Annotated in this window: 103 protein-coding genes (2 of these 103 only partly in view); 43 read left to right on the top strand and 60 right to left on the bottom strand. The window is 42.4% G+C overall.

Features of this window, described 5'->3' with window-relative positions; genetic code table 11:
- From mreD to MUCPA_RS21075, 7 genes are all read right to left on the bottom strand, one after another.
- Window positions 1–364 carry the 5' portion of a rod shape-determining protein MreD gene (gene mreD / locus MUCPA_RS21105; protein WP_008509161.1) on the bottom strand. It extends 152 nt beyond the left edge of the window, so the window shows 364 of its 516 coding nt (coding positions 1–364); the start codon lies at window positions 362–364; its stop codon lies off the left edge, out of view.
- On the bottom strand, window positions 357–1,190 hold the full coding sequence (gene mreC / locus MUCPA_RS21100) for a rod shape-determining protein MreC (RefSeq protein ID WP_008509160.1): 834 nt from the start codon (window positions 1,188–1,190) through the stop codon (window positions 357–359). The genes mreD and mreC overlap by 8 nt, the downstream gene beginning before the upstream one ends.
- A gap of 114 nt (window positions 1,191–1,304) precedes the next feature.
- On the bottom strand, window positions 1,305–2,327 hold the full coding sequence (locus tag MUCPA_RS21095) for a rod shape-determining protein (RefSeq protein WP_008509159.1): 1,023 nt from the start codon (window positions 2,325–2,327) through the stop codon (window positions 1,305–1,307).
- 172 nt (window positions 2,328–2,499) lie between these two features.
- On the bottom strand, window positions 2,500–4,026 hold the full coding sequence (gene purH, locus MUCPA_RS21090; protein WP_008509158.1) for a bifunctional phosphoribosylaminoimidazolecarboxamide formyltransferase/IMP cyclohydrolase: 1,527 nt from the start codon (window positions 4,024–4,026) through the stop codon (window positions 2,500–2,502).
- A 124-nt stretch (window positions 4,027–4,150) separates the two neighbouring features.
- Window positions 4,151–4,633, bottom strand: coding sequence for a hypothetical protein (locus MUCPA_RS21085; RefSeq protein ID WP_008509157.1), 483 nt, complete (start codon window positions 4,631–4,633; stop codon window positions 4,151–4,153).
- A gap of 24 nt (window positions 4,634–4,657) precedes the next feature.
- Window positions 4,658–6,118, bottom strand: a complete 1,461-nt coding sequence (locus MUCPA_RS21080; RefSeq protein ID WP_008509156.1) for a SusD/RagB family nutrient-binding outer membrane lipoprotein — start codon at window positions 6,116–6,118, stop codon at window positions 4,658–4,660.
- Between the two features lie 28 nt (window positions 6,119–6,146).
- Complete coding sequence (locus MUCPA_RS21075) at window positions 6,147–9,275, bottom strand: SusC/RagA family TonB-linked outer membrane protein (RefSeq protein ID WP_008509155.1); 3,129 nt, start codon at window positions 9,273–9,275, stop codon at window positions 6,147–6,149.
- A gap of 322 nt (window positions 9,276–9,597) precedes the next feature.
- Between MUCPA_RS21075 and fabG the strand changes: the two genes are divergently transcribed.
- Window positions 9,598–10,341 (top strand): 3-oxoacyl-[acyl-carrier-protein] reductase, encoded by a 744-nt coding sequence (fabG, locus tag MUCPA_RS21070; protein WP_008509154.1) that lies wholly within the window; start codon window positions 9,598–9,600, stop codon window positions 10,339–10,341.
- Between the two features lie 85 nt (window positions 10,342–10,426).
- A complete protein-coding gene (locus tag MUCPA_RS21065) occupies window positions 10,427–12,526 on the top strand; it encodes a hypothetical protein (RefSeq protein ID WP_008509153.1) in 2,100 nt (699 codons plus the stop codon).
- 37 nt (window positions 12,527–12,563) lie between these two features.
- Here MUCPA_RS21065 and MUCPA_RS21060 read toward each other — a convergent pair whose 3' ends face one another.
- Complete coding sequence (locus MUCPA_RS21060; RefSeq protein ID WP_008509152.1) at window positions 12,564–13,883, bottom strand: IS4 family transposase; 1,320 nt, start codon at window positions 13,881–13,883, stop codon at window positions 12,564–12,566.
- Between the two features lie 74 nt (window positions 13,884–13,957).
- Between MUCPA_RS21060 and MUCPA_RS21055 the strand changes: the two genes are divergently transcribed.
- The gene (locus MUCPA_RS21055) at window positions 13,958–14,161 is read left to right on the top strand and encodes a hypothetical protein (RefSeq protein WP_008504097.1); all 204 of its coding nucleotides are present in this window, start codon (window positions 13,958–13,960) and stop codon (window positions 14,159–14,161) included.
- 957 nt (window positions 14,162–15,118) lie between these two features.
- Here MUCPA_RS21055 and MUCPA_RS21050 read toward each other — a convergent pair.
- The 15 genes from MUCPA_RS21050 to MUCPA_RS20980 all read right to left on the bottom strand — a co-directional run bounded on the left by MUCPA_RS21050 (window position 15,119) and on the right by MUCPA_RS20980 (window position 31,957).
- On the bottom strand, window positions 15,119–15,421 hold the full coding sequence (locus tag MUCPA_RS21050; protein ID WP_008509151.1) for an FtsB family cell division protein: 303 nt from the start codon (window positions 15,419–15,421) through the stop codon (window positions 15,119–15,121).
- Between the two features lie 161 nt (window positions 15,422–15,582).
- Window positions 15,583–16,869 carry a DEAD/DEAH box helicase gene (locus tag MUCPA_RS21045; protein ID WP_008509149.1) on the bottom strand — a complete coding sequence of 429 codons (1,287 nt, stop codon included), beginning with the start codon at window positions 16,867–16,869 and terminating at the stop codon, window positions 15,583–15,585.
- Window positions 16,870–17,197: 328 nt separating this feature from the next.
- On the bottom strand, window positions 17,198–17,395 hold the full coding sequence (locus MUCPA_RS21040; protein WP_008509146.1) for a hypothetical protein: 198 nt from the start codon (window positions 17,393–17,395) through the stop codon (window positions 17,198–17,200).
- Between the two features lie 256 nt (window positions 17,396–17,651).
- Complete coding sequence (gene eno / locus MUCPA_RS21035; RefSeq protein ID WP_008509145.1) at window positions 17,652–18,947, bottom strand: phosphopyruvate hydratase; 1,296 nt, start codon at window positions 18,945–18,947, stop codon at window positions 17,652–17,654.
- A gap of 264 nt (window positions 18,948–19,211) precedes the next feature.
- Entirely contained in the window at window positions 19,212–19,979 is a 768-nt protein-coding gene (locus tag MUCPA_RS21030) for a PP2C family protein-serine/threonine phosphatase (protein WP_008509144.1), read from the bottom strand.
- A complete protein-coding gene (locus MUCPA_RS21025; protein ID WP_008509143.1) occupies window positions 19,976–20,695 on the bottom strand; it encodes an FHA domain-containing protein in 720 nt (239 codons plus the stop codon). Before MUCPA_RS21025 ends, MUCPA_RS21030 begins: the two co-directional genes overlap by 4 nt.
- 4 nt (window positions 20,696–20,699) lie before the next feature.
- Window positions 20,700–24,074 carry an AAA family ATPase gene (locus MUCPA_RS21020; RefSeq protein WP_008509142.1) on the bottom strand — a complete coding sequence of 1,125 codons (3,375 nt, stop codon included), beginning with the start codon at window positions 24,072–24,074 and terminating at the stop codon, window positions 20,700–20,702.
- A complete protein-coding gene (locus MUCPA_RS21015) occupies window positions 24,074–26,983 on the bottom strand; it encodes a protein kinase domain-containing protein (protein WP_008509141.1) in 2,910 nt (969 codons plus the stop codon). The genes MUCPA_RS21020 and MUCPA_RS21015 overlap by 1 nt, the downstream gene beginning before the upstream one ends.
- Before the next feature lie 20 nt (window positions 26,984–27,003).
- A complete protein-coding gene (locus MUCPA_RS21010; RefSeq protein ID WP_008509140.1) occupies window positions 27,004–27,912 on the bottom strand; it encodes a zinc ribbon domain-containing protein in 909 nt (302 codons plus the stop codon).
- Window positions 27,887–28,375, bottom strand: a complete 489-nt coding sequence (locus MUCPA_RS21005) for a hypothetical protein (RefSeq protein ID WP_169316190.1) — start codon at window positions 28,373–28,375, stop codon at window positions 27,887–27,889. Before MUCPA_RS21005 ends, MUCPA_RS21010 begins: the two co-directional genes overlap by 26 nt.
- A gap of 281 nt (window positions 28,376–28,656) precedes the next feature.
- Window positions 28,657–29,766: an ABC transporter permease gene (locus MUCPA_RS21000; protein ID WP_008509138.1), complete on the bottom strand. Its 1,110-nt coding sequence runs from the start codon at window positions 29,764–29,766 to the stop codon at window positions 28,657–28,659.
- 91 nt (window positions 29,767–29,857) lie between these two features.
- The gene (locus tag MUCPA_RS20995; RefSeq protein WP_008509137.1) at window positions 29,858–30,622 is read right to left on the bottom strand and encodes an ABC transporter ATP-binding protein; all 765 of its coding nucleotides are present in this window, start codon (window positions 30,620–30,622) and stop codon (window positions 29,858–29,860) included.
- A 119-nt stretch (window positions 30,623–30,741) separates the two neighbouring features.
- Window positions 30,742–31,179 carry a WG repeat-containing protein gene (locus MUCPA_RS20990; RefSeq protein WP_040626229.1) on the bottom strand — a complete coding sequence of 146 codons (438 nt, stop codon included), beginning with the start codon at window positions 31,177–31,179 and terminating at the stop codon, window positions 30,742–30,744.
- Window positions 31,172–31,648: a WG repeat-containing protein gene (locus tag MUCPA_RS20985; RefSeq protein ID WP_040626225.1), complete on the bottom strand. Its 477-nt coding sequence runs from the start codon at window positions 31,646–31,648 to the stop codon at window positions 31,172–31,174. The genes MUCPA_RS20990 and MUCPA_RS20985 overlap by 8 nt, the downstream gene beginning before the upstream one ends.
- 90 nt (window positions 31,649–31,738) lie before the next feature.
- Window positions 31,739–31,957: a hypervirulence associated TUDOR domain-containing protein gene (locus MUCPA_RS20980; protein WP_008509136.1), complete on the bottom strand. Its 219-nt coding sequence runs from the start codon at window positions 31,955–31,957 to the stop codon at window positions 31,739–31,741.
- A 172-nt stretch (window positions 31,958–32,129) separates the two neighbouring features.
- On the opposite strand from MUCPA_RS20980, the gene MUCPA_RS20975 reads away from it, so the two are divergent.
- Both MUCPA_RS20975 and MUCPA_RS20970 read left to right on the top strand, forming a co-directional pair.
- On the top strand, window positions 32,130–33,557 hold the full coding sequence (locus MUCPA_RS20975; protein WP_008509135.1) for an MBOAT family O-acyltransferase: 1,428 nt from the start codon (window positions 32,130–32,132) through the stop codon (window positions 33,555–33,557).
- A complete protein-coding gene (locus MUCPA_RS20970; protein ID WP_008509134.1) occupies window positions 33,557–34,537 on the top strand; it encodes a hypothetical protein in 981 nt (326 codons plus the stop codon). The genes MUCPA_RS20975 and MUCPA_RS20970 overlap by 1 nt, the downstream gene beginning before the upstream one ends.
- A gap of 200 nt (window positions 34,538–34,737) precedes the next feature.
- Here the strand turns inward: MUCPA_RS20970 and sov are convergent, their stop codons facing one another.
- The 16 genes from sov to MUCPA_RS20890 all read right to left on the bottom strand — a co-directional run bounded on the left by sov (window position 34,738) and on the right by MUCPA_RS20890 (window position 56,852).
- Window positions 34,738–41,784 (bottom strand): T9SS outer membrane translocon Sov/SprA, encoded by a 7,047-nt coding sequence (gene sov, locus MUCPA_RS20965; RefSeq protein WP_008509133.1) that lies wholly within the window; start codon window positions 41,782–41,784, stop codon window positions 34,738–34,740.
- A 26-nt stretch (window positions 41,785–41,810) separates the two neighbouring features.
- Window positions 41,811–42,395 (bottom strand): Holliday junction branch migration protein RuvA, encoded by a 585-nt coding sequence (gene ruvA, locus MUCPA_RS20960; protein ID WP_008509132.1) that lies wholly within the window; start codon window positions 42,393–42,395, stop codon window positions 41,811–41,813.
- 131 nt (window positions 42,396–42,526) lie between these two features.
- Window positions 42,527–44,818, bottom strand: coding sequence for an NADP-dependent malic enzyme (locus MUCPA_RS20955; RefSeq protein WP_008509131.1), 2,292 nt, complete (start codon window positions 44,816–44,818; stop codon window positions 42,527–42,529).
- Between the two features lie 105 nt (window positions 44,819–44,923).
- On the bottom strand, window positions 44,924–46,366 hold the full coding sequence (locus MUCPA_RS20950) for a lytic transglycosylase domain-containing protein (RefSeq protein ID WP_008509130.1): 1,443 nt from the start codon (window positions 46,364–46,366) through the stop codon (window positions 44,924–44,926).
- 56 nt (window positions 46,367–46,422) lie between these two features.
- A complete protein-coding gene (gene gatA / locus MUCPA_RS20945; RefSeq protein ID WP_040626222.1) occupies window positions 46,423–47,856 on the bottom strand; it encodes an Asp-tRNA(Asn)/Glu-tRNA(Gln) amidotransferase subunit GatA in 1,434 nt (477 codons plus the stop codon).
- Window positions 47,857–47,965: 109 nt separating this feature from the next.
- Entirely contained in the window at window positions 47,966–48,163 is a 198-nt protein-coding gene (locus MUCPA_RS20940; protein ID WP_008509128.1) for a twin-arginine translocase TatA/TatE family subunit, read from the bottom strand.
- Window positions 48,164–48,174: 11 nt separating this feature from the next.
- On the bottom strand, window positions 48,175–48,594 hold the full coding sequence (locus MUCPA_RS37155) for a Sec-independent protein translocase subunit TatA/TatB (RefSeq protein WP_008509127.1): 420 nt from the start codon (window positions 48,592–48,594) through the stop codon (window positions 48,175–48,177).
- A 55-nt stretch (window positions 48,595–48,649) separates the two neighbouring features.
- Complete coding sequence (locus tag MUCPA_RS20930; RefSeq protein ID WP_008509126.1) at window positions 48,650–49,930, bottom strand: murein hydrolase activator EnvC family protein; 1,281 nt, start codon at window positions 49,928–49,930, stop codon at window positions 48,650–48,652.
- 98 nt (window positions 49,931–50,028) lie between these two features.
- The gene (locus MUCPA_RS20925) at window positions 50,029–50,871 is read right to left on the bottom strand and encodes a DUF4292 domain-containing protein (RefSeq protein ID WP_040626221.1); all 843 of its coding nucleotides are present in this window, start codon (window positions 50,869–50,871) and stop codon (window positions 50,029–50,031) included.
- Window positions 50,849–52,582 carry a tetratricopeptide repeat protein gene (locus MUCPA_RS20920; RefSeq protein ID WP_008509124.1) on the bottom strand — a complete coding sequence of 578 codons (1,734 nt, stop codon included), beginning with the start codon at window positions 52,580–52,582 and terminating at the stop codon, window positions 50,849–50,851. Before MUCPA_RS20920 ends, MUCPA_RS20925 begins: the two co-directional genes overlap by 23 nt.
- Window positions 52,583–52,591: 9 nt before the next feature.
- Window positions 52,592–53,023, bottom strand: coding sequence for a dUTP diphosphatase (gene dut / locus MUCPA_RS20915; RefSeq protein ID WP_008509123.1), 432 nt, complete (start codon window positions 53,021–53,023; stop codon window positions 52,592–52,594).
- Window positions 53,020–54,522, bottom strand: a complete 1,503-nt coding sequence (locus MUCPA_RS20910; RefSeq protein ID WP_008509122.1) for a lipopolysaccharide biosynthesis protein — start codon at window positions 54,520–54,522, stop codon at window positions 53,020–53,022. Before MUCPA_RS20910 ends, dut begins: the two co-directional genes overlap by 4 nt.
- Before the next feature lie 33 nt (window positions 54,523–54,555).
- Window positions 54,556–54,840: an acylphosphatase gene (locus MUCPA_RS20905; RefSeq protein ID WP_008509121.1), complete on the bottom strand. Its 285-nt coding sequence runs from the start codon at window positions 54,838–54,840 to the stop codon at window positions 54,556–54,558.
- Between the two features lie 138 nt (window positions 54,841–54,978).
- On the bottom strand, window positions 54,979–55,335 hold the full coding sequence (locus tag MUCPA_RS20900) for a helix-turn-helix domain-containing protein (RefSeq protein WP_008509120.1): 357 nt from the start codon (window positions 55,333–55,335) through the stop codon (window positions 54,979–54,981).
- Window positions 55,336–55,340: 5 nt separating this feature from the next.
- Window positions 55,341–55,634, bottom strand: a complete 294-nt coding sequence (locus MUCPA_RS39590; RefSeq protein WP_008509118.1) for a type II toxin-antitoxin system HigB family toxin — start codon at window positions 55,632–55,634, stop codon at window positions 55,341–55,343.
- Between the two features lie 45 nt (window positions 55,635–55,679).
- A complete protein-coding gene (locus tag MUCPA_RS20890; protein WP_008509117.1) occupies window positions 55,680–56,852 on the bottom strand; it encodes an amidohydrolase family protein in 1,173 nt (390 codons plus the stop codon).
- 146 nt (window positions 56,853–56,998) lie between these two features.
- Between MUCPA_RS20890 and rlmN the strand changes: the two genes are divergently transcribed.
- The 8 genes from rlmN to MUCPA_RS20850 all read left to right on the top strand — a co-directional run bounded on the left by rlmN (window position 56,999) and on the right by MUCPA_RS20850 (window position 62,658).
- Entirely contained in the window at window positions 56,999–58,051 is a 1,053-nt protein-coding gene (rlmN, locus tag MUCPA_RS20885) for a 23S rRNA (adenine(2503)-C(2))-methyltransferase RlmN (RefSeq protein ID WP_008509115.1), read from the top strand.
- A 266-nt stretch (window positions 58,052–58,317) separates the two neighbouring features.
- A complete protein-coding gene (locus MUCPA_RS20880) occupies window positions 58,318–58,884 on the top strand; it encodes an RNA polymerase sigma factor (RefSeq protein ID WP_008509113.1) in 567 nt (188 codons plus the stop codon).
- Window positions 58,881–59,198 carry a hypothetical protein gene (locus MUCPA_RS20875; protein WP_008509111.1) on the top strand — a complete coding sequence of 106 codons (318 nt, stop codon included), beginning with the start codon at window positions 58,881–58,883 and terminating at the stop codon, window positions 59,196–59,198. The genes MUCPA_RS20880 and MUCPA_RS20875 overlap by 4 nt, the downstream gene beginning before the upstream one ends.
- Before the next feature lie 4 nt (window positions 59,199–59,202).
- Window positions 59,203–59,781 (top strand): Spy/CpxP family protein refolding chaperone, encoded by a 579-nt coding sequence (locus tag MUCPA_RS20870; protein WP_008509110.1) that lies wholly within the window; start codon window positions 59,203–59,205, stop codon window positions 59,779–59,781.
- Window positions 59,782–59,858: 77 nt separating this feature from the next.
- A complete protein-coding gene (locus MUCPA_RS20865; protein WP_008509108.1) occupies window positions 59,859–60,626 on the top strand; it encodes a YHYH protein in 768 nt (255 codons plus the stop codon).
- Window positions 60,598–61,176: a toxin-antitoxin system YwqK family antitoxin gene (locus MUCPA_RS20860; RefSeq protein WP_008509106.1), complete on the top strand. Its 579-nt coding sequence runs from the start codon at window positions 60,598–60,600 to the stop codon at window positions 61,174–61,176. Before MUCPA_RS20865 ends, MUCPA_RS20860 begins: the two co-directional genes overlap by 29 nt.
- On the top strand, window positions 61,173–61,811 hold the full coding sequence (locus tag MUCPA_RS20855; protein ID WP_008509103.1) for an SCO family protein: 639 nt from the start codon (window positions 61,173–61,175) through the stop codon (window positions 61,809–61,811). The genes MUCPA_RS20860 and MUCPA_RS20855 overlap by 4 nt, the downstream gene beginning before the upstream one ends.
- Before the next feature lie 151 nt (window positions 61,812–61,962).
- Window positions 61,963–62,658, top strand: coding sequence for a ComF family protein (locus MUCPA_RS20850; RefSeq protein ID WP_008509101.1), 696 nt, complete (start codon window positions 61,963–61,965; stop codon window positions 62,656–62,658).
- A 138-nt stretch (window positions 62,659–62,796) separates the two neighbouring features.
- Here the strand turns inward: MUCPA_RS20850 and MUCPA_RS36305 are convergent, their stop codons facing one another.
- Genes MUCPA_RS36305 through MUCPA_RS20835 form a run of 3 tightly spaced genes read right to left on the bottom strand, consistent with a single transcriptional unit; the run spans window position 62,797 to window position 68,000 of the window.
- Entirely contained in the window at window positions 62,797–65,928 is a 3,132-nt protein-coding gene (locus MUCPA_RS36305; RefSeq protein ID WP_008509099.1) for a PAS domain S-box protein, read from the bottom strand.
- A gap of 10 nt (window positions 65,929–65,938) precedes the next feature.
- A complete protein-coding gene (locus MUCPA_RS20840; RefSeq protein ID WP_008509097.1) occupies window positions 65,939–67,210 on the bottom strand; it encodes a serine hydroxymethyltransferase in 1,272 nt (423 codons plus the stop codon).
- A gap of 46 nt (window positions 67,211–67,256) precedes the next feature.
- On the bottom strand, window positions 67,257–68,000 hold the full coding sequence (locus MUCPA_RS20835; RefSeq protein WP_008509095.1) for a segregation and condensation protein A: 744 nt from the start codon (window positions 67,998–68,000) through the stop codon (window positions 67,257–67,259).
- 138 nt (window positions 68,001–68,138) lie between these two features.
- Here MUCPA_RS20835 and dxs point away from each other — a divergent pair, with 138 nt between their 5' ends.
- A complete protein-coding gene (dxs, locus tag MUCPA_RS20830; protein ID WP_008509093.1) occupies window positions 68,139–70,067 on the top strand; it encodes a 1-deoxy-D-xylulose-5-phosphate synthase in 1,929 nt (642 codons plus the stop codon).
- 65 nt (window positions 70,068–70,132) lie between these two features.
- Here dxs and MUCPA_RS20825 read toward each other — a convergent pair whose 3' ends face one another.
- Window positions 70,133–72,844, bottom strand: coding sequence for a TonB-dependent receptor plug domain-containing protein (locus MUCPA_RS20825; protein WP_008509091.1), 2,712 nt, complete (start codon window positions 72,842–72,844; stop codon window positions 70,133–70,135).
- Between the two features lie 662 nt (window positions 72,845–73,506).
- Window positions 73,507–74,043, bottom strand: coding sequence for a dCTP deaminase (dcd, locus tag MUCPA_RS20820; protein WP_008509089.1), 537 nt, complete (start codon window positions 74,041–74,043; stop codon window positions 73,507–73,509).
- Window positions 74,044–74,113: 70 nt separating this feature from the next.
- Here dcd and MUCPA_RS20815 point away from each other — a divergent pair, with 70 nt between their 5' ends.
- From MUCPA_RS20815 to MUCPA_RS20795, 5 genes are read left to right on the top strand one after another with little or no spacing between them, the layout of a single operon-like run.
- A complete protein-coding gene (locus MUCPA_RS20815) occupies window positions 74,114–74,758 on the top strand; it encodes a 4'-phosphopantetheinyl transferase family protein (protein WP_008509086.1) in 645 nt (214 codons plus the stop codon).
- Window positions 74,755–75,477, top strand: coding sequence for a lipoyl(octanoyl) transferase LipB (gene lipB / locus MUCPA_RS20810; RefSeq protein WP_008509084.1), 723 nt, complete (start codon window positions 74,755–74,757; stop codon window positions 75,475–75,477). Before MUCPA_RS20815 ends, lipB begins: the two co-directional genes overlap by 4 nt.
- Window positions 75,474–76,190 carry an SGNH/GDSL hydrolase family protein gene (locus MUCPA_RS20805; RefSeq protein ID WP_008509082.1) on the top strand — a complete coding sequence of 239 codons (717 nt, stop codon included), beginning with the start codon at window positions 75,474–75,476 and terminating at the stop codon, window positions 76,188–76,190. Before lipB ends, MUCPA_RS20805 begins: the two co-directional genes overlap by 4 nt.
- A gap of 51 nt (window positions 76,191–76,241) precedes the next feature.
- Window positions 76,242–76,649 (top strand): type II RES/Xre toxin-antitoxin system antitoxin, encoded by a 408-nt coding sequence (gene parS / locus MUCPA_RS20800; protein ID WP_217220305.1) that lies wholly within the window; start codon window positions 76,242–76,244, stop codon window positions 76,647–76,649.
- Window positions 76,646–77,107: an RES family NAD+ phosphorylase gene (locus tag MUCPA_RS20795; RefSeq protein WP_008509078.1), complete on the top strand. Its 462-nt coding sequence runs from the start codon at window positions 76,646–76,648 to the stop codon at window positions 77,105–77,107. Before parS ends, MUCPA_RS20795 begins: the two co-directional genes overlap by 4 nt.
- A gap of 1 nt (window position 77,108) precedes the next feature.
- Here the strand turns inward: MUCPA_RS20795 and MUCPA_RS20790 are convergent, their stop codons facing one another.
- On the bottom strand, window positions 77,109–78,539 hold the full coding sequence (locus tag MUCPA_RS20790) for an L-serine ammonia-lyase (protein ID WP_008509076.1): 1,431 nt from the start codon (window positions 78,537–78,539) through the stop codon (window positions 77,109–77,111).
- Between the two features lie 134 nt (window positions 78,540–78,673).
- On the opposite strand from MUCPA_RS20790, the gene MUCPA_RS20785 reads away from it, so the two are divergent.
- Together MUCPA_RS20785 and MUCPA_RS20780 are read left to right on the top strand one after the other, a co-directional pair.
- Window positions 78,674–79,108 (top strand): DUF5684 domain-containing protein, encoded by a 435-nt coding sequence (locus tag MUCPA_RS20785; protein ID WP_008509073.1) that lies wholly within the window; start codon window positions 78,674–78,676, stop codon window positions 79,106–79,108.
- A complete protein-coding gene (locus MUCPA_RS20780) occupies window positions 79,050–79,448 on the top strand; it encodes a DUF2752 domain-containing protein (protein ID WP_008509072.1) in 399 nt (132 codons plus the stop codon). Before MUCPA_RS20785 ends, MUCPA_RS20780 begins: the two co-directional genes overlap by 59 nt.
- Here the strand turns inward: MUCPA_RS20780 and MUCPA_RS20775 are convergent.
- Complete coding sequence (locus tag MUCPA_RS20775) at window positions 79,445–80,203, bottom strand: RDD family protein (protein WP_008509071.1); 759 nt, start codon at window positions 80,201–80,203, stop codon at window positions 79,445–79,447. The genes MUCPA_RS20780 and MUCPA_RS20775 overlap by 4 nt on opposite strands.
- A 90-nt stretch (window positions 80,204–80,293) precedes the next feature.
- On the opposite strand from MUCPA_RS20775, the gene MUCPA_RS20770 reads away from it, so the two are divergent.
- From MUCPA_RS20770 to MUCPA_RS20745, 6 genes are read left to right on the top strand one after another with little or no spacing between them, the layout of a single operon-like run.
- Window positions 80,294–81,250: a stage II sporulation protein M gene (locus tag MUCPA_RS20770; RefSeq protein WP_008509070.1), complete on the top strand. Its 957-nt coding sequence runs from the start codon at window positions 80,294–80,296 to the stop codon at window positions 81,248–81,250.
- Complete coding sequence (locus tag MUCPA_RS20765) at window positions 81,251–82,096, top strand: hypothetical protein (RefSeq protein ID WP_008509069.1); 846 nt, start codon at window positions 81,251–81,253, stop codon at window positions 82,094–82,096.
- A gap of 3 nt (window positions 82,097–82,099) precedes the next feature.
- Window positions 82,100–82,867: a DUF4129 domain-containing protein gene (locus MUCPA_RS36300; protein WP_008509068.1), complete on the top strand. Its 768-nt coding sequence runs from the start codon at window positions 82,100–82,102 to the stop codon at window positions 82,865–82,867.
- Window positions 82,864–84,039 carry a hypothetical protein gene (locus tag MUCPA_RS20755; protein ID WP_008509067.1) on the top strand — a complete coding sequence of 392 codons (1,176 nt, stop codon included), beginning with the start codon at window positions 82,864–82,866 and terminating at the stop codon, window positions 84,037–84,039. Before MUCPA_RS36300 ends, MUCPA_RS20755 begins: the two co-directional genes overlap by 4 nt.
- A gap of 3 nt (window positions 84,040–84,042) precedes the next feature.
- Window positions 84,043–85,020: an AAA family ATPase gene (locus MUCPA_RS20750; protein WP_008509066.1), complete on the top strand. Its 978-nt coding sequence runs from the start codon at window positions 84,043–84,045 to the stop codon at window positions 85,018–85,020.
- On the top strand, window positions 85,021–86,367 hold the full coding sequence (locus MUCPA_RS20745) for a DUF58 domain-containing protein (protein ID WP_008509064.1): 1,347 nt from the start codon (window positions 85,021–85,023) through the stop codon (window positions 86,365–86,367). It abuts the gene before it with no gap.
- A 1-nt stretch (window position 86,368) separates the two neighbouring features.
- Here the strand turns inward: MUCPA_RS20745 and MUCPA_RS20740 are convergent, their stop codons facing one another.
- The 8 genes from MUCPA_RS20740 to MUCPA_RS20705 all read right to left on the bottom strand — a co-directional run bounded on the left by MUCPA_RS20740 (window position 86,369) and on the right by MUCPA_RS20705 (window position 94,737).
- The gene (locus tag MUCPA_RS20740; RefSeq protein WP_217220302.1) at window positions 86,369–87,019 is read right to left on the bottom strand and encodes a mechanosensitive ion channel family protein; all 651 of its coding nucleotides are present in this window, start codon (window positions 87,017–87,019) and stop codon (window positions 86,369–86,371) included.
- Between the two features lie 491 nt (window positions 87,020–87,510).
- Window positions 87,511–89,148 (bottom strand): chaperonin GroEL, encoded by a 1,638-nt coding sequence (gene groL, locus MUCPA_RS20735; RefSeq protein ID WP_008509061.1) that lies wholly within the window; start codon window positions 89,146–89,148, stop codon window positions 87,511–87,513.
- 106 nt (window positions 89,149–89,254) lie between these two features.
- Window positions 89,255–89,545 carry a co-chaperone GroES gene (gene groES / locus MUCPA_RS20730; RefSeq protein WP_008509060.1) on the bottom strand — a complete coding sequence of 97 codons (291 nt, stop codon included), beginning with the start codon at window positions 89,543–89,545 and terminating at the stop codon, window positions 89,255–89,257.
- Between the two features lie 235 nt (window positions 89,546–89,780).
- Window positions 89,781–90,110: a preprotein translocase subunit SecG gene (gene secG, locus MUCPA_RS20725; RefSeq protein ID WP_008509059.1), complete on the bottom strand. Its 330-nt coding sequence runs from the start codon at window positions 90,108–90,110 to the stop codon at window positions 89,781–89,783.
- 7 nt (window positions 90,111–90,117) lie between these two features.
- A complete protein-coding gene (locus MUCPA_RS36295; RefSeq protein ID WP_008509058.1) occupies window positions 90,118–91,356 on the bottom strand; it encodes a hypothetical protein in 1,239 nt (412 codons plus the stop codon).
- Between the two features lie 33 nt (window positions 91,357–91,389).
- Window positions 91,390–91,908: an LptE family protein gene (locus MUCPA_RS20715; protein ID WP_008509057.1), complete on the bottom strand. Its 519-nt coding sequence runs from the start codon at window positions 91,906–91,908 to the stop codon at window positions 91,390–91,392.
- A gap of 10 nt (window positions 91,909–91,918) precedes the next feature.
- Window positions 91,919–93,172: a sigma-54 interaction domain-containing protein gene (locus MUCPA_RS20710; protein ID WP_008509056.1), complete on the bottom strand. Its 1,254-nt coding sequence runs from the start codon at window positions 93,170–93,172 to the stop codon at window positions 91,919–91,921.
- A 68-nt stretch (window positions 93,173–93,240) separates the two neighbouring features.
- Window positions 93,241–94,737, bottom strand: coding sequence for a MiaB/RimO family radical SAM methylthiotransferase (locus MUCPA_RS20705; protein ID WP_008509055.1), 1,497 nt, complete (start codon window positions 94,735–94,737; stop codon window positions 93,241–93,243).
- Window positions 94,738–94,902: 165 nt separating this feature from the next.
- Between MUCPA_RS20705 and MUCPA_RS20700 the strand changes: the two genes are divergently transcribed.
- Both MUCPA_RS20700 and MUCPA_RS20695 read left to right on the top strand, forming a co-directional pair.
- A complete protein-coding gene (locus MUCPA_RS20700; RefSeq protein WP_008509054.1) occupies window positions 94,903–96,741 on the top strand; it encodes a hypothetical protein in 1,839 nt (612 codons plus the stop codon).
- Window positions 96,742–96,862: 121 nt separating this feature from the next.
- A complete protein-coding gene (locus MUCPA_RS20695; RefSeq protein ID WP_040626214.1) occupies window positions 96,863–97,192 on the top strand; it encodes a hypothetical protein in 330 nt (109 codons plus the stop codon).
- An 11-nt stretch (window positions 97,193–97,203) separates the two neighbouring features.
- Here the strand turns inward: MUCPA_RS20695 and MUCPA_RS20690 are convergent, their stop codons facing one another.
- Window positions 97,204–98,058, bottom strand: a complete 855-nt coding sequence (locus MUCPA_RS20690; RefSeq protein ID WP_083839365.1) for a DUF4198 domain-containing protein — start codon at window positions 98,056–98,058, stop codon at window positions 97,204–97,206.
- Between the two features lie 64 nt (window positions 98,059–98,122).
- On the opposite strand from MUCPA_RS20690, the gene MUCPA_RS20685 reads away from it, so the two are divergent.
- The 3 genes from MUCPA_RS20685 to MUCPA_RS20675 are packed head-to-tail and all read left to right on the top strand — an operon-like array spanning window position 98,123 to window position 100,945.
- On the top strand, window positions 98,123–100,102 hold the full coding sequence (locus MUCPA_RS20685) for an alpha-ketoacid dehydrogenase subunit alpha/beta (RefSeq protein ID WP_008509051.1): 1,980 nt from the start codon (window positions 98,123–98,125) through the stop codon (window positions 100,100–100,102).
- 13 nt (window positions 100,103–100,115) lie between these two features.
- Entirely contained in the window at window positions 100,116–100,373 is a 258-nt protein-coding gene (locus MUCPA_RS20680; protein WP_040626210.1) for a hypothetical protein, read from the top strand.
- 2 nt (window positions 100,374–100,375) lie between these two features.
- Window positions 100,376–100,945: a zeta toxin family protein gene (locus tag MUCPA_RS20675; RefSeq protein ID WP_008509048.1), complete on the top strand. Its 570-nt coding sequence runs from the start codon at window positions 100,376–100,378 to the stop codon at window positions 100,943–100,945.
- A gap of 3 nt (window positions 100,946–100,948) precedes the next feature.
- Here MUCPA_RS20675 and MUCPA_RS20670 read toward each other — a convergent pair whose 3' ends face one another.
- From MUCPA_RS20670 to gcvH, 4 genes are all read right to left on the bottom strand, one after another.
- Complete coding sequence (locus MUCPA_RS20670) at window positions 100,949–101,560, bottom strand: SprT-like domain-containing protein (RefSeq protein WP_040627764.1); 612 nt, start codon at window positions 101,558–101,560, stop codon at window positions 100,949–100,951.
- A 257-nt stretch (window positions 101,561–101,817) separates the two neighbouring features.
- Window positions 101,818–103,932, bottom strand: coding sequence for a ferrous iron transport protein B (gene feoB / locus MUCPA_RS20665; protein ID WP_008509044.1), 2,115 nt, complete (start codon window positions 103,930–103,932; stop codon window positions 101,818–101,820).
- Window positions 103,933–103,942: 10 nt separating this feature from the next.
- Complete coding sequence (locus MUCPA_RS20660) at window positions 103,943–104,158, bottom strand: FeoA family protein (protein WP_008509043.1); 216 nt, start codon at window positions 104,156–104,158, stop codon at window positions 103,943–103,945.
- A gap of 384 nt (window positions 104,159–104,542) precedes the next feature.
- Window positions 104,543–104,923 carry a glycine cleavage system protein GcvH gene (gene gcvH, locus MUCPA_RS20655; RefSeq protein ID WP_008509041.1) on the bottom strand — a complete coding sequence of 127 codons (381 nt, stop codon included), beginning with the start codon at window positions 104,921–104,923 and terminating at the stop codon, window positions 104,543–104,545.
- A 148-nt stretch (window positions 104,924–105,071) separates the two neighbouring features.
- Here gcvH and MUCPA_RS20650 point away from each other — a divergent pair, with 148 nt between their 5' ends.
- From MUCPA_RS20650 to MUCPA_RS20640, 3 genes are all read left to right on the top strand, one after another.
- Window positions 105,072–105,671, top strand: a complete 600-nt coding sequence (locus tag MUCPA_RS20650; protein WP_040626208.1) for a DUF4142 domain-containing protein — start codon at window positions 105,072–105,074, stop codon at window positions 105,669–105,671.
- A gap of 132 nt (window positions 105,672–105,803) precedes the next feature.
- Entirely contained in the window at window positions 105,804–106,820 is a 1,017-nt protein-coding gene (locus MUCPA_RS20645; protein WP_008509035.1) for a Gfo/Idh/MocA family oxidoreductase, read from the top strand.
- Window positions 106,821–106,838: 18 nt separating this feature from the next.
- Window positions 106,839–107,348, top strand: coding sequence for a TlpA family protein disulfide reductase (locus MUCPA_RS20640; RefSeq protein ID WP_008509034.1), 510 nt, complete (start codon window positions 106,839–106,841; stop codon window positions 107,346–107,348).
- A gap of 470 nt (window positions 107,349–107,818) precedes the next feature.
- On the opposite strand, the gene MUCPA_RS20635 is transcribed toward MUCPA_RS20640, so the two are convergent.
- Entirely contained in the window at window positions 107,819–108,496 is a 678-nt protein-coding gene (locus MUCPA_RS20635; protein WP_040626205.1) for a hypothetical protein, read from the bottom strand.
- A 262-nt stretch (window positions 108,497–108,758) separates the two neighbouring features.
- Here MUCPA_RS20635 and rplM point away from each other — a divergent pair, with 262 nt between their 5' ends.
- The 8 genes from rplM to MUCPA_RS20595 form a co-directional block, all read left to right on the top strand.
- Window positions 108,759–109,202 (top strand): 50S ribosomal protein L13, encoded by a 444-nt coding sequence (rplM, locus tag MUCPA_RS20630; protein ID WP_008509031.1) that lies wholly within the window; start codon window positions 108,759–108,761, stop codon window positions 109,200–109,202.
- A 12-nt stretch (window positions 109,203–109,214) separates the two neighbouring features.
- Window positions 109,215–109,601 carry a 30S ribosomal protein S9 gene (gene rpsI / locus MUCPA_RS20625; RefSeq protein WP_008509029.1) on the top strand — a complete coding sequence of 129 codons (387 nt, stop codon included), beginning with the start codon at window positions 109,215–109,217 and terminating at the stop codon, window positions 109,599–109,601.
- A 21-nt stretch (window positions 109,602–109,622) separates the two neighbouring features.
- Complete coding sequence (rpsB, locus tag MUCPA_RS20620) at window positions 109,623–110,453, top strand: 30S ribosomal protein S2 (protein WP_008509028.1); 831 nt, start codon at window positions 109,623–109,625, stop codon at window positions 110,451–110,453.
- Window positions 110,454–110,559: 106 nt separating this feature from the next.
- Window positions 110,560–111,411: a translation elongation factor Ts gene (gene tsf / locus MUCPA_RS20615; RefSeq protein ID WP_008509027.1), complete on the top strand. Its 852-nt coding sequence runs from the start codon at window positions 110,560–110,562 to the stop codon at window positions 111,409–111,411.
- A gap of 61 nt (window positions 111,412–111,472) precedes the next feature.
- Window positions 111,473–112,597: an N-acetylglucosamine-6-phosphate deacetylase gene (nagA, locus tag MUCPA_RS20610; protein ID WP_008509026.1), complete on the top strand. Its 1,125-nt coding sequence runs from the start codon at window positions 111,473–111,475 to the stop codon at window positions 112,595–112,597.
- A gap of 48 nt (window positions 112,598–112,645) precedes the next feature.
- Window positions 112,646–113,350 (top strand): UMP kinase, encoded by a 705-nt coding sequence (gene pyrH / locus MUCPA_RS20605; protein WP_008509025.1) that lies wholly within the window; start codon window positions 112,646–112,648, stop codon window positions 113,348–113,350.
- A gap of 170 nt (window positions 113,351–113,520) precedes the next feature.
- Window positions 113,521–114,084 carry a ribosome recycling factor gene (gene frr, locus MUCPA_RS20600; RefSeq protein ID WP_008509024.1) on the top strand — a complete coding sequence of 188 codons (564 nt, stop codon included), beginning with the start codon at window positions 113,521–113,523 and terminating at the stop codon, window positions 114,082–114,084.
- A 73-nt stretch (window positions 114,085–114,157) separates the two neighbouring features.
- On the top strand, window positions 114,158–115,343 hold the 5' portion of the coding sequence (locus MUCPA_RS20595; protein ID WP_008509023.1) for an ABC transporter ATP-binding protein. 572 nt of this gene lie beyond the right edge of the window; 1,186 of the gene's 1,758 nt are visible here — the first part of the coding sequence; it begins with the start codon at window positions 114,158–114,160; the stop codon falls past the right edge of the window.

Below are 115,343 nucleotides of genomic sequence, written 5' to 3'. Positions count from 1 at the left end.
TTAGCACCAATACATAGGTAAAATACCACCTGAAACCCATTACACTGAGGGTTGGCTCGGGCTCGTTATCAAAGCCGTCCTTTTGAACGGTAATATTGATGAACGATATACGCACAAAAGCAAGCAACGTACAGGCCGCCGCGTGCAGGCCGGGAGTATCGTAAAAAGCATCAATGGAGAGCCCTAATATAAATGACAATATGAATAACAGCACGTTGGGTATTTCAAACGGCAACAGCAGGATGAACAGGATATAAACGTAAGGGGTAGCTAAAGAATAGAGCGTGACATTCTTTAAAAGAAATACCTGCACCAGCACTAATAGTATAAACCGGATCAGATTGATCAAAATTGTCCTACTCATCCTGTTTCCTGTTGGCCTCCACTTCCATCTGCTCTTTGGCTAAGCGATTAACTACCACATCAACATATTCCAGTTTGCTGTAGTCAACCGCCAATTGCAAATACATATTTAAAAACAAGCCACCTTCTTTGGCATGTAAATCACTTATTTTACCAATAGGTATGCCTGTAGGATATAAGGATTGGCCCGATGTAACTACCTTTTCGCCCAGTCGCGGTTTTACGTTATTGGATACATCCATCAACAAACCTTTATGTGGGTCCATATCGCCGGTCCAGGTAAAATTTCCTATCTCTTTGGTGTCTTCCAGCATAGCGCTTATCCGGGAGTTTTTATTTAAAACCGACTGAACGTTGGCAAAGTGCGCGGTGGTGTTTACCACAAGGCCCACAACACCCGAACTGCATATAACGCCCATATCTTTGGTAATACCATCTTTACTGCCCCGGTTAATGGTGATGTAGTTATTGCGCTTGTTGGTTGAATTGTTAATCACCTTCGCCTCAATATATTCGTACTGCTGATTATAGATCGTATCGGTTACCTTCCGTTTAGACAAAGTATCGATATAAAAAGACGACTTTAACTGGTTGCGCAACCGTGCGTTTTCGCGGGCCAGGCTATCGTTAACCGTTCCTAACGAGAGGTAACTTCTTACCTGGCTTATTTTGGTATAAATAGCGCCCGTAACCTCGTTAGACGAACTGATGTAGGTAGCCTTTTGAAATGAGTTATAATTGAGCATAATAAGCAAAGAGCCAATCTCAAAAATAACAAACAGAAAAAATGCGTTGTACTTGCTTATGAATATCCAGAGGTTACGCATGATTAAATCTTAGGATTGAGATTCGAGGCTGCAAATTTAATAAAGATAAATAAAGAGAGCATTGTGGGATAAAAAATATCCCGCAATACCCTTATCTCAATGCTCACATCTAAATTACTGCATTAAAAATTTAAATGTACCTATGTTTTTCAAAGCTATGCCTGTGCCGCGCACTACCGCACGCAATGGATCTTCGGCAACGTGAACCGGCAGTTTTGTTTTTGCCGCTACCCGTTTATCCAGCCCACGCAATAAGGCGCCGCCTCCGGTTAAATAAATCCCGGTTTGGTAAATATCCGCCGAAAGCTCGGGGGGAGTAATTTCCAAAGCTTTTAATATCGCTTCCTCTATTTTAGAGATGGATTTATCTAAGCAATGTGCAATTTCGGTATACGATACCGTAATCTGCTTAGGTACACCCGTCATCAGGTCGCGGCCTTGTACAGCAAAATCGGCAGGTGGCTCGGCCAGTTCAGGCAAAGCGGCACCAACTTCAATTTTTATTTTCTCGGCGGTGCGGTCGCCTATCATGATGTTATGCTGGCGGCGGATGTATTGCACAATATCGGAGTCAAAGTTATCGCCGGCAACGCGGATGGATTGATCGCAAACAATACCTGATAGGGCAATTACCGCAATCTCGGTTGTACCACCACCGATATCGATAATCATGTTACCCATCGGCTCTTCTACATCAATGCCAATACCTACGGCGGCTGCCATGGGCTCATGTATTAAATATACCTCTTTGGCTCCGGCAATCTCGGCCGAGTCGCGTACGGCGCGTTTTTCAACCTCGGTAATACCGGATGGGATACAGATTACCATACGTAACGAAGGGAAAAACCATCCCTTACCTTTATTGATCATTTTGATCATTCCGCGGATCATGTGTTCAGCCGCGTTAAAATCAGCAATTACACCGTCTTTAAGGGGGCGTACGGTACGGATATTATCGTGGGTTTTACCTTCCATTTGCATGGCCTGGCGCCCAATGGCAATTACTTTATTGGTTGTACGATCAAAAGCTACTATTGATGGTTCGTCAACAACAACCTTGTCGTTATGTATAATGAGGGTATTTGCGGTACCTAAATCTATGGCGATTTCTTGCGTAAAAAAATTAAAAACACTCATGTCAGTTTTTGTTTCAGGGAATTTGCAAAGTTATGGTTATTAATACGAGTTTTACTAATTCAACGCTAATTAGCTTAAATCAGCATTTAATACCCAGGCTTTAATAGTCATGTGTCAGCTTTACGATACAGGTGTAAATTAGTATTAATTATTGACATTAGTAGTACCTCAATTAGTGTTTAAAATGTCTAACTCCGGTCATTACCATAGCTATTCCTTTCTGGTCGGCCATCTTGATCGAATCCTGATCTTTGATAGATCCTCCAGGTTGTAATATAGCGGTAATCCCGGCATCCGCGGCAATCTCAACGCAATCATTGAACGGGAAAAACGCATCTGATGTCATCACGGCACCATTCAAATCAAATCCAAACGCATGCGCCTTAACGATGGCCTGCCTTAACGAATCCACGCGTGACGTTTGCCCCACACCACTGGCAATCAAGGTATTATTTTTAGCAAATACAATGGTGTTTGATTTAGTATGCTTAACCACTTTATTGGCAAAAAACAAATCGCGCAACTCCAGTTCGGTAGGCTGCTTTTCGGTTACAGGTTTCATTTGGCCTGGTCCCTCAATAACGCCATCCTTGTCCTGCTCAATAACACCGTTCAGCAAAGTTTTAAATTGCTTAACAGGCAGCTCAACTTGGTTGCGGATCAATATAATACGGTTTTTCTTTTCAGTCAGATAAACTAAAGCCTCGTTGGTGTAACCAGGCGCTATCAGTACTTCAAAAAACAGTTTGCTTATCTCGGCAGCTGTTTCTTCGTTAATCTCATCATTGGCAATGATTACGCCGCCAAAGGCCGAAACCGGGTCGCAAGCCAGGGCATCTAACCAGGCATCTTTAATAAAAGAGCGCGAAGCGATACCGCAGGCATTGGTGTGCTTTAAAATGGCGATGGTTGGCTCGGTAAATTCGTCTATCAGGGCAACGGCGGCGTCAACATCAACCAGGTTATTATACGATAATTCCTTGCCGTTCAATTTAGTGAACATGGCATCCAGATTGCCATAAAAAACACCTTTTTGATGCGGATTTTCGCCGTAGCGTAAAACCTGGCTCTTTTGGATGCTTTGTTTGAAAACCGGCTGAGGGTCTTCCTGGTTAAAATAATTAAATATGGAAGTGTCGTAGTGCGATGATATGTTAAAAGCTTGCTTGGCAAACTTACGGCGCTGGTCGATAGTTGTTTCGCCATTTTGGGTTTTCAGGATGTTTTCCAATTCGGCGTAATCATCTTTCGAGGCAACAATGGTTACATCTTTATAATTTTTTGCAGCTGCGCGGATCAGCGAAATTCCACCGATATCGATCTTCTCAATTACATCATCATGGCCTGCTCCCGATTTTACGGTTTCTTCAAACGGATACAGATCAACAATGACCAGGTCAATTTCGGGTATTTGATATTGAGCGAGCTGCTGCTGGTCGCCCTCAAAGCTACGGCGGGCTAAAATGCCTCCAAAAACCTTGGGATGCAATGTTTTAACACGGCCACCTAAGATAGAAGGGTAAGATGTAAGATCTTCTACAGCGATCACATCAACACCTAAAGCGCGGATAAATTCCTCTGTACCTCCGGTTGAATAGATGTTTACACCAAGGCGCTTAAGCTCCAGTATAATGGGTTCAAGATTATCTTTATAATATACAGAAATTAAGGCGTTTTTGATGAATACAGAGCTGCTCATTTAATGTGTTTTAAGAAGCCGCAAAAGTAGTAATTTTTATATTTTAAACACCTAAAAAAACGAGTCAAAAAAAAGTCCGCCTTGAAACAAAATCAAGGCGGACTTTAACTTTCCATTTTTATGATTAGGGAATAAGAACAATTCTTACTGGTTCCGGAATGATGGTTGTTCCGTCATCCAGCGTAATCAAAAAATAAAAACGCTTGGCAGCTTCTGCGTTAACCGCCGGCACAGTACCGCCGCCTGCAGTAAACGCTGTTAACGTGGTGTTAAAAGTAATAGAGGTTGTGCCATTGCCCGCTATAGGTGCAGTGTTATATAACCCGGTAGTACCTTGTACTGCCGTTTGCGTTGTACCAAGTGAAACGCGGGTAATTTCCTTAATAGTACGGCCACTTGAGCTGGGTATGGCAAACTGGATAGTGATGGTTCCTGCAGCCTTAGAAACGTAAATAGTAGGATCAGGGCGATAATCCTGCGCATTGGTAACAGTTACTGCGATGGCTGGCCTGCTGTCGGTAAACGGAACAAATCCTGATTTTTTGCACGAATTAAATGTCACAAGTGCCAACAAACCAATTATAAAATAGGGTAATTTCTTTTTCATTTTTTTCTGTATTACAATCATTATTTACTTAGCCCACCAAACCTTAACGCTTGTTAATGGCTGGGGCTTAGGTACGTTAGTATTACGTTGAATTTCGTTGTTGGTGTAAGGGAAACGCTTAGGAATTGAATTCGGATCATCACCCTGAGCATTTAAAGCAAGCGCTAAAGCTGGATAACCGGTTCTTCTATAATCATTATAAGCTTCGATGCCATTGCCCGTAAATGCGATATATTTTTGAGTGATAATTTGGATTCTCATTTGATCAGTAGTACCACTCAAGGTAGCCACAGTTGGGTTGGCAGCTAAGTATGCTGTAACGTCAGCTTGGGCAATACCTGTTTTAAGCATAGAGGCGGTAATCCCTTCTACATATAGCGCCTGCGCATTTAACCCTAATGACGGATATAGAAGCGCTGCTTCGGCCAAGATAAATGCGCGCTGATAGTTAGTTAAAATCCTGATAGGCGCTTCACCACTTGCTCCGGTTAGATAAACATTATATTTAGATCTTGTCGCGGCGGCCGGCGCAGCAATCGCTGCCGATGCACCATTGTCAAATGACGTAAAAACACCGTTCGGACTGGTATAAAACTTACCTAAACGAGGATCTTTAAGGTTGTTCATCAATGTAAGAAATCGGGTGCTCAACATTTGGTCGCCTGTACGATTTACATTATTGAACGAATACAAAGGGTTGTAATTACCAACTGAACTGCCAAACGGTACTTCCAAATCCTGACTTGTTGAATTGATGTAATTATTATCTGCGATTACGGCACTAATTGTTGATTGAGACAGCGTGGGATTGACATTAGAAATTTGCATAGCAAATTTCAACAACATGGTATTTCCGGCTCTTATCCATTTAGTTAAATCACCTTTATAAACAAAATCCTCATTCCCGGGCTTAAGCGCACCAGTGTTAGCCTTCAAATCGGCTATACCACTTTTTACCAAATCAAACAAACTGGTTATACCTAAGGCGGTATTACCCTGGTAAATATCCTGTTGAGCATCAAAACGGGGCTGAATAAATGTTAACCCCTGTCCAGCTTGAGAATAAGGCACATCGCCCCATAGATCGGTAGCAAGGGAAAATGCATAAGCCAATTCAATTTTGGCAATACCCGCAAACGCCGAATTGGTTGACTGGGTTTGCTTTATCAAATTAGCACAAGAGCTAACGGCACCATTATAAATTTCAAAATCCCATTGGTTATCAAAATTACCGCGTAGGTTATAAATATCATAACCGGCAACCTGGTTGGCAATACTTGCATTATGCTGCATCATTACCTCGGTAGCCCGGTCTAAATCGTTAGAGTTTGCAAATGCAATTGCTATCTCAGTATTGGGTAATTGCACCGTTGGAGATACGGTAGTTGGCGAATTAGGATTTTGATTAACGTCTACATATTTATTGCATGAAGTAGCAATCACTGCGGATGCTGCTATCATACCTATTATTCCTTTTATTTTCATTTGATTTCTTTAGTTTAAGTGCTGTTAATTAAAGTGTTAGTTTCACGTTAAATCCATAGCTTCTTGCATTTGGAGCACTTTGCAGTTCCAAGCCCCGGATGTTACCGGCACCCTGAGTGTTAACTTCGGGGTCAAACGGCGCGTTAGGAGCATAATAAAATAAGTTCCTGCCTATTATTGATATTGTTACGCTACCAAATGGACTTCTATTAAGAATACTTTTAGGCAGGCTATAACCTAACGATAACTCCCTGAATCTGTATACAGTGGCGTCAAATACGTTATTGTCGTTCTGCAAACCGAATGCCTGCCAGTAAGTTTGGGCAGATATCTGGATATTGTTTTGACGATAAGAGCCATCGGCATTTTGAATAACACCAGGAATAATATGTGGCAACTCACGATCGACGGCTGTTTCTTTTGCAGCGCCCCTTGATCTGTTAAACGCCGCTGTAAATGATACGATATCACCGCCTTGCTGCATATCAATCAAGAACGATAAATGCACTCCTTTGTAAGTAAAAGTATTGTTAAACCCTGATGTAAAATTCGGATTAGGGTTGGCAAGTACCTGCCCTGCAGGACCAGCAGTAAAAGTACCGGTGGCAGGGTTAATAACAAATTGACCATCAGCTGTTTTAAGGTTAGTGCTACCAACAATAACACCATAAGGCTGGTCAATTACAATAGATGGTATGCTACCTGTAAAAGCGCTCCCCGGTATTGGGAAGCTGGTTAAACCTTGCGCAATCGACTCAACTTTGTTCCTGATTCTTGTAAAATTAAAATTGACATCCCAACTAAAATTGGGGGATTTTATCGGAGTACCGGTTAATAATACTTCTATACCACGATTACTCAATGATCCAGAATTGGTATAATAAGAGTTATAGCCTGTTGACGTAGGAATGGCTAACGATAAAATATTATTAGTGGTCTTTGAGTGAAAATAAGTAACGTCCAAGTTTATCCGGTTATTCAGGAAACCAAGGTTAGCACCAAATTCATATGACGTAATAAATTCAGGCTTTAAAGAAGCATCTCTTAACGTTGCACTCTGCGTAAATCCTGAATAAGTTGCACCACCTACCGTAAAAGGGAAATTATCGCCAGCAACGTTATTACCATACGTAGGGACAACATAAACGGCCTGTAGACTATATGGGTTTGCGTCGTTCCCAACTTTGGCAACACTGGCTTTCAACTTACCATATGACAATATTTTAGATTGTATTTTAAAAGCGTCTGTAAAGACGAATCCAATACTTGCACCCGGATAAAAATAAGTATTACTGTTTACAGGCAATGTAGATGATTTATCTGCGCGACCTGTCAATTCTAAAAACAGGTAATTATCATAATCAAAGCTCAATTGAGTATAGAAACCAAGCAATCTCCTGATTGTACTATTTTCCTGGCTACCGTTAGTTAAAGTTGTACCGTTACTAACATTGTAAAAACCGGGCAATGTTAAGTTATCTGCCTGAAGCGTTGTATTTTCGTACTTACGCTGATTTAAATTTTGTCCCAATAATGCTGATGCATTAAAATTCTTGATAAAGAAGTCTTTCTTTTTTGCGGTGATTATCAGATCACTATTTATCTCCTGGCGATAAAACATATCCTGCAAAACCTGCCCATTAGGAACGCGTGCTGATGTTTTTGCAAAAATTTGTTTTCTTCTGTCTGTATAGGTATCCAAACCTAACTTATAGCTTACGGTTAACCATGGAGCTATATCATAAGCAGCGTTCACATTACCTGTAAAACGGCTAACATCGCTTATAAGCGGATTTTGATAGGCATCAAAATAAGGATTATCGGTTCCGGACAAAAAGAAAACATTAGCTCCTGTTACAGGATCAATATAGGGTAGTCCTTGTAAATCATAACTGCGAGGAATATTAACCAACGATCCCACAGCACTACTGCCATTGCCACCTAAAACACCTTGAGTATGTGTAGCTGTATAGCCTCCTGATGCTCCATATCGCAATTTATTAGCCAATACAGAGTTAAAATTCATTAAGACGTTTGTCCGATTCAGGTTAGTGTTGGGCAGAATACCATCTTGACGGGTGTTTCCGGCCGATAAAAAAACATTTTGGTCTTTAGTACCGTTGGCAATACTAACCGAGTTGTTAGCTATAAACCCTGTGTTAAAATAATTTTTAATGTTATTAGGATAGGCCTTATAAGGCACGGTGTTACCACTTGCATCTATTAAACCATTAATAACTGAAGGTGTAGAGCCAAATTTAGGGCCCCATGAATTAGCACTCGCAGGATTGTAAACGCCAAGAGAGCCCTGCCCGTAGTCATTTTGTAAGTCCATCAAACCATAGGCCTTTTGCCTGTCGAGAGAAGAGGTGATAGTAATTTCCGATTTTTTATTAGTCAAACCCTTTTTTGTTGTAATCACCACAACACCCTGCCCAGCTCTTGATCCGTATAATGCGGCCGCAGCACCTCCTTTTAATATCGTAATGGATTCGATATTATCCGGATTAATATCCAAAGCCCGGTTTGAAGGCTGATTGTCTCCTAAAGTACCCAGCGAACCGCCATTGGTCCTATCCACATCATTACTTATGGTAACACCGTCAATCACAAATAAAGGTTGATTATTACCTGTAAAAGACGAAATACCCCGGATATTGATATTGGTTGAGGCACCTGCGCCACCACTGGCACCGGTAATTTGAACTCCCGATACTTTACCTTGCAAAGCATTAAGAACACTTGGCTCACCTTTGTCAGAAATCTCAGCGCCGCTAATTTGTTGGGTAGTGTAGTTGATGGAGCGCTTATCTTTTTCAAGGCCTAAAGCTGTAACTACAACCTCACCCAACTGTTTTGCGTCGGTAGCCAAAACTACATCAATAGTCGTGCGGCCATTAACGGCAACAGTTTGGCTGGTAAAGCCAATATAGGTAAATACCAAGCTTTTAACATCGGCAGGAGCGTCAATGTTATAAACACCTTGCCCATCTGTTTGGGTACCGCGTGTTGTGCCTTGGATTTTCACAGAAACACCGGGTAAGGGCTGATGATCATCAGCACTGGTAACCTTACCCGTAATTTTTCTGCTTTGAGCAAATGCACTGTTGAGTGCAAATAAGCCGAAAAGAAGAATAGTAAGTACGTTTTTTTTCATTCGTAATTAATTAGGTCAGTTAATAATATAAACGTTGCAATATACATTTCATTTTAGTATAAAACAACAAATTTGTTACAAACATACAAACATGTCAGTTTCAAATAGCGAATTTTGCTTTTTTAATTAAGAAGAAAATTATTTCTAACACCTAAAGAAGATGAATTGCAAATAATGCATTATGGCATTTTTCATGACACTTTGCTGCTACAATACAATTTATAGGAGAGAATCACTCCTAATACATCCATCAAAATTCAATCTATGAACTGCCCGAAAAAAATTCTAACTTCACGCCCTCAATAACATTCTAAATATTTTCATGAAATTACTCGAAGGAAAAACAGCGTTAATTACCGGCGCATCCAAAGGCATAGGCCGCAAGATAGCTGAGAAATTTGCTGAACATGGCGCCAATGTTGCCTTTACCTACCTATCATCTGTAGAAAAAGGGCTGGCCCTTGAGCAGGAACTGCAACACTTTGGCACCAAGGTAAAAGGGTACCGATCGGATGCATCTAAATTTGAAGAGGCTGAGAAACTCATAGCTGATATTGTTGCCGACTTTGGTACTTTACATATCGTAGTGAACAACGCCGGCATTACTAAAGATGGTTTGTTAATGCGCATGACCGAAGAGAACTGGGATGAGGTAATTAATGTAAACCTGAAATCGGTTTTCAACACCACCAAGGTTGCATCTAAAATTATGATGAAGAACCGCTACGGTGTATTTATTAACTTAAGCTCTGTAGTAGGCGTGCAGGGAAATGCTGGCCAAGGCAATTACGCGGCATCAAAAGCTGGTATTATCGGCTTTTCGAAATCAATTGCTAAGGAGCTTGGCTCACGTAATATCCGTACCAATGTGGTAGCCCCGGGTTTTATTAAAACTGAAATGACTGATGTACTCGATCCTAAAGTAGTTGAGGGCTGGGAGGCTGGCATACCGTTGAAACGTGGCGGCGAGCCTGAGGACGTGGCCAATGCCTGCGTTTTCTTAGCATCAGACATGGCTTCTTACATCACCGGCCAGGTAATTCCGGTTGACGGAGGTATGCTTTAAAAACTTCGAAAGCATAGCGTAATCAAATTTTCTAAAACATCTCGTTGAGATACTTCAATAAAAAACAGCATATTTACAAAACGATATGCTGTTTTTGTTTTCTATAAGCTGGGGCCCGGTTTCGGGCTGGTGGGCGCTGGCCTGCCTGGCCCTCGGGATTTTGTATGCCTGGTTGTTATACCGCAGTCCCAATCAACTTACCAACCCATGGCGCTATATTTTGGGTGCCATACGCCTGATAGTTGTGGCGGCTATTGCTTTATTGTTATTATCGCCCATGGTAAAAACGGTAAGCAGCAGGCCCGAAAAACCATTGATACTGATTGCCCAGGACAATTCATCATCTATCACACTCTTTAAACCGCAAACTTTTGATCCATCCGGCTTTATCAATAAGCTTGGCGAATTAAGAAAATCACTGGGTAATGATTACGATGTGCGGGAGTTTCATTTTTCAAACAACCTGAAAGATAACTTGTCTGCTAAATTTGATGGCAAACAAACTGATATTTCGGCTGTTTTTCGCGACTTAACAGATCGTTTTGGCAATCAAAATATTGGCGCCCTCATCTTAGCTACCGATGGTTTATACAATAAAGGCAGCAGTCCGCAATATCTGGCTCACCGTTTAAAAACCAATATTTATACCATAGCACTTGGCGATACCATACCCAAGCGCGATTTGGTAATAGGTAACGTTAATTATAATAAAACCGCATTTTTAGGTAACGATTTTGAGATTGAGGTTTTAACGGGGGCCTACCAAAGTAAAGGCGAAAACATCCGGATGAATGTTGCCGAAGATGGCAGGCCGGTATCCAACCAAACCATCGCTATACCCAGTAATAACTTCCGGCGGGCAATTACTTTAAAGTTACATGCTGATAAAAAAGGTGTACATCAATTCACCGTTAGCCTGCAACCCATCGCTAACGAAATATCCACGGCCAATAATATGGAAACCATTTATGTGGAGGTACTGGATACTAAACAAAAAATATTATTGCTTTATAACGGCCCCCACCCGGATATTGGCGCTATCCGCTTATCGCTGGAGAATAACCGCAACTATGAGTTAAAAACAAGCCAGGTATCGGATGCTGATCTGACAAAGTTAAGCACTTATAGCGTGGTTATTTTATATCAGCTCCCGGCGTCCGGGTTTACCATGCCATCATCGTTGGCAAATCAGTTGGGCAAATTAAAAATACCGCTTTGGTATATCGTAGGCGCCCAGTCTGACCTGCAAGCGGTTAACCGCTTACAAAAAATCATTCAAATTAATGCTGGCCGCCAGGATGTACAGGAAGTATTTGCAAACCCGGTATCCGGATTTTCGGCGTTCACCCTATCTGATTCCACCCGGCATGAATTAAGTTTGTTGCCGCCGCTATTGGCCCCATTTGGTAATTATAGCGCGCCATCCGCACAATCGGTTTTACTGAAACAAAAAATAGGTAATGTGGAAACATCATACCCACTGCTTGCCTTCGGCGAAGATGCTGGTATACGAATGGCTGTACTTACCGGCGAAGGCCTATGGAAATGGCGACTGGCCGAGTTTGCTGTCAATGGCAACCATAAGGCCGTTGATGAATTATTAAGTCAATCGGTACAGTACCTCACAGCCAAAGGCATCCATAGCCGTTTTAGGGTTTACCCGGCCAAAAATGCATTTGATGAGAGTGAAGAGGTAATTTTAAATGCCGAACTGTACAACGAATCCCTCGAATTGGTTAATACGCCGGATGTAAAAATCGACCTAAAAAATAAAGCCGGTAAAACTTACAGCTTCCTCTTCTCCCGCAACGGGCGAAGCTACCAGTTGGATGCGGGCACTTTGCCTATTGGCGAATACAGCTATTCCGCCAGCACCAAATTAGGCGATAAAAATCTTACAACCACGGGGCAACTCGCCATTAAACCATTAAACGCGGAAACCCGCGAGAGCGCTGCCGACCATCAATTACTTTACTCGCTCGCCAAAGAAAACGGCGGCCAGATGCTCATGCCATCTCAAGCGGACCAATTATCTTCACTCATTCGCAAAAATGAGAATATCAAAACCATTGTTTACGATGATAAAACTTACCGCGATCTGGTAGACGAGAAATGGGTGTTTGTATTGATAGCGGGCTTATTGAGTTTGGAGTGGTTTATGAGGAAAAGGAATGGAGAGGTTTAGCCCCCTCTAATCTCTCCCGACAGGCATATGCGTCAACCTAAGGTAAAAAGGCAATATCGAAATCCTGTTCAAAATTGGGTCTGACTCTTTTATCGTAGGAGCAGTACCTGGCTAAAGCAATTAGATGATATCCTATCTTGCCCTTATAACTTTCTATGGCTTTAACGACCTGTATTATTTTAGAGGCATTTTTTATGAGATACCGGACTACTTTTATCATACTCAAGCCCCTTTTCTGATGTTTTTTGATGATCATTCTGGCAGGCGAAAAGATATACTGGATGTAAATGATGATCATGATAAATCTCGCATAAAGGATAAGTAATAGTTGTTTTTTCGAAACATTATGGATCTTAGAAAACTCCATGTTACTTTTCCAGGATTTGAATATGATTTCAATCCGCCACCTCAGGCTATATACTTTGAAAAGAAAGTTATAATTTGCGTCCTGTCTGGAAATGGTAGTCATAAAAATGGACCATGACATCAGAGCCAGGCACTCTTTACCCGGTTCCTTTTTGGCCTCTTTCTTAGCCTTCATCCTGCGCCTGTTTGCAATTTCGTCACTTACAGGCAAGGCGACTATCCTGATTTTTGTACCTTTTTCATTATTTAAAGTAACCTCAAAATCAAGCTGTTTTTTTGATTTTAATTCGGTGAGCAGGTTAATTCTTTCTTTTGTTTGGTTGTCTAAAAGCACTATATTACTCTGATGCCTGTATATGCAGTCCGCTTCTGCTGTCCAATGCCTCTCGATTTCCTTAAGGGTTAGATACCCCCTGTCCCGAATAACAAGGTCGCCGTTTTCTATCGTTAATTCGGGGGCGGCTTTCTGATCGTTCTTAGTATAAGAATCGATGGTAAAATAAATAAAGCTTTCAGTTATCAAATCGTAAACACACTGAATCCGGGCATTACAAACACTGGACTGGGCGTTGGAGACGCCCGAAAAAAAGCCAAACAACCTAAGGGGCAACTTAATGATTGTGCTGTCCTGCACTAAAACACGCTTAAATTTACCTGCCCTGCGCAATGAATCGATTTCTTCCTTTCCGATTCTACTGATAATAACAAGGGCCAGTATCTTTTTTAAAAAAAGCACACATGATTCTTTGTTTGTCTTTTTTGCAATTGCCTGCCTACTTACAGAAACAGTAGTTTCCGCATCTATTTTTGCCGCCAGATCATTAAAGCTAACCGTTCCATGCGTGGCCGTGCAGCAAATGGCATATAAAATATCGGCAGGCTCTATAAGACCTTTCCGTATCAGAAATCCGGTATCAATTGCTATTTTCTTTATTTGATCAGCACCAATGTTCATGGCATTTAGCAACGCTAAAAAATCGACCTTTTTCATTATGTCTTTTTGATTAATGGGTGAAATAATTTATATTTACATAGTATATATACTATGTATATTAATCAAAAAAAATGGGATACAAAGTAAAAGTTCAAAAAGTTGAGCGAGGAGGCACCAAATCGTTTTATGTAAACTTCCCGGCAGCAGTTGCCGATGCTTGCCTGTTAGAAAAAGGCGAAGAAATGGAATGGTTGATAGAAGATAGAAATAGCTTCGTACTAAAACGTGTAAAGAAAGCCAAAACTAATCTTCCCAAACAAGAAAAAGACAAGTGAAATTAATCGCCCAAACATCTTCTCCAATAATGTCAGGTGTTAGGTTGACGCCTATGCCCGACAGGGGAGACCTTTTTGAGCCTTCCCTACCGGGTTGGGTAGGCCTCGCGGCGACTAAGCGGGCCGATGCTCTAAATTAAGACTACTGATTACAGGAGCTATATATACTGATAATCAAAAACTTAAAAAGACGTCGTTATAAAAAACGAAGCAATCTCTATTGAGGCAGAGCGGCCATGCAAGTTCGCCCTGCACAGTAGAGATTGCTTCGTCGTTCCTCCTCGCAATGACGATGAGGTAAGGGTCTTATTATTAGCAAACTTAAACCATCAACGAACCTCATTGAGTGGCCTAACGGGCGAGCCCGAAAAAAACAGAGATGACTTTTGAACCTGGTAGATTGTTAGGTGCAGAAAGGAAGTGCGCAAAAGCCCAACTGCACGCCGGGCCGGGAGCTGGCCTCGCGGGTGGAAGGTTCGGGCAGTCTTGACTTTTTTGGTTCTTTTTGTGTCAAGACAAAAAGAACAAAGCCTTTCCCGCGGCGACTGAGCGGGTAGATGCTTTAAATTAAGAATACTGATTATCCGAGCAAAATATACGAACTGATAATCAAAAACTTAACCGCACCTCATTATAAGGAACGAAGCAATCATACGAAGGCATGTTTGCCCTGCATAGTTCGCGATTGCTTCGTTCCTCACAACGACATTTAACACTGTATATCAACAACTTACAAAGACGTTATATGAGGCACGAAGCAATCTTTACTGAGGCAGAGCGGTCCTGCAAGTTCGCCCTGTAGAGTAGAGATTGCTTCGTCGTTCCTCCTCGCAATGACGGCGGAGTAAGGGTCTGATTATTAGTAAACTTAAACCATCGCCAAGCGGCAATTAAATTTTGATTGATTTTGCAGTTTTATCCTTTAGAGACCGCGGGTTGAAAATCGATCAATAGCGCTTATTTTTCTTCCTTCTTCTTCCTCACTACCACAAAAATATCCTCGTTATCCTTCTTCATCAGGTATTTTTCGCGGGCAAATTTTTCGAGTTTTTGTTTGTCGGAGGTAAGTTCATCCAGATCTTTGGTAACCTGGGCATTTTGTTGAAGCAAAAAGTCGCGTTGCTTTTCCAGTTCTACAACATCGTTGTGCTTACTGTATTGAGAATACAGGTCGTTCTTATCTAAAAATATCATCCATACCATAAAGGCGATGGTAACCAGGAAGAATTTATTTTTAAGCAGATCTATAAGCCTTTTCATCGCACTAAATTAATTAATTTCCTTGTTAAAAATATTCCAAAATATTGAGCCAGGCAAATCAGGTTTATTAACTTATTAACAATCAACATTAAACGAAAAAACCATTTGAACGAGGCACTATTACGCGCACCCCGTTCAAATGGTATGTTTAAGTATATGCTTTAATCTCTTCTGGCCCGGCTCCTGAATTCGCCGAACTTTTTACCGCCGCCACCACCGCGTGATGCGCCAGACATGCCGCTTCCGCCTCTATGGCCCGAAGCTGGCGCCTTTTTTCCTGATCCTTTAGGAGCAGGACCTAAATGCGGCGCTTTCATGGGATATGGTTGATCATCAATTACCGGGATAGCTTTGGTGATCAGCTTATGAATGTCGTATAAAAATTCACCCTCGTCTGCATCGCAAAATGATAAGGCGATACCACTGGCTCCGGCGCGGCCTGTACGGCCAATACGGTGTACGTATGTTTCTGGTACGTTAGGCAACTCGTAGTTGATCACGTGCGTTAAATCGTCCACATCAATACCACGTGCGGCAATATCGGTTGCTACCAAAATACGGGTACTGCGATTTTTAAAGTTAGTTAAAGCACGCTGACGCGCATTCTGTGATTTATTGCCGTGTATCGCCTCGGCGGTAATGCCTACTCTGATTAAATCCTTCACCACCTTATCGGCACCATGCTTGGTACGGGTAAATACAAGCGCAGTTTCAATCTTTTTATCTTTCAGGATGTGGATCAATAACGATTTTTTATCGTTCTTATCTACAAAATAAATGCCTTGCTGTATCGTATCAGCTGTTGATGATACGGGGGTAACTTCTACTTTTTCGGGTTTATTTAAGATGGTATCAGCCAAAGTCTGGATCTCTTTCGGCATTGTTGCCGAGAAGAACAGCGTTTGACGCTTAACAGGTATCTTGGCGATAATTTTCTTCACATCGTTCACAAAGCCCATATCCAGCATGCGGTCGGCCTCATCAAGTACCAGTATTTTGAGGCTCTCCAGGTGTACAAATTTTTGCTGTACCAGATCAAGTAAACGGCCCGGTGTAGCTACCAAGATATCTACACCACGTTTTAAGGCTTCCACCTGGTGATGTTGCGAAACGCCGCCAAATATAACCAGGTGTTTTAAACCGGTATGCTTGCCATAAGCGGCAAAACTTTCGTCGATTTGGATAGCCAATTCGCGTGTGGGGGTTAGTATCAGCGTCTTGATGCCCTTATGATCCCTGTTTTGTACTTTCTCCTGATACAGGATCTGTAAAATCGGGATGGCAAATGCGGCAGTTTTACCTGTACCGGTTTGCGCGCATCCTAAAAGATCTTTTCTCTCTAATATAATCGGGATGGATTGTTCCTGAATAGGCGTTGGATTGGTATATCCCTCATGTTTTAAGGCCTTGAGGATGGGCTCAATCAATTTTAAATTTTCGAATGACATGAAATGTTTTTAATATAAAGTTCCCGCTCTATAAAAGGATATGAGATTTGGTGTAAATCAGAGCCGGTTAAGTGCGGATACATGTAAATCACATATATTGCTGCAAAGATACGGTTTTTATTTGATGGACACTAATTTGAGAATTGGCACGAATTTCACGAATGAAAGCGAATTTTCACGAATTGTAATAGATACTAATTTCACGAATAAGGGCGAATTTTCACGAATTACAAAGAGGAATTTAGCCTATGGATACAATGATAAATGGAAGTGCCTCGGATAGGGCTTACAACTGTAGAGTAGGAATAAATAATACAAGAACTTAAAATCATAACGAACGCTTCGCAACAACTTCAGCAATTTTCTCTGGATAGTGCCCATTCAACCATGTGTAATAATTTACTCTTAAACGGGTAACTTCGGCTATTCTTTCTTTTGCTGGTTTTGACTGCCAAAAAAGCACATCCAATTTATCCTCATCTTCTATGTTAACATGGTTTACTACCATAGCCATTCTTCTTTTCATAACCACGCAATTACTATTACTAAGCTATAAAATAATTGGCACGAATTCCACCAATAAAGCCGAATTTTCACTAATTATAAGGAATAGGATACTCCGTACCATAGGTATTAATAGCGATAATGCGGATACTCAATACCGATAGCGTAACAATGCCTGAAATAAAAAAAGCCGATCATTACTGACCGGCTCCCATTAATTCGTGAAAATTCGCCTTCATTCGTGAAATTAGTGAAAATTCTCAAATTCGTGAGTGAATCTATTTCTTAGCGTATTTAAAATTCTTACCGATAAATTTCGCGTTAGCGCCTAATTCTTCTTCGATACGCAGCAACTGGTTGTATTTAGCTATCCGGTCGGAACGTGAAGCTGAACCGGTTTTGATCTGACCGCAGTTTAAGGCCACAGCTAAATCGGCAATGGTAGCATCTTCTGTTTCGCCCGAACGGTGGCTCATTACCGAGGTATAACCGTTAGTTTGAGCTAAGCTCACGGCATCAATAGTTTCAGTTAATGATCCGATTTGGTTAACCTTTACCAGGATAGAGTTACCAACACCTTGGTCGATACCCATTTGTAAACGTTTTACGTTGGTTACAAACAAATCATCACCTACTAATTGTACTTTATCGCCAATTTTGTCGGTCAATAATTTCCAGCCATCCCAATCATCCTCGGCCATACCATCTTCGATAGAAATTACAGGGTATTTTTCGGCTAACTGAGCCAGGTATTCTGCTTGCTCGGCGCTGCTGCGGATAGCACCTTTTTCGCCTTCAAACTTAGTATAGTCGTATTTGCCATCAACATAAAATTCTGAGGCGGCACAGTCGAAAGCTAAACAAATATCTTCGCCTACTTTGTAACCTGCTTTTTCAATAGCTTTCAAAATGGTTTCAACGCCATCCTCGGTGCTGTCAAAAGTTGGGGCAAAACCACCTTCGTCGCCAACAGCTGTTGATAAACCTCTGTCGTGTAATATTTTTTTCAGGTTATGGAATACTTCGGCACCCCACCTTAAAGCTTCAGAGAATGAAGGTGCGCCAACCGGCATAATCATAAACTCCTGGAACGCGATAGGCGCATCAGAGTGAGAACCACCGTTAACGATGTTCATCATCGGGATAGGTAAAGTGTTAGCATTTACACCACCAACATAGCGATATAAAGGCTGACGGCTTTCCTGAGCGGCAGCTTTGGCAACGGCAAGCGAAACACCCAAAATGGCATTGGCGCCTAAATTGCCTTTGTTAGGTGTACCGTCAAGCTCAATCATTAATTTATCGATACTGTTTTGTTCAAAAACATCAAACCCTTTTAAAGCGGGGGCAATAGTATCGTTTACATTGGCAACGGCTTTTAAAACGCCTTTACCCATATATTTTGTTTTATCGTTGTCACGCAGTTCAACAGCCTCGTGTACACCCGTTGATGCGCCGGAAGGAACAGCGGCACGGCCAAGCGCACCATTTTCGGTTAATACTTCAACTTCAATAGTTGGGTTACCGCGCGAATCAAGTATCTGGCGGGCGTGAACGTTAATTATAATACTCATGTTATAAAATGTTACTGGTTAAAAAAGGTTATTAGTTAGTTGCTATCATCAACTTAGGGCAGTAATAATTAAACAATTATAATATTAACCCTCGCCTGACAAGCGCCGCTAAATTATAAAAACTTCTACAATTAAACGATGATTTACCACAATGATAACAATATTTTTGTGTACAATTTACACTAAGGTAAAATAGCCCGTTTTAAGCCTGCTTACACTGATAGAAGAAGTAGCTACCATGCTTATCATGGCAATAAATTACCCTTAGACGGAACTTGGATTGCCTGAACCGCTCATTTTAATGCCGATTTTGATGGCAGATATATTGTCTCTCCCGCCGTTTGCCCTGGCACGGTTAACCATTACAGAAAGCGGATCTGTTGATGCCAGCATGGTCTCAATCTCGTCAAAGGTTAATTCTCCGCTTAAGCCGTCCGAACACAAAAGCAAGGTATCACCATCAAGCAAATTGGTTTCTTCAAAATCAAAATAAATTTGCTGAACACCGCCGCCAAACGCGTTAGCTAATATATTGCGCGGAATGTCGGAATTGTTTAACCAATCACTTAAGCTATGGTCGTTTGTTAATTGGGCCAGTAAACCACCCCGCAAACGATATAACCTGCTATCGCCAATATTAATGATAAAGGCTTTTTTGTTGTAAATAAATAAGCTTGTAAACGTGGCGCCTAATTTATAGTAAGCAGGGTTTGCCTCCCCCATCGCATTAAGTTCCTGGTGGGTTTCCTTTATCTTAACCTCAAAATAGGTCTTGAGTTGTTCCGGATTAAGCGCGTTGCCCAAACCCGACACAGCGAGCTTCATTCTTTGCAGCACCGTTTCGCTGGCTACTTCGCCGGCCTGGTGCCCTCCCATCCCATCGGATACGGCGATCATGAAATTACGTTCACCGGCATCTATCGCATACTCGGCTGAATCATCGCGGATCACCTGGTCGCCAATGAGAATCATATCCTCATTGTTCTGCCTTACTACGCCGATATCGCATATCGCTTCTATACTAAAATTCATATTCTTTGTGTGGTGTTGGATGCAGAAGTACCCGGTTTAAAAGGCTGCTCAATTTTTAATGCAAACTCAATATTAGCCATCAATAAAAAGGCCTCGTCTTCCATCCTGATCCATTCCCCCGGAGTACATTTACCTACCTGGTTCCAACTGATGTTTGATTTAGCATATTTGGTACCATTGGTTGAACCCACATCCTGAAAAGCCCAGCCCGTAGCCGGTTCAAATTTAAACACCAGGTGCTTGCCTGATATGGCCGAAAAATTTTTAAGTTGCTCTGCATAAGCACCGGTATTCCTCCCCAGCACATCGCCGGGTTGAATATCGAGCGTTATATTGAGATTGTTGTTTGTTAGCTTTAGCCCCGGCACAACCGGCTCAACCGCGATTGGCGACGGGGTATTTAAATCACGCAACGGCGCAGGCGGCGGTGGACTATTTAAAACCGGCATTGCGGGAAGCGGCGGCGGCGTATCCGTGCCCGTAGAAATATCAAAAGATGGGCTGTTAACTGTAGTACCGGCAGGATGTAAAGTACCCACCGGGCGCAACCGCTGTTTAGCAGGTGCCAGCACTCCGCCGTCAAACTCGCAAAATTTTTGATTGCCCGGCTGGGCGCAGGTTTCGCACAAAAATATCTCTTTGCCACATTGGTCGCAGTAGCAGCTATCGGTGTCAATATCGGCTGTACAATCCAGGCATTTTATGGTTTCACTCATCAGCTTAAACAATCATATCGTCATAAATAACTTCGTTGATCATACTTGATATCTCTGTACCCTGCTGTTTTATACGGCTTAGCCTAACCGCTTGTTTTTCGAGGCTATGTTCAAATAAATTCCGAACGGTGCGCCCGTTAGCAAAGTTATTATCCCTGTTGCGATACATATCCTCAAAAAGTTGCATCGCCTTAGCGGCATCCGCCGTGGCCATACTTAATCCATTTTTGGCCAGCATCAATTTAAAAATTTCGTTCAGCTCGCCGGGCTGATAATCCTCAAAAAGGATCATCTTAGGGAAACGGGAGGCAAGCCCATCGTTAGAGGCCACAAACCGGTCCATATCGCCCGAGTAACCGGCGGCGATAACAATAAATTTCCCTTTATCGTCTTCCATCCGTTTTAACAGCGTATCCACGGCTTCTTTACCAAAATCATTGGGGTTCCCTTCGGGGATCAGCGTATAGGCTTCATCAATAAATAGAACTCCTCCCATAGCCTTATCAATTACATCCGAGGTTTGCTTAGCCGTATGGCCAACATACTGGCCTACCAAATCCTTACGGTCGGTTTCAATCAACTGGCCAACAGGCAATACCCCTAAAGCCTTAAAAACTTTGGCCAGGATACGCGCCACGGTGGTTTTACCGGTTCCGGGCTTACCCTTAAATATAAAATGCAAATTCAAGGTGGTACCGCCTGTTTGCCCGCTTGCAGCACGCATCTTTTCAATTTCTAAAAAACTGATCAGGCCGCCAATCTCATCTTTCACGGCGCGCAAACCTATGAGCTGGTTCAGCTCGGCCAACGCGTCAGCGGGTGATATTTCTTTCGCGGGTTCAAAAGGAACATCGTCCTCCATGATAGCCATTGGGTTAAATGCGAGGCCGCTGTTTTTTTGCTTGACAATGCGCCGCGATTGGGTTTGCACCATATCCTCAAACGCGTTTCGCACGGTACGCCCATTGGCAAAACGTTTATCCCGTTTATTGTAAACATCAGCCAGATAAGCCTTTATTCTCGCCTTAGCTGCATCGTCGGCAGTAAAGCCATTTTGCGCTATCATCGAGAGCATAATCTGGCTAAGCTCATCGGGCCCATAATCGTCAAAGGTAATTTTCTTTGAAAAGCGCGAGTCCAAACCTGGGTTGCTATCCAGAAAATCCTGCATTTGTTTTGAATACCCTGCCGCTATCACGATAAACTTGCCGCGGTCGTCCTCCATCCGTTTCAACAAGGTATCAATGGCCTCGCTCCCAAAACCACCCGTGCCTGAGCTTATTCCTTTTGACAGGGTGTAAGCCTCATCAATAAAAAGCACACCGCCCATAGCGCTATCAATCACTTTATTGGTTTGGGCCGAGGTTTGCCCTACGTAACCCGAAACCAGGTCTTTATCGGTGACCTCCACCAATTTGTCCGACGGTAAGATACCTAAGCCTTTAAATATTTTGGCCAGAATGCGGGCCACTGTAGTTTTACCCGTTCCCGGGTTACCTGCAAAAACAAAATGCAGGCTGATGGTCATTTTTTTGCTGCCAGCTTCGGCCCTCAGCTTTTCGCCTTGCAGAAAATCAACCATTTCGGCAATTTCAGATTTAACTCCAGCCAAACCTGTTAGTTTGTTCAAAGCGCTCAGTACCTCATCAATACCACCCGCCGGTAAAACAGCGTCTCCGCCGGGCAGGTCTGCTTCTGACAATATCCGATCATAATTTGTGGTGGGAGCGGCATTGATACGGGCTGCCCTTTTTGACAGCGCCGCTTCATAAAAATTCCGTACATCCCGGGCGTTACCAAAATCTTTGCTGCGCCTGTTAAACATATCTTCTAACAACCCGGCAGCTTTTGTTTCCGCATCGGCTGCTAACTCATAGCCTCCCTGTTTTACAAAACCCTTCAGGATCTGTAAAAGTTGTGCCGGGTTATAATCGGGCAGGTTAAAAATATTATCCTTTACCCGCGATTTCATTCCTGGATTAGCATCTATAAAATTCTGCATCGGGCGTTCGTACCCGGCAGCTATCATGATAAATTTGCCTCTATCATCTTCCATCCGCTTAATCAGCGTATCGATGGCTTCGTGGCCGTAGGTATCCTGATCGTTTTGAACCAAGGTATAGGCTTCGTCAATAAAAAGCACGCCGCCAATAGCTTCGTCGCAGGCTTTTTGCACCAGCAGCGGTGTTTCGCCAACATATTGCCCTACTAACTTGCTCCGGTCCATTTCAACCACATGCCCGCTTGATAAAATGCCCGAAGCAGCAAAAATTTCGCCGAGCTTTTTAGCAAGAGTGGTTTTACCTGTACCGGGATTACCCGTCAGGATGATATGGGCACCTATCACATCGGTTTTACCGGTTATGGTAGCATCTTTTTGTTGAAGAGAAACCAGGTTGACCAGGTTGCGGATAAATGTTTTTACGTTATCCATCCCCACAAAATCATCCAGATCAGCCAATACTTCGGTAGCTGTTTGCTGGATATACACTTCGCCCTTAATATCGTCCGCCAATAATAATTGCGGCGGGAAACGGGGATCGGGCGCCGAGAAATGATCGCTGATGATATTGTTGATCTCCTTGTTGACCAGGAAGCCACCCTTCCCTATTTTAACTGATTGCTCGGCATCACCCTGGTTCCGGAATAAATAAGCCAGCCTGTTTCGTAATTTTATTCCAAAATCTTCCTGCTGTTCATAGTGTTGATCAGCGATGATTTTTCCGGCCAGGGTTACCATCTGATCGAGTGTTAACGCCGGAAGATAAAATTTGAGATTAAAGCGGTTATTTACTTCCGGATTGGCTTTAAGGTATTCGCGGAAGCCTTCTTCTTTGGAAGCTAAAACAATAATGGGATCTGCCGCCCGGCTTTCAATAGCAGCATATAACTTATCAATAGGTGTGGATTGCCCTGGCTGATAACCGGATGGCACCAGTTGATGAACATGATCAATAAACAGGATACCGCCTTTGGCGGCATCGAGGTTGGCGGATAAATTCCGCGCAAATTCGCCAAAGTCGGCAGCGGCTATCGTCTTCATATCGGCCCTGGTAGTAATGCCGTTTTTAAACAGCACGGACGCCAATACCTCAACAATTCTGTTTTTCCCGGTTCCGGAGCCGCCCACCAAAATGGTATACAGATTACGGTTATCATAAGAAAAGCCTGCTTTGCGCATATTTACTGCAGCGCTAACTTGCTTTTTAATCTGGGCTTTTACTTCGGCAAGGCCAACTAAACCGTCCAGGTCGTCCAGTTGGATTGCCGATTGCTGACCGATGGGTTTAAGCACCTGTGCAGTAGTGATAGCCGTACCGCAGGCCTTGCAATACTTAGCAATAGGCCGGTTAGGTGTTTTACAAGCAATACACTCCATTATTGAACAGCAGTAACGGGAGTACCATCGGTTTGATCGGTCAGCATAATCCGGATACTCTCTGAAAATAATTCATCATTAATCCTTCCGTTAACACGGGTATTTAACATGTCAATTTTACCGGCCTTTTCGGGTTCAATAGCACTCCTTAATTTATCTATCTCCACATACAATTGGCTACCGCGAATAGGCACTAACGGGCGCACAAGCAATTTAGCAAACGGGACACTTAACTTTATTTTACCTATAACCCAATAACCTATAAATACATAAAAGGCAGCACTAATAGGCATACCTGCTATAAACAAAGATAATTCGAAACCCGACCATATGTTACTCAACAAGTAGGTTAAAATGACAAAATAGATTTGTATAACAGACATGGTACCCCATAATATGATAGCATAGCTTTTAAAATAAGGTTTATAATCTATTTGTAGCTTTTCCTGATCAGCTTGCAGCGTAGCGTAAGCCATGTTAATTTTATGCTCCTCGCTTGCCTTTTGAGTATTATACTTCGATTCAATTTGCTGTTTGCTTAAATCGATCTGATCCTGCTTGCGTTTAAAATCAATTAAAACAGGCAACGTAGGTAAGATAGCTTGAACCTGTTTAAAAAATTCGATTAAGCGTGCATAATACAAAGCGAATGAGTCCGAATTATCTTTGATTTTGTCCAGGTCGCTGTGAATATCATTCCGGATCTTCACATTTAAAGCCATAAGCAAAAACTCCGCAAATTGATGATCGGCCGTTTGAATTCCCTGAATGGCCCTCAGCATCTTTTCCAGGTTATCCAAAGCGTAAACAGCTACGCTGCGATTGTTATCCAGGTATTGTTTAAAAGCATTTTTGGTAATGTTGGCCAAGGCCTTTTTGTTTTCAGCATCTATGCCAGGTACCTGCCGTATTAATCCGGCTGCCTGGGTTGCCAATTGGAAGGGCTTGGTATCGGGCAAAGCCATAGCAGCCGAATAAATGCCCATAAAATTATCCTTACTTAAATTACCGCCAGCAAGCAATTGGCCAAATACCGCCGCCAGCGAAGTGGACTGGTAATTATTAAGCCAGTAATTGGCATTATTGCTATTTTTTTGCGCATCGGCAGCGGTTGTAAACTGCCCGATATTGCTTTGCAACAAAGTAATAAACGACTTAACATCGGCAGCTTCCTGCCCGTTAAGCCTGAACCCCGAAATATTAAGCACATAACGCAGGGTTTCGATATTTTGATTTTTGGCATCGCCCCGCCAGGTATTGATCCTGGTCATCAAATGGCGGTAGGTAAGATCAAGCCACAACGAAATTTTGGAGTCGGGATTAACAACTTCCTTAACCAGATCCCGATTTGAATCTACCAGTTGCTGCACATTATCATAAACTGTATTATCAAGCACCAGGTTATTATCATCCAGATCAAGAATGATCAGGTTCAGCGCCCTCTCGGGTACGTAAAGCATAAAATATTTTTGATACTTGCTAACCCTGTCTTCAAAGCCACGTGTTTCAAAAAACAGATACAAGTCGGTCCTCGGGTTTTTCAGATGCTCGCGGTAGTAATTAAATTTGGCTTCAACATGCCTTGCAATATCTTTAATGCTATTGCAAACCGTTCCGTCGTAGCCTTTGAATGATCGCTCCCTATCTAAAGTGTAGATAGCTTTTGTAACACCTGCGGCGGCATTTTCGGCTGTATTATTCGGAAACTCCTTTTCAACAATGTACAATAACTCGCTGTACATATCCTGCGAGTTATTTTTTACCCAATCTGGTATGGCTCGCGAGTATAATTGGCGGGTGGCCTTCTTCCTGTCATTGTCCATTAGCTCGGCCAGTTCTTTGGGCTCGTCAATAACAACGTTTTTCAGGTCGTCCCATTCGTAAGGCTTAAATTTTGCGCGATTGCTGGTTTGATGTACCTCTACTGCCTCGCCCCTTAGCCATTTGTTAACTTCTTCGTATCCCCAGCGTTTGGGCGGCTCGGTTGTAATCAGGCCTTTAATCAGGGTCTGCAGTTGGCTATCCATATCGGCGGGGATAATTACGCGGCCCTCAATCTTAATACGCATGGCCATAAATTCGGCAAAATCCCTAAAGGGGTCGTGCCCCAGCCAAAGTTCCAGTAAACTAATACCCAGGGCATAGTAGTCTACCTTTTTATCAAGCGTAGTTTGGTTATTGATATTAGTAAAAAGCTCGGGCGCAGCGTAAGCCGTAGTGCGGTTAACGCTTGTTGTAAAGCGGTAATCGGCCCCGGCCTGCAAGGCCGACGAGATACCAAAGTCGCCCAGCACAATTTCATCCTTAGCAGCAGTACGAAAGAAAATATTAACGGGCTTTATATCGCGGTGAATAATTCCGTTTTGATGGCAGGCGTTAAGCGCCTCTGCAATTAAGCCTGCGTATTTTTTTATCTTTCCAAAATCCTTCAAAGGCATAAGGGCATCCATGGTGCCGCCTGTCATATATTCGCTCAACTCAAAAAAACGATCCTGGTAAATGCCCGAATCCAGCGGGCTCATAATGTCTTTCCGTTTGAGTGCGTGGAGTTTGGTTATAATCTCGTCCTTCGGTTTATAGTTCGAAAAATAGTATTTAAGTACCACTTGTTCTTTATCCCCCTGCACCAGGTAAATTTCTGCCTCACCCGAACTTGTAATCAGCTTCGCGATGGTAAAATCATGCCCGTTAAGGTTGATCTGTACGCCCGGAGCTAAATGTGTTGGCGCAACGTTTCCCGAACTTATAATTCCCTGATCAGCATCGGGCAGGCCTGCTCCGCTGCCAACAATGGTGGTATCCGAGATTCTGCTGGTAGAACCTGCCGACGAGTTATCGGATAAACGGCTTGTGGCATTGCTGTTATTAGCTGGGATAATACCATCGTCGCCAATTCTTTGAGTACTCATTTTAATATTTTATGCTTTTTTTATATCTCGTCGTAAACAATCTTCTTCTCTGTGCTTGTGCTAAAATCGGTAACCCATACTCCTCCCAGATAAGGGCGTTCACAATTTTCGGGGCGGGGATGCACCAGGCCTGCAAAATTACATTGCCAGCCTACCACTACCGGAGTTACCGTCTCCACAGTTCTGATCTGCGGAATGGTAACGCGCAGGCTGGTATAAAATTTACGGGCTTCCTGGTTACTACTAAAGGCTCGCTTTTGCAGGGCGGCAATTTTGCTTTCAAGCTCAGCCCTTCGCTGCTCAAGTGCCATTAAATCGGGTAATTTAGCCGCCTGGTCTGCCAAACTCAAAGCTTCGCTCACATCTTTGTTCTTAGCGGTGCCAAAAGTGAATTTGGGCTGGGGGGCTGATTCCTGACCGACTTTCTGTTCCGCCTTGCCATCCTGTTGAAAACGTTCTTCGTATTTTTCAAGCTCGCTCAACCAGGCGGTATCTGCAGGCGGCTCCGTTTTTTTTGTTTGCGATGGCGATATGCCAGCCGTATCAGCATTCAAGGTATTGATCTGTTGCAAAATCTCAACCACTTCGGGCATGGTTTTAAATTGCTCCAGGTAGCCAGCGGCATCCCGGGATACGGTGTTTGTACACTGGGGGCAAAAATCAAATATAGAATGCGTACCACATTGCTTACACACCATACCTTCGGGCGGGTTACCGCAGGTGCCGCAAAATTTTTGCCCCGGCTTAACAGCCGCGTAACAAAAACAACATTGGCCCTCTAATTGCCACGCGCTGCAGCTTTCGCAAATATCGGCACCTGCGATGGTTGTATGGCCACAATGCCTACATTTACCGGAGTTTTGAGTTTCCTGTTCAGCAGCCTGGTTTTGCTTAACCTGAAAATTATTTTGTTGTTGCTGGTTGACCATGAGGTGCAGAACTCAATTTGATGTATTTAATCAGTTGTGTGGTATCGCGGTCGGCGTTCATGCTTATCGTGTCCCCGGTTAACTTAAACCGGTAATGTAAATCCGGCTGCTTCTTCACAGTTGCTTTCAGGCTGATTTCGCCAGGGATATCAGGGTTAATGGGCGTCTTTTTAAAATAGTGTGCCATACTGGTTGATATTCGCTTCCATTGGTCATCCCTTAGAAATGAAGGTACCTCATCTCCCGAAAATTCATAATTTAAAGAAACGGCTTTCAGGCTGTCCTTGCTGTTATAGTTAATAAATAAAGAATCGTTAACAAGCCTAATGGTATCTTTTAAAGCCAGGTTTACATAGGCGCCATTTCTTAATTTGTGTTGATCTTTTTCAAAAACCATTTGAGTCATTGAAAGGATAAATGTGCAATGAGCAACAATAAGAGCCGGTATGATTAAAATCATCATTTTCTTATTGAAATCATCAGGCCTGGGCGCTGGGGTTTTAATCCATAAAAAAACCGCGTAAGCAATTAGGGGAATAGGGACTACACTACATATAACGCGCAACAAAAAAAGGAATATCATAATGATAAAGTTGATGAGCTAAATATAAAATTTAATTTTTCAATTCATTATACGCTCATCAAATTACAACACCAAGAAAAAACAACAGGCTGATTTACAATTACACTGAATTTGCAAACCAACCTGTAATTTTGAATGTAGAAACTATTGTAGCCCTTAACCTATTCCCATTTAAAGGTTTTTACAGCTATCGTGTAAATGATGATCAGCCATACCAACAAGATCAGGATCTGATGCCAAACATCAAATAATCCGGCACCTTCAAAGGCTACTTTGCGCATGGCATCGTTCAGGTAAGTTAGCGGGAGCGCCTTGCTGATAGGCTGCAGCCAGCCGGGGAAAGCGCTGATGGAGAAAAACGTACCCGACAGCAAAAACTGGGGTAAGGTAATAATATTGGCTATCGGCGGCACACTGCTCTCGTTTTTGGCGATGCCCGATACCACAAAGCCAAAGCCCATAAATACGATGAGCCCCAGAACCGAGAGTGCCAACATGTTTAACACGGTTACAAAACCATGTATTAAGGTAAAGCCAAAAGCAAAATGCCCGATGCCTATAATAAATAATGCCCCGACGAGCGAAAAAATGATCCGTGCCAGCATTTCGCCCAGTACTATACTGTAGCGTTTTACCGGTGTGGCAAAAAAGCGTTTGATAACCAGCGTAACCCGCAAACTCAGAAAAACAAAGGCCGTACCGAACACGCCGCTGCTTAACAGCGAGAAACCCAGCTGGCCGGGTAAAATAAAGTCGATGGTTTTATAAACGCGCCCGGTTATGGTTGATTCGTGCAGGGCGGCAACAGCGGGCGGCGGTACAGCGCCTTTAGGCTGGTTGGCGCTGGCCAGGATAGGAATTAACAATAAAGAGCGGAAAAACTGCCCCTTCTCGCGCGAGGCGCCGGTGTATTTTACATCAACCGTAAAAGGTGGTGTTGCATTTGCGTTCTTCTGTATTTTGATCAGCGCATCTGTGCGGCCCTTTTCAAGGTCTTGCATCAGTTCGGCATCGGTTTGGTTCACAATTAAGTTAGCGCCGCCGGTCTTTTTCAAGGCACGGTAAATATTATTGGCCGTGTCTGATCCATTCATTACGCCCACATCTACCTTAAAGCCTCCGCTGCCTCCGCCTATAAATCCAAATACCAGGATAAATATCAGTGGAAAGGCCAAACTAAAAACCACGGCCGAGGGGCTGCGTGTAATGGAACGGAAACTGGCCCGGGCAATAGCCAGCGTAGCCTTGGTGTTGCTGTATGATTGGTTCATAGCTAAGTTCTATTTTCTCCGGTAAACGGAATCGCTTCAATCCGGATCTATTATTTTATCTGATTTTTAATTCGATGATGAGTTTGGCTACCTATGCCTCTCTTAAATCCTTACCTGTTTTATGGATAAATACGTCTTCCAGGTTGGCTTTCTTAACTTGTTTATCCCGCTCGAAGCCCGAGGCCACCAATTCGTCAATAAAGTTATCGGGCGTGTTAATCCCTATAACATGGCCGCCATCAACAAAGGCTACCCTGTCGCATAATACTTCAGCTTCGTCCATGTAATGGGTGGTTATGACTACGGTGGTGCCGTTATTCCTGATCTCGCGGATCAAATCCCAAAGGTTGCGGCGCGCCTGCGGGTCGAGGCCGGTAGTAGGTTCATCCAAAAAAACAATCCGCGGGTTATTGATCAGGGTGGTAGCGATAGAGAAACGCTGCTTTTGCCCTCCCGAAAGCTCTTTGTATTTGGCTTTGGCCTTATCGGTTAAGGCTACTTTCTCCAGCATCGCTATTGGGCTTACTGTTACGCCGTATAAGCCGGAAAACAGATGGATCAGTTCGGTTAAATTCAGGTTAGGGTAATAGCCGGCTGCTTGCAGTTGCACGCCTATTCTTTGTTTAATGCTCGCGGCATCGGTGTCAATGTTAAAACCATCAACCACAATATCGCCCGAGGTTTTATCGCGAAGGGTTTCAATAATTTCGAGAGTTGTGGTTTTGCCTGCGCCATTAGGGCCAAGCAGACCGAAGATCTCGCCTTCGTAAACTTCAAAGCTAATGCCGTTTACAGCGGTAAAATCGCCGTATTTTTTAACCAGGTTGTTTACGGTAATAATAGGGTTATTTGCCATGTCGTAAAAATCGGTTACTTAATTGAAATAACCATATACTTTTCGGCGAATAGCATAATTTTTACGGTAAAAAAACGTTTAATAGCGGCTGAAAGATTTGGAATAAAAAACTTCAACATTTAAAGATTAATTTCAACCCTTTTTCCGTTCGCCCATCCTTTGGCAATCGTAGTATTATTTTTTCCTTCGTAGGTTTCCACACTATCAAAACCCATTTTAATTGGCATACGTCCGTTTGTATCAATCAGGTATATCTTTTTTTTATGATAAATTTTGCCGTAGTTCCAGTTATAGTCGCCTATACCTCCTCCTGTAATGGCCATCTGAAAGATTATTTTTCCTCTATAGTTAATGAAACCATATTTATTGTAATTCCTTATTACCGATACACCATTTTTAAATCCCCAAAACTCATCAAATATTTGATTGATTACCAGCTGGCCTTTTTTATTAATCAAACCATACCGATTTTTGATTTTGACTATTGCTACCCCTTTATAAAAAGGTTGAGCTTCTTTATATTTTGGTTTGATGATCCAGTTTCCCTTATTATTCAATATATCCGTATAAACTATCTATTTTAACACGTGCGGAATGGTCGGAAATAGAGAGGTCCTCAAAAACAGGCCTAAAAAGAATTTTACCTTTTGTAGTGATCAGCCCATATTTCTTAAACACATAACCGGTGCAATCTCCACAATCCAATTGATGCCCTCCCGAGTCAACCCTAATTAAATCATCTCTGCTGTAATCTTCTATATAATCAAATTGTGCCTGTAATATTACATTTCCTTTTAAATCAAGTAAACCTGATTTTCCGTTTAACCTGTATACCTGGTAGCTCTCATTACTTGCAACAGAATCAACCGACGATAATATCGACCGGTTTTTTCTTTCCGCCGTTTTACTATTGCAGGCAGTAATAAAAATAAAGAAACATAAAAGGCATACGCGCATAAAAATCCTATTGATGTTTTTACTGATATTAAATTGACTCTGTCCCAGCACGATGGCAATGACTTGCATACCTAAATATACCAAAAAACAACACTGATAAATAGCAACAACGAATTTGATTGCCACCCGGCAATAAACGAACGTACATCAAGCTCCTTTTCAACTTTTTCCGCCCATCTTCAACTCACTTTCCGATTTTAATACTTTGTCTCCATTCTCCTGTGCTATCAAAAAAGCGGGCTTATCTTTGGTAGCATTGCGTTTTATTTTACCACCTTTAATGGTTTTTTGTACCGGCTCAACAAATTTTTGCTTTATCGTACCCCCGGCTTCTGATTTACCCCACTTCCAGTTAACGGGATCTCCCTTTTTCATCATCTGTCGTTTGCTTATATCTACAACCCGGTAACCGGACAAGATGTTTGAGTTTAAAACTTGTATATTAAAACCTACGCAGCAGTCAACCAACTACTCATTTTTTCCGTAAAAGTATATGGCTTATATTTTTTATTGATTATTTTGCACCATATTAAACCCCTTTCAAAACGGTATGTTATTTAATTCTATTGAGTTTGCCATCTTTTACATACTCGTAACCACGTTATATTTTGTTATTTCCTACAAATTCAGGTGGATAATTTTACTGGCAGCCAGTTGTTATTTTTATATGGCGTTTGTGCCGATATATATTTTGATATTGGGGTTCACCATCGTTATTGATTACTTCGCCGGTATCTATATCGAAAAACAACAAAAGCCGCGTTACCGTAAAATGCTTTTAATGGCCAGTTTGGTAGCCAATATCGGCATCCTGGCAGTTTTTAAATACTTCAACTTCATCAATCTTAACATCGATTTTCTTTTCCAAAAGTTCGACTTACATAACCCCATACCCTATTTAACCATATTATTACCTATCGGTTTATCCTTCCATACCTTCCAGGCTATGAGCTATACCATCGAGGTATATCGTGGCAACCAAAAAGCCGAAAAACACTTTGGCATTTATAGTTTATACGTGATGTTTTATCCGCAGTTGGTTGCCGGCCCTATTGAAAGGCCACAGAATATTCTATACCAGATGCATACCAAATACCCGTTCAATTATAACCTGATGGTATCGGGTTTAAAAATGATGCTTTGGGGATTTTTTAAAAAACTGGTTATCGCCGACAGGCTTTCCATCTTTATTAACTCGGTGTATAATAATCCCGACCTGCATAACGGCACTACCATTGTTATTGCTTCGCTTTTTTTCGCAGTTCAGATCTATTGTGATTTTTCAGGCTATACCGACATCGCTATCGGCTGCGCCAAAACCATGGGCTTCGATTTGATGAAGAACTTTAACCGCCCTTACTTTGCAACCAATATCCAGGATTTTTGGCGCAGATGGCACATTTCGTTATCAACCTGGTTCCGCGATTATCTGTACATCCCTTTAGGCGGAAGCAAGGTTTCTACAGGCAGGCGTTACCTTAACCTGTTCATCATCTTTTTAGTGAGCGGTATATGGCACGGCGCTAACTATACCTATATCATTTGGGGTGCACTTCACGGCTTATATTCGGTAGTTTACGTCATCATTAAACCCTATCTGCGTAAAACTCCCGAAAACGAATTTGCAGCTACGTTAATGCGTATGGGCAACATTGCTTTAACCATTACCTTTGTAACCTTTGCCTGGATATTTTTCAGGGCCAACTCCGTTGCCGATGCCTTTAAGCTCATTCATAATTTACGCACCTTTGGCGCCACTCCATTTTTTGGCGATGGCATCAGCAACTTTGCCCACTCCATTTTAGCTATCGTTATCTTACTTATGGTTGAATACAAAATGGAATACCTGCCGCAAAAGTTCAATTTTTTTACTTCCCACAATATTGTGGTGAGGTGGGGCTCCATAGCGCTCACTGTTTTTTTATTGCTGATACTTGGCGTATTTAATGGTGGCCAGTTTATATATTTTCAATTTTAATGGAAAAGAGAAGTGTTATTAGATTCCTGACCAGGTTGGCCATTTTTTGCATCATCCTGATTGTGATTGACCGGATAGTAGGATTTGCATTTAAAAAAGTATATTTCAGCCAGCGTGTGGGCCAGTTTAGCCAAACCACCTACGCCATTGATAGCGCCCGCCAGGATATCATGATCTTCGGCAGCTCAAGGGCTGTCCGCCATTACTCATCGCCTATTATAGCTCAAGGCTTAGGCTTAAGCTGTTATAATTCCGGTCGCGATGGGCAAATGATCCCCTATTCGACTGCTGTACAGGAAGTATCGCTCAACAGGCATAAACCCAAGCTGATTATTTTAGATATTAATCCATGGGAATTGGCTGTTAACCCATCTAAGTACGAAAAACTCACTATCTTATTGCCTTATTGTAACGAGCATCCCGAGCTGATTAAATACATTGCCGAAGTGAGCGAGTTTGAACGCTATAAACTGTTCTCGCAAACCTACCCTTATAACTCCTCTATATTTATATTAGGCACCAACGCTTTACTCCCTAATTCGGTAAAAAAAGATAGTAGCGGGTATTTGCCACTGGAAGGCCGGGTTACCGAAGCTTATGTAACCAATTACTTTGAAGCGATGAAAGCCCGCTTGGTTAAATTGAAAGAAAAGCATGAGGTACCGGAGGATAAAGCAGTGGGATATTTTAAACGTTTTTTGGATAATACCGCTAAAAATAATATCAAAACGCTGGTGGTGATATCACCCACTATTTTAAAAAATCCATTTTACCTGGATAACCAAACTATCGAAAAAGAGCTACTCATTAATATCCTTAAACAATACTCCAATGTAACCTTTTTGGATTACTCTTCTGATGACCGCTTTAATAATCATCCGGAAAAATTTTCCGACGAATTTCACATGAATAAACAGGGCTCACAACAGTTTTCGAGAGACATTACGGAGTATATTAAGGCGCACCATTTGATTGAGTGATAGCCTTAATGGTGTATTAAGCTTTGCTTTTTAGTTTTTAAAAGCTGGTCGCCTCAGAAAAAGGCCAGATAGCAAAGTGTGCATATAGCGGCAACGAAGAACCGCAATGGGTATATAAATCAAATTCGGTGAGCCCATCAGGCTACGTTAGAAATTGCTTCGTGCCCCCACGGTAGCATCAGTAACACAAATACCACCGGTTACTGAAGCAACAACTTTAAACTAAAGCCAAAGTTAGCAAAGGATGTATTAAAGGCCTGCGAGGTGTAAGGCTTGGTGATTGTTGAATCATAGAAAACGCGAAGGTTAAACCGCTTATTAATCATGTAATCAACAGATGGCCTTACGGCGATATTTTGTGACCCGGAGGATACTTCCGCGGATTGGATATCGGCACGGTAAATTAAAGTTTTGGTATCGTTGATTGAAAAGTCAAGCTTAAAATTCATATCGTTATTAAGCAACACATTTTTAAACAAGCCGAATGGAAACCTAAAGTGGTTAGTGCGGTAGCCGAAACCAAATACCGTGTTGCTTTCGTTTTGCTGGGCAAGCTGGCTGTTAGCCAGGCTCAGGCTTAACGTGCGGCTTTGCCTGTATTCCAGATTAGCCGTCATGCTGTTGTGGAAACGGATATCCATCCCCAGCAAAGGCACAAACTGCTCAAAAATTGTAATTTGCGAGAATTGGTAAAAAGGTAAAAAATCGTTATTGGCATCGCGTACATCTACACCGCCATTGGCTTCATGATAGCGCTGCAAGGAGCTAAATCCGTTTACGTTGTAGCTTGAGCGGTAGCCGTGCCTCAAATCGAACGAATCAAATATTTCCGCAAAGAATGGCATATGGCCTAAACCGCTGTACGAAATTTGCCAGTTAGGTATCGGAATATTCGGAAAGCCGCCTGTTTTTACATTATTGGGATCCTTGCCTGAATAAGCCGCCAAGAAGGCATCAACCAATACATTTTGCGAGTTTGGCCCGTAACCATCGGCATAGCCGCCGGTGATGCCTGCCGAATTAGGATTTGATCTACCTAAACGCTGCGAGACAACTGCCCTGTTGTCTAAAAATTTCTGGAAGGTGCTCGATGTATTATCAATACCTGATGTTTTGCCGAAGGCCGTAGCGATGGAAAGGTATGACACGCTATAATCCCCCGATGTAATTGGGCTCAAATCTTCAAAGCTATTGGTTAGGGGTGAATATTTGAAATTGGTTTGGTAATTAAGATTGCGCGTTTTAAAGGCGGTTAGTTCAATCCGCAAATCGTGCGTTGGCTCAATGGTGGCCTTAAAGTGCATATCCTCATTGAAGGTAGTTACATACAGCTGATTTTGTAAAGTATCGGTACTTATCCAGCCATTGGCTACCGCCTTACCGCGAATATCGGCTTGGCTGCCTAACAAAAAGCCTATGCCGGGGGCATTATAGTTAGGATCGGCACCATAAAAATTTGTACCAGGCAGGTAGCCCGGTAAAAAAGTACCCTCAGTACGATTGTAAGAGCCGCTGATATTTTTAACGCTGGTTAACAGGCCCAATAAAAAGCTACCCATACCGCCCTTGTTGTTCGGATCATTAGCCTTACGCAAAAAACTAAACTTATTATATAAAGCCAACAGGTTTAGGGTAGGGTTCAACTGAATAGTGCGGGAGTTTTGGATACTGTTACCTACATTATAAGCCGGATCGGTGATGGAGAAGAGGGGCTCAGTTTTCCATTCAAACTTTGTGCTGTAATGAGCTATCATACTGGTCCAATCCAGTCCCGGGAGTTTATTGATAGGCACCGTATAATTAAAATTTAAATTATGATTGTAGTCGGTAGTGCGGCCCAGCTTTTTGAGGTTATTCCACAGGGTATCCTTTTTTAAACCGTTGATGCGGCCTGCAGGCTCATCAACCACAGCCAGGTTGGTAGCATCAATATCCATGGTGAGGGATTTGGACAGATTCCAGCCGATACCGTAAACCCTCGTGATCAGGAAATTTTTATTGAAGCTTGTGCGCAGATCCTCACTGATGGGGATAGCACCGGTTGTATTGTTATCGCGTAGCGTATTTTCAGAATAAAACCGGTCGAAATCAATCCGGAAGTTTAACCTCGACGGCAGCAAGCTGTAATTAAAATCGCGAAATATGGCCAGCAGATTATTTTTGATGATTTTTTGGAAAGGTGCATAATACCTGGGCTGGTTGGTATAATTATAGGCCAGGGCTACCTTGTATGTTTTTTGCAGGGCGTTTTCGGTCGTAAAATCATGGTGGTCGTATTCGGTGTAGGCATAGGTAGCGCTCAGGTTTTCCACATCCCAAACGTGGTTTGGCGACGATGGATTTGTTTTTACCTTATGTACATTGGCCAGGTTTATACTTTTACGGGTTGTTAAATCTACAATGCGGCTTTGGATGGAATCGCTTTGAGTTTTGCTGAGTCCTTTTATTTCGTCCTTCACTTTAATGTCACCAAGCGATGGGTCGTATTCCGGCGTGCTTAACTGCGATGATACATCTACGTAAAGAGGGATACGCATCCCGGCTTTTTCAGGGAAAAACTTACCTAATTCCATATTGGTAGCAATATCAAAATTGCGCGTATCATTCATATTGCGCGAGCTTACGCGCTGGTCTATACCTCCAAAGCCGGCCGTTGTTTTACTTCCGGATACGGTAACATCGGCAAAATCGGCAAGTTTGGCATTTAAGCGCGCCGTGGCAGCCCATCCGCCGTGTTCGTCAAAATCGGTAAGGCGCAACTCGTTAAACCATACAATGGCCGACTTATCCAGGCCATCATCCACACCCGACGCCGAATTGTTTTTATACGGATTACGCACCCCCAACATAATAGTGCGTAAACGGCTCAGATCGGGCTGCCCTTTAATGGTGATCTTATTTTTACCATCCGTAAAGGTGTAAGGTATATCAGACCGCCAATTGGCCCTGTTACGGGCAAGCTTGGCATTAGTTAGCAGGGACAGATCCAGATCTAAACTATTTGCTGTTGGCCATATGGCAGAAGGATCGCTGGTGCCAGGCTGCGTTACTTTTAAGGGTATCTCGTACTCGTAGTAATTGTCGATGTAATCCGTGCCCAACCTGATAAAAGCACTGATGTCGTTATCCTTTAAACCTGTAGCACCCACCTGCTCGGCATGTACAAACATCTGGATATGTTTATAGGAGCGTAAATCGTTATAAAAAGTTTTAAAGGTAGCTCGCGAATAACCATCGCGAAGCTGCTTAACCGTAACGGATAAAGATTGTTCGTTTAGCTGAACGTTAGTAGCCAGGTTATTATAATCGCGCTGGCGCACAATGCCCGGCGGCACAACGTACGGGATAGGGCTGCGGGTTCCATTCTCTTCGATATTAACCGTACCTACATCAATGGTTGAGTTATCCAAACCGGGGGTAGTCAAAGCTGGGTCGGCAATTACGTTAACCGGGTTATTTTCGGTATTAAAGGCTCGCCATTCTCCCCGTACCAGTTGCAAGGCAGCAAAACGCAAAACAGCTGTATCGGCAAAATTGGTCATAAACATCCTGATGAAACGGATGGCCTTAAAATCCTGAATATTGCCGACTTTGGATTGATAATCGCCGATGGGGATACGGAACTGATACCAGTTTACCGTTTGGGTTGATCCGTTGGCTAATTTAACCGTAGCAGCAACCTTGTCTGTGATATAGTTTTGCCCCACAAGCATATCCTGCGGGCGGATAGACACTTTATATTGAAAATACTCGTCGGCCTCGCTCATCGTATTATCGCGGTTAACATCCTCGCCATCCGGTAAGGAAGTGGAGGCCGAATTGGCAATACCTAACTCAGCCTGAGATTGTTGTGATGTTTTGGAGTTACCTTCGGTACCGTTATACTTGGCATAGCGCTGTAAAATACCGGCGCGGTTTTGGTCCAACGCCCCCCCACGAAAATATTGAAAATCATCTCCGGATGGGTCGGCGGCAAAATCGTTGCCGGCCTGTGTAGTGAGCTGCCCTTTAACCTGCTGCACAATGCTGGCAAACTTGTTACGCTCGTCGGCATCATTCATCCCGTCAAGGCCCACATCTTGCAGAATACGTGAATCCGGATTATTATCAAACGAATTTACCACAGGTTGCAGCTTAGGCACGCGGCCCCATATCGTTTCGTCAACCTTACTCAGGTCGCCGTCAACAGGCAAACCATTCTCCAAACTTTTGCGCCCGTCTCTTAAAATATCTTCGGTAATACTTCCCAGGTTGAAGTACAGATCGCCACCCTGTGAGTTTGGTTTATAGATATATGGATCGAGCATCCAAAACTCAATATAGGCCACATTAAGCGATTCAAAATCGTTCACATCAATTCGGCGGAACATACCGCCCCAGCGGCTTTTAGGATTTTGTAGCGTTCCGTCACTGTTGATACCGGTAGTGCTAAAGTTGTATGGCCCGCGCACGGTTGGATAAAAAGCCATATCCAGTGTGGCCAAAGCCAGCGGCGTACCCGTGATGGATTGCTTGTAGGGATAAACTTCCTGCTCGTACACCTGCCTTACATAGTGGTTGGATAACTCGTTACTGGCGTTAGCCAAAGGTGGCGAATCACTGTTTGACCTGTTGTAAAAAATGGGGTCGATATTGTAGAAAGCAAGCCGGGCACGGTTGTAACCATAACTTAACGACAGGGAGTTATATTCGGAAAAAAGCTGCGGCGTGGCCGATATTTGCCAATTGGTAGCGCTTTTAATATCAATGAGCGAGCGGCTGCTCTCAAAATCATCCAGGTAGGAGGTGCCGTTAGCACCCGCGAAATTCAAGGCGCTTGGGTGCCCTGGGATTAACTGGGCAAACTCTCCGCTAAAATTTACCGACGACGGTGCTTTAGTAGAGATAAAGGGAATTTTATCAACCAGCCGGGTTAACATGCGGGATGACGAACTGTAATTGGCATCAAACCCGTAAATGGTGTTAGAAATAGGCTCATCGCCGATGCTTATTTTTTGTGTGATGGGCTGTTCGCTTAAATGCATCACCGTAGCACCTATACTGAGTTTATTATCCACCTTATAATCAAACCGGGAGCCGAAAAGGGATCGTTGCTGCACACCGAATAACTCGTTATTCTCTACGTTGATAGTAATAGGCTGCCCGGATGCCAATAACGACTGGTTTAAAATGCGGATACGGCCGGCATTGTAATCTACCGTAAAGTCATTACCTTCAACCAGTTTATAACTCCCGGAGGTAGCCACAACCGAACCTTGCGGAATGTTAATGGCATTTAACTGGTATTCCGATCCGGACTGCGATGTATACGTACCCTTAATTACATACCGGTTGTATTGCGGAAAAAACTGCTGGGCAATGGTTTTGGTAGAATCATACAGCGGCTGATAAACATAACGCTTGATCAGGTCCTGCTCGCTGGGAAGAAATTGCTTGGTGAGGTCGGAACCAAACGGCTCCAATACCGGAAACATGATGCGTCCGTTTTGCGAATCGATGGTGACACCTTCTAAAAAATCGAAATAACCATCCGGCTGTTTCTGGCTTTGCTGGTTTAAATTGTCCAGATCCGTCAGTTGGAGCCACAGTTTATTTTTGGTGTTCTGCCCTTCCAGCATCATCGGCTGTTCAACCCCGGTTTTATCGTCTAAGCGGGTAATGCTTAATTTAAAATCACTGGAACTGATACCAAAGGCCCCCAGCGAATAGATGTTTTTCATCATCAGCTTCCAGGTTGGCAGGTTGGTTTTTAATATTTCGTTCTTCAACAATTTAGTGAACAGTACCTTGGGCGTAGTGGCATCAACCTTTGCATCTGTAGAAAACTCACCCACCTGGTACTCCTTACCATTATAAGTATAGCGGTAAGCAACCGCCAACACTTCATCATTATTGAGCGGATAGTTTAAGGATATATACCCTAACTGCGCATGCAGTGTAAACTCTTTGTCGGTAAGCTTACGGGCATAAGTTAGTTTTGAATAATTGTCGGTAGCGCCGGTAGACTGGAAATAAGTGTTCAGAGCGTTCGAACTGGTTAACCTTGCATCAGCGGGCAAGTTAGCTAACAGCGTATTTGATTGCTGCGTAAAACCCGGGCCATTAAAGCCGGCAGGTAAAGCCGAGCCTCCACCCCTTATCAGGCTGCTATTATTCGGCCTGTTTTCGCCGAGATCCAGGAAGCCCACAATATCACGCGAATCGGTAGTGCTGTTGTTGCGGTTGGTTGTCCATACCTCAATTTTGGTGATGGTAATATTGGAGTTGATGATAGGAATATTGGCCAGCGCCTTATCGTAGTTATCCCTAAAATATTGTGCTAAAAAATAATGCTTGTTAGCCTCATAATCGGCTGGGGTTAACCTAAACGCGGCTTGTTGCGAGCCATTGGTAATGGTGATCTGTTGCGATTGTGAGCGTTGCTGAGAAAATATGCTGGTTACATCCAACTTACCGAACTTCAATTTTGTTTTTACACCAAATAAGGCTTGGCTGCCGGTTATCAGCGTGGTGTTTAAAGGCATACTTACGGTACCGGCCTCTATCTTCTGGATAATTTCGTCGGGCTTACCGGTATAATCCAATTTGATCTGGTTCTCAAACTGAAACTGTGCATCGGTATTGTAATTGGTATTGATCTTCAGCTTATCGCCTATGGTACCCGTCACGTTCATTTGAATGTGCTGATCAAAGTTAAAGTTGGCCTGGGTACGCTGTGTGCTGTTAAATAAGGGATTCTGGTTGGTATTAACCTGCCCTGCAAACACCATTTCGGCCGAGCCCTGCGGGCGGATATCGATAATGTTGCTGCCGAATATTTGCTCAAAGGTGTGGCTGCGGATCTTGATCTGAGGGATAAAACCCGGTTGTTGCGAGGCATAAGCATAGTTATCGGCCAGCTGCTTCCAATATATCTTTTGGGTTTCGCGCTGTTTCAGCTCTATGTATTGCGAGAAAGTAAGGTATTGAACGGGACGAAAAAGCAGGTTACCTACTTTTTCGGTAAGGATATAGCGATTGCTTACCGCATCGTATTCGATGGTGCGGACCAGGTTTGGCGGGTCGGGCTGAAATATGCCTTCTTTAGCCTTCCCGTTATTGGTTTTATCAATTTTAATTGGATACTTTGCCGACGAGGAATCCTTTTTTAATACAGAACCCGTTTGCGCATGCAGTTGCATACTGCCAAACATTGCAGCAAAAAACACAATGCAGAAAGCAAGCTTCCAGGTAAAAACGTTAATCAATTGGATAAGTAAATTTGTTTCAGTAATTATAAATTTTTAAGGGCAATTTTTATTAATTGCTCTACTGTTAAATTGTCTGTTGTCGACTTGATGGCATTGTCTAAAGCCTTTTCTCCAACGTTTTTAGCAAATCCCAGCATAACCAGGGCCGAAAGAGCTTCATCTTTCGCCGTGTGAATTACCGGAACATTAATTAATGTATCCGGACCATCTTTACGCAGCTTATCCTGCAGCTCCAGAACGATGCGTTGTGCCGATTTGGGGCCGATGCCTTTGATACGCTGAATCAGGGGTACATCACCTTTAATAATTGCATTTTGTATTTCGGCAGGGGTTATAGATGATAAAATCATCCGCCCTGTATTAGCACCAATACCCGAAACCGATATCAAATGCAAAAAAAGCCTCCGCTCACCTTCATCAGCAAAACCGTACAAAGTGTGCGCATCTTCTTTTACATGCAGCCAGGTAAAAAGTTTACAGCTCTCTTTATCCGATATGTTTGAATAGGTGTTTAACGATATGTTAATGTGGTAGCCAACGCCACCGGCATCGATAATTACGTAGGTTGGGCATTTGAAAGCTAATTTTCCATTGATATATGCGTACATATCTATCCTTACATGATGTTATTGGCCGGTAAGCACGCCCTTAACAGGCGCAATTACCGGCTGACTAATTTAACTAATAATTACATCAATAAAGTGTCATCAATATTATAATTACTTCAATTTTTTATCATTCATTTAGCAACTGTTTGTGCTGCCTCTTTTTCCTGCGCATCAACTACGGCTATGGTAACCATATTCACAATTTCGCGCACAGAACTGCCCAACTGTAATACGTGAACTGATTTTTTCATACCCAGTAAAATAGGGCCAACAGCTTCTGCACCACCCAATTCCTGCAATAGTTTATAGGCAATGTTACCCGATTCAAGATTAGGAAATATAAGGGTGTTGGCAGGCTCGCCAACCAGGGTTGAGAACGAGAAATTATCCTGAAGTAAGGTTGGGTTAATGGCAAAGTTAGCCTGCATCTCGCCATCAATCACCATGTCCGGATATTTTTCGTGCAATATGCTTACTGCCTCGCGGGTTTTTTCGGGAATGATGCCGTCGTTAGAGCCAAAGTTAGAGTACGACAGCAGGGCCACGCGGGGCTTAATATTGAATTTTTTAACCGATCGCTCTATCAGCACGGTAATATCTACTAAATCCTGAGTGGTTGGGTTTACATTTACCGTAGTATCGCCAAAAAAAACCGGACCTTTTTTGGTGATCATCATGTACATACCGGCCACTTTGGCTACACCTGGCTCGGTACCTATAATTTGTAAAGCGGGCTTTACGGTAGGTACATAGTTTTTGGTTAAACCGGATATCAGCGCATCCGCATCTCCAAACTGAACCATGCAGGCACCATAGTAGTTACGGTCCCGCATCAGTTTTTTGGCTTCGTACAGGGTAACGCCACGGCGCTGGCGCTTGTTAAACAAGTACTCCGCATAAGCGCAGGCGCGCTCGCCGGTATCCGAACGTGGATCGATAATAGTTACATCGCCTAATTGCAAATCGTTTTCAAGCATAATCTGCTTGATGCGATCAACATTGCCCAGCAAAATAGGAATAGCGATCCCTTCGTCTATCACAATCTGGGCCGATTTTAAAATCTTATAGTTATCTGCTTCCGCAAATACCACACGTTTTAATTTTGATTTGGCCTTGTTGGTCAGGTTACGCAGAATTTTATTATCAACGCCAAGCCTGGTTTTTAGCTCCTCGGCATACGCGTCCCAGTCGGTAATCTGCTTACGCGCCACGCCCGATTCCATAGCGGCTTTTGCCACAGCCGACGATACCTCGGTTATTAACCGGCTATCCATCGGTTTAGGAATGATATACTCCCTGTCGAAATGTAAATTACGGGCGTTATAAGCCAGGTTAACTTCCTCGGGTACTGTTTTTTTGGCAATACCCGCTATAGCATGTACTGCGGCTATCTTCATAGCTTCGTTAATCGTAGTGGCCCGCACATCCAGCGCTCCGCGGAAGATATAAGGGAAACCCAATACGTTGTTTACCTGGTTAGGATAGTCGGACCGGCCGGTGGCCATAATGATATCCTTGCGTGCTTCTACCGCCACATCATATGCTATCTCCGGATTAGGGTTTGCCATTGCAAAAACAATGGGATTCTTGGCCATCACCTTTAACATATCAGGGGTTACCACGTTGCCGGCCGAAAGACCGATAAATACATCGGCGCCTTTCATGGCATCGGCCAGGTTTTGCACGTCGGTACGGGTGGTGGCAAAGGCCATCCGCATATCGTCAAGATCAGTACGGCCAGGGTGAATTACGCCATTGATATCAAACATCACCAGGTTTTCTTTTTTTACGCCCAGTGAAAGGTACAGCATGGAGCACGAAACCGCTGCTGCTCCGGCGCCATTGACCACCATCTTTATTTTATCCAGCTTTTTGCCCTGCAACTCGCAGGCGTTGAGCAACGCCGCAGACGAAATGATGGCGGTACCGTGCTGGTCATCGTGCATTACCGGGATATTCATTTCGGCTTTTAAGCGCCGCTCTATCTCAAAGCAAGTAGGGGCAGAAATATCTTCGAGGTTGATCCCCCCGAAAGTTGGCTCCAAAGCCTTCACTATCTTTACAAACTCATCAACATCGGTTACATTAACCTCTAAATCAAAAACGTCGATATCAGCATAAATTTTAAACAGCAGGCCCTTACCTTCCATTACTGGCTTACCGGCTTCGGGGCCAATGTTACCTAAGCCCAATACTGCAGTACCATTGCTTATTACAGCAACCAGGTTGCCCTTGGCTGTATACTTATAAACGTCATCCTTGTTTTCGGCAATACGCAGGCATGGCTCGGCTACACCAGGAGAGTAGGCCAGTGAAAGATCGCGCTGTGTATTGGTTGGTTTGGTAGGTACTACCTGTATTTTACCTGGGCGCCCCTTTGAATGATATTCAAGTGCATCCAGTTTACGATTAGTCTTGTTCATTTTGTGTGCTTAAAGCGCCCAAAATTACAATTCTTTTTTGAGCCAATTTAAAAAAATAAAAACGGCCCTGAAAATCAGGGCCGTTTACTATGTCGTCAATCAGAATTAACCTTTGCTAATCTTTAAAATCATACCGGGTTGTAAAGTACCCTTTTTCAATCCGTTTAATGCTTTGATGCGCTCAACACTGCCATCAAATTTTTCGGCTATTTGAGATAAAGTATCGCCAGATTTAACTTTATACGTTAAAACACTTTTTAACTCTTTAGCTTTAGGCGAGCTGTATTTATCCTCCGAAGAAGATGGAGCGCTCACCCTTAACTCGGTACCCGGTTGCACCTTGGTTTTGTGCAGTTTATTCCAAACTTTTAAATCCTGCACCTCAACGCCAAACTTATCAGCAATTGATGCTAACGATTCGCCACGTTTTACCGTATGGAAGCTTGGCATCTCCCTTTCTCTGCGTTTAACGGCTCTTACAGAGCTTTCGTTAAAACTGGCACGAACAGCTTCAAACTGGTTTGGCGAAACTGCCGGGTTGTTAAGGGCGTCATATAACAAAGCAAAACGGGCCTTATCAATCTGCGGTATCACCAAACGCTTAGGCGCGGCATCGGTGCCATTAATAATTTGCTTTTTGTATTGCGGATTTAAAATGCTTACCTCGCGTATATCCAGGTTCAATACTTTAGCTATATCGGATAAAGCCACGTATTTGTTAACCAATATGGTATCCGTTTTAACCGAAAAATCGCACTGCCCGGCAACAATGTTATGTTTACCATAATAGCTCATCACGTAGGATATAGCTATATAGGCAGGTACGTAGTTGCGCGTTTCTACAGGCAAAAATGGCCTGATAGACCAAAAATCGCTCGCGCCTGCTTTTTGTATAGCACGGGTAATAGCGCCTTTGCCGCAATTGTATGAGGCAATGGCTACCAGCCAATCGCCAAAATCCTGGTAGGCATCCTTAATGTATGCTGCTGCTGCGTAGCTGGCCTGGATAGGGTCGCGGCGTTCGTCAACATAATTATCCATGGTAAGGCCATACAATTTAGCTGTGGCAAACATAAACTGCCACGGGCCGGTGGCGCCTACACGTGATACGGCATTAGGGTCGAGCGCGGATTCAACTACCGATAAAAATTTAATCTCCTCGGGTATCCCAGCATCTCTGAAGGCTTTCTCGTAAATGGGGAAATAATATTTGGTTAAACCTAAAATTTTAGAGATCGATTCTTTGCGGTGGGGTGCGGTGTAAATATCGATATAGCTTTGTACGTATTGGTTATAATCAAGCGGCACATCTTTTTGAAGCGAGTCAAGGCGGCGCTTGTAAACCATATTCTGGTATGATGCCATGATATTATCGGCAACATCAGGTACAAAGGTAGTATCAATAACCTTAGGGTTGGCTTTATTAAACTGAACTGAGGCTGTATATGCGCCAGAATCAGTATTGATTTTTTTTAGAGGATGGAAAGACTCGGCTTTAACAGAATGGAGCAACAACAGGGCTATAACACAAGTCGAAAATTTCTTCATGCTTTACAATTTAGGAGGGCTCTAAAGCCACACTTTAACTTAACGATACTAAATTACTAATTTTTAGACAGTTCCAAAATATATTTTGAAAACTTCAGTAAATCAGATTCAGCGAAAGATTTGGTTAATAATTGTAAAGCTAACGGTAAGCCCTCGGTATTATTGCCTAATGGTAACGAAATGGCCGGTATTCCGGCTAAGGATGCCTGCACGGTAAAGATATCGGCAAGGTACCTCACTACCGGATCTTTAATCTGTTCGCCGATTTCAAAAGCCGGAGTTGGCGATGTAGGTATTAATATAAAATCGTATTGGTTTAAAATATCGTTGGTTCTGTCACGTATCATTCGCCTGATTTTCTGGGCTTTGGCATAATAGGCATCATAATACCCCGCGCTTAATACAAAAGTGCCCAGCATAATGCGCCGCTTTACCTCTTTTCCAAAACCTTCGGAGCGTGATCTTTTATAGGTCGATTCCAAGTCCGTTGCATTTGGGCTGCGGTACCCGTAGTGAACTCCATCATACCGGGCCAGGTTTGACGAAGCCTCGGCAGTTGTTAAGATATAATAGGTTGGTACCACATAGTCCATCAGATCAAACGATACGGGCTCAACCACATGCCCTTCCTGCCTTAATCTTTCAATATATGCATTCAACAGGTCCTTCTGCTGCACATCAACACCATTGCTGCTTAAAGCTTCACTGATGTAAGCTATACGTTTTTTACCTGTAAAGTTTAAATCATCGCTATAAGCAGGTACAGGTAAATCAGCCACGGTAGCATCGCGCTCATCTGCTCCGGAGATGATCTCCAAAAGCAGGGCAGCATCTTCTATTGATTTGGTAATAGGCCCGGCCTGATCAAACGACGAGGCGTAGGCAATCAGTCCGTAACGCGAAACACGGCCATAGGTAGGTTTAAGGCCAATAACACCGCAAAAAGCGGCTGGTTGCCTTACAGAGCCGCCAGTATCGGTACCTAATGCTGCATGGCACATGCCGGCCTGCACGGCAACTGCCGAGCCGCCTGAAGAGCCGCCCGAAACACGGGTTTCGTCGGCAAAGTTTTTTACGGGGCCCAGGTACGAGGTTTCGTTGGAGCCGCCCATAGCAAACTCATCACAATTACAACGGCCTATGATGATAACATCTTCGGCAAGCAACCGCTCAACTACCGTTGAGGAAAAGATAGAAGTAAAGCCTTCGAGTATTTTGGACGATGCGGTTACCTGATGGCCCTTATAGCAAATATTATCTTTAATAGCTATGACCATGCCGGCAAGTCTTCCGGCTGTACCTTGCTGTATTTTTAAGTCAACATCCTGCGCCAGCAGTAAAGCTTCATCAGCAAAAACCTCGTTAAAAGCATTTAAATGCCCGAATGTTTTAATGTTATCTAAATAGGCTTCAACTAATGCAACAACACTTGTTTCGCCCTGTTGTATAGCTGTTTGGATATCCGACAAAGTATAGTAAAGTTTCGTCATAGGGCGAAAATAAAAAAACTTATTGTACAAGAGTGATAAACTGTTATACAATAAGCTTTAAAATGCGACAAATATACTGGATTAAGTATATTTTCTATTAAAATTGAGTTTAAGCTCTCTTCTCGGTATGGTCACTTGCAGAAGGGGTATTAGCTGTACCTTCCGAAGCATCCTTAAATTCGCGGATGCCTTTACCTAATCCGCGTGCAAATTCAGGTATTTTTTTCCCGCCGAAAAGAACCAGCGCTACGATGACGATAATGGTAATATCCGGCGCGCTCAAAAACAAAAGAGTTGACTGTATCATGTTATATTTTTTTAATATGATTGATGAGAGATGGTGTTGGCTGGCGGTGTAAAATCCGGTTTAGGCGGAGTTACTTTAGCCTCGGTTATAGCCTGTTCATGCGCAGGTTGTTCTGCCATCGGCGCCGGGGCTTCAATTGCTGCCTCGTGCGTATCGGCCACCAGTTGCCGCGGTTGCTCAACAGGAGCTATCGCAGGTGTTTCGCTTTTTATTTCGTTATCACGATTAGGATTGGCCTCGTAACTGTTAATCTGCGAATGGATCTCGCGCTTAACCCCATCCGACAAATCTTTAAACTCGCGGATGCCTTTACCCAAACCGCGCGCAATTTCGGGAAACTTATCGCCTCCAAACAAAATAAGCGCAACAAACAAGATAAACATGATCTCGCTCGCGCTAAAACTGAAAAACAGGAATATTGAACTTAACATATCTCGATTGTTAATTATAGTAATAGACAAATAATTAAACACAAAGTTTAATTATTTATTGTGGAGTAAGCCATTGTCTTGGGTTCATATCAGATTGTCCTTTGTAAACTTCAAACCCAATCTCGGTATCACCACTGGTAGAATCGGTGGCTGCAATACCCAAAGTTTGTTTGGTACTCACCTTTTGGCCCTTTGAAACCGATACCGACTTTAAATTAGAATAAGCCGTTAAATATCCCCCGTGCCTTACTACTACCAAATAAGTACCTTCTACATTGTATACCTGTATCACCTCTCCCTCAAAAACCGACCGTACCGAAGCGCCACTTTCTGTTTTGATGTTGATCCCTTTATTTTCATCCTTAATACCCTCAATATAATACACGCCGTACTCGTGCGTAACAGCTACCATGTTAGCCACTGGCCACGGCAAACGGCCACGATTGCCTAAAAAATCGCTGGATAGCTTTGCCGCTTCCGGCGTTGTGCTCAACACATCGGATGTTTTAGCAGGTGCTTTCCTCACGCTTACAGGTGCGGGGCGGTTCTCGGCCCTGGCCTTTTCGGCGGCGGCGGCATTGGCTGCAGCAATCCTGCGGTTATCCTCTTCAATAGCCTTCCGGATAGCTTCGGCAATAGCCCTGTTAATTTTTGATAATTTACGCTGGGTGGCTGCCTGCTCCTGCTTAATTTGTTTTTGATGTTTAGACAGATCGACAACTACCTGGGCTTGCGTGTTTTTTTCTTTCCCTAAGGTTTGTTTTTCTTTTTCCTGATCCTGTAATAGGGTGCTTTTTTCCTTCTTGTTTTTATCAAGCTCAACAATTTTATGGTTCAGGTCTTTCTCTGTTCCACTGATGTAGGCCGCTTGCCTTTGGCGATAAGATCCTATCTGTTGTAGGTATTTTAAACGCTTGTAAGCCTGGTTAAAATCCTTGGCAACAAAAATAAACATCAGCTTATTGTAAGCGCTTTGATTACGGAAGGCAAACAGAACCATGGCCGCATACTCTTTTTTAAGCTGATCTAATTGTGACTGCAAACTGTGCACCGTATTTGTATTATCCGAGATCTGGTTATCTAAAAGCCTGATGCCTGAACTGATATTCTTGATCTTTTCTTCCCGCAGGGATATTTGCGCCTTAATAGTTTCGAGTTGTTTTAAGGTTGACCGCTTGTTTTTTGAGGTTTCCTCAAAATCGCGGTTGAGTTTTTCAAGTTGCTGGGTTAACTGCTCGCGCTGTTTTTTTAGTTCACTGCTGCTTTGAGCATAGGTTTTAACAGCTCCCAGTAAAATCAACAGAAATAAAAATAAACCCGATTTAAAAAACTTCATCAAAGCAAATTTAGTAAAAATTTAGCCTCCAAATTTAAACAAACACCCTTTATATTATTTGTGGCTTTGGTGGTATCTTAAAATTAATTTCCAATAATTTAGTTAAGCATGGTAAACCGGCCAGGTACGGCGTATGGAAAATCAACAGGCAGATCAAAATCTGCCTTGTTATAGTGCAGGTTAACCTGTATCTTTTTTTGCTGCGATACGGAATTGATATTGATTTGAGATGGCAACACCCTGTTTGACGTTTGTACAAACATGCTGTTATCAACCTGCAATGATTGACCGGCTAAACTATTTGACATATTGGTTTGGCTCACTCTTAAATCGGGCCCTAAAATTAATTTATAAACCAATTCCTGTAAGTTGCCGCTTACCTCGATGTTTCCGTTGCCCGGTTTTAAGGCAGCACCATCATTGATCAATTCCGGTACCGCATTACCTATCAATAACGACTCCAGTGTTTTGTAATTAATTTGCCTGCTGGTATAGGTATACACGTAACTAAAGGGCTTTTTTAAGTAGGTAGCTTCCAGCTTATTCATTAACTTAATACTATCGGGCGTAATTAAAGCCCTGGCAACCTCAATGCCCAGCACGGCGGTAATAGAAACCCAGATCTGATGATCCTTTTTGATCCGCACATTCATGGTAACATCATGGCTGTCACCATTGATATCCAATTTGGCTTGTGCCTTACCCGAGAAGGTATTAAAATCTACCTGCTTTGAGCGGATAGTTTTCAGCTTTTCTAATTTCAAATTATCAATTGTGGTGGCGGCGCTTGTGGTTTTAGCAACAGTACTGGTAGCAGTATCTGTTGAAACAGCCGTTGTATCCGCTTTACGCTCTGCAACGAGTTTCTTTTTGGCCTTACAGCTAAAAAGCACCAACAGGCAACATAACATCACCAATTTATTCGATATACTTTTTTTCATTTATTTTACGATCTAAAACTGCATTGTTGCTCCCACCCTGCTTCGCTTTCTTCCAGTTCTGAACGGCGGCATCAATATCGCCCAGGTAAAACAAAATATCGCCGTAATGTTCTATCTGCACAGCGCTTTTTTGCTTATCATGGGCAATGGCTTTTTCTATCCACACCTTGGCATCGGCATATTTCTTTTGCTTGAACAAAATCCAGGCATAAGTATCCTCAAACGACGCCGTGTTAGGCTGCAAATCGTTTGAGTGTTTTGACATTTGAGCTGCCTTTTCTAAATCTTCATTACGGATGCTTAAATAATAAGCAAAGTTATTCAATGTGTAAATGTTATCGGGATTATACGCAATGGATTTATCATAAGCCTCATCAGATTTTTTTATATCCTTCATGCTGTGATAGCAATCACCCATGGCCGAGTATGCCTGAGAGAGCATTGTTTTATCCTGCGTTTCGAGCGATGGGACATTGCTAACATAGCTTAACGCTTTGTTATAATTCTTTTTTTGCAGCCAGGCTACACCAACCAGGTAATTCATCCAGGCCTGGTTAGGAAATATGGATAAGGCTTCTTCGCCATCTTTAATGGCATCATCGAGGTTATTATCACTCAATTCAATCCGCACCAGTTGTTCCCAGGCAACATAAACCTGTCCATCAAGTTTCAGCGATTTTTTGTAAGCTATTTTGGCGTCTTTATAATTCTCGTTTTGAAGCAGCATATCGCCATAAACAGCAAAAGCTTTGGAGTTATTAGGATAAGTTACCGTTAAAATGCGGCTTAATTCCAGCGAGCTTGCCTTGGCATCGGCATCCGGAAATTTGGGCAAATAGCCCATAATAATATTCAGCTCTTGCTCTATACTCAAATCGGGCATGGTAAATGCCTGTTTTACCTGGTCAAAACTTTTTGAATATTCTTTTTTATCCTTGTAAACATCAGCCAGGGCCAAATGGATCATGCCGCTGTTGCTATTCACTTTCTCGGCCTTCTCTAAAACCTTCAGAGCCTTATCGTTAAAGCCATTTGAATTATAGATTTCGCTAAGCAACAGGTAATATCGCATCTGATCGGGGTTGGCTTTGATCATTTCCTCCAACTCGGCCGCGGCTTTGTCAATCTTGCCTTGCTTTAAATATATTTTTTGCCTGTTGGCTATAATATCATCGTTAAGCCCCAGCCGCTTTTCCAACTGGTCATAAATGGCTAATGCTTCATCGTACCTTTTTTCGATAAAATAGGCATTGGCTTTGTCAAACAAATACTCAGGATTATCGGGGTCAAGGCGCGTAAGCTCGTTAAAAACATTTTCCAGCTTAACCAGATCGTTTGTTTTCTCGTAACTCTCGGCGAGGCCAATCCAATAATATTTATTGTCGCGGTTAACGGTAACGGCCCTTTCAAACAGCTCGCGTGCACCAGCCTCGTTGTTTTGAATCTTTTTGATCTTGGCCAGTTCGAACATGGAGGCATCGTTGGCCGGATCAATTTGTAAAATCCGGTTGAACAATTCGGCAGCAAGCGTATAACTTTCAATGGTTTTTTCGCGCAAAGCGGAGAAGAAAAGTTGCTTTACCATATTGCTGTCGGAGTACGACATCGGCTTTGCCGCTACGACCACAAATTTCGGATCGTTAAACTGCGCCAGCACCGGCCTTGCAGCAAACGAGCATACTAAAAGCGATATGATAAATCCCTTATTCATGTTTATTGGTTAAACGCCGGTATGCCCGTAGCCACCGTGGCCCCGTGTAGTATCGGTTAATACTTCAACTTCGGTCCACTTAACCTGTTCGTGTTTGGCTACAACCATTTGCGCTATGCGGTCGCCGGTATTAATTTCAAAAGGCTCGGTTGATAAGTTGACCAATAAAACCTTAATTTCTCCCCGGTAATCGGCATCGATGGTTCCAGGAGAATTAACAATACTGATGCCATGTTTATAAGCCAGGCCACTGCGCGGACGTATCTGAGCCTCGTAACCTTCGGGCAGTTCAATGTGCAGGCCTGTTGGTATCAGCTTCCGTTCCATGGGTTGCAGCATTATAGCACTTTCCAGATCGGCGCGCAGGTCCATACCTGCCGCATGCGCGGTTTCATAAGCCGGCAGGGTATTTTTTGAGTTGTTGATGATGCGTATGTTCATTTCTTTTTAAATAACAACAAAAGCTCTTTTCGCTCCACGTAAAATGTACTTAACGCAAATAATATTAAAAGCGCATTGCCGATAAAAATATTCCGGTTAAAAACATGAAACGACAAGAACACGGTGACAATTGAAGCGATAATATAAGCTAAATTTTTTTTAAGATTATAAGGAATAGGGTAATTTTTTTGTCCCCAAACATAAGACAGAACCATCATGGTGGCATAGGCTATTAATGATGCCCAGGCCGATGCCATGTAACTGTATTTAGGAATAAAGATCCAGTTTAAGGCAATGGTGAGGATAGCCCCCACCCCCGAAATATAAAGCCCATAACGCGTTTGATCAGACAATTTATACCATACCGAAAGGTTCATGTAAATGCCGAGGCTCAAATAACCGAATAATAATAAAGGAACTACATCCAGGCCTGACCAATACAACTGCCGATGAGCCTGATCGCCTTTGATAAAGTACTTCAATATCTCCACGTTGGCTACAATGGCTACAAAAATAACTGATACTGCAATTACAAAATAATTCATGATACGGGCATACGTTTCGCCTGAATTTTTGCTTTTGGCATGGCTGAAAAAGAAAGGCTCGGCACCCAGCCTGAAAGCCTGTACAAAAATACTCAGGAACATGGCTATTTTACATCCGGCGGCGTATATACCCAATTGCTGATCGCTTATAGCCGCCGGAAGCCGCCTGTCGAGCAGTATCTTATCCAGGTTTTCGTTGATAATGAACGAGATGTTAGCCACCAAAATGGGCCCGCTGTAATACAGCATATTTTTAAACATGGCAAAATCAAAACGCAGCTTAAGTTTAAAAAACTCGGGCAGTAATAAAACAAAGGTGAGCAGGCTGGCCATCAGGTTTGATAGAAATATATATCCAACCCATTTAGGTTTATACCACTGCTGCATCCACTCCCATCCGGCCAGTTGATGTTTAATCATCAGCGGTATGCCGAATAAAAAAAACAGGTTAAGGCCTACTACAAATAAGATATTTAAAAACTTGACTACCGAATAGCGCATAGGCCTTCCATCTGCGCGGATTTTGGCAAAAGGGATAACGCAAACAGCATCAACCACCAGGATATAAATAAAACACTTAACATAGTAAGTATAGTCGGCATAGGTATCACCATGTCCCTTTTGCAGCCAGGCGGCTATATCATTCACAAAACATAAAGTGCCTGTTAAAAACAGCAGAGCTAACAGAGCTACAGTAAAAAACGAATTACTGTAAACCTTATCTTTATCATGCTCGTATTTGTTGAGGTACCTAAAAAAGGTGGTCTCCATACCAAAGGCCAGCACAGCATTAATTAAGGATGCCCAACTGTATAGTTTGGTAAAAATACCATAGATAGATGTAGGCAGCGTACCGACGTAAATGGGGGTTAGCACAAAGTAAAGCGACCGCGAAATAATGGTGCTTAACCCGTATATAGCCGTTTGACCGGCAAATTTTTTAATGGTTGACAAATTTTATCTGGGTATTGTTGTAGAACGCGATGATTACAAATTTCTTTTAACGATCTCAAAATTACGATAGTTTTTGATTTCGCCCTCATTGCTCTCCACCGAAGTTACTACCGTACCCTGTGGCCCTTCGTGGCACCAATCCAAAAATAACGGCATGTTCCAGTCCTCAGCTTCGGCTTCTATGTATACGTTACCATCGGGCTCGTTCTTGATAAATCCATTTACACCCAACTGGTTGGCAACTGCCTTGGTAGCTGCCCTGTAAGATACGCCCTGCACCTTACCCCGTACTGTTATATTTAAATGTTTGATTGACATAGTTGGCCGCTCTGAAACTTCAATTAAGGAAGATTTTAAAAGAGTTATTAGTATTTTATAATGTTAAACTTTGTATTGTTAGCTATCCATCAATAAATGGATCAAATAATAAGGTTTAAAACATTTTGTTTGAAATTATTAATATTCCTGTACCAATACATCGGTTGGAATACTTAGTGCGCTGTGCAGCCTACGGATCATATTAATAGATAGCTTACGCTTTTTATTTAGTATTTCGCTCACACGGCTTTTCAGTCCAATTATTTTTGCCAAATCATGATTGCTATAATTTAACTGCTCCATCCTGAATTTGATAGCTTCAATTGGATCAGGCAAATCTATCGGAAAATGAATTTTCTCATAATTATCTATCAATATACCTAATACTTCCAGTTCATCCCCTTCTGGTGTATTGGGTTCAGCATCAAAAATAATTTCGAGCCTTTTTAGAGCATCCGCATAATCTGCTTCTATTTTTATAGGCTTAATGTTCATTTGTTTTAAATTTTAGCCGCATCTATTTTATCATATTCAGCATGTGTACCAATAAAAGGTATCCAAACCATTTGATGAGAATAGCTTACTTTAACAATGAGCCGATACGAACTGCCTTTAATGTTAAAAACTATCCTATTGTCAGGGAGTATACTTGCGCTTGGATATTCAGCCTTGATATCATGGGAATTCATCCATGTACTTTTTTCCGCTTCATGATACCACGACTTCAAGGCTTGCTCACTGTTAGCATGTTTAAGCCAAAAATTTCGCAACGCGCTCCTGGTTATTATCCGCATTTAGAATCAAAGGTAGTTAAAATTCCCAAAATGGGAACATTTTTTTTAAATCAATCTCCTAACCTTAGTATGATCAGTTATCCTGAAATTATCGAGCCCGGTAATCAAATTTAGTCCCGGTGTTTTACCCACTTCAATTGATCCCTTATCATCGGCAATGCCTAAAAACTTAGCTCCATTAAGTGTAGCCCAGGGCAGCATTTGTGCAAAACTGATACCGGTAAAATTATCCTGAATGGTGCGCATTTCGCTCAGGATGCAAAGTTTATAATTAGATGCTAAGCTATCGGTACCGAGTGTAATGTTAAAACCCTGATCAAGAAAGAGATCAATTTTGGGCAGCTGATCTTCAATATACAAATTTGCGTTGGGGCAAAAGCACCAGTTTATTTTGCGATCAAACCGTTTAACAAAGTAAATATCCTTTAAATTGGTAAAGGTATTATGTACCAGCAATATATTTTGTTTGTTTGTGAGCAGCGGCACCACGGTTTGTATGGAATTACGCGCCTGCGGCCTAAAAAACGAAATATCAATCTTAAAAAAATTATACAGATCGATAAACTCGCCCAGTTTATAACGGTATAGCTTATTCTCCTCCTGGCTTTCCTGGTTATGGATGCTAATGAGGTTAGGCCGTTCTTCAGATAATTTATTGATGCTTCTAAACAACTCCTTGCTCACCGAATACGGTGCATGCGGTGTAACAGAGCATGGTAATGATTTAAATTGGTTGCATAAAGCAAGGGCATCATTAAAAACTGCCTGCGCCCTGGAGGGCAAAAAGCTAAATACCTCAATAAAGGTATGATAGTATAGTTTGCTTTCGTTTTTTAATTGAATTGTAGCCGCGCTGTTAGCTATATCGCCCACGGCAACAATACCATTCTGGTACATCTCTTGGTCGGCGGCTTTCGCTGCATCAAGTATGGCGATTTCATCGGCATGGCGATGTGTTTGTACCTCCTTGATAAAATTAACAAGCCCTTTTTTGGCTGTTATTTTGCTTTTTAAATGCGAGAGCTCAACATGGCAATGCGTGTTAATAAAACCGGGGCAGATAATGCCCTCCAGTTTTTCTATTTTGATATCATTGCCCTGATTTGATACTCCATCGTCGAGGGCTACTATTTGTCCGGAATCGTCAACTGTTACAATTCCATTTTTTATCGGATCGGCATTAACGGGAAAAATGTAATCGGCTTTAAATTTTTTCATTAAACAGTAAATTAATGCCTTTATTAACTTTAAAAAATTGCTTTAAGAATAAATACTATTAACTTAAAGTAATGTTTTGAGTTATTTGAATAAAAACATTAGATGCAAAAAGATAGATTTTTAAATTTAAGTAACTTTGCAAAACAATGCAAGCAAACAAGACAGATATCCGCAGTTTAAGCTACGAGGCTTTGCAGAAACTTTTTTTAGAATTAGGTGAAAAAAGTTTCAGGGCAAAGCAAGTTTATGAATGGCTCTGGAAAAAATCCTGCTTTTCTTTTAATGAAATGAGCAATCTTTCTAAAGAACTCCGCCAAAAACTTGAAGAGCAATTTACCATCAACAATGTTAAAGTAAACACTTCGCAATTTAGCGCGGATAAAACTATAAAAAATTCTTTTATTTTACACGATGGGCATTTAATTGAAGGTGTTTTAATTCCGGCAGACGACCGGATGACGGCCTGTGTATCATCCCAGGTAGGTTGCAGCCTCACATGTAAATTTTGTGCTACAGGATATATGGAACGGAAACGTAACCTCAACCCGGACGAGATATACGACCAGGTAGTGCTGATCGATCAGCAGGCGCGCCAAAACTACGATCATCACTTAACTAATATAGTGTACATGGGCATGGGCGAGCCCTTGCTTAATTATGCTAACGTTTTAAAATCGATAGAACGGATTACTGCGGAAGATGGCCTGAATATGGCGGCAAAAAGAATCACGGTTTCTACTGCGGGCATTGCCAAAATGATAAAAAAACTGGGCGACGACCAGGTAAAATTCAACCTGGCCCTATCTCTGCATGCTGCTAATGACGCCAAACGTAACGAGATTATGCCGATTAACGAGCAAAACTCGTTAAAGGCTTTAGCCGAAGCATTGAAATACTACTACGCTAAAACCAAAAACCCCGTTACTTACGAGTACATTGTATTTAACGATTTTAATGATGAGATACAAGATGCCGTTGAGTTAGCCGCCTTTTGCAAGCATATCCCCTGTAAAGTAAATATTATTGAGTATAACCCGATCTCCTTCGCCAGTTATACCAATGCTGACGTTGATAAAATAGAAGCCTTTGCCGATTATCTGCGTAAGCAGGATATCAACACCAATGTTCGCCGAAGCCGTGGTAAAGATATTGATGCCGCCTGCGGGCAGTTGGCTATTAAAGAGAAAGCGGTTGTTTAGTGGGGCTTGAAACTCACCTTTAAAATATCTCCGCTTTGCTATAATATTAACAGAGCAGCATTGTGTAACTGCCCCGGTGTACCCAAAGCAAAGGTGATATTTTGAACCTGGCTAATTATTTAAGCAGGTAAGAAAACTGACGCCTTCTGCTGCACTCCTGGCGCCGGTTTGGCACAGGCCAGCACAAACAATTCCAATTATTCTTTTCTCCCACCGAAGGATTTTGATTTTATTCTCGTCAAATTAGTTGTGATCAAATTTAGAGATTGACAGAGCAGCAACTATTACAGGATTTAGTTAAGGGTGACGAAAAAGCCTTCAGGTTATTGGTAGATACCCATAAAAACAGGGTATACAATACTGTATTGGGTTTCATTCGCCATGCAGACGACGCGGAAGATATTACCCAGAACGTATTCATCAAAATATTTGAAACTGCGGGCAGCTTTAAACAACAATCAAAATTGAGCACCTGGATCTACCGGATCAGTGTTAACGAAAGTTTAGATTTTATAAGGCACAAAAACCGCAAAAAGCGCTGGGCCGTAATCACCAGTTTATTTGACAGTGATAACGAATTATTGCATCAGCAAGCCGACACAGACCACCCTGGCGTGTTAGCTGAAAATAAAGAAAAGGCTCAGATTTTGTTTAGTGCGCTCGATAAACTGCCGGAAAAACAAAAAACAGCCTTTCTGCTTCAAAAAACGCAGGACTGCAGTCAGCAAAAGATCGCCGAAATTATGCAGATCAGTGAGGGAGCGGTTGAATCGCTATTAACAAGAGCTAAAGCCAATTTAAAAAAACTATTAGTAAACTATTATACAGCATGAAAACCAAAAACGAGATAGAGCAATTAGCGGATGAAACTTTGGCGAGCCTTGATCAATTGCAGCAGTTGGAAGCCAACAGCTTTTTATTTGCCAAAATACAAAGCCGCATGTTATATAAAAATCAATGTAATAACCTTGCCGGTGTAAAAACCATGTCCAAGCTAAGTGTTGCCCTGGCACTGTTTATAGGTTTAAATATAGCGAGCTATTTAATGTTGAACACAGTGCCCAAACAACATATCAAGGCACAAAGTTCGGCTGCAGAAGCTCTTGCCAGCGAGTATCATTTAAATACAGATCAATACAGTTATTAAAACGATGAAGAATTATAAACTTTGGTTAGCTGTGGTAATTATACTGCTCATTATTAACAGTGGGGTATTGGCTTTGATGTGGTTCCATAAAAGCAGGCCCGGCCATGGCAATTACGGTCCAGCTATGGAACCGAAAGACATCTTGATAAGCACCCTTTCCCTTACAACAAAACAGCAGGAGCTATTCGCCGTTATGCGAAATAAACACCGGCAGCTAACTAACACGCTTAGCCGGCAAAACCATCTGTTGCACGATAGCCTGTTCAATTACATTAAAGCGCCCAAAATAGATACAGCGCTGATTAACCGACTGTCGGACAGAATTAGCAATAACCAATCCCTTGTTGAAAAGGCTACCCTATATCATTTCAGAGAGCTACGTGCCATTTTAACCATGGCACAGCAACAAAAATTTGACAGCATTATACAGGATGTAGTACGTATGATGAGCGGACCGGGCCGCAAACCGGGCCAACGCCTGGGAGGGCTCCATGGCGAAGAGAGCGAACGACCGCAAGGGCCGCCACCCGAGGATATGAGGCCAGGGCAAAACCTTCCGCCCGAGGGACCACCACACAATTAAAAATATTTTTTGGTATGGCCCGCAGGATTTAAAGGCCCAAAGCATCTAATTACAGATAAACCCTTTTTCCTCTCATCATGAAAGCTAAACTATTCCTTGCCAGCAGTATCGCGTTACTAACGATAATTATATGCGCCTGTAAAAAAAATTCGTCCAATACTGATACCAGTACAGTTACCAATATAGGCGCCAATGTGCCTGACGTTTACAAAAAAATTTACGGCGCTACCGACATTTATATTGAGGGCGACTTTGTAGTGATCAAGGCAAAAAATCTTCCCGATCATAAATCTCCTTATTACCAGGGCACGCAATGGGCATCTACTAAATACGAAGCTTATAATGGCACTAACCCCAACTGGCAACAAAACCCAAATACCATTGCCGAAAATGATGCTACTTATAAAATCCCCTTACATCCGGCGGTTGCTGCCAGCCATGCATCAACACCATTGGGAGCTATGGGTGTGGCCATTAACGGGATAGCCATTTTTAACCAGTATGCTGCCATGCGCGCACCGCTAACTAACGAGATAAACGGGTTTGATCAATATGGCGGCCACCCGCAACTAAGCGGGGTTTACCATTACCATGCAGAGCCTTTTTACCTAACAAGTACCAAAGGAAAAGATGCCCTGATAGGATTTTTACTGGATGGTTTCCCCGTTTACGGCCCAACCGAAAATAGCAAAACGATAACCAACGCCGATTTGGATGTTTACCACGGACATACAACGGCTACCGCCGATTACCCGAACGGTATCTATCACTATCACATTACATCAGCTGACCCTTACATTAACGGAAATGGATTTTATGGCACTCCCGGAACCATATCTCAATAAACTATTTGCGGTATTTGCATTAATGGTGCTCATTGCCAGTTGTAAAAATGAGCCATTAAACCATGTATCTGTTAATACCGAAGATAGCCGGCTTAAACACACCCAGGGTATTTTATGTTTGGAAAACAGACCCTTTACAGGCTTAACCTACGAGCTGTTTGAAAATGGCGACACGGCTAAGATCATTCCCTATAAAAACGGCAAGCAAAACGGTATCATGAAATGGTGGTATCCTAACCGCCAACTTGCCCAGGAGCGTTTTTTTGATGACGGTAAAAAAGAGGGTATACACCTCGGCTGGTGGCCAAACGGAAAGTTGAAATTTGAATATCGCTTTAGCAATGATGAATATGAGGGCGAAGTAAAAGAATGGCTGGAAAACGGAAGAGTGTTCCGGATATTTCATTATGTTAAAGGCCATGAAGATGGTAGCGAGCAAATGTGGTGGGAAGATGGTACGATAAGAGCCAACTATGTAATTGTTAACGGCGAGAAATTTGGCCTTTTTGGCCAGAAACTATGTGTAAACAAGGTAAGTAAACAGCAATGAAAACAATACTTTTCACTTTAGTGATCATGTTATCGGCTTGTCATCAAAAGCCGGCCCAAACTGGCCTGCCTTATTTTGATACACCCGACTTCAAGCCGATTTGGATTGACAAAACTACCGCCGGATTTCAAACCCTGCACACCATACCCGGTTTTAGCTTTACCGATCAGGATGGCAAAAGCATTACGGATAAAACAGTAGCCCATAAAATTTATGTAGTGAACTTCTTTTTCACCAAATGTGGCAGTATATGCCCTAAGATGACTGACAACATGAATAAGGTAGCCCATGCGTTTATAAATGATCAACGCGTGTTGATGCTCTCCCACTCGGTAACACCTGCGCTTGACAACCCCTCCATTTTAAAAAGCTATGCCAAACAAAAAAACATAGTCAACCCCAACTGGCACCTGCTTACCGGCAATAAGCAGCAAATTTACGAAATTGCCCGTAAAGGTTATTTTGCGGAAGATGCCGTTGGATATAATAAAGACTTTTCTCAGTTTTTACATACCGAAAATTTTGTTTTGGTTGATGGGCACCGCCACATCCGCGGTGTTTATAACGGCACCATTGACTTTGAGATTGAAAACCTGGTAAGGCATATTAAAATGCTGGAACAAGAAGTAGATTAGTTTTGTACTGGCGGCTGTCAAGCACATGAGATAACGTTGATTTTACGTCTTAAAAGGTAATACGGCACTGCCATCCTTTGTTGGCCGTTGGTTAATATAAATCGGCTACCACTTTTTTATATTAAAGTAATCCATTAATTTCAGCTGCATCATGAGCGTACGCACTTACCTTAAGGATTTTGTGGCTTTAATTTTTCCTGAGTTATGCCAGGCCTGCGGCTGTAGCCTGGTGAACGGCGAGGATATGATTTGCATGAATTGCGTTTATGACCTGCCTTATACCAATTTTCATCAGCAAAAAGATAATGTAGTGGCAAGGCAGTTTTGGGGACGCATTGATTTACAGCTCGTTTATGTTTTACTTTATTTTACCAAAGGCGGCAAGGTGCAAAATATGATGCACCAGTTTAAATATAAAAATATGCCGCGCATAGGTAACAGGCTTGGCGAAATTGCAGGAAAGCAATTAGGGGCAACCCCAGCCTATCAAACTATTGATGTGGTTATCCCGGTTCCGCTCCATCCGAAAAAATTAAAACTGAGGGGATATAACCAGAGCGACCACTTTGCGCAGGGCCTGGCCGTAAAAATGAATATTCAGGTTGATTGTGAAAACCTCATCAGACTTAAACACACGCAAACACAAACAAAAAAATCGCGCTTTTCGCGATACGAAAACATGAAGGAAGTGTTCAGTGTAAAAAAACCCGAAAAATTAGCCGGTAAACATGTGTTGCTGGTTGATGATATTGTTACCACAGGATCTACCCTTGAAGCCTGCGGCATTGAGCTGCTTAAAATACCGGGCCTTACCCTAAGCATTGCCGCCATAGCCTATGCAGAATAGGTTATAGCCAGCGGTGTTTGAATAGCACATGCAATTAGGCAAAGCATAAAACGAGTGGTGTTAAATCTCCATCTCCGCTTTACATTCCGAATGATAGATCTCCGGATGGCGAAGGTTAGCTAACAACAACTCAACGCCTTATTCTTTAGAGTACTTGCTTATCTTATCGTATAGCACCTTCTGATCAAATGGTTTCAGAATATAATCATTCATGCCCGATTCTCCGATCATGTCCATCTGGTCATTCAGCACCGAAGCGGTTAAGGCAATAATCGGCAGTTGCCTGTAATACGGATCTTCCATCGCACGGAGTATCTTCGTTGCTTCTACTCCCCCCATCTGGGGCATGTGGATATCCATCAATACAATGTCGTAATTATGATTAGTTTCAATCTTGTTGATGGCTATCAAACCATTTTCGGCAAAATCAGCAGTAATACCCCACTTTTTCATCACCTTATCAATCAGCAAACGGTTGATGTGATTATCATCTACAACTAAAATATTCAACTTAAGCGCTATTTTAACTTCTACTGTACTATTATTCAAAATATTCCTTCCTTTATCAAACGTGATTGTAAACCAAAATTTAGAACTATGCCCGTATACGCTCTCTACATTTATCCTTGAATCGTGCAACTCAATCAAACGCTTGGTAATTGCCAAGCCTAAACCTGTGCCTCCATATAAACGCGTTGTATCAGTTTGCGCCTGTTTAAACGACTCAAAAACCGTGTTTAATTTATCAGGCGGGATGCCTATCCCGGTATCAGAAACCTCAAACCGTATCCTTACCTGCCCTGCTGTTTGCTCTATCAATTTCAGATCGATAGTTACACCGCCTTTCTCGGTAAACTTAACCGAATTACCTACCAGGTTCAACAATATCTGGCAGATGCGGGTTTTGTCGCCTAAAATGTCAAGCGGCAGCTGCTCGTCAATATCCGTCCGGATGTAAATATGCTTAGCCTCAGCTTTATACTGCAAAGAATTGACTACACTATCAACCAGTTCCCTGATATTTAAATTCGTTTTCTCCAACTCAACATTCCCAGTTTCAACTTTGGTAAAATCGAGCACATCGTTAATCAGGGTCATTAAATTATCAGCAGAAAACTTCAGTATTTTTAAATTTTCCTGTTGCGAATGACTGGGATTATCCTCAATCAACAAGTTGGAAATCCCTATTACAGCGTTAAGTGGGGTACGAATCTCATGACTCATCACCGATATAAACATATCTTTCGCTGTATTCAATTGCAAGGCTTCTTCCTTTGCATCTATCAACTGCTGTTCAGCGTTCTTTTTGGCGGTGATGTCAATTAAAACCTCCACGTATTTACTTACCCCGCCATTACTGTCAAAAATAACAGAATTAATAACCGATACCCAAATGGGTTGCCCATCACTCCGGTATATCAGTAAATCAAGTTCAAAAGATTGCTTATTCCTTGACAACTCGCGGGCCTTTTCGATAAGCGCCACATCTGTCAGTTCACCTTTAAGCACATCGCCTATATGACGTTGATACACCGAGGTTAAGTTATAACCCGTAATTTTTTCAAAGGCATCGTTCACCCATTCAACACAGCCGTCCTTATCGTTAATTACAACACCGCTGGTAGTGCTACTGGCCACTAACGATAACGTTGTCAGCTCCTCTTCGGCTTCTTTCCGCTTGGTAATATCAATTACAACGCTGGTTTGCCTCACCACATTGCCTTCCTCATCAATCATGGGATTATTTGACAGCAGTACCCATATCGGCGTCCGGTCTTTTTTGTAAATCTTGATCTCAATTTCGTACGGCCGTCTCTCGCTGGTGGCTTTTACGGCGTCCTGAAAAACGGCAAGATCGGTATCTTCACCCACCAGCAAGGTCCCAAAAACTTTGCCCCGCATTTCGCTTAAAGCATAACCTAATATATGCTCCAGGGCTTCGTTCATCCATATCACCTCCCCCCGCCCATCGCGTATCAAAATACCACTTGGTGATTTTTGAGCAGCAAATGATAAGATCTCCCTGTCCAGTTCTGCATTTTTGCGCTTGGTAATATCAACCAATACCTCTACGTATTTATCAACGTTACCGCAATCATCAAAAATAATCGAATTATTAAATGATACCCATAATGTGGAACCGTCCTTACGGTAAATCTGTAAATCCTTTTCAAACGAACGGCGATTTTCGGTGAGGTTCCTCATCTCGTTAATGGTTGCCACATCCGTACTCTCTCCGGTCAGGCTCCCGCTCAGGGCCCTCCCCTTTACATCATCATAAGTAAACCCGGTAATATCGGTAAAGGCGTTATTGGTCCAGATGATGCCGCCATCAGCATTGCTAATTACCACACCATTGCTTACTTTACTGGCAACCAACGACAGCAGTTCCAGATCGGCTAATATCTTTTTTTGATAGGTATTATCGCGACCGCTGGCGTACCAGCTTTGGCCCTTGGCAATAACCGACCAGCTAATCCATTTGATATCTCCATTACGCGCAACAATGCGGGTTTCAAGCTCAAACGTTTTCTTTTTATTCCTCAGGCCCTCTTCAACCACTTTTGATAAACGCGTACGATCATCCTCCTCAAAAAAAAACCATATTGGCTTACCTATTGATTCCTGAGGCGTGTATCCTAAAACGCGCGTCACCGAATCGTTGATCAATTCAATATTGGCGCTTTTATCCATTATACAATGGATTTCGGGAGAGTTATTAAAAAGGTTGAAAAATTCGGTATGTAACTTTAAACGCTCTTCGAGTTCGTTTTTTTGTTTTCGTAGCGTTAAATGCGATATTACTCCGCGTGCGAGCGTTTGCAAAGCGTCACGCTGCTCTGAGGTAAGTTTGTGGGGAATGCTGTCAATAACGCACAGAGAACCCAACCGGAAACCCTGGTTATCGATCAGAGGCGCGCCGGCATAAAACCTGACCCGGGGCTCGCCGGTAACAAATATATTGTTGGCAAAAAGCTCATCCTCTAAGGTATCCGGAATTTCCATGATATCATCGCCAAGAATAGTATAACGGCAAAAGGCATCAGAACGGGGTACCTCGGATAGATCAAAACCAACTCTGGATTTAAACCATTGCCTGTCGGCATCAATAAGCGAAACAAGAGCAACGGGAGTTTCGCAAATGTAAGAAGCTAAACGGGTAATCGCATCGTAATCCTGTTCCGGAAGGGTATCCAATACCTGATATGATTTAAGAGCGGCCACACGCTCAGATTCATTTTCAGGAACGGGATTACGAGGCAAAACCATTGTACTAAAGTTACTTATATAATGGAAATTTTTCCACTAACTCGTTAACCTTTTTACGTACTTTTTTAATGTTATGTTCGTTTTCGTGATCGATAATTACAGAATCTATCAATTCTACAATTTTTTCCATCTCTTTTTCTTTTAAACCACGGGTTGTAATAGCGGCAGTACCAACCCTGATACCCGATGTTACAAAAGGCGACTTATCATCAAAAGGAACCATATTTTTGTTTACGGTGATATCGGCCTTCACTAAAGCGTTTTCGGCATCCTTACCCGAGATATTTTTGTTACGCAGATCAAGCAGGATCAAGTGGTTATCGGTTCCACCCGAAACGATGTTATACCCCAGTTTGGTAAATGCATCCGCCATGGCTGTAGCATTCTTTTTAACCTGCAATATATATTTCATATAGCTATCGGTTAACGCTTCGCCAAAGGCTACCGCCTTTGCAGCGATGATGTGCTCCAACGGACCACCCTGTGTACCAGGGAATACGGCCGAATCCAACAAGGCCGACATCATTCTCAACTCGCCTTTAGGGGTTTTTAATCCCCAGGGGTTTTCAAAATCCTGGCCTAACAAAATCATGCCGCCGCGTGGGCCGCGTAAAGTTTTGTGGGTGGTTGTTGTAACGATATGGCAATGCGGAAGCGGATCGGTCAATAAACCACGGGCTATTAAACCGGCAGGGTGAGAAATATCGGCTAATACCAGGGCGCCAACCTCATCGGCAACCTTGCGGATAAACGCATAATCCCAATCGCGCGAGTATGCTGAAGCTCCGCAGATAATCATCTTCGGTTTTTCGGCCAGCGCTGTTTTTCTTAACTGGTCATAATCAATTAAGCCGGTTTCTTTTACCACTCCGTAAAAAAACGGCTTGTATAACTTACCCGAAAAGTTTACGGGCGAGCCATGGGTTAAGTGACCACCGTGCGAGAGATCAAATCCTAATATTTTATCGCCAGGTTGTAAACAGGCCAGCATTACCGCAGCGTTTGCCTGTGCGCCAGAGTGTGGCTGCACATTGGCCCAAACAGCGTTAAACAATTGCTTAGCACGCTCAATGGCTATAGTTTCAATTTCATCAACCACTTCGCAGCCACCGTAATAGCGTTTTCCGGGTAATCCCTCGGCATATTTATTGGTTGCCACAGAGCCTGCAGCTTCCATTACTTGTTTACTAACAAAGTTTTCTGAAGCGATAAGCTCCAAACCTTCTTCCTGGCGTTCTTGTTCTTCAGCAAGTAAATTAAAAATTAGTTTATCTCTTTTCATTGCATTGATTAAATGCCGCTAAGGTAACCAAATTTTATTCGGCGACTTAAATTTTAGCGGATATCCAAAAATTATTGTATCCTAAACCGATCTGAATATCTACCAGTTCCTGTTGCAGCATCTCCAGTACGGCTAAAAAATTATAAACAAAATGCACCCTATTTTCCGAGTTTTTGGCTAATTGGCCAAAATCAAGCCTTTTATTAATATCAAGCAATGCGCCAATAGCTTTTTTCTGTTGCTCAATGGTGTAAGGGTATTGCACAACGGTATGTTTTACCTCCTGGCTCCGGCTGCGGTAACGGTTAATTACGCGGTGGTAAACGTTCATTAACTTATACAAGTCAAAACTCTCCAACTCTTCGCCGGGGGCCGCCAAACCAGCAACGGCTTCCATATCCAGGTGGATAGCGCCCCGCTTCTCCTGCATCAGGCGTTGCTCTTCCATTGGCTTCAGCTCCTCGCAAACCAGCTTAAATTTTTTGTACTCTATCAGCTTCCTGATCAGGTCCTGCTTCAGGTCAACCTCGTTGCCCTCTTCGTCAAGTTCATATCGCGGCAGCAACATTTTAGCTTTAATACGCATCAGGGTTGCGGCAACAAAAATAAACTCGCTGGCCAGCTCCATATTGAGGCTGTTCATCTGGTGAATATAATTCAAAAAATCATCGGTAATGCGGGATATTGAAATCTCGTGAATGTCCAGTTCATCCCGCTCAATAAAAAACAGCAGCAAATCAAACGGACCCTCAAACTGTGGCAAATGAATTTCAAAATTTTCTTCAACCATAACTCAACTCCCCAAAAATAAGCCATTTATATAAAAAACGGCATAAAAATACGGTTATAATAAATCGCCAAGATTTTATCATGGTTTTAGCAAGTAAATAACATAAATTTGTACCTTTATTTTACTGTACAATATTAAATGAAAGTATCTGCGGGAAATTTACTGCAACAAATAAACTATCCTTCTGATTTAAAACAACTTAAGGAAGAAGATTTAAAGCAACTTAGTCAGGAGCTACGCCAGTATATTATTGACGTAGTTTCGGTGAATGGCGGGCACTTTGGTGCAAGTTTAGGCGTTGTTGAATTAACCGTTGCGCTCCATTATGTTTTAAACACTCCCTACGACCAATTAATTTGGGATGTGGGGCACCAGGCCTATGGCCATAAAATACTAACCGGGCGGCGCGAAATTTTTGATACCAACCGTGTTCACGGCGGGATAAGCGGTTTCCCTAAGCGTGCTGAAAGCGAGTATGACAGTTTTGGCGTAGGCCATTCGTCAACATCCATATCGGCCGCCTTAGGCATGGCCGTGGCATCACAATACAAGGGCGAGACCGATCGGCAGCACGTTGCCGTAATTGGCGATGGCTCGATGGGCGCGGGCTTAGCTTTTGAAGCGCTGAACCATGCCGGTATTGAAAACTCAAACCTACTGGTGATCTTAAACGACAATAACATGTCGATAGACCCCAATGTGGGGGCACTTAAAGAATATTTAACCGATATATCTACCTCAAAACAATATAACCGTTTCAGGGACGATATAGCCAAAATGCTCTCCAAGATCTCGTCGATAGGCCCTGATGCCTTTAAAATGGCGCAGAAGATTGAGAAAAGCATTAAAGGTACCTTACTTAAAAAGAGTAATTTTTTTGAAGCCCTTAAATTCAGATACTTTGGGCCGATAGACGGGCACGATGTTGAACACCTGGTAAAGGTGCTGCAGGATCTGCGCGATATTCCGGGGCCTAAACTGCTGCATTGCGTAACCGTAAAAGGCAAGGGCTATGCCTTAGCCGAAAAGGACCAAACCAAGTGGCATGCGCCGGGTTTGTTTGACAAAATTACCGGCGAAATTAAAAAGACGGTTTATGACAAACCGCAACCTCCAAAATACCAGGATGTTTTTGGCCATACCATTATTGAGTTGGCCGAAAAGAATCCTAAAATTATGGGCATCACACCTGCCATGCCAAGCGGGTGCTCGTTAAATTTAATGATGAAAGCCATGCCCAAGCGTGCTTTTGACGTTGGCATTGCCGAGCAGCATGCGGTAACATTTTCTGCCGGGCTTGCTACCCAGGGATTGGTACCTTTTTGCAATATCTATTCGAGTTTTATGCAACGCGCATACGACCAGGTGATACATGATGTAGCGATACAGAAACTGAATGTTGTTTTTTGCCTGGACAGGGCCGGTTTAGCCGGTGCCGACGGCCCAACCCATCATGGCGCTTACGATCTGGCTTATATGCGCTGCATACCGAACATGATCGTGTCCGCCCCGATGAACGAGGAAGAACTGCGCAACCTGATGTTTACCGCCCAGCAGGATAATATGGGGCCATTCGTGATCAGGTATCCTCGTGGTAATGGTGTGATGGTTGACTGGCAGCGGCCTATGAAAGCCCTTCCGGTAGGAAAAGGCCGTAAAATTTGTGATGGCGAGGATGTAGCCATACTTTCTATTGGCGCCATAGGCAACGAGGTTGTCAAAGCCTTTACCGAATTAAACTCCGAAGGTTATCACCCGGCACATTACGACATGCGCTTTGTAAAACCTTTAGATGAAGCTTTGCTTCACGAGGTATTTACGCAATTTGATAAGGTGATTACGGTAGAAGATGGTTGCCTGCAAGGCGGCATGGGTAGCGCCGTTGTTGAATTTATGAGTGATCATAATTACAGGGCCAGGGTGATTCGCCTGGGTATTCCGGATCAAATTATCGAACATGGTGAACAGCCCGAACTTTGGGCCGAGTGCGGTTACAACGCACATAGCATTGCAGCCCAGGTTAGAAATATAGCTGTAAAAAGAACGACGCAAACCATAGCATCGTAAAACTAAAAGAACCTTCTCCGGAAACAGAGAAGGTCCTTTTAGTTTATGATAGAAAATCAAATACATTACTGCACTTTATACCGGTAAATCTTCCGGCCAATGTTACCCTCGCCATCAATCCCTTCAACTACGGCCCTATAGGTGCCGGGGCTATCGGCATTAAAAAAGCCAACGCTGGCATTACCATTTTTATCGGTAAGTACATTGGGTTTCCAAAATATGGTGGTACGCAAATCGGCAACACGCGCGTTGGTTTTAGGATCATCATACTGCGGCGAGTAAAACTGCCTGGCCCTATAATAGCCCAATGGGCTATAAGTGATGATACCCGGCGAATAGCGCTGGTAACTGTAATTAGGCTCGCCGCGCTTGGTGGTTATTACCAATACACCGCCACCTGCTCTTGATCCGTATATCGCTGTGTTAGCTATCGTTCTTAACACCTCAACGCTTTCAACATCGGTAGGGCTAAGCTGATCTAAAAAGTCGGGTTCCATGGCCACACCGTCAACCACAATAAGCATGGGTGTATTGGGGCTGCGGGTAGAATAGGCCATGCCGTTTCTGAAGTTTACAAAATTAATGCGGCCCAATAAACATTGCGACAGGGTGGAGCAGGACGAAAGCTGGTCGCTTTTAATCACCTGGTCGGCGTTACCGGCACCGTTTAAATTACTTGAATTTTTAAGCGGTTGTTTTTTTTCGGATATACTTACCTCCTTTAATATGGTAGCCTTGGTAACAATGCCATACTTTAAAAAATCGTCGTATTGCTTTTTACTATTCTGCAGGTATGCTGCCATCTTGCTATTGATATTCACCACAATATCGCCCGAGTTTTTGCTTCTGCTAACTACCTGTGGTGCAATATTATCCAAGTCTATTTGGACATTCCTCCGGTCTTTCACTGTTCGTGCCTGTATCACAAAGCGTATACTGTCGGTAAAAATCAAGTTTTTAAAAGCAAATTTTCCCTGCTCATCAGTTACGGTGTCTAAGTAAAATACGCCTCCGCTTGTAGTGAACAGCGATACTTTTCCGTGCGGAACGGCTTTACCACCTAAGGTTTTTAAATGCCCTGTAATGTCTAATGTTTTTTCGGGTTGAAAGGCAAGCGGCGGAAAATTATCGGCCATAATTTGCTTCCATAAAAAGCGGCGATAACCCTGGGTAAGCATCAAAATGTCCAGGTCTTTTTTTGTTTTATCACTAACGTTGGCGAAGTAATAATTAGGTTTTTCGATATAACCCTTAATATCCGATGTCAGCAGGATATTGGATAATATCGTACTCTCCTCATTCTCATCAACGGGCACCTTGGTTTCGTCAATAACCGCTACCGAAAAGCTGCCCAATACAGGCTTGTCCTGGCTTTTGGCTTCCAGGTTTAATTTCACTTTTTCGCGCGGCGCATAAGTTGGCTTGTCTGTGCTTAAAGACAGGTTGAGCTGATCGGGATTTTGGATAAAGATGATCCGTTCGTTTAGCGGTTCGCCTTTTGACGAGAATAATGTAAATTGTACGATACCCGACGGAAAACGACTTTTAGCAATTTTGGTTGTAGATACCAGCGATTCCAGTTTGGTTTTAGCCGCATATAGGATATTTCCGCCCTGTTGCGCCACAATGTTGATGTCGGCATTGGCGCTTTCAATCAACGTAGTCTGACTTAAAGATATCTTTACCGTAACCTCAGGATCATCAGTGTTATTGTAAACATTCAATACAAAGCCACGATCTGTAGCCTGGGGTAAACTAAACACGCCCCCACTGCCATCCGGATAAGTAACCTTGGCAGAATAGGTTTTACCTGCTTGCGGAACAAACATAAATAGGCCCATACCCAAATGCTCGCTCTCTATTTTTGCCACTTCGTTATTTTCATTGTCTACTATGGTGCCTTTAACATCCACGCCAAGCCCATCGGCCCCTACTGCCTTAAAAGCTACCCGCTCCCTGACGCCATTCACCAGGTTTCCGCCTTCGGGAAAAAACTGCACATCTACTTTAGCAGATGTAGCTTTAACCGGCAAAACTTTGGTGATGGTTTCCTTATCGTCTAACTTAATATGGGTTACTATCTTGCCGCTTTTAAGCAAGGTTGGCATATTATTTAAAAACGAAAAGCTGATGTTGCCTGCATTATCGGTAACGCCTTTACCTTTGGCTATCGATCTGAAATCGAGTTGCACTTCGTAACTTACGTTCTTGCCTGCAAAAGGTTTTGCATCGGCATCGCTATAGTTAACCGTTGCATTTACTTTTTGCTGATTATTTTGTGTAGCATAGCCGTAATCGGCCTTGGTAAAAACCTTATTGCTGATGGAGTTGCCCACCTGTATGGTTTTATCAAAAAAGTAATCGTCGCTTGCGTTGCGCATCCAGTTGGTATAGGCGCGGATGCGATAATTACCTTCGGCTAACGAATCTGCCAGTTTAAAATCGCCCCAGGCTAAGCCCGAACTGATGGGTAATTTGAGCGCTTTTTTTATGGAGTCTTTATCGTTAATCAGCTCAACGTTCAGTATCCCGCTAAGGGCTGATAACTGGTGCTTAGCTCCTACGGTTATATAGGCCTTAAACCAGATATTGTCGCCAACGGCGTAGTAGGGCTTATCCAGGTACAGGTAAACCTTCTCCTGCGGATTATCGGAAGTCCATTTTTCTAATTGCGTTGCAATTCTTTTGATGATATCATCGTCAAATTTCGCAAAGCCTGTTAACCCGGCAATACTCCCAAACAATAAAATGGCAATCAGTAACTTCTTCGTTTTCATAGATATGTTAAATATCGACATAAAAACAAGAAAAACAAAAATGGGTGGTGAGGCTTTATAAGTGACAGATCAGGCCAACCGGAAAAAAATACGGATGACGTTTGAACTTGTAGATTGTTAGGTGCAGAAAGAAAGTGCGCAAAAGCCTGACTGCACGCCGGGCCGGGAGCTGGCCTGTGGGTGGAAGGATCGGGCAGTCTTGATTTTATTCACCTGTGTTTGTTTTTTCAAGGTGTTCATGAGCTCCCTACGGTCGGTTTTTGGTTACTTTTTGTATCAAGACAATAAGTAATAAGCTCTTCCGCGGCGATTGAGCGGGCCGATGCTGTAAATTAAGAGCTACTGATTATTAACGCAAAAACAGACGCACTGACAATCAAAAACTTAAGTACACGTCTTTATAATATACATGGAGAACCTGTAGAGCCGCTCTGCCTATGTAGAGATTGCTTCGTACCTCGCAATGACGATTCGATATTGATAATCAATAACTTAAGAAGGCGCCATTATAAATAACAAACCTGGCCGACCGAAAAAAAATAGGCATGACGTTTGAAGCCTGGTGATTATTCGCTACAGGGGAAAAAAGCCCCCTCTAAATCTCCCCCGGTTGGGGAGACTTTTTTTTAGCCCTACCTACCGGGAGGGTTTGGGTGGGGCTCCTAAAACTTATTCTTCCACATCATACTTTCAACCGGCCGCGTTGTGGGGTTATTGTATTTGGCGTTGCTTTTGGTATTGTATAGGGTTTCAATGTCGCCTTCAACTACAAAATAAATCAATTGGCCAATGGGCATCCCGGCGTATATCCTTACCGGTTGGGTGGCAGATATTTCTAACGTCCAGGTATTGCAAAAACCTACATCGCCTTTGCCGGCGGTAGCGTGGATATCAATACCTAAACGACCTGTGCTTGATTTACCTTCTAAAAACGGCACATGGGCATGCGTTTCGGTATACTCCACGGTTACCCCCAGGTAAAGTGTGCCGGGCTGCAGCACAAATCCGGTTTTGGGGATTTCAAAATGTTCTATTTCGTTATGCTCTTTAGCATCCAGAACCCGGCTTTTATAATTAGCCAGGTATTTGCCTAAATGGACATCATAAGAGTTGGTACCCAGCTTTTCGCGATTGAATGGTTCGATGATAATATTGCCCTTCTCTATCTCCTCTAAAATACGTTTATCCGATAAAATCATATACTTCTTTCAAATGGCCTAAATTAGAATTATTTGATATAATTTTGCACGTTATTTGCAATTTTACTTTATGGCTATTGCGTTCAGAATGCAGGTTGATGACGATACCGAGTTCGCTCTTTGGAAAATTGAAGAGGGAGCGGATGAACTGTATAATCAACTCCAGTTAAACGGCAGGGAAAAAGCTTACATTGAATCGTTAGGGAATGGCAAGCGCCATTTACACTGGTTAGGCACCCGGGTATTACTGCGTACCATGTTACATACCGATGAGTATATTGATTGCCAGGTTGATGAGCATGGCAAACCCTACCTGGTGAATATGCCCTACCATATCTCGCTAAGCCACTCGTTTGATTACGCCGCCGTTATGCTAAGCAAAACCAAGGCTGTTGGTATTGATATTGAGTTGATCAGCCACAAAGTAGAGCGGATAGCCCACAAATTTTTAAACGAACAGGAACTCGCCCTCATTGAGCCCGAACACAAAATAGAACAGCTTTACATTTGCTGGTGCGCCAAAGAAGCGGTGTACAAATGTAACGGACGCAAGGTGATTTCTTTTTTAGACCATATCCGGCTGGATATAGCAGATTGGGATACGCCGGGTTCCATTAAGGCAAATATTGAGAAAGGCGATATCAAACTCAATTTTGATGTAAACTATATGCCTTTTGGCGATTATATGATTGGTTATGTTAAGGCTAAACAATGAAGAATAAACAAGTAATATTTACCGACTGGGGGCTAACAGATTATAAACAAGCCTGGGAAAAACAGGAAGAGCTATTAGCCGGAACGGTTAAACTGAAAACAGAAATAAGAAACCAGGAAACTGAACTACCCGGCAGTACCGCAGAATTAAAAACGCCCAACTACCTTGTTTTTTGCGAACACCCTCATGTTTATACTTTAGGCAAAAGCGGCCACGCGGAAAATTTATTATTGGACGAAAAAGGCCTGGCCGAAAAACACGCCACTTATTATACGATAAACCGCGGCGGCGATATTACCTATCATGGGCCGGGGCAAATTGTAGCCTATCCTATTTTAGACCTGGATAATTTTTTCACCGATATCCACCTATACCTGCGCACGCTCGAGGAAGCCGTTATTTTAACCATGGCCGATTACGGTTTAAAGGGAGAACGATATCCGGGCTATACAGGCGTTTGGCTGGATGCCGACATCCCCGAAAGGGCCCGTAAAATATGCGCTATGGGCGTACGCTGCAGCCGTTGGGTCACCATGCACGGGTTGGCCTTTAATGTAAATACCGATCTGGCTTATTTTAAAAACATTGTGCCCTGCGGTATTGATGATAAAGCGGTAACATCCCTACAGGCCGAATTGGGTAAAGAAATAAATATTAACGACGTAAAAAAAACCTTACTACACCATATTTCCGTATTGTTTGAAATGGATGTGGTATGAAAACTTACTTGTGGCTATTGATGAGCCTGGCAGCTTTTACAAGCGGTGCTAAAAAAACAACAAAAATGCAAACTGAAAACCTGGCTTCGGTTATAAAACCGGAGCCCCAAGCCCATTATACTTACCTCGCCCTGGGCGATTCTTATACCATTGGCGAAGCGGTTAAGCAATCGGAGTCGTTCCCCTACCAGTTAAAAAACAAGCTGGCTAAACAAGGTATTAACATTGCAGCTCCTGATGTTATTGCCGTTACCGGATGGACCACAGGCGACCTGAAGGAAGGCATAGCTCAGGCACATATCAGCCAAAAATATAATTTGGTTACCTTGCTTATCGGCGTTAACAACCAATACAGGGGCTACAGCCAAAGCGAATACCATACCGAATTTGTACAGTTATTAAACACCGCTATAGCTTTTGCCGGTGGCGATAAGCACAAAGTGTTTGTACTCTCTATTCCTGATTACAGCGTAACACCTTTTGCACAAAACTCCGATAAAAGCAGGATAGCTACCGAGATTGATCAGTTTAACGCAATTAACCAGCATGAAAGCATTAAAGCCGGAGTGAATTATTTAGCTATTACCGATATATCGCGCCGGGCCACTCATGATGCTGCATTGGTGGCCTCTGATGGCTTGCATCCTTCCGCTAAAATGTATAGCGAATGGGTTGAGCGGCTTGCGCCGATGGTGGCTGAAAAGCTAAAATAATTTTGAAACTACAAGACAATTGTCGTAAATTAGATGACAATTTACAGAGCAATGAAAACATCAAAGCGATACCCCAACCTTGAAGAAGAACCTTTAGAAATGGTGACGATGACACGGGAAGGTGTGGCATTTCCCTATTTCTCCAAGCTGTCAGATCATCTTCACTTTAGCTTTGAAGACTGGTCCTCATTTCTGCATCTTTCCGAGCGCACCATCCAGCGTTATAAGAAAGAAAAAAAGGCTTTCGATCCTATCTATTCAGAAAAAATTCTTCAGATCGAGCTTCTTTACAAAAAAGGCGCTGAGGTTTTTGGCGACGTGGAAAAATTTCAAACCTGGATGGATTCAAACATCGTAGCCCTGGGCAACATTAAACCTAAAGACTTGCTGGATACCAGCTTTGGGATTAATATGCTGAACGATGAACTGGTGCGTATTGAACACGGTATTTTTGCATGACAGTATATCGCCTGAGCAAACAGGCTTACATTAACGACTTATCCGGCCGGGGTGCCCAGTTAGCAGGCGGCCGGTGGAACAGTAAAGGTATAGCGGTATTGTATACAGCCGAATCGCGGGCGCTGGCAGCTATTGAAGCCGCTGTACACATCCCACTCGGCATTATACCAACGGGTTACTTTTTGGCTACTATTGAAATACCCGCCAATGCGGATATAGTAAAGGTTGAGATAAACGATATGCCGCCCAAATGGAATACCAACCCATTTACCAGAACAACACAAAAAATAGGCGACGAATTTATTAAAAACAACAAAGCGCTGCTTTTACAGGTGCCATCCGCAACCGTAAAAGGCGATTATAACTACCTGGTTAATCCGGCTCACCGGGATTTTAATTTAGTAAAGATTAAAAACGTAGAACCCTTTGAGTTTGACACCCGCTTGTTCAGGATTTGAATTAACATTCGGGTAAGCTGATCGGGATCTGGATAGCCAAGCCCCCATCGGACGTTTCCTTGTACTTAGAATTCATATCCAGGGCAGTTTGCCACATGGTTTCAACCACGGCATCCAAACTTACCTTGGCATTATCAGGATTACTTTGCAATGCCAGTTGCGAAGCCGTGATGGCCTTAATTGCACCCATGGTATTACGCTCGATACAAGGGATCTGCACCAAGCCGCCGATAGGATCGCAGGTTAGGCCAAGGTGATGTTCCATCGCTATCTCGGCGGCCATCAACACCTGCCTTTGCGAGCCTCCCAAACATTCGGTTAAAGCAGCAGCAGCCATTGCCGACGACACACCTATCTCGGCCTGGCAACCGCCCATAGCGGCCGATAGGGTAGCACCTTTTTTAAAGATGCTGCCAATTTCGGAAGCGGTTGACAGGAACTGGACGATTTTGTTATCGTCAAACCCATCGCAAAAAACAATATAGTATTGCAATACAGCGGGCACTACGCCCGCAGCACCGTTGGTTGGAGCGGTAACTACCCTGCCAAAGGAAGCGTTTTCTTCGTTCACGGCTAAGGCAAAGCAGCTTACCCAGTCTAACGTGTATTTAAATCCGTTACCTCCCTGGCGGATCGCCTGGATCCATGTAGGATAATCCCGATACGGAATACCACCAATCAGCTTTTTATTTAATGCCGCTGCCCTTCTGTTTACATTTAAACCGCCCGGCAGGTTACCGGTAGTATGGCAGCCGCGATAAATACACTCGTTTAAAACCCTGAAAATATTCAACAAGCCATCTCGCGTTTCGTGTTCTGTACGCCAGGCCAGCTCGTTCTCCATGACCACTCCGGATATTTTTAACCCGGTTTTAATACACCAGTGCAGCAAATCGTTAGCCTTTTCAATAGGGAAAGGTAAATCAACTTCTACCTTACCCGCTGTGGCGCTGTCGCCTTCACGTACTACAAAGCCCCCACCTATAGAATAATAGGTTTCTGAAACAGCTTTGCCCGTGCTTAAAAAAGCCTGGAAAGTAACCGCGTTGGGATGGAAAGGCAAACTTTCGTTAAAAAGGAACAGCAGGTCATCGTCCTTAAAAAAGCTGACCGCTTTAACACCGCCTAAATTAAGCTCATGGCATTGATCAATATCTGCAATTTTGGTATCAATCTGGTTCACATCAAAAGTAACCGGATCATCGCCGCTTAAACCCAGCAGGATGGCAATATCGGTACCATGGCCCTTGCCGGTTTTAGCCAGCGAACCATAGAGTAGAATTTTAACCTGAACAACCCACTGTAGCTGATCGGCATCCTGCAGAATTTTAACAAACTGCTGCGCGGCTCTCCAGGGCCCCAAAGTATGTGAACTTGACGGACCTATACCAATTTTAAAAATGTCGAAAACAGAAATTTGCTCACGTTGCATATGGAGGCAAAACTACTGAATATCTACCATTTTAATTTTTGCAAAAGTATATTTCATTACCAACTATTAAATAAAATTTATACTTTGCAGTACTATTAATAAAAATCAGCAAAAAAATCAACCTTAATCTATTTATGGAAAATTACAACTCGCCAATGCCCGCTTTCGGTAGCGGTCTGTTTTTAACTTTTGGCTTTTTCGGCCTGTTAACTTTGATAGCCTTTTGGAGAATATTTACCAAAGCTGGCAAACCGGGCTGGGCCGCTATTATACCCATTTATAACTTAATTGTATTACTTGAAATTGTAGGCAAACCCGTATGGTGGTTTCTTTTAATGCTGTTACCTTGCGTCAATTTCGTATTCATCATCTGGACGTATAATTTATTAAGCAAGAGTTTTGGAAAAACCGAAGGCTTTACGGTTGGGCTAATACTTCTGAATCCTATTTTTATAATGATATTGGGTTTTGGAGACGCTGTTTATTTAGGCCCATCTGCTAAAGAAGCTTATGCAGACAATCGTTTTGGTGCTACCGACTATCAAAAGCCATTTGATCCTCAACCATAAATTGCTATCGCATTCAATACTATTTTGCAACCACATGGATTTGTTCCAGTGGTTGCAAAATCATTTAATACCCTGCCCATTTAAAAAATTAACCGGTATTGATTGTCCCGGTTGTGGCTTTCAACGTTCTTTTATTGCTTTAATGCGAGGTGATTTCCATCAAAGTTTCGCATTATATCCAGCTACAATTCCACTATTGCTCACTACCGCCTATGTGATTTTGAATACAAAATTGCATATCGATAAAAAGTATATTGCAACCAAAATAATTTACATGCTAACCGGAAGCATTATATTGGGTTCCTATTTAATTAAGATATACTATCATTACAATACCTAAACAGGCATTTTTGAGGTAATATAACTGTAGTCCTTCACAATTGTATTTAAAAAATCAAACTCGTTCATATCCGGAGGAATAGTTATGGCTAAATGATCTTTAACACGCATGGCCATATTGTAAACCAGACTGCTATTACCAGTACTTTTAAAATTACCAATCACCTCGTGTATCAGTGTAATATCCTTATCGCTAAGTACGCTAACACCGATAAACAGAGGTTCGTAACCATCTTCAGGCGATATGAAATATAAATCGGCCAACTCCGTTTTAGGTTTGGTTTTAATCAAGGTAGTACCGGCCACTATATCTCCTATCCGCTGCTTTTTTTCAGAAACGGCTACAGATATCAGCGCACCAATGCCCAAAGTCAATCCAAAATCAAGCAAACGAAAAACCCAACGTAACAGATATTGCCCAACAGTGGGCCTCGCACCATTAATGTTTACAACCCTGATTTTAATAGCGTATTTGCCGATGCTTTGCCCGTCAAAAAATATTTCGGCAACAAGATCATAAAAAGTGATCACGATTGCATATATAATCCCGATTACAATAAGCGCAGTGGGAACTCCGCCCGCTTGATGACCATCAAACGTACTAAGAAAGAAAAATATGCAAACAAAATATAATGCATAAGTTATCCCCGTAAATACGCCAATATCAACAATCCGGGCCAGTACTCTTTCGCCTAAACCGGCAACTTCATAATCAATATCAATATTTTGCGATGTTGTTATTTTCACTGTTTGCATACATAACAAATATATCGATCTATTGAATTATTTGTACACACAGATCAAATATTGTTATTATTTTAACAAAAAATTATTTACCCGGGCAGCATGCGTGAATCTCTGTTTATTAAACAAAATTCGGCCAAATGGAAAGAGTATGAAACTGTGCAATCAAGCAGCCCAGATGAGCTTGCAGAGCGGTTTGTGACCATTATGGATGACTTAGCCTACGCCAAAACATTTTATCCAAAATCAAAAACAACTATATATTTAAATGGATTGGCTTCAAACTTTCATCAGTCCATCTATAAAAACAAAAAGGAAAAGGTTAATCGGTTTGTTTATTTCTGGCAGTACGAACTCCCCCTTTTATTCAAACAATACAGGGCTCAGGTGTTATACTCCTTTATTTTTTTTATTGTGTTTTTCCTCATCAGTTTTCTCTCTTCCAAATATGATCAAAATTTTGTACGATCCGTTCTGTCTGATGAATACGTGAATATGACCAATGAAAACATTGCCAAAGGCGATCCCTTCGGCGTTTATAAAAGCGAGAACGAATTTGTAATGTTTTGGATGATAGCAAAAAACAACTTGACGGTAACGGCTATAACTTTTGTTTCGGGCATTACCTTATCCGTTGGCACTTTATACAATTTATTTAAAAACGGGATGATGGTTGGCTGCTTTCAATATCTCTTTATCAGCAAAGGCTTAGGCTTAAAATCGGTACTGGTGATATGGATACATGGCACACTTGAAATTTCTACCATTATTTTAGCTGGGGCGGCCGGTTTAATTATGGGCAACAGCGTATTATTCCCTAAAACTTACAGCCGGTTTGCATCCTTAAAACGCGGCGCGCTTGATGGCCTTAAATTAATGCTGGGCATCAGCCCCATAGTAGTAACAGCGGCCATTTTTGAGAGCTTTATAACCCGGCATACCGAAATGCCTGTATGGCTCAGCACATCTATTTTGGTAACTTCATTTTTATTCATAATCTGGTATGTAATCATCTATCCTGTATATGTATCAAAAAACAAAAAACCTATTAAACTATAAATGAAACAAAACATTGAATTAGATAAAATACGTGAGTTTGGGGATATTATCAGCGATACCTTTGTTTTGATACGGCAAAATTTCAAACCATTGTTAAAAGCCTATTTTACTATTTGCGGAGTATTCATGATTGGAGGTATATTGGCTTCTATTATGTACCATACGCAACATGTATATGGCGACACTCCTTCGCTCTTTTCATTCGCGGGCACTTTAAGTTTTTTATTCGGTATCTTAAATCATACCGCCCTTGTTCTCACTGTTATATGTTACTTCATATTGTATAAAGAGAAGGGAAATCAACCGCCCAATATTATTGAGGTTTGGGGATACTTTAGATATTACTCTTTAAGGGTATTGGGCACACAATTCATATTGATATTAGCCATGTGCATCAGCGCTCTGTTTTGTGTGGTGCCAGCCATATATCTATTTCCGATTGTATCTTTGGTTATCCCGATTATGGTTATTGAAAATGCAAATGTAGAGTACAGCATTAAAAAAGCCTATCATATTCTGAAAGGAGATTGGTGGTTAACATTTGGAGTATTGTTGCTTTTGGCGGTTATTGTTTTAGCGGCGTTTGCTGTTATATTTACCCCACCTGCAATTTTTTGGGGAGTAAGCCAATGGCTAACGGGCAGGGCGTTAGATACGTCATTTATCATCATCAGATCAATCATCTTTCAGGCATGCGAAGTTTTAGGGATTTTGCCGATTATCGGCATCACCTTAGTTTATTACACACTTACTGAACAGAAGGAAAGCAACAGCCTGATCAACAGAATCCAGATGTTTGGAAAAAGTAATTCAGGAGCTGATGAACATCAATCAGAGCAATATTAACACATGCTTAAGCCGATATTTGTACTGTTGTCACCCCATCCTTTTACAGGATTGACCACCATTAAAAGTAAAGTGGTTCAAGCCCCCCGTTATCAGCTTAAAACAGATAGCAATAAATTACTACTCCATCAGTTTAACCCGACTGCATTAAACAACTATCGCAAAAATCCGGAATTTAATTATACAACTACAAAACCGGTAATTACGGTTTGGGACCGTTTCTGGAATTGGGCTTGGCATATATGGAACAACTTCTGGTCGTGGTTAGCTGAGTTACTCCGGAAATTATTCGGGAATGCCTCCATGGGGCACAATACAGCACAGACATTCAAATACGTTATACTAACATTAGCTGCCTGCATGTTGGTTTATGTAATTGCTAAATTATTGGGAGTAAACTTATTACAGCTATTTAAAAAGAAATCTACCGGCGATGCAATCCCTTATACAGAGTCGATCGAGAACATCCACGATATAAGCTTTGACGAAGCCATAGAAAGCGCCCTGGCAGTTAGAAACTATAGACTCGCGGTAAGATTACTCTATCTCCGTTCGCTTAAACAGCTGAGCGATCATAACTTGATTACCTGGAAAATTGAAAAAACTAATACAGATTACTTAAAAGAACTTTCGGACAAAGAACAACTTAGGCAGTTTACATTGGTTACCCTACAATTTGAATATATTTGGTATGGCGATTTTCCCATAGATGCACAGTCATACCAAAATATCAGCGCTTTATTTCAGGATTTTAAACATCAGCTATCATGAAAAGCTTAAAACTTTATATCATTATAGCAGGTGTATTAATGGTATTTTATCTGCTTGCCCAATACAACCAACCCCAAGCTTTAAACTGGGACCAAACGTTATCAAATACCGATAAAATTCCGTTTGGCACCTATATTCTTTATAACCAGATTACCGACATTTTTCCGAAGGCGAAGATAGTAACCTGCCGGAAACCAATCTACAACGTAATTAATGACCATGACGTTGATCATGGCACTTATATAATAATTTGCCGCAGCCTAACTTTAAACGAGTACGATTACAGCAAACTTAAACAATACATACTTAAAGGTAACGACGTATTTATTTCGGCTCTTTACTTTGGCGACGAGTTTAGCAAAAAATTAAAAACGGAAACCGCTAACGAATTCGGCGACAGCGCCACAGTAAAAATCAAATTTTCCAATCAATATTTGGATACCACGAAGCTATATCATGTTAAAAAAGGAATGGCTGATGGCTACTTCCGTAAAATTGATAGCGCCACTGCAACTATTTTAGGAACCAACACATCCCATCATATTAATTTTATAAAGTATAAATTGGGTAAAGGCAACTTGTATTTAAACGCCGCTCCGCTAATGTTTACCAATTATGCCATGCTTAATAAAAATGGAATGAACTATGCATCCGTAGCTCTGTCTTACCTTAAAAACGATGCGAACTTAATCTGGGATCAATATTATACATTAGGCCGCGAAGACGAGGGTTCATCTATGCGCGTGTTTTTGAGAAACCCATCACTTAGGTGGGCCTTTTACATTACTTTTTTCAGCCTCATCCTCTACGTACTCTATCAAATCAAACGTCGCCAGCGCATCATCCCCATCATCGAACCTTTGCAAAACACCACCCTCGATTTTGTAAAAGTGGTTGGCCAGGTATATTACGAGCAACGCGACAACAGCAACATTGCTCAAAAAAAAGCGGCGTACTTTTTGGAGTACCTGCGCGCCAAGTACAATTTAAAAACCACGGTTTTAAATGACGAATTCGGCGAGGCGCTCGCGCATAAAAGTGGTGTTGAAACAACACTCATCAAACAACTTTTAAACCAGGTAACCTGGGTGCGCTCCGCGACAAAGGTGAGCGACCACGACTTGATTCAGTTGAATAAAAACATAGAACAATTTTATCTTCAATCCAGATAGTAAATGGAACAGCAATTTTTTGAACAACGTACAGATTTAAGCCGGCTTAGCCAGGCCGTAGCGCAAATTAAAGAAACTCTCGCCAGGGTAATAGTTGGGCAACAGGATACCATTGACCTGCTGATTGCGGGTATTTTGGCCGATGGCCATATTTTGATTGAAGGTGTACCAGGGATAGCCAAAACTTTAACGGCCAAACTGATAGCCAAAAGTATCGACGCAAAATTTTCGCGCATCCAGTTTACGCCCGATCTGATGCCTTCGGACGTTTTAGGCACTTCGGTTTTTAATCCCAAAACCATTGATTTTGAGTTTAAGCAAGGACCTATATTCGGCAACATCATTTTAATCGACGAGATTAACCGCGCTCCGGCAAAAACACAATCGGCTTTGTTTGAGGTGATGGAGGAGCGCCAGGTAACTATAGATGGGCACAGCTATCAAATGACGGAGCCCTTTATTGTACTGGCCACCCAAAATCCGGTTGAGCAGGAAGGTACCTATCGTTTACCCGAAGCCCAACTGGATAGATTTTTGTTTAAGATAGAAGTAAAATACCCATCGTTAGAAGATGAGATCTTGATTTTAAATCAGCAGCACCAGCATAAAACGGTTGATCAGCTGGCCGAAATTGTGCCCGTTTTAAGTGCTCAGGATATTGTCGCCTTACGCCAGCAGGTACGCGGCCTGTATGTTGAGCCTAAGTTACTGGAGTTTGTGGCCAAGATAATTCACGAAACCCGCAGCCATAAATCGCTTTTCCTGGGTGGCTCGCCACGCGCATCGTTAGCGGTGGTGAACAGCGCCAAGGCATTGGCCGCCATGAAGGGCCGAGACTTTATAACGCCAGAAGATATTATTGGGGTAACCCCTGCTGTATTAAGGCACCGCATTATGCTGACGCCCGACAAAGAAATGGAAGGTGTAACACCCGACGAAGTAGTAGCCCAGATTATCCAGAAAATAGAAATACCCAGATAGGTGAAATCAATTTTTAACCTGTATTACAAAAATTTATTTTTAACCAGCCGGCTATTTACCGGCCTGGGCTGCGCGGTAGTACTTTATTTATTATCCTTCTTTTTTCCATGGTTAGGAGATATCCCTTCCCTGTTTTTCTTTACGCTCGTTTTATTATTTGTAATTGATATTTGGATGCTTTACCGCCTACCCAAAGGCATTTTTGCACGCAGGCATGCACCGGAGCGATTAAGCAATGGCGACGATAACGAAATAGGAATTTATGTAGAGAATTTTTATCCATTTAACATCAGCGTTGGTATTATTGACGAAATACCGCACCAGTTCCAAAAACGGGATGTATGGTTTAAAACCGGCCTCATATCGCGGCAGCATAAACTGCTTAATTACCAGCTAAGGCCAACCAGGCGAGGCGAATATGAGTTTGGCGCCATACGCGTTTACGTGCAATCGCCGATAGGCTTAATTAACCGGCGCTACAACATTGAGCAGGTGGAAACCCTGCCCGTTTATCCATCTTTTTTACAGATGCGTAAGTATGAGCTGATGGCTATTTCAAACCGGCTGAACGAGTATGGCATCAAAAAAATACGGCGCCTGGGTAACAGCATGGAGTTTGAGCAAATTAAAAACTATGTAGCAGGCGATGACTACCGTACGCTGAACTGGAAGGCATCGGCGCGGCGCGGCGATTTGATGGTCAATAATTATACCGACGAAAAATCGCAGCACGTATATTGTGTAATCGATAAATCGCGCTCCATGAAAATGCCGTTTGATGGTTTAAGCCTGCTTGACTATGCCATTAATGCCAGCCTGGTATTATCAAGCGTAGCCTTGTTAAAAGAAGATAAGGCGGGGTTAATTACCATATCCGAGAAAAAAGGAGCTATAATACCCGCCGAACGCAGGCCTACCCAGCTGAATAAAATAATGGAGGTTTTATATAAAGAGAAAACGCGCTACCTGGAAACCAACATGGAGCTGCTGTATACCACCATACGCGGAACGTTGAAACAAAGGAGCCTGGTTGTTTTTTTCACCAATTTTGAGAGTATGTCTGCTCTGCAAAGGCAGTTGCCTTTTTTAAAAAGGATAGCAAAATTCCATTTACTGGTTGTTGTATTTTTTGAGAATACAGAACTGAAGAAATTAAGCGAACAACCAGCCGAGAATGTGGAAGGTATCTACATTAAAACCGTTGCCGAAAAATTTGCTTACGAGAAGAAACTGATTGTAAAAGAATTGGCCCGTTATGGTATACAATCTATTTTAAGTACCCCGCAAAATTTAACCGTGAATACCATTAACCGTTACCTGGAACTCAAGGCAAGGCAAAAAATTTAAATCAGGTTCCTGGTAATTTAATACCTGCGGCTTTAAGATCCTTAATAATGCGTTCCTGTAGGGCGAATTTTACGGATATATATTTGTTGGTGAGCACCCAAACCTGCGTGCTTATTTTTATCCCGTCAATTTCGAGTGCAGATATGCCAATACAGGGCACGCGTTCGGTCAATATATCCGGGGTTTGTTTAATGGCATTAGCAATAATCAGCTTAACCTGCTCAACATCAATAACGTAAGTAAGCTTCAGGTCGATATCCAAGCGGCGTTTACCTTCGCGGGTAACGTTGATGATAACCTCGTTAAATAATTTGCCGTTCGGGATAATCACTGCCTTATTATCGGTAGTTAATACCTCGGTATAAAAAACTTCGATGGCTGTTACCACACCGTCAACTCCCTGGGCTACAATATTGTCATCCAAAGTAAATGGCTTAAGCATCAGAATAAGCACCCCGCCGGCAAAATTTTGTAAAGTACCGGATAAGGCTAAACCGGCGGCAACACTGCCAGCACCAATAACTGCTGTGAAAATAGTGAGCTCAATGCCCATAATTTCCATTACCACAACAACCAGCAGTACGTATAATAGCGTAATAGATAAACTTAAAAAGAATGGCTGTAAAGAGGAGTGGATTTGTTTACGGGACATTTGCCCGCGCAACCTTTTTTTGAGGAACCTGATAACCCAAAGGCCGACACAAAAAACGACGAGACCGAAAAAAATACGAGCGCCATTATTGACAAGCCAGGCGTAGGCCGTGTGATATAAATCTATACTACTATCAGAAGCTTTCTTTGTGGTATCTATCATACCATAAAGGTATTCTTATCTAAATAGAGTTACAAATAATTGTGGTCCTTCAATAATGGCCCAACCTATAATTCGGTTAGATACATATTTAGTTTTTTTGCCTATCGCCTTCATACCCGTCAATAATCAAATAGTGTGCCCTTTAAGTACAAATACCTTTTTTATGGCTCATAAAAGATATAACAGTTGCTTTATCACCTGTTTTATCTCATAATTTATCTGTCTGACAGTGATTTTCAAGATAGGCTTAATCGCCATAAAAAAACCCCTGTTCAGAAAACTGAACAGGGGTTCTATATTTACTTCACCAGGGGCGAAGCGGTATTTGATTACATCATACCGCCCATGCCGCCACCCATTGGAGGCATACCATGGCCACCTTTATCTTCTTCAGTGTCATCAGCTAACACACACTCGGTGGTTAACAACATGGCAGCTATAGAAGCGGCGTTTTGTAAAGCTACACGGCCTACTTTAGTAGGATCAATAACACCGGCAGCAATCAGGTTTTCGTATTTATCGGTACGTGCGTTGTAACCAAAATCAGCAGTTCCTTCTTTAACTTTCTGAACTACGATTGATCCTTCGATACCGGCGTTTTCGCAGATCTGACGCAGAGGCTCTTCGATAGCGCGACGGATAATCTGGATACCAGTATTTTCGTCTTCGTTAGCACCTTTAAGGTCAGTTAAAGCTTCAACAGCACGGATGAAAGCAACACCACCACCGGCAACAATACCTTCTTCAACCGCAGCGCGGGTTGCATGTAAAGCATCGTCAACACGGTCTTTCTTTTCTTTCATTTCAACTTCTGATGCAGCACCAACGTAAAGTACAGCAACACCACCAGATAGTTTAGCTAAACGCTCTTGTAATTTTTCTTTATCGTAATCAGATGTAGTTGATTCGATTTGAGATTTGATTTGGTTAACACGGGCTTTAATTTCTTCTGTTCCGCCCGAACCGTTAATTACGGTAGTGTTATCTTTATCGATAACAATTTTCTCGGCAGTACCTAAGTAAGTTAAATCAGCATTTTCCAATTTGTAACCTCTTTCTTCAGAAATTACAGTACCACCTGTTAAGATAGCGATATCTTCCAGCATAGCTTTTCTACGGTCGCCAAAGCCAGGAGCCTTAACAGCTGCAACTTTTAGTGAACCACGGATTTTGTTAACCACTAAAGTAGCTAATGCTTCGCCATCTAAATCTTCAGCAATAATTAATAATGGTTTGCCGGTTTGTACTTGTTTTTCAAGGATAGGCAATAATTCCTTCATCGAAGAAATCTTTTTGTCGTAGATCAGGATGTATGGGTTTTCCAACTCAACTTCCATTTTATCAGCGTTGGTTACAAAGTACGGTGATAAGTAACCACGGTCAAACTGCATACCTTCAACAGTTTTAACTTCTGTTTCAGTACCTTTGGCTTCTTCAACAGTAATTACACCATCTTTACCAACCTTAGCCATAGCTTCGGCAATTAACGAACCGATAATTTCGTCGTTATTAGCAGAGATAGAAGCAACTTGTTTAATTTTATTATTGTCTTCGCCAACAGTTTGTGATTGAGTCTGCAGGTTTTTAACAACAGCTTCAACAGCTTTGTCAATACCGCGTTTCAAATCCATAGGGTTAGCACCGGCTGCTACGTTTTTAATACCAGCGGTTACAATAGCCTGAGCTAATACGGTTGCAGTAGTAGTACCATCACCAGCAATATCAGCAGTTTTTGAAGCTACTTCCTTCACCATTTGGGCACCCATATTTTCTAAAGAATCTTTCAATTCAATTTCTTTAGCTACAGTTACACCATCCTTGGTGATAATTGGCGAACCAAATTTTTTGTCGATAATTACGTTACGACCTTTAGGACCTAAGGTTACTTTAACCGCGTTAGCTAAAATATCAACACCGCGTTTTAAGGCGTCGCGTGCTTCTACATTGTATTTAACAATTTTTGCCATCTTCTTCTTTTTTAATTTTGAATTATTGATTTAGTGAATTATTGATTTGTTTTATTGGGTATAATCGAGGATCAATCGATCATTCGATTATTCAATAAGTCAATAATTAAAGTACTGCGTAAATGTCAGATTCGCGCATAATTAAATACTCCTTACCTTCGTATGAAGTTTCGGTACCAGCATATTTGCCATATAAAACCTTATCACCAACTTTTACAGTAGGAGCAATAACAGTTCCGGTATCTGCAGCCCTGCCCGGACCAACGGCTACTATAGTTCCAACTTGAGGTTTTTCTTTAGCAGTATCTGGGATGATGATACCAGACGCAGTTTTTTCTTCGGCAGCAGCAGCTTCTACTACTACTCTATCTCCAAGAGGTTTAATGTTTAACGACATAGTTATTTATTTTAATTTGTATTATGGTTATTGAATTATACCGGGTAGAGCACACTAATTATGCCACCACCACTTATTAGTACATATTGACCGATGCTTTGTCAAAATTGCATTAACAGCAAAATAAAGTTAACGCCGGGTTAACATAGCCGTGCCATGATGGCAGTAAACTAAAATAAAAAAGGACTTAAGAAACGTGTTCTTAAGTCCTCGATATTTTATAGAGCGGATGCTCTTATTTTTTCTTTTCTAAACCTGGTAAAGTTGCAGGGGCGTTTGTTGGTGTACTCGGCCTTGATGCCTTGTCAATTTGCTCCTGGTTAACGTTTTCAACTTTGCCGCTACCGCCTTTGCCAATCACATTGATAGCTAACGATAACACAATCAGGGCTATAGCCAATATCCATGTACCTTTTTCAAGGATATCACCAGTTTTTTGCACTCCCAAAAGTTGTGATGAGCTTGAAAAATTGGATGATAAGCCACCACCCTTAGGGTTTTGTATTAAAACGATAAGGCCTAATAAAGCACAAACAATAATGGCAATAATTACTAATAAATACATTTTACTTTTATTTAGTTGATCTTTTCTCTAACAATTTAATCTGGGCCGCAAAGTAACTGCTTTTTTCCGGAAATTTCAACAATAATTTTTGGTAGGTTGAAATAGCCTTTTGATACAGCATTTGATCTACATATATCCGGGCCAAAGTTTCTGACACCATCTCGCCCTCATCTTCGGCACTCTTCTTGGCCTTGTTTTCATTATCAAGGGTATCATTGCTTGGTGCCTTTATTTGGGGATCTTCCTGTATAAAGCGCTCAATAATTTCGTCCTCTTTCCTTTTGGTTTCAACCTCCGGCTTTACGGTACTTTTCTCCAACTCTTCGGCTGCGGTAGTATGAAAAATATTCTCATAATACTGCTGTTGTAATTCTTCCGAAACAATCAACCGGTTTTCGTGGTAGACCGAAGGTTTGTAAGGCGCATAAGGTTGGTTATTGGTTGCATGCTCCTTACGGGTTTTATCAAGCCACCACATAAAGCTGTAGGGCATCTTATCATCGTTGTATTTGGATACCCTTAAATCGTCTTCGGTGCCCATGCTATGCGGCCCGGTAAATTCATCGGCGGCGGCGGTTATCTCATTTTCCTCCTGCTGCTCGTCATCCTCTAACTGAAGTTCGGCCCCATCGTCGGTCGACAAAGACATGCGATTTTTAAAATCAGAATTTGATAAGGAGTATTCTTTTTTTTCATCCTGGCCATTTTCTCTACGGCTATCGGTTTCCGGGTTGGTTTGATTACGATCTGGCCAGCCATATTGCGCCATAATCAGATCTTCCAACTTATTGCTATCAGCTCCTGAAGTTTCAGGCTGCGTACTATCCGGATTGATTTGAATATCCTCTATAGGCGTTATCTCGTCAAAAATTTCGTCATCAATCTCTGCGTCCCCGTCAACCCGGCCATGAGGATCGTGAAAATAGTAAGTAGATGGTTCATTTTGAGGTTCAGACTCTTCCAGCGGCTTAACTACTTGCGACGACGGGGCGGCAGCAAAATATTCAGGGTGATTTACCAGGTTATACAACACACTCCTGTCGGTAGCGTAAACTGCGGCTACTTTGAGTTGCTGCTGAAATCCATCCGGATGATTAACCTTTGCGGAACGCGCAAGCAGGGCATGTAAAATACCGCTTTGTGGATATAGCTCTGCCAAATTTGCTAATTGCAAGGCATGGGTAGCACTCAACTGATCCGGGTTGGCCAGTATATCAGAAAAAAAAACTTTTTGTTCTATATTCAAAATTTGCTCCACGTTGTTGAAACTACGAATTGCTTACCAATTTGCAAAAGCCCTGTTAAAAATATCTTCGGTTAATTGTTTGTTGATATCGGCTATCAATGATTGCTCAACCGGGGCAATTTCGCCGGAAAAGTCTTTAAACCGGGTAAAAGACTCTTCGAAATTATATTTCTTATTGGCAATATTGGTATATTTTGCCTTTACAGTAATACTAAGGCGTGTTTGGCCTGCTATTGGTTGCCTGTTATCGCTGGTAGCCTGTATGGCAGCTGGTGCAATAGTATAACCGGTTATCTGTCCTTCCATGGTAGCATCGGCCTCTCCCCTAACCAGGCTTAAACTTGTTTGCGACCTGATTCGCTCCTTTAAAGCTTCGGTAAATAACTGGCTCATGTTATTTACAACCAATGGTGCGGTGTTTTCAAAAAACATCACATTAATAGTTTTAAGTTCGGGCGGTATAGAGGCGCCATCCAAACTCAACCTGTACGAACACGACTGACTGACCAGCAGCAGGGGAACAACTAATAAAAAAAACAGGCTCTTCCTCATCTAATCAATATTACAAATTTAATTCTTTTATTTTACGATATAAGGTACGCTCAGAAATACCCAACTCCTGGGCGGCAAGTTTACGTTTACCTTTATGCTTTTTTAGCGCCTTACGTATCAAATCCGATTCTTTTTCAATTAAAGATAACGATTCCTCTACCTCTTCGGCCTCGTGGGTAATATTGTAATTATCGTTGTTATTTACACTACCGTTATTGTTATTATGATGAACGGGCTGCTGCAAAGTAAATTGTGAGTCGGCCTGATTGGGCAGATCAATATCGCGGTACAGTTGGTTTATAACCTGCGGGTTACCGGTATAGTTGGCCGAAACGCCCCCTTGCTCAATAATATCGGCTACCAGCTTTTTGAGTTCAACCATATCGCGCTTCATATCAAAAAGCACTTTATAAAGGATATCCCTTTCCGAAAAATCTTCCTTCGGCTGATTTTCTATGCGCATAGGCAGATTGCGGTTACCCATCTCGTGCGGAATATAGGTAAGCAGGGTTTGCGCAGTAATGGTACGGTCGCGCTCCAGCACGGCTAACTGCTCGGCAATGTTTTTCAGCTGCCTTACGTTTCCGGGCCAGGAGTAATTGATTAGCACCTGTTGCGCGGCATCATCCAATTGAATTGGCGGAGAGCGGTATTTAGCTGTAAAGTCCGACGTGAATTTGCGAAAAATGAGGTAAACATCTTCCTTCCGGTCGCGCAGGGGTGGAATCCGCAATGGAACAGTATTTAACCTGTAATACAAATCTTCCCTGAATTTACCGGCTTTTACAGCTTCGTAAACATCAACATTGGTGGCAGCAATAACGCGGACGTTAGTTTTCTCCACCTTTGATGATCCGACTTTGATGTACTGGCCCGACTCTAAAACCCGGAGCAAGCGCGCCTGGGTGCCTAAAGGCATTTCGCCAATTTCATCTAAAAATATGGTACCGCCGTTTACCGTTTCAAAGTATCCTTTACGCTCGCCAACGGCACCGGTATAAGCGCCCTTTTCGTGACCGAAAAGTTCGGAGTCAATCGTTCCTTCGGGAATGGCACCACAGTTTACGGCAATGAACGGCCCATGCTTGCGCGGGCTCATCTGGTGTATAATGTGCGAAAAAACTTCCTTCCCGCTCCCGCTCTCGCCAGTAATTAACACCGAAATATCAGTAGGTGCAACCTGGTTGGCAATATTGATGGCCCGGTTTAACAATGGCGAATTGCCAATGATGCCGAAGCGCTGTTTTATTTCTTGTATCTCCATTTTTTAGTATTGAGATATGAGTATTGAGTATTGAGACAACCACTGCTTCAGCCCTCTATCACCCAATGCTAATCAATTATTTTTCCTATTAAAGTTGCTGTGGTGCATTTTTCGGCCAGTACGTTAACATATTGGCCGGGTTTAAACCGCTCATCTACCGGGAAAATCACCATCGCGTTCTGGTCGCTGCGGCCACAATAGTCCCGGTCTGATTTTTTGGAGTAGCCCTCTATCAGCACCTTTTGTACTTTGCCCAGTTGAGCTTGCAAGCGCACCAGCGAGTATTGCTGCTGTTTGGCTACAATCTCTTGCAGACGCGTTTTCTTTACATCTTCGGGGATATCGTCGGCATAACGTTTGGCGGCCAATGTTCCGGGGCGTTCAGAATACATAAACATGTATGCAAAATCGTATTGTACATAATCCATCATGCTCACGGTATCCTGGTGTTCCTCGTCGGTTTCGGTACAGAAGCCGGTAATTACATCCGTCGATATGGCACACCCGGGGATAATCCGGCGGATAGCGTCGATACGGTCGATATACCAGTCGCGGTCATAAGTACGGTTCATCATCTCCAATATCCGGCTGTTGCCCGATTGTACCGGCAGGTGTATATAGTTGCAAATGTTATCGTACCTGGCAATGGTGTAAAGTACTTCATCGGTAATATCCTTTGGATGCGATGTTGAAAAACGCACGCGCAAATCGGGGTTGATCAGGGCAACAAGTTCCAGCAGGCGGGCAAAGTTTACAACGGGAGCCCCCTCTAAATCTCCCCCGGTAGGGGAGACTTTTTGATCTGAGCTCTCCTTATCAAAGCCCTCCATTCCGGGGAGGATTGGGAGGGGCTCCCACTTATAAGAGTCTACATTCTGGCCCAACAAAGTCACCTCACGGTATCCCTGGTTAAACAGATCGGTACATTCCTTAACAATGGATATGGCATCACGGCTACGCTCGCGGCCACGGGTGAAAGGCACCACGCAGAACGAGCACATGTTATCGCATCCACGCATAATAGATACAAACGCGTTAATGCCATTACTATTTAAACGTACGGGATTAATATCGGCATAGGTTTCTTCGCGTGATAGCAATACGTTAACCGCACGCTGCCCGCTATCCACCTGATCAATCAGGTTTGGCAGATCGCGGTAGGCATCCGGACCAACCACTACGTCAACCAGTTTCTCTTCTTCTAAAAATTTAGATTTTAAGCGCTCAGCCATACAGCCCAGCACACCAACCACCATTCCGGGGTTTCTTTTTTTGGCAACCTTAAATTCTTTTAAACGATTGCGCACACGCTGCTCTGCATTCTCACGGATGGAGCAGGTGTTAATAAATATCACATCAGCATTATTAAAATCGGTGGTGGTTTCAAAACCCTGGTCAAGCAGTATAGAAGCAACTATTTCGCTGTCAGAAAAATTCATGGCACAACCATAGCTTTCAATGTATAGTTTACGTCCGTTGTTCTTTTCGGGGCGTTGTTCCAGCATTAAAGCCTCTCCCTGTCTTTCCTCGTCGTGCGTTTTAACCGGTAATCCTAAATCTATCATCTAAAAATTTTGAAACGCAAAAATACATAATTATTTATATTTTAGTGACATTATGGCAGCATTTTTAAAACAAGGGCAATCAACTTCATTTTAAAAGAAAGCAATTAACTTTAAAGTTGCTGTACCTGTATAATACCGATAGTAAATTGTAGTTTAGAAAGTAATATGGCGTTAAACATTTTAAAAAAACGATGGCAAAAACTATTAATTACCGCTTTGCTATTATTTTTTATTTTAATTTCAATACCGGCATTCTTTATTAACCGGTACTGGTCGCCCATTTTAGCCAGCAAGCTACAGTCAACTATTTTGGCCAGCACCGATAGCCTTTACTCTTTAAGTTTTTCGAGCGCGAGCCTGCATATATTGCAGGGCAAAATTGTTTTTGATAAAATAGAATTAAAACCCAACCTGGAAGTTTACAACCGCAGAAAAAAGCAGCACCTGGCGCCCAATAGCCTTTACGACCTTCAAATTAAAAGGCTTGTCATCCATCATATACACCCTATTACATTGTATCTTGAAAAAAAGCTGGACATTTCGCAGATTGTGATCAGTGCTCCGAACCTGCGTGTGGATTATGAGCAAAACCGCAACGAAGATACTTTGGTTAGCAACAAAAAAACGCCTTACCAGCTGATCTCGAAAGTTCTGAAATCGGTACACGTGCAAAACATCATGCTGAATGATGTTAAATTTAAATATACCGATCATAGCGGCGCAAAACCAGACATATCCGAATTTAACGAACTTAACTTCAGCGCTACCGATTTCTTACTGGATTCTACAACCCACGTTTCATCATCCCGGTTTCTGTTTTGTGCGGATGTAAGCGGCGAACTACACCATTACGAGGGTACCTCAAACGATAAAAGGTACCATTATAACATAGCAAGTCTTAAGTTTTCTACCCGTAGCTCCCAGCTTGATATAGCGGGAATGAGTTTTTTACCTGTTAAATCCCCCGATCAGTTTTTTAAAGGAACTAAGGAGGATTGCTACGCGCTTAAGCTGGACTCGCTCCGTTTAAACCATTTCGATTTTAAAAGTTACAACAAATACCACAAGTTTTACGGATCAAAACTACTACTCAACAACGGTAGCATTAAAGTATATTCAAACCCGGCACCAAAGGATACAACGAGCGAAAGAAGCGGAAACTTCCCGCATGTTTTACTCAGAAAATTAAAGATGGACACCCGGATAGATACGGTTGAAATTAACAAAATAGACGTTGCTTATACGGAATATAACAAAAAATCGAGCCAGGCGGGCACTGTTATTTTTAATAATACAAGTGCAAAATTCTTAAATATCACCAATAACAAGGCTGCTCTTCAAAAAAACAACATCGCTACGGCGCAGCTCCAAACCTATTTTATGAATTACGGCAGGCTCAACCTGCAATTTGCATTTAACCTGACAGACGAGAACGCAGCTTTCTCATATAAAGGGCATTTAGGTACAATGGACCTGCATAAGGTAAACCCGGTGGCCATGCCTTTAGCCCTGGTAAAAATAGCTTCGGGCGAGGTGCAAAAACTCGACTTTGAAATGCATGCCGATAAAAATACAGCCAAGGGCTTACTTACCGTTTTGTATAGCGACTTGAAAATATCACTCCTGAAAAAGGATGATGAAAATAAATTAAAAAAAATGGGCATCGTTTCATTATTAGCCAATGCGCTGGTTATTAAACGTAATAACCCTACCGAAGGGGAAGCGCCACGCTCGTTTAACATCGTATATAGCCGTAAAAGCAATACTCCTTTTTTTGGATTCCTGTGGAGATCGCTGTTCGTAGGTTTAAAAAGCAGTGCAGGCTACGATGCGAACACTGAGAATACAGTAAAACAAAAAATGAGTGATTTTAAAGAAAACCAGAAAGTACGGAAAGAGAAAAAAATCATAAGGCAAGAGCGCAGGGCCGAACGCAGACAAAGGCGGGCTTTAAAAAAACAGCAGAAAGAATTAAAGAAACAACAAGAGCAATTGCAGCAATAGCTAAGCCTTTCCCCCTCCAGGTATTACACCTATAAGTTAACAACAAGCACCGTCATTAACATAATGATAACATTGAATTAATCATTATTTAACTTACCTTTGTGGTTGATATTCAACCCTTATGAAAAAAATGAAACAGAAAGCCGCAATTAAATCTGCCCGCAAAAATTTTAAAAACAGCATTAAGCTATCTTTAGTAACGCAGCTAAAAACTATTGTGGAAGAACTTGGAGTAGGCACTAAAAAAACACAAAAAGAAATTGAAAAGGGTGCTGAAAAATTAGCTAAAAAACTTTCGAAAGAATTTAAAATTGACAAAGCCAATATTGCTGAAAAAGCCGAACCTGAGCAATTTATAGTTGACGTACAAGAAGGTAAAATTGTGAAGCCTGATGCAGAAACAGTTTTAGCTAAACCCACCAAAACAAAAGCGAAGACGGTAAAACCATAACGCTGTTAGGTTTAATGCTTATTGCCCAGGCCAAACTCTTTGTAAGTACTGGGCAAAGTTCCTGTATTCTTAAAAGCAAAAGTGCAGGTTGCACCCCATTTATCAAAGTCGATATCTTTATTTACCGACTGTTGTATGCTGATTAAACGCAGCAGGTAAATCCCCTCGCGGCTAAGCTTAAAATAAACATTGCCTGTGTCATCGGTAGTCAATTTCTGCGGATACGTTGTTCCGGCAGCAGTTTTAATAATCACGTCAATTTCTGCCCCTGCAAGGCCCTTACCTTTAAATTTTACGGTGGCATTCATATCGTCGCCATAATTTAGCTGGTAAGGGTTTTGCTGTAAAATAATCTCAAGGGTATGTCCAAGCTCTTTATTAAATAAATTGCCTTCGGTTTTATCAATGGTGAATAAGGTTTTCATATAACAGGTAAACCTTATTCTAAATTTGCTTTGGCCGGCCTTATTTACCTTATCATATATTTTAGCACCTCCCACGCTATCTAACTCTGCAATTAAAGCGGTTTTATCAATTTCGGTATCAATAGGCTTCCGGGTCATGGCTATCATAGCCAGGCCGCTGTTTTTCAACTGGTGACCAAAAGCGGAAGCGGTGCTATCTTTTACATTAGCTGTCAGATCTATCTTTTGTTTCCCTTCATACAACATCAGCTCTCCGGTTCGCGACGGCTGATATGGATATTCGTTATCCTTCTCAAATCCCTGGCCGGCAAACTGATGTACATTGATAGTTTCACCTTTGTGCAACATGAAAGTTTCCGGCAACAAAAAGTAATCTTCGGCCTGCATCATTAATGCGGTTAAAAGGAACAAAACACAAAAAAAGATCGGCCGTAGTTTCATTTATCTACATTAAATAGGTACGCTCAAAATTAGAAATTTTTGGAAATTGATGTAGCTTTACTTTATGATTTTCAACCGGAAACAGCTTGATAATGATACGCTGATCAGATTTTATAAAACGCTGCTCTGGCCGCGCCTTGTTGAAGAAAAAATGCTGATTTTATTGAGGCAAGGGCGCATTGGTAAATGGTTTTCGGGCATTGGGCAGGAAGCCATCGCCGTAGGCGCAACCCTGGCCATGAAGGCCGACGAATATATTTTACCCATGCACAGAAACCTGGGCGTTTTTACAGCACGCAATATCCCGCTCATGCGATTAATGGCCCAATGGCAGGGTACAGCCGCAGGATTTACCAAAGGTCGCGACCGCTCTTTCCACTTCGGTACGCAGGAGCATAAAATTATTGGCATGATATCTCACCTGGGGCCACAAATGGGGCTGGCAGACGGTATTGCGCTGGCCGATATTTTGAGCGGAAAGCAAAAAGCAACATTGGTATTTACCGGAGAAGGGGGCACCAGCGAGGGCGATTTTCACGAGGCTCTTAACGTGGCGTCGGTTTGGAACCTTCCTGTAATTTTCCTGATCGAAAACAATGGCTACGGCCTATCTACCCCAACGAGCGAGCAATATAACTGCACCAACCTGGTTGACCGCGCCGTTGGTTACGGCATAGAGGGCAGACAGGTAAACGGCAATAATATATTGGAAGTTTACCATGCCATTAGCGAGATTACGAGCGCCATACGCCAAAAACCGCGCCCTGTGCTGCTGGAATGTATCACTTTCAGGATGCGCGGGCACGAGGAGGCATCGGGCACCAAATACGTGCCGCAATATTTAATTGACGAATGGCTGAAGCGCGATCCCATAAGTAATTATGAAGACTATCTGCTTGGCCAGAACATTCTTCAGCTCAAAGACATCACCCAGATTAAAACAAGATTCAAGCAGGTAATAGATACCGAAATAGAAAAAGCTTTTAACGACGATGATATTGTTCCAGAAGTAGCGACGGAATTGCAGGATATGTACCACCCCCACCCTGCCGAGGCCATTCAACCCGCAAATAACAACAAAACCAATAAACGCTACATTGATGCCATAAGCGATACCTTAATGTTAGGGATGCGTAAATTTGATAACCTGGTGATGATGGGGCAGGATATTGCAGAGTACGGCGGGGTATTTAAAATTACCGCCGGCCTGGCAGAAGAGTTTGGCAAAGCCCGGGTACGGAACACGCCTATTTGCGAGTCGGCCATTGTGGGTGCAGCTTTGGGTTTATCCATCAACGGATACAAGGCCATTGTAGAGATGCAGTTTGCAGATTTTGTTACCTGCGGGTTTAACCAGATTGTGAACAACCTGGCCAAAAGTTATTACCGCTGGCAGGAAAAGGCCGATGTGGTGATCCGCATGCCGGCTGGGGCGGGTACCGGGGCGGGCCCTTTCCACTCGCAAAGCAACGAAGCCTGGTTTACCAAAACTCCCGGCTTAAAGGTAGTTTACCCGGCATCTCCGGCGGATGCCAAAGGTTTATTGCTGGCCGCAATTGAAGACCCAAACCCGGTAATTTACTTTGAGCACAAATACCTGTATCGCACTATAAGCGAAGAAATACCCGATGACTACTATACTATACCGATAGGCAAAGCCAAAATTGTGCGCGAGGGAGAAACGATCAGCCTGATCACTTACGGCTTGGGCGTGCACTGGGCCATGGCTTATGCCGAAAAGCACCCGGAGGTATCCGTCGAAATTATCGACCTGCGCAGCCTGCAGCCCTGGGACAAAGAGGCTGTTGAAACCAGCGTTAAAAAAACTGGCCGTGCCATAATACTGCACGAAGACACCTTAACCAGCGGCTTTGGCGCCGAAATAGCCGCACACCTTGCCGAGCATTGCTTTAGCTACCTGGACGCGCCTATTTTACGTTGCGCCAGCTTAGATACCGCCATACCGATGAATAAAGACCTGGAAGAACAGTTTTTAGCAAACGCCCGCCTTGAGGAAACAATGGAGAGGTTATTACAATATTAATTCGTAATTTTATATGGCTATGGTAACACTGGAAGAAATATACGAAGAAGACCCCACCCAACGGATTATTGATGAAGGGGCTGGCTGGGGGGCACAGCAAATGCTTAAAGCGGGTGTACCTATTTTTTACCGCGACGAAAAATTTCCGGAAACTATGGATGGGGACTTATTTGTAAAGGAATATCCAAACGGTGCTAAATTTCTGGTCAGGAAAATATTAACTGAAGACTTTAGGCTTCTGGAAGAGCATATCAAACTTTTGGAGGGATAAATTTGCCTTCATTAGTTATCATCGGCGGTCCCAATGGTTCGGGCAAAACCACATTAACGCAATACCTTATTCAAAAAGGGCGAATTAAGTCTCCTGTTATTAATCCGGATGACATTGCTTTAAAAGAATTGGGTGGCTATCAACATCATATTGGCGCCGCAAGAATTGCATTGGCCCGTAGAAAAAACTCAATATTACAAAACTCTAATGTTGCTTTCGAAACAACATTTTCCGGTCAATCAGAAGTAAATGATGCTAAAGCGGCTCAAGAAAAAGGCTACCATACAACGCTGTATTATGTCGCATTACAATCCCCATTAGATAATATTATTCGTGTAGAAGAAAGGCAACTTAATTTAGGGCATAACGTTGGGAATGAAGATATAATTCGCAGGTATGAGAAAAGTAAAAAAAATTTGTCAGCTAATATCAATATTTTCGATACAGCCTATTTATTTGACAACACGGGAACTAACCGTTCACGAGTGGCTATTTTTATCAAAGGGAAACTAAGATGGCTAAATCCCAAACATAAACAACATCCTTTTTTTAAAGACTTATTTCTCCAATAAATCCTAATCTTCAACCAACTCCACTTCGGCTACCGGGCTAAAAAGGTATACCCTTTTACTACTCACTTCCACACAGCGGTATCGTTTACGCAGTCGTTCTTCCAAACGAAAAACACGGCCATCCTTTATTTTGAATACAGCTCCGGCAGATAGCTTCTCTACCGTGATCACTGCGGCTTTAGGCGCATCGTAGCTGCGTAATGAGCGGTATAAATTTAAATCCGAGCAACTGGATGCCGCCGGGTTATCCAAATAGCTAACAATAGCCTTTTTTACATCGGGCGGAAAAATGTCTTTCTCAAAAAAGGGCTGCATCATCTGTTTAAAATTTGCTTTCCATTCAGACCCATGGGGTTTTACCCGGTGCTTGTGCTCATTCCAGGTATGCAGGTGTGCAAACTCATGTACGGTGGTTACCAGAAAAGCATAAGGGTTTAAATCATAATTCACAGAAATACGGTGGCCTTTGCCTCCATAGGGGTGGCGATAATCGCCAAATTTTGAATTACGGTTACGCGATACTTTAAACTCACAAACAAAATAGTCTATCCAGCGGCTAATCAGCGGGGCTGCTTCGGCTGGAAGGTACTGCGCTAAAACTTTTACTTTATCCAATTTTACCTCTTGTATCAAATATCAGCATTTTGCATAAAGTGTCAAATAACGGGGATGTAAATTTATTTGTTACTGTGGTTTTCTTTTCCATTGCAGCTGTTCTCAACAACAACCAATCATCCGGCATGCGAGTTAAGACTTGGTCGACGAGGTATGCATATCATTGTCAGTGAGAACACTGAATAAGGCGTAAAAAATTGCATCTGGTTGTCGATGGAACACCGACTAAGGTGAAACTGCTTCTTGCAGTATTAAATCTACTTCAGCAAATGATAAGTAACAAAGCTTGCCGTATAAGCTAAAACCGTCATATAGGCAAACTGTATCGCTGGCCAGCGCCAGTTTTTAGTTTCGCGGTAAACTACAGCTACTGTACTGGCACATTGCATGGCGAAAGCGTAGAACATCATCAACGACATAGCTACTGCGAAGGTGAAAACAGGTTGCCCTGTATCCGAATTTTTGGCGCTGTGCATTTTTTGCTGTACCGATTGCATATTCTCCCCATCTCCATTTACACTGTAAATAGTGGCCATGGTACCTACAAAAACCTCGCGGGCGGCAAATGAGGTTACCAGCGCGATGCCGATCTTCCAGTCGAACCCTAAAGGCTTAATGGCGGGCTCTATGCCGTGGCCTAACATGCCTGCATAAGAGTTCTCCAATTTTTCAGAAGCTATCATGCGGTTGAGGCTGTCGGGGGCAATTTTTTGAGTAGCCTGGATTCCTTTATATTTCTGATCGATGTTATCGAAGCGTTTACCCGGCCCGTAGGATGCCAGTACCCATAAAATAATAGACACCGCTATAATAACCTTACCGGCCTGAAATACAAATGTTTTGGCCCTATCGTACATGGTTAATAACACATTATTCCAGCGCGGAGCGCGATAAACCGGGAGTTCCATTATAAAATAGCCGCGTTCGCGCGAGCGCAAAATATATTTAAACACCCATGCCACTACTACTGCCGATACCAGGCTTAATAAATACATGGCTGTTAAGGCAAGGCCCTGCATGTTAAATATCCACCAGATGTTTTTATTGGGCACCACCAAAGAGATCAGTAAGGTATACACCGGCAAACGTGCCGAACAGGTTATTAAAGGGGTAACCAGGATGGTGATCATCCTGTCTTTCCAGTTCTCGATGGTGCGGGTACTCATGATAGAGGGCACAGCACAGGCAAAGCCACCAATCAGCGGCACTACCGATTTACCGTTGAGGCCAACCTTGCGCATAATTTTATCCATCATAAAGGTAACACGCGACATGTAGCCTGTATCTTCCAATATGGATATAAAGGCAAACAAAATAGCTATCTGCGGAATAAAAACCATCACGCCGCTAAGCCCGGCCACAATACCATCGGCTAATAAGTTAACCAGGGGGCCCTCGGGCAAATGTTGGTGCAGTTGCGTTTGTACCCAAACAAAGCCATCGGCAATCAACCCCATCGGGTAAGCCGACCATGCAAATATGGCCTGGAAGATAAACAACAATATGGCCAGGAATATAACAAAGCCAAATATCTTGTGGGTAAGTACCTTGTCTATCCGGTTGCTCAATGTTTCATCTTCGGCCGTTGTCGATTTTTTTACCGTATCGTAAAGCAGATCGTTAATAAAGTTGTACCGGGCAATGGTTTCTGTGGCCTGAGCCTTTTGCGAATGGAAGGAATGTTCCTTTTCCAGTTCCTCAATGCGGTCGCTCTCTTTAACTGAAAGAAATTTTAAAGTTTCGTGCTGATGTGCCAGTTGTAAGGCAAAGTAAGGATTCTCAATTTTAAGCTCCTGCTTAATTTGGCCAATCAGGGCAGGCGCTATAGGCTCAACATCAATAGTATCTTGTTGTAAGGCAATTTTATTGGCAAAGGTAATGGCTTGTTTAAGCTGATCGATCCCTTCTAATTTACGGGCGGATATTGCCACTACAGGCACGCCAAGCTTTTGGGCAAAGCCATCAATATCAATGGTGATATCTGCTTTTTTTGCCATATCAATCATGTTGAGGGCAACCACTACCGGTATTTTTAAATCGGCAACCTGGGTATAAAGCAGTAAATTTCTTTTAAGATTGGTGGCATCTAAAATAACAACCACCAGGTCGGGGTTCATTTCGCTATTCCTGTCGGCAAGCACAGAAAAAACGATGGATTCATCCTGACTCTTGGGATAAAGGCTGTAGGTACCCGGCAGATCGATTATCTCTGCTACGCGGCCATCCGGCAAATCTGCATAGCCTATTTTTTTATCAACTGTAACACCCGGAAAATTGCCTATTTTTTGGTTAAGCCCCGTTAAAACGTTAAAAAGCGTTGATTTACCGGTATTGGGGTTACCTACAAGTGCAATTCTGATGTCAGCTTTCAACGTTTAAAAACTATTGCATAATGATAGTTGCGGCCTCGCGTTTACGTAAGCTCAACTGGTAACCGGCCACATTAATGGCGATAGGATCGCCAAGGGGCGCTATACGCTGAACTTTGATTTCTTCACCAGGCAAGCAGCCCATTTCCATTAATTTAACCGACATTTCGAGGTCTGTAAATTCTTTTACAGTGCCTTTTTCGCCCACTTTAAGTTGTGAAAGTCTCATGTTTCTATGTATCCTGAAAGCAAATGTATGCCTTATTTAAATTAAATCCAAATAAGAACGAGGTAATCATTGCAATTTTACATTACAAAGTATTGAGGCAGTTAAAACATCATTTTAACCGTTTAGAAGCGCCCATATTCCAGGCTTTTACCTACTTTAAATCACCCTAAGGTTTCTCTACCTGCCATTATCGCACCGCTGGAACCGTTCGCGAGTTAAAATGAGGGCACGTACATTTTTTATGAAAAATACCGCAGGAGGACGAGCCCACCAGCAGTAACACATACAAAAAATATTTGATTTTGCTCCTGTTCATATCCACCTTCAATTCAAATATTTTGATGATAAACCGGACCTTTTAAAAGGCCCGGTATTATTAATTTTTTAAACGCCAATTAAGGTTTTATAAGCATCAGCAGTTAAAAGGCTGTCGATGTCAGCAATGTCGGTAATGCTTATCTTTACCATCCAGCCATCGCCATAAGGGTCTGAATTGACCAGTTCGGGCGCGCTGTCCAGCTTCGGATTGATCTCCAACACATCACCTGTAATCGGCATAAACAAATCAGAAACGGTTTTAACGGCTTCAACTGTACCAAAAACATCTTCGCTATGAACAGTTTTGCCAACCGAAGTAATATCAACGTAAACAATATCGCCAAGCTCTTTTTGGGCAAACTCGGTAATGCCTATAAAAGCTTCGTTTCCTTCAACCCTGATCCACTCATGATCCTTGGTATATTTTAGTTCTGCTGGAAAATTCATATAGTTTATTTTATGCCGCCAAAAATAACAAAACTTTAAGTATCGGCAACATAGCAACAAACATTAAAAGCTTACCAGCTATTTAACCGCAAACCTTTGGTAAACAATATTGTTGGTAATAAATAGCTCACCATTTTATCTGTTAATCATGAAAAATTCAGGAATGACGATTTTTGCTGCTGCCATAGCAGTATTTTGTTTGCAGGCTTGCCACAGTAATAAAGACAGTAAAGCTACGGCCGATAGCACCAACAAAGCTAACGATGTTACCAGCAAACCGGCAAATGACATCGCAACGGCCACCGGCATGACCACCGACAGCCAGGACGCAAAATTCGCCGTTGAAGCAGCTAATGGTGGTATGGCCGAAGTGATGCTGAGCAGACTGGCACAGGATAAAGGAAGTGGGAAAGTTAAAGATTTTGGCGCCATGATGGTGATGGATCACAGAAAAGCCAATAATGAATTGATGACCCTGGCAAAAGGCAAAAACATCACACTGCCATCGGTTGTAGGTGCCGACGAGCAAAAGTACTTTAACGACCTGAGTAAAAAAAGCGGTGAAGATTTTGACAAAGCCTATATTCAATTAATGATAGATGACCATAAAAATGACATCAAGGTATTTGACGATGCCAGCAAAAATTTGAAAGATCCTGATTTGAAAGCCTTCGCGGATAAAACCTTGCCTACTTTAAAAATGCATTTGTCGTCCATCGTTAAAATTGATAGTGCCCTTAAAAAGTAAGCATCAAACCTAAAGGAATAAACAGCAATTGTGGCACTTCCGCTTATGCGTGTACAACTCAAAATCTATCTTTAAATAAGCATTTCGTTTCCTATATTTTCATAGTTTACGCTATTCTTGCTATACTTGCGCATGGCATCACCTATAGTAACCGGAATAATGAGCTACGGCATGTCGGGCAGAATATTTCATGCGCCATTTTTACATGCACACCCTGGTTTTACACTAAAGGCAATAACCGAACGCAGCAAAAAAACAGCGCAGGAACGTTACCCCGCTGTATTGAGCTATGATTCTGTTGAGCAACTTTTGGCTGATGACGAGATAGAGCTCATCGTAGTTAATACACCGAACAATACACATTACGATTTAGCTACTTTAGCTTTGAAGGCTGGCAAGCACGTGCTGATTGAAAAACCGGTTGCTGATTCTGCTATAGAAACCAAAGCGCTGTTTGACCTGGGCCGTGCTCAAAACCGCCAGGTGCTTGTTTATCAAAACCGACGCTGGGACAGTGATTTTTTATCGGTTAAGCAAGTAATTGATAGCGGAAAATTAGGCAAACTGACAGAGGTAACTTTTCGTTTTGACCGGTATAAGCTCGCTTTAAGCCCAAAGGCATTTAAAGAGACGCCAAATGCCGGGGCAAATGGTTTGGTGTACGACCTGGGCCCTCATCTGCTCGACCAGCTTATTAGTTTGTTTGGCAAGCCTTTGGAGTTTAACAAGATCAAAGCAGCGAACCGGCCTGGATCACAGGTTGACGATTACTTTTTTTACCAGTTATCCTATCCCGGCAATTTAAATGTAATGGCCGCATCAAGCCTGTTAACTGCCCAACCTATGCCAGCTTTTGTTTTACATGGCACCCAAGGTACATACATTAAAGACCGGGTTGACGTGCAGGAAAATCAATTAGACCAAAACATAGCGCCCACAGATGAACATTATGGCTTGGAAGAACCCGGACTTGAGGGCAAACTAACAACTATTAACGCGGATGGAAGCAAGCATATTGAAAGCATTCCATCGTTAAAAGGCGACTATACGGGCTTATTTGAAGCCGTATACCAAACCATCAGAAACCACATCACATACCCCATAACGGAAGAAAATATTTTATGCCAAATGGAATTATTAGAAGCCTAAGCCGTTAACATTGTAATCATGAAAAATTTATTTTGCCTTATATTACTCCTGCTCAGTATCACGAACATTGATGCCCAAAAAACGGATACTATTAAAACGATCCCTGCTTACAGATTGTTAAACCAGGATAGCGTTTATGTTACCCAGGCCAACCTCAAAAAGGGCAAACCGGTAATGATCATTTACTTCTCGCCGGATTGCACACATTGCCAGCGCTTAACCTATGAGTTCAAAGACGAATTTAAAAAAGAAGTCAAAAACCATACAAAAGAATTAAGCCATGTACAGATTGTGATGGCCACCTGGACACAGTTAAAGGCTATCCAGATTTTTTACAGAGATTTTGGCTTAAACCAATATCCTAATATCACCATAGGTACAGAGGGTAGCACTTACACTTTGCAACGCTTCTACCAGGTAAGAACCACCCCTTATATTGCCATATACTCCAAAACAGGGCAATTGGTAAAGGCCTTTGATAAGGAGCCGAAACTGAACGACATTTTAACTGTGTTAAAGAAAGTATAAATAAAAACACAAAGCCAGCCTGAGCCTAAACGGACGGGATATATTAAATACCCGCAAATTTGGTTTTATAACCGATGATGGTGTTTTACCATAGCGATGTGTAAAGCAGCTTTCAAAGCCGCACCTTTTTGTTAACCTTCTCCTACCGTTTCGGATCAGGCTATATAGGAAGGTGCGGAAAGGACAGGCGGGATAATGATGGTGGCGCGCCAAAGGATGTCGGTATGGCGGCGGCGGAGCGATACAGTAGGTTTTGATATCATTGTTTACCCACTTGAACATCAAATTTGAATGTTCAGTTTCAGCTTTTCGCGTAACAAGTCCAAAAGATTTATCATATAGAATTATACCCAGTTTCAGTAGGCTAATTGCCTGTTAAGTAATTACCCACTATCGCATTCAGTCCCCAAATTCTGTATTTAGCCATCAATAGCACAGAAAACTAAGCTGTAAAACTATACCAACTGTTGCTACTTAATATTATATGATATCAGATCCTGAGGCACAACTCCCGAAATCCCAGGACTCCGCAAATCAATATGAATAATACCTACATTGGGAGCAACGTACATCTCATAGGTAAACGTCATGGCCTGACCCGATGCGCTCATCGTAAGTTGAATTGTAGTGTGGATGACGTCACTGAATGTTTTGCCGGCAACAGTTTTCGAAACTCCTTTTTCGGTTATCCTCCCATTCAATAAAACATTACCTATTACCGGGTAAGAAAGGCTTGCCGTCCATGTAGAGCCTACAGGCACATTATCCTTCAGGTATAACATCTCAACAGCATAAGAAGATGTACCGGCGGATATCTTCTGCATGATACTATACTCATGATTACTGGTATAATAATATCCTGTATCGGCAATGCCAAAACCGGAACGTGTTTCTGTTGCTGTATGATATTGTTTGTTATTGATGGTTAAAGTTGTTGTACCCATCGTGATAGCATCAGTATCAATTAAAGTGTAACCGGTTGCCGAATAATCTACCCTGTAGATCCATTTTGACCCAGCCGTAAGGGGTTGATAGGTTGCCGAAACACCCGAATTAGGCGAAGTGATATAGGTTCCGTTTATTTTTTGACAGCTATTTAAAATCACCATAGCCACCAACGGAAGTAAAACGAGTAAATATTTTTTCATATAATAAGGTTGATCAACCAAATATAATCATTCTCAATTAATAACACAAAAGCGATAACCAACAATCAATCCCTCAATATAAAAATCAGCCTTGCAACTTTTCAAGCTGTTCAACATGATAACATTCATCACCATATAGCTCCCGCCAAATCCTGCTCAACAAATTATCATAAACCATTTGACAATAATAGTTTTTCACGTATCTTTGCAGTCCCGAAATTACGGGGTAATAAATTAGTTTACATCATTTAAAATTAAGCAAGTGAATACGTTAAGTTACAAAACTGTCTCTGCCAACAAAAAGACCGTTAACAAAGAATGGGTTGTTGTTGACGCTCAAGGCGAGATTTTGGGGCGCTTGTCTTCTAAGATCGCTATGATCATCAGGGGAAAACACAAGCCAGGGTTCACCCCGAACGTAGACTGCGGTGATAACGTGATCGTTATTAACGCAGACAAGGTAAAACTGACCGGAAACAAATTCGAAGAAAAAGAATATGTTTCTTACACTGGTTATCCAGGTGGTCAGCGTTTCATTTCTCCTAAGGAGTTAATGGCAAAACATCCAGAACGTGTAATTGAAAAAGCAGTTCGTGGTATGTTACCTAAAAATCGTTTGGGCAGAGCTATCTATGGAAACCTGCATGTATATGCAAGCGCCACTCATCCGCATGAGGCTCAATCACCAAAAACCATTAAACTTTAATCCGAAAGAGAAATGTCAACTACAAACACTTCAGGTAGAAGAAAAACCGCAGTTGCCCGCATCTATTTAACCGAGGGTAGCGGCACACTTACCGTTAACGGTAAAGATTACAAAGAGTATTTCCCAACATTGCCATTACAATACATCGCTACACAATCTGTAGAGGTTTCTGGTTCAACCGGAAAATATGATGTTAAAGCTAATGTAGCAGGCGGTGGTGTTAAAGGACAGGCAGAAGCCGTTCGTTTAGCCATTGCTAAAGCTATTGTTGAACTTGATGCTGAAAAGAAACCTGCATTAAGGGCTAAAGGTATTATGACCCGCGATGACCGTATGGTTGAGCGTAAGAAACCAGGTCGTAAAAAAGCCCGTAAGAGATTCCAATTCAGTAAACGTTAATATTTTAAGGAGGACAACACAATGGCAAGAACAACATATCAGGATTTACTGGATGCAGGTGTACACTTTGGTCACCTTACCCGCAAATGGGATCCAAAAATGTCACAGTACATTTTTATGGAGCGCAACGGTATCCACATTATCGATTTAAATAAAACCTTAACCAAAGTAGAAGAAGCTGCTGCGGCTATTAAACAAATTGTAAAATCAGGCCGTAAGGTATTATTTGTTGCTACCAAAAAGCAAGCAAAAGATATCGTTGCCGATTATGCAAAAGGTGTAAACATGCCTTACGTAACCGAGCGTTGGTTAGGTGGTATGTTAACTAACTTCGCTACTGTACGCAAGTCGATAAAAAAGATGTCTAACATCGATAAATTGACTAAAGACGGTACTTACAGCAACCTTTCTAAAAAAGAAAGATTGATGATACAACGTGAGCGTATCAAGTTAGAATCATTATTAGGTGGTATTGCTGATTTAAACCGTTTACCGGCAGCTTTATTCCTGATTGATGTGAAGAAAGAACACATCGCCGTTGCCGAAGCAATGAAATTAAACATTCCTACCTTCGCGATGGTTGATACCAACTCTGATCCTTCAAACATTGACTTCCCTATCCCGGCGAATGACGATGCTACCAAATCAATTTCATTGATCGCCAGCATTATTATCAAAGCGATTGAAGAAGGTTTGGACGAGCGCAAACGCGAGAAAGAAGACGAAGCTGAAAAAGAAGCTGCCGCATCAAAAGCAAAAGCTGACAGCCCGGAAGTTGCTGCCGGAGCTAAAGATGATGCTGGTAAAAGAAACAGAAAAGTATCGGCAGAAGCTGAGAAAACTGAAGAATAATTAAGGGAAACCGGAGTTCGGATATTGATCTCGGATTTATTTCCCTGGTCAGATGCCGGAATCCGGTTTTTTATTGAATATGTAACCTATTTAAAAGGAAAATAAAATGTCTACAGTACAAATTTCTGCAGCCGACGTAAACAAACTGCGCCAACAAACAGGGGCAGGTATGATGGATTGTAAAAAAGCCTTAACCGAAACTAACGGTGACTTTGAAGCGGCTATCGATTACCTCAGAAAAAAAGGCGCTAAAGTAGCGGCCAGCCGTCAGGACAGGGAATCAAATGAGGGTGTAGTAATTGCACGTTCATCTGAAGATGGTAAACGCGGTGTGATTATCGAATTGAACTGCGAAACAGATTTCGTGGCTAAAAATGCTGAATTTATTGCTTTTGGCAACGCCATTGCAAATGAAGCTATCCAGGCTAATGTAACTACTATCGACGAGTTATATAACCTTGAATTAGATACCGAAAACGGTCGCGCTAAAATTGGCGAACTGGTTATTGATAAAACCGGCAAAATCGGCGAAAAAATTGGTGTTTCTAAATTTGAAACCATCACCGGCGAAAAAGTTATAGCTTACATTCACGGTAACTTCCGTTTAGGTGTATTGGTAGCTTTAAGCGCTGATGCTGAAGGTGCAGATGAAGCCGGTAAGGATGTATCCATGCAGATTGCCGCCATGAACCCTGTTGCCATTGATAAAGATGGTGTTGATGCTACTGTAGTTCAACGCGAAATGGAAATTGCCGCAGAGCAAATCCGTGCCGAAGGCAAACCAGAAGCCATGGTTGAAAAAATTGCTGCAGGTAAATTAAATAAGTTTTACAAAGACTCTACTTTGTTAAACCAGGAATTTGTTAAAGATTCTTCTAAATCAGTTGCCCAGTTTTTAAACGGGGTGAAAAAAGACTTAACGGTAACCGCCTTTAAGCGAGTTGCTTTAGGATCGTAATATTATTTAAATCCTCGCCAAACGGCGGGGATTTTTTTTGCCTTTTCTTTTCCAACTGACTATGATAACTGCGTTGCACAACTTACAGCTAATTTCGGATGGGCTAATGTCCCAAAGAAAAGCTGTTTTAATTGAAAACGAAAAAATCAAAGCAGTTGTTGATCAAAAGGAAATCCCGGAAGAAGCGCAACAGATTGATTTAAACGGAGCAAATGTTGCCCCCGGTTTAATTGACCTTCAAATTTACGGAAACGGCTCCCCTTTATTTTTTGGTGGCGATCCTTCTGCCGCCGCGCTGGCGCAAATGGAAAAAGCTTTATTACGCCAGGGTTGTACCGGCTTTTTGGCCACCATAGCTACCAATACCAATCAAGTTGTTGAACAAGGAATACAGGCGGCCTTAACTTATAGCAACAGGGTTGGCAATTTGATGGGCCTACACCTGGAGGGGCCATACTTAAACCCGAAACGCAAAGGCGCGCATCCCGCGGCCCTGATAAAAAAGGCTACGCTTAACGAGGTTAAACATTGGGTTGAAATGGCTAATGGCGAAATCAAAATGATTACTATTGCCCCCGAATTGCAGGATGAGGCAATTTTAACCTATTTGAATGAGCAAGCTATCGTGTTATCATCCGGCCATAGCGATGCTACTTACCAGCAGGCAAAAGCATTCATCAATCATCCTGTAAAGGCAATTACCCATCTGTATAATGCCATGCCGCCAATGCATCACCGGCAACCCGGTATTATACCCGCTATTTTTGAAGACAAACCCTACACCAGTATAGTTGCCGATGGCATTCACGTAAACTTCACGATGATTGCCCTGGCCAAGCGCCAACTGGGCGATAAACTCTTCCTGATAACCGATGCCGTAACCGAAAGCCGGACAGGCGTGTATCAGCACCAGCTTCATGGCGATCATTTTACCATGCCTGATGGAACACTCTCCGGCTCAAACCTTAGCCTGTTACAGGCCGTAAAAAACTGTGTTGAACATGCTGAAATTCCATTAGCCGAGGCTATTAATATGGCATCGTTGTATCCTGCCCGGTTAATTGGCAAGGCTGATGAGCAAGGTAAAATAGCCGCCAACTATTTAGCGAATATGATTGTATTTAATGCCGACTTTGAAGTGCAGGCTACAATTTTGAAGGGCCATTACTTTACAAAAACAATATAAAATTTTAACACTAAGTATATTTGAATATTTTTGACAAACTACTCAACAATGAAATATAAAAGAATCCTTTTAAAACTCAGCGGAGAATCGCTAATGGGCGACAAACAGTACGGTATTGACAATACCCGCGTTGTACAATATGCACGGGAGATTAAAGCTGTGTTTGATGCCGGTGTTGAAATTGCCATAGTAGTAGGTGGTGGAAACATTTTCAGGGGCCTTAGTGCCGAGAAATCGGGTATGGAACGCGCCCAGGCCGACTATATGGGAATGCTTGCAACCGTTATTAACTGCATGGCATTACAAAATGCGTTAGAAACCATAGGCACCCCTACCCGCCTGCAGTCGGCCATTAAGATGGAACAAATCTGCGAGCCCTTTATCCGTCGCCGCGCTATGCGTCATCTTGAAATTGGCCGCATTGTGATTTTTGGCGCAGGTACCGGCAATCCTTATTTTACCACAGATACTGCGGCATCATTAAGGGCCATTGAAATTAAAGCTGACGTAGTATTAAAAGGCACCCGCGTAGATGGTATTTATACCGCCGATCCAGAGAAAGATCCTACCGCTCAAAAATATGAGGAAATATCTTTCCAGGAGGTTTATGCCAAAGGCCTAAACGTAATGGACATGACTGCCATTACACTTTGCCAGGAAAACAAATTACCCATTATTGTTTTTGACATGAATAAACCAGGTAATTTTATGAAAATTGCCAATGGCGAAGCTATTGGTACCTTAGTTAGGTAAGCGATACCGCCGATAAACAAAAAATGCCCGCCATCGCGGGCATTTTTTGTTTATGTAAGTAAGATTGATTTGCGTAGGGTTGTTCACAGGTTGGTTATAAAATTTTCAATATTGAATTTACACCTGTAGTAAATGACAGAAATTGCTATTTTTGGCAAAAAATAAATTCAATGAGCGAACTCATTAAAAAACAATTAACCGATGCTAAGGCGCTGATGGAAAAAGCCATTGAGCATACTGATAGCGAATTTTTAAAGATCCGGGCCGGCAAAGCATCGCCCGCCATGCTCGACGGTGTAATGGTTGAATATTATGGTACGCCAACTATTATAACACAGGTTGCCAGCGTAAATAGCCCCGATGCACGTACACTTGTTGTACAGCCTTGGGAAAAAACGCTGCTGGGCCCAATTGAAAGAGCCATTATGGAGGCTAACCTTGGTTTTAACCCTCAAAACGATGGTATAGTAATCCGCATCAACGTACCTCCATTAACCGAGGAACGCCGTCGCGATCTGGTTAAACGGGTAAAAGCCGAAGCCGAAAACGGTAAGATCGCCCTACGCAATATTCGTAAAGACGCCAACGAAAAAATCAAAAAGTTAAAAACCGAAAGCGTATCAGAAGACGAGATTAAAGTTGGCGAAGCCGATGTACAAAAGTTAGTTGATGCCTACATTATCAAAATTGATCAATTAACGGACGTAAAAGAAAAAGATATCATGACTGTGTAAACAGCAAACTTAATGTCATATTAAAGGGGATGCGCTATTTTAGCCATTCCCTTTTTTATTTTTGTAGCAACACATGAAAATACTTTTATCTTACTTAAAAAACCATCGCTGGATAGTTGCTCTGGCGCTATTGCTTGCGGCAATTAATATTGGTTTCTCATTACTCGATCCCATGATAACCAAAAACATCATGGACAATTATATCGTCCCGGTAGATGGTAAACCTCATTCGTTTGATTACCGCCTGCACGGCTCGCTCATCTTGGTTGGCCTGGCTGTAGGCGCTGCAATGGTTTCCCGTATAGCTAAAAACTTTCAGGATTACTTTACCAATATCATCGTACTAAAAACGGGCGCACAAATGTACAGTGATGGCCTGAAACATTCGCTCGAGCTACCTTACCAGGTATTTGAAGATCAGCGCAGCGGCGAAACCTTGGGTATACTGCAAAAGGTACGCTTGGACTGCGAAAAATTCATCACATCATTTATCAGTGTACTGTTTGTGAGCCTTGTGGGGATGGTATTTGTTATCGTTTACTCACTAAGCGTAAGTTATAAGGTAACGCTGGTTTATTTTGCGGCTATACCTGTTATAGCGTTTGTAAGCTCAGCCCTGAGCAAGCGCATCAAGGTGATCCAAAAAAACATTGTTGGCGAAACTACCGCTTTGGCAGGATCAACTACCGAATCGTTAAGAAATATCGAACTTGTAAAAAGTCTGGGGTTGGCCAAGCAAGAAATTGATCGCCTGAATAAAACCACTTATAAGATACTCGACCTGGAACTAAAGAAGGTAAAATTTGTGCGAAGCATGAGCTTTATACAGGGTACCGTAGTTAATTTGGTGCGCAGCATTATGGTGGTTATTTTATTAATCCTGATATTTAAGGATACCTTAACGCCGGGTAGCTATTTTCAATTCTTGTTCTACTCCTTTTTTCTGTTCAATCCTTTGCAAGAATTGGGTAATGTAATACAGGCATGGCGCGAGGCACAAGTGTCCTTAGCTAATTTTGAGCGGATACTATCCACTCCGGTTGATGTTAAGCCAGCCAACCCGGTAATGTTAGAGAAAATTAAGGACTTAACCTTTGCAGATGTAAGTTTCAAGCACCTTTCAGGTAAGCAAAATGCCCTCAATGGCATCAACTTTAAAGCATCCAATGGCGAAACCATCGCCTTTGTAGGTCCGTCAGGTTCGGGTAAAACCACGTTGGTTAAATTGTTAGTGGGCCTTTATCAGCCGCTTGAGGGCG

This window comes from Mucilaginibacter paludis DSM 18603 (genome assembly GCF_000166195.2).
Taxonomy (GTDB): Bacteria; Bacteroidota; Bacteroidia; order Sphingobacteriales; family Sphingobacteriaceae; genus Mucilaginibacter; species Mucilaginibacter paludis.
The sequence above is the reverse complement of the archived record's forward strand: the minus strand, read 5'-3'. Positions and strand labels throughout refer to the sequence as shown.

Coding starts and splice junctions, on each gene's coding strand:
- mreC (WP_008509160.1), bottom strand. CDS start 1,190: ATGCGTAACCTCTGGATATTCATAAGCAAGTACAACGCATTTTTTCTG.
- MUCPA_RS21095 (WP_008509159.1), bottom strand. CDS start 2,327: ATGAGTGTTTTTAATTTTTTTACGCAAGAAATCGCCATAGATTTAGGT.
- purH (WP_008509158.1), bottom strand. CDS start 4,026: ATGAGCAGCTCTGTATTCATCAAAAACGCCTTAATTTCTGTATATTAT.
- MUCPA_RS21085 (WP_008509157.1), bottom strand. CDS start 4,633: ATGAAAAAGAAATTACCCTATTTTATAATTGGTTTGTTGGCACTTGTG.
- MUCPA_RS21080 (WP_008509156.1), bottom strand. CDS start 6,118: ATGAAAATAAAAGGAATAATAGGTATGATAGCAGCATCCGCAGTGATT.
- MUCPA_RS21075 (WP_008509155.1), bottom strand. CDS start 9,275: ATGAAAAAAAACGTACTTACTATTCTTCTTTTCGGCTTATTTGCACTC.
- fabG (WP_008509154.1), top strand. CDS start 9,598: ATGAAATTACTCGAAGGAAAAACAGCGTTAATTACCGGCGCATCCAAA.
- MUCPA_RS21065 (WP_008509153.1), top strand. CDS start 10,427: ATGCTGTTTTTGTTTTCTATAAGCTGGGGCCCGGTTTCGGGCTGGTGG.
- MUCPA_RS21060 (WP_008509152.1), bottom strand. CDS start 13,883: ATGAAAAAGGTCGATTTTTTAGCGTTGCTAAATGCCATGAACATTGGT.
- MUCPA_RS21055 (WP_008504097.1), top strand. CDS start 13,958: ATGGGATACAAAGTAAAAGTTCAAAAAGTTGAGCGAGGAGGCACCAAA.
- MUCPA_RS21050 (WP_008509151.1), bottom strand. CDS start 15,421: ATGAAAAGGCTTATAGATCTGCTTAAAAATAAATTCTTCCTGGTTACC.
- MUCPA_RS21045 (WP_008509149.1), bottom strand. CDS start 16,869: ATGTCATTCGAAAATTTAAAATTGATTGAGCCCATCCTCAAGGCCTTA.
- MUCPA_RS21040 (WP_008509146.1), bottom strand. CDS start 17,395: ATGAAAAGAAGAATGGCTATGGTAGTAAACCATGTTAACATAGAAGAT.
- eno (WP_008509145.1), bottom strand. CDS start 18,947: ATGAGTATTATAATTAACGTTCACGCCCGCCAGATACTTGATTCGCGC.
- MUCPA_RS21030 (WP_008509144.1), bottom strand. CDS start 19,979: ATGAATTTTAGTATAGAAGCGATATGCGATATCGGCGTAGTAAGGCAG.
- MUCPA_RS21025 (WP_008509143.1), bottom strand. CDS start 20,695: ATGAGTGAAACCATAAAATGCCTGGATTGTACAGCCGATATTGACACC.
- MUCPA_RS21020 (WP_008509142.1), bottom strand. CDS start 24,074: ATGGAGTGTATTGCTTGTAAAACACCTAACCGGCCTATTGCTAAGTAT.
- MUCPA_RS21015 (WP_008509141.1), bottom strand. CDS start 26,983: ATGAGTACTCAAAGAATTGGCGACGATGGTATTATCCCAGCTAATAAC.
- MUCPA_RS21010 (WP_008509140.1), bottom strand. CDS start 27,912: ATGGTCAACCAGCAACAACAAAATAATTTTCAGGTTAAGCAAAACCAG.
- MUCPA_RS21005 (WP_169316190.1), bottom strand. CDS start 28,375: ATGATGATTTTAATCATACCGGCTCTTATTGTTGCTCATTGCACATTT.
- MUCPA_RS21000 (WP_008509138.1), bottom strand. CDS start 29,766: ATGAACCAATCATACAGCAACACCAAGGCTACGCTGGCTATTGCCCGG.
- MUCPA_RS20995 (WP_008509137.1), bottom strand. CDS start 30,622: ATGGCAAATAACCCTATTATTACCGTAAACAACCTGGTTAAAAAATAC.
- MUCPA_RS20985 (WP_040626225.1), bottom strand. CDS start 31,648: ATGCAAGTCATTGCCATCGTGCTGGGACAGAGTCAATTTAATATCAGT.
- MUCPA_RS20980 (WP_008509136.1), bottom strand. CDS start 31,957: ATGATGAAAAAGGGAGATCCCGTTAACTGGAAGTGGGGTAAATCAGAA.
- MUCPA_RS20975 (WP_008509135.1), top strand. CDS start 32,130: ATGTTATTTAATTCTATTGAGTTTGCCATCTTTTACATACTCGTAACC.
- MUCPA_RS20970 (WP_008509134.1), top strand. CDS start 33,557: ATGGAAAAGAGAAGTGTTATTAGATTCCTGACCAGGTTGGCCATTTTT.
- ruvA (WP_008509132.1), bottom strand. CDS start 42,395: ATGTACGCATATATCAATGGAAAATTAGCTTTCAAATGCCCAACCTAC.
- MUCPA_RS20955 (WP_008509131.1), bottom strand. CDS start 44,818: ATGAACAAGACTAATCGTAAACTGGATGCACTTGAATATCATTCAAAG.
- MUCPA_RS20950 (WP_008509130.1), bottom strand. CDS start 46,366: ATGAAGAAATTTTCGACTTGTGTTATAGCCCTGTTGTTGCTCCATTCT.
- gatA (WP_040626222.1), bottom strand. CDS start 47,856: ATGACGAAACTTTACTATACTTTGTCGGATATCCAAACAGCTATACAA.
- MUCPA_RS20940 (WP_008509128.1), bottom strand. CDS start 48,163: ATGATACAGTCAACTCTTTTGTTTTTGAGCGCGCCGGATATTACCATT.
- MUCPA_RS37155 (WP_008509127.1), bottom strand. CDS start 48,594: ATGTTAAGTTCAATATTCCTGTTTTTCAGTTTTAGCGCGAGCGAGATC.
- MUCPA_RS20930 (WP_008509126.1), bottom strand. CDS start 49,930: ATGAAGTTTTTTAAATCGGGTTTATTTTTATTTCTGTTGATTTTACTG.
- MUCPA_RS20925 (WP_040626221.1), bottom strand. CDS start 50,871: ATGAAAAAAAGTATATCGAATAAATTGGTGATGTTATGTTGCCTGTTG.
- MUCPA_RS20920 (WP_008509124.1), bottom strand. CDS start 52,582: ATGAATAAGGGATTTATCATATCGCTTTTAGTATGCTCGTTTGCTGCA.
- dut (WP_008509123.1), bottom strand. CDS start 53,023: ATGAACATACGCATCATCAACAACTCAAAAAATACCCTGCCGGCTTAT.
- MUCPA_RS20905 (WP_008509121.1), bottom strand. CDS start 54,840: ATGTCAATCAAACATTTAAATATAACAGTACGGGGTAAGGTGCAGGGC.
- MUCPA_RS20900 (WP_008509120.1), bottom strand. CDS start 55,335: ATGAACATTAAGCCTATAAAAATAGAAGCAGATTATGCGGATGCTCTA.
- MUCPA_RS39590 (WP_008509118.1), bottom strand. CDS start 55,634: ATGCGGATAATAACCAGGAGCGCGTTGCGAAATTTTTGGCTTAAACAT.
- MUCPA_RS20890 (WP_008509117.1), bottom strand. CDS start 56,852: ATGAAAAAATTTAAAGCCGATTACATTTTTCCCGTTAATGCCGATCCG.
- rlmN (WP_008509115.1), top strand. CDS start 56,999: ATGCAAGCAAACAAGACAGATATCCGCAGTTTAAGCTACGAGGCTTTG.
- MUCPA_RS20875 (WP_008509111.1), top strand. CDS start 58,881: ATGAAAACCAAAAACGAGATAGAGCAATTAGCGGATGAAACTTTGGCG.
- MUCPA_RS20870 (WP_008509110.1), top strand. CDS start 59,203: ATGAAGAATTATAAACTTTGGTTAGCTGTGGTAATTATACTGCTCATT.
- MUCPA_RS20865 (WP_008509108.1), top strand. CDS start 59,859: ATGAAAGCTAAACTATTCCTTGCCAGCAGTATCGCGTTACTAACGATA.
- MUCPA_RS20860 (WP_008509106.1), top strand. CDS start 60,598: ATGGCACTCCCGGAACCATATCTCAATAAACTATTTGCGGTATTTGCA.
- MUCPA_RS20855 (WP_008509103.1), top strand. CDS start 61,173: ATGAAAACAATACTTTTCACTTTAGTGATCATGTTATCGGCTTGTCAT.
- MUCPA_RS20850 (WP_008509101.1), top strand. CDS start 61,963: ATGAGCGTACGCACTTACCTTAAGGATTTTGTGGCTTTAATTTTTCCT.
- MUCPA_RS36305 (WP_008509099.1), bottom strand. CDS start 65,928: ATGGTTTTGCCTCGTAATCCCGTTCCTGAAAATGAATCTGAGCGTGTG.
- MUCPA_RS20840 (WP_008509097.1), bottom strand. CDS start 67,210: ATGAAAAGAGATAAACTAATTTTTAATTTACTTGCTGAAGAACAAGAA.
- MUCPA_RS20835 (WP_008509095.1), bottom strand. CDS start 68,000: ATGGTTGAAGAAAATTTTGAAATTCATTTGCCACAGTTTGAGGGTCCG.
- dxs (WP_008509093.1), top strand. CDS start 68,139: ATGAAAGTATCTGCGGGAAATTTACTGCAACAAATAAACTATCCTTCT.
- MUCPA_RS20825 (WP_008509091.1), bottom strand. CDS start 72,844: ATGAAAACGAAGAAGTTACTGATTGCCATTTTATTGTTTGGGAGTATT.
- dcd (WP_008509089.1), bottom strand. CDS start 74,043: ATGATTTTATCGGATAAACGTATTTTAGAGGAGATAGAGAAGGGCAAT.
- MUCPA_RS20815 (WP_008509086.1), top strand. CDS start 74,114: ATGGCTATTGCGTTCAGAATGCAGGTTGATGACGATACCGAGTTCGCT.
- lipB (WP_008509084.1), top strand. CDS start 74,755: ATGAAGAATAAACAAGTAATATTTACCGACTGGGGGCTAACAGATTAT.
- MUCPA_RS20805 (WP_008509082.1), top strand. CDS start 75,474: ATGAAAACTTACTTGTGGCTATTGATGAGCCTGGCAGCTTTTACAAGC.
- parS (WP_217220305.1), top strand. CDS start 76,242: ATGAAAACATCAAAGCGATACCCCAACCTTGAAGAAGAACCTTTAGAA.
- MUCPA_RS20795 (WP_008509078.1), top strand. CDS start 76,646: ATGACAGTATATCGCCTGAGCAAACAGGCTTACATTAACGACTTATCC.
- MUCPA_RS20790 (WP_008509076.1), bottom strand. CDS start 78,539: ATGCAACGTGAGCAAATTTCTGTTTTCGACATTTTTAAAATTGGTATA.
- MUCPA_RS20785 (WP_008509073.1), top strand. CDS start 78,674: ATGGAAAATTACAACTCGCCAATGCCCGCTTTCGGTAGCGGTCTGTTT.
- MUCPA_RS20780 (WP_008509072.1), top strand. CDS start 79,050: ATGCAGACAATCGTTTTGGTGCTACCGACTATCAAAAGCCATTTGATC.
- MUCPA_RS20775 (WP_008509071.1), bottom strand. CDS start 80,203: ATGCAAACAGTGAAAATAACAACATCGCAAAATATTGATATTGATTAT.
- MUCPA_RS20770 (WP_008509070.1), top strand. CDS start 80,294: ATGCGTGAATCTCTGTTTATTAAACAAAATTCGGCCAAATGGAAAGAG.
- MUCPA_RS20765 (WP_008509069.1), top strand. CDS start 81,251: ATGAAACAAAACATTGAATTAGATAAAATACGTGAGTTTGGGGATATT.
- MUCPA_RS36300 (WP_008509068.1), top strand. CDS start 82,100: ATGCTTAAGCCGATATTTGTACTGTTGTCACCCCATCCTTTTACAGGA.
- MUCPA_RS20755 (WP_008509067.1), top strand. CDS start 82,864: ATGAAAAGCTTAAAACTTTATATCATTATAGCAGGTGTATTAATGGTA.
- MUCPA_RS20750 (WP_008509066.1), top strand. CDS start 84,043: ATGGAACAGCAATTTTTTGAACAACGTACAGATTTAAGCCGGCTTAGC.
- MUCPA_RS20740 (WP_217220302.1), bottom strand. CDS start 87,019: ATGTCCCGTAAACAAATCCACTCCTCTTTACAGCCATTCTTTTTAAGT.
- groL (WP_008509061.1), bottom strand. CDS start 89,148: ATGGCAAAAATTGTTAAATACAATGTAGAAGCACGCGACGCCTTAAAA.
- groES (WP_008509060.1), bottom strand. CDS start 89,545: ATGTCGTTAAACATTAAACCTCTTGGAGATAGAGTAGTAGTAGAAGCT.
- secG (WP_008509059.1), bottom strand. CDS start 90,110: ATGTATTTATTAGTAATTATTGCCATTATTGTTTGTGCTTTATTAGGC.
- MUCPA_RS20715 (WP_008509057.1), bottom strand. CDS start 91,908: ATGAGGAAGAGCCTGTTTTTTTTATTAGTTGTTCCCCTGCTGCTGGTC.
- MUCPA_RS20710 (WP_008509056.1), bottom strand. CDS start 93,172: ATGGAGATACAAGAAATAAAACAGCGCTTCGGCATCATTGGCAATTCG.
- MUCPA_RS20705 (WP_008509055.1), bottom strand. CDS start 94,737: ATGATAGATTTAGGATTACCGGTTAAAACGCACGACGAGGAAAGACAG.
- MUCPA_RS20700 (WP_008509054.1), top strand. CDS start 94,903: ATGGCGTTAAACATTTTAAAAAAACGATGGCAAAAACTATTAATTACC.
- MUCPA_RS20695 (WP_040626214.1), top strand. CDS start 96,863: ATGAAAAAAATGAAACAGAAAGCCGCAATTAAATCTGCCCGCAAAAAT.
- MUCPA_RS20690 (WP_083839365.1), bottom strand. CDS start 98,058: ATGAAACTACGGCCGATCTTTTTTTGTGTTTTGTTCCTTTTAACCGCA.
- MUCPA_RS20685 (WP_008509051.1), top strand. CDS start 98,123: ATGATTTTCAACCGGAAACAGCTTGATAATGATACGCTGATCAGATTT.
- MUCPA_RS20680 (WP_040626210.1), top strand. CDS start 100,116: ATGGCTATGGTAACACTGGAAGAAATATACGAAGAAGACCCCACCCAA.
- MUCPA_RS20660 (WP_008509043.1), bottom strand. CDS start 104,158: ATGAGACTTTCACAACTTAAAGTGGGCGAAAAAGGCACTGTAAAAGAA.
- gcvH (WP_008509041.1), bottom strand. CDS start 104,923: ATGAATTTTCCAGCAGAACTAAAATATACCAAGGATCATGAGTGGATC.
- MUCPA_RS20650 (WP_040626208.1), top strand. CDS start 105,072: ATGAAAAATTCAGGAATGACGATTTTTGCTGCTGCCATAGCAGTATTT.
- MUCPA_RS20645 (WP_008509035.1), top strand. CDS start 105,804: ATGGCATCACCTATAGTAACCGGAATAATGAGCTACGGCATGTCGGGC.
- MUCPA_RS20640 (WP_008509034.1), top strand. CDS start 106,839: ATGAAAAATTTATTTTGCCTTATATTACTCCTGCTCAGTATCACGAAC.
- MUCPA_RS20635 (WP_040626205.1), bottom strand. CDS start 108,496: ATGAAAAAATATTTACTCGTTTTACTTCCGTTGGTGGCTATGGTGATT.
- rpsI (WP_008509029.1), top strand. CDS start 109,215: ATGTCAACTACAAACACTTCAGGTAGAAGAAAAACCGCAGTTGCCCGC.
- rpsB (WP_008509028.1), top strand. CDS start 109,623: ATGGCAAGAACAACATATCAGGATTTACTGGATGCAGGTGTACACTTT.
- tsf (WP_008509027.1), top strand. CDS start 110,560: ATGTCTACAGTACAAATTTCTGCAGCCGACGTAAACAAACTGCGCCAA.
- nagA (WP_008509026.1), top strand. CDS start 111,473: ATGATAACTGCGTTGCACAACTTACAGCTAATTTCGGATGGGCTAATG.
- pyrH (WP_008509025.1), top strand. CDS start 112,646: ATGAAATATAAAAGAATCCTTTTAAAACTCAGCGGAGAATCGCTAATG.
- frr (WP_008509024.1), top strand. CDS start 113,521: ATGAGCGAACTCATTAAAAAACAATTAACCGATGCTAAGGCGCTGATG.